We start from the raw sequence: 114554 nt of genomic DNA on the forward strand, positions 1-114554 counted from the left end.
AGCTGGCTTGTCGGGTCGCCGCATCGCTGCGAAGACGGCGGCATGGCCAACAGAGGCCTGCCACGACCGCTACTCCCACATTTTCGGCGGCGTGTCAGTTATTGGGAGATGGCACCATCCACCAACACCTGCGCCTCTTCCACCAGTTGCTTGAGGTGATCTTCGCCGATGAAGCTTTCGGCGTAGATCTTGTAGATGTCCTCGGTGCCCGATGGCCGCGCGGCGAACCAGCCGTTTTCGGTCATTACTTTCAAACCGCCGATGGCCTGATCGTTGCCAGGCGCATGGCTGAGGATCTGCTGGATGCGCTCGCCGGCCAGCTCGGTGGATGTGACCTGTTCGGGCGAAAGTTTGCCCAGCAAGGCTTTCTGCGCCGGCGTAGCCTTGGCGTCGACGCGAATCGCGAAAGGTTCGCCCAGGGTGTCGGTCAGGCCACGGTAGATCTGGCTCGGATCCTGGCCTTTGCGCGAGGTCATTTCCGCGGCCAGCAGCGCCGGGATCAGGCCGTCCTTGTCAGTGCTCCACACGGTGCCATCCTTGCGCAGGAATGACGCACCGGCGCTTTCTTCACCGCCGAAGCCCAGCGAACCTTCGAACAGGCCATCGGCAAACCATTTGAAACCCACCGGCACTTCGTACAGGCGGCGACCGATACGCGCCGCGACGCGGTCGATCAGGCCACTGCTGACCACGGTCTTGCCGACGGCGGCATCGGCGCGCCAGTCCGGGCGGTTCTGGAACAGGTAATCGATGGACACCGCCAGGTAGTTGTTCGGCGCCAGCAGGCCGCCGGACGGCGTCACGATGCCATGACGATCGTGGTCCGGATCGCAGGCGAAGGCTACATCGAAACGCTCCTTGAGGCCGATCAGACCTTGCATGGCGTAGCTGGAGGACGGGTCCATGCGGATCTGGCCATCCCAGTCGACGCTCATGAAGCGGAAGGTGGCGTCGACTTCGGTGTTCACCACGTCCAGGTTCAGGCGGTAGTGCTCGGCAATCGCCGACCAGTAGCGCACACCTGCTCCTCCCAGCGGATCCACGCCCAGGCGCAGCCCGGCGCTGCGGATGGCGTCCATATCGATCACATTGATCAGGTCGGCCACGTAGCTGTTGAGGTAGTCATGGCGATGGGTGGTAGGCGCCTGGAGGGCTTGCGCATGGGGCATGCGTTTGACCCCGGCCAGCTTGTTGGCCAGCAGTTCGTTGGCCTTGGCCTCGATCCACTTGGTGACGTGGGTATCGGCAGGACCGCCGTTGGGCGGGTTGTACTTGTAACCGCCGCTTTGTGGCGGGTTGTGGGACGGCGTGATCACGATGCCGTCGGCCAGGCCACGGGTGCGGCCACGGTTGTAGCAGATGATTGCGTGGGACACCGCCGGGGTCGGCGTGTACTCATCGCCTTCGGCGAGCATGACGTGCACGCCATTGGCCGCCAGCACTTCCAGCGCACTGGCGCCGGCGGGCGTGGACAGTGCATGGGTGTCCAGGCCGACAAACAGCGGGCCGTCGATGCCCTGGGCTTCACGGTACAGGCAGATCGCCTGACTGATGGCAAGCACATGCCATTCGTTGAAGCCCAGGTCGAACGAACTGCCACGGTGCCCCGATGTACCGAATGCCACACGCTGGGTGGAGATTGCTGCATCAGGCTGGCCTGTGTAGTAGGCCGTGACCAGTCGCGGGATATCCACCAGCAACTGGGCTGGCGCCGGCTTGCCCGCAAAAGGACTGATTGTCATGCATGAACCTCGGAAAGAAGGATTTGGAAAAATGCCAGTTTACTGAGAGTTGGACTGCTGTGCGACGGTATCGATCCTACAGATTCAACAGATATTTCATACGCCCTCTGTCAGCCTATCCCTGTCGCAACGCTTCGCTTAACGCCAGCAGGGCCACCTCCAGGTCCGGCTGCCCCTGGAACGTGTGGCTTACGCGCAGGTACTGCCGGTACAACCCCGAAACGCTGAACAGTTCGCCGGGGGCGATCACCACCTGCTGGGCCAGCAGACGCTGGAAGACCTGACGCATATCTACCGCAGGTGTTGCCTCCAGCCAGAACGTCGCGCCGGCGGTGGGCATGCAGTACTGCACTTGCCCGTCGAGGTGCCGCTCCAGGCGCAGGCTCATTTCACCGGCCTGCTCGCGCAACAGTTGGCGCAACGCGCGCAGATGCTGGTCGATACGCCCACTCTGGTACAGCCTCGCGACCGCACGCTGACGGATCGATGACAATCGGAACGAACGCAACAAGAAGCGGCGCTGCAACTCATCGCTCATGCGCCGCGACAGCAGATACCCATAGGGCACTTCCGGCCCGAGGATCTTCTCGAACGATGAGAACAGGATAAGGCGCTCCGGGCTGACCAGATCCCTGAGCGGGACCTGGGGCAGCATGAAATTCAGCTCGGCGAAGGTATCGTTTTCCAGTAGCCAGCAGCCGTAGCGGTCAAGCAACTGGGCCAGTTGCAGACGATCAGGCATGCTCATGACAACTCCCGACGGCAAGCTCACCGTTGAGGACAGCACTGCCAGGTGCACCGGCTCATCGCGCAACAGTTGCTCGAAACACGCCAGGTCCAGTTGGCCGTCGTCCAGCCAGGGCAGCTCGATGATCCGCACGCCCGCCTCCTGCAACAGGCGCAGGATCAGCCAGTCGCACGGGGACTCGACAATCACCGCCGCGCCTCGCAGGTCGAGTACGTCGACCAGGATTTCCAGCACCCCGCGCAGATCGGCGCCGATGTACACATCGTCGGCATGCCAGCAGCGTGTTGGCGATGAGGTATAGCGTGCCGCCAACGCGGCCCGCAGCTCCCACACCCCGCATGGCTGACTCCAGGGCTGCAGGTGGCGCGGGTACTGGCGCACCAGCTCCCGCTCCAATCGCAACAAAGTACCGTCCAGGGAGGCCAGCAGCGTGGATTCATCGCCGCTGAGCACCATCATCCCGGGCCTGCGGGCGGCGGCGTAGAGCCGATCAAGCAAGTCGCCACCTGCACAGGTCGCCGCACCTGCCCCTATCGGCCAGGCGTAATAGCCCGACTTGGCCACGGAATAGACCCGCCCTTCCTTCTCCAGCAGCGAGTAGGCGTATTGGATGGTCGAGATCGACACACTCAGACGCTGTGATAACTGCCGCAAGGACGGCAGTTTGGCCGGGACATCGGTGGCCACTTCATTGATCAGGCTGATCATGTAGCGATAGACCGCCTGATACGCGAAGTGTGTCTGCCGCTCGCCGCGCAGGCTCATCGTCCCGACAGTTGCAAGGCTTCATAGACCACCGGGGGAAGACAGTGAGGATTATCGCGCTCCATGCCCGCCGGACGTTTGCGATAGAGGTGTTGCAGCAAGGGCATCGGCAGGCCGCTGATGTCCGTCATCCATTGTTGCAACATGTCGGCGCAAGGTTTGCCCTGCAAGGCTTTGTGGAGCTCGGGCAGTGCAACCAGCATGCCGGGATGGCACTGACGCAAATAGCCTTCCAGACGTTCGCCGTGGTGAATGAAGGGTGAAAACAACAGGCACACCAGCTGCACTTCCTCCAACCCGAAGAACTGGTGGGCGTAGGCACTCGACAACAAGCGTCCTTCGCGCGTCCCCGCCTGAGTGATCAAGGCTTCTGGAATATGGTGGCCACGCATGAACGTCGCGGCCCGCTGGACAAATCCTTCGACGCCCTCGGCATACTCCAGCTCACGCAGGCACTGCGCCTGCAAGCCACGCAGATGCGCCATCAACAAGGGGTTGGCGCAGTCCGGATGGCTGAAATGAAAGCCGAAAGGGTCGGATGCATGGGCCATGAACTCGGTGAGCAACGGGGTCGTGCCGGGCTCGATACCCTCCAGCAAATCAGCGATGCCGATGTAGGCCAAGTGACGATGGCCGACCTTGCCCGGATGTTCCTGGAGCGCAGCATGCTCGCCGTACAAGTCGCTGTACAAGTCGCTGTAATAACCGGCGCTCCAGTCGTCCATGCGTGCAAACAGGCCGTTGAGCGACAGCGGGCGCGTGGGCGCAACCGCGACACCTGCCGCCTGTGCCGTCTTTTTCATCCAGGCCAGGAACTGGCTCTGCTTGCGTGAGGCGTCGCCACTGACCAGCGCATGTACCCCGCCGTTCCACGTGGTCACACGCTGATAGAAATCGCCCAGGGCCATGTAGGTGTCGTTACACAGCGTGGCGCGAATATCACCGGAGGTCATGTGGCCCACCATCAGCATATTGCGCTGACTGGTTTCACGCCCGGCGCTGGACGGTGGTCGCTGATGATTGAACGGCAGTACCTCGTGGTTCTCCACCATCAACAATTCGACCCGGGGGTCATCATGGAAGAACAGCCGGCTGTAGCCACGGTGCAGGGTGTCCAGCATGCCCTGGGTCACGCCGGCGTGACGCAGCGTGGCGACACGCAGTTGAAACGTGCGAGGCGCACGGGCGGCAATGGTCAATTGGGCGGCGCGCAGCAGAGCCAGGGTGTAGCTGCTGACCTCCCCGCCGCCATGCGCCACCATGACTTTGTAGTCACCCACCTGCTCCATGCCTCCGGCCGCCACGATAATGCGCTGGATCAATAATTGAAGCGCCGTACGCTCTGCGCGAGTGAAGTGCCCTGCCAGACGCTGCAGAACTTGTTGGTAAACATAGTTCATTGCCTGTTCGTGAATAGCGCTCATAGTTTTACCACCTGAGTTGAAATATCAGTACTCCACAACTGCAAACAGCAGTCGCTCGACCTGACTTCATGTATTAAGAGGCTTGTGTTTCACACAGCGCGCCAATGAACAAACACTAGCACCCCGTAATAAAACGAGATCGGCTACTCGGTGGAGGGCCTGGATTTAACAAGCGGATAAGCCGCTCTATTACAGGCATTTCCCTGCCACTGCGCCTTACCCTAGGAAGGTTCCGACGTCTTCCCGCGCGTTTTTAGCCGATACTTTAAAGATTCTTCCGACACACTCATTCCGAATAAAACTGAACTCGGCCAATAACGGAAAAATCCTTTGGTGTAAATACCCATAGTTTGATTCCTTTCAATCACGCCCCTGTTAGTTGCGAAATCTCGACGCACGAATGCCAGAAGTTCAATCATTGCTCAATCCTTGAGATGACAGTGAAGGCACAATTATCGGTGCTGGAATAATGATTAACAGATACAGAACTGAGCCAGAAACCAGTTCAGATGAACCTTCGGTGCCGGCCGAATCTCGTACACACAGAAACGCCGCGCTGGAATTCAGGGCGGCGTCAGGGAGAAAGACATCGTTTACGGTGCAGGGCTATGCAAAAGCATCCAAGTGGTCATGCAGCTTAAGCCCTGTCAAATGGCGCATTTACCCCATGCGCCTGGGGGCAGGAATACTCATTTGCGAATATTCCTACAATTCAAACAGCTTCGACCTGCAACGCAACCCGCTCACGGCATGGGCATTCGTCCATGTAGCGGTGGGCTTCAACGAATTGGTTGAAGGGAAACACGGTGGTTTTCAGTGGCACCAGTACCCGGTCTGCGGTCAGTTGGTTGATGTCACGCAGCGCCCGTTGCAGCGCCACCTGGTCCTGGATAATGCCCAGTTCCGGCTTACCGGTGAAGTTACCGATGCAGTGCACGAAAAACTGAATATTCTTCTGGAACGCCGCACAGGCCGGGAACGGTGTCTGGTTACCGCCTTGCAAGCCGTAGAGCACCAGGCTGCCACGCGGGGCCAATACATCACCCAGCAACGACATCTGCGGACCACCCAGGCCGTCGAATACCACATCGACGCCACGGTTGTCGGTGAACTTGTTGATCTGCATCAGCAAGTCCTGCTCCTCGGTGACGATGACCTTCTCTGCCCCGAGGGACAGCAAGTACTCGCGCTCGTCACTGTCTTTGGTGGCCGCGATGACGCGTACGCCCAGGGCCTTGCCCAACTGGACAAAGGACGGGCCGGCACAATGGCTGGCATCGGTCACCAAGGCAAATTGCCCGGGCTTGACCCGCGCCAGGTCCACATACGCAAAGTAGGCGATCAGCAGCGGCGTGTAGTGAACGCTGGCTTCGATCGGACTCAAGACATCCGGGTAACGGGTCAGGGCCGAACGGGGCAGGACGATCTGTTCGCCATACACCGGGTAATCATTGGGGCTCTCGGCCGGAAAACTGGCCACTTTATCGCCCACTGCCAAGTCATCCACGCCGTCGCCCAGGGCTACGACCACCCCGGCCATCTCGTGGCCAAGGCCCGATGGCAGGCGGGCATGGGAAGACGCCAGGTTCTGGCGCCACAGAATGTCGTACCAGCTGATGCCAATCGCGTCGACACGCACCTGCACTTCGCCCGGTGCGGGCTGCGCGGCTGCATGCTCTTCGCACTTGAGCACCTCGGCCGGACCAAACTTGTGAAAACGGATCGTGCGGGACATCGCAAACCTCGTCAAAGTAACCTCTAATGCCATGAACTCTATCTGGGCTTTCCAGGTAAGACCACCGGTCACCGTTAATAGTCGACATGCCTGTCATTGATTCCGCAACTGAGGAATACACCTCAAACATCGTAGGAAATCTCAATTAGCCGGTGCAGAGTACCAGCCTTTCCCCGTAAGATTCATGCTGGCCATTGTTGCTATGTGGCCGCTCTCGTCAAGTTCGCTGACTCTTCCAGGACACAAGATGAACCGTAACGACCTGCGTCGTGTCGACCTTAACCTCTTGATCGTATTCGAAACCTTGATGCATGAGCGCAGCGTGACCCGCGCTGCCGAGAAGCTGTTCCTTGGCCAGCCGGCCATCAGTGCGGCCTTGTCGCGCCTGCGCGGTCTGTTCGATGACCCCCTGTTTGTGCGCACCGGGCGCAGCATGGAGCCCTCTGCCCGGGCGGTGGAGATCTTCGCCCTGCTCTCCCCGGCGCTGGACTCGATCTCCACCGCCGTGAGCCGCGCCGCCGAATTCGACCCGGCAACCAGCACCGCGGTATTCCGCATCGGCCTGTCCGACGATGTCGAATTCGCCCTGCTGCCCCAACTGCTAAAACGCCTGCGCGCCGAAGCACCCGGCATCGTGCTGGTGGTGCGGCGGGTCAATTACATTCTGATGCCGGGCCTGCTGGCGTCCGGAGAGATTTCCATCGGCGTCAGCTACACCGCCGACCTGCCGGCCAACGCCAAGCGCAAGGTGTTGCGCCGCAGCCTGCCGAAACTGCTGCGCGCCGACAGCGTGCCAGGCTCCCTGACCCTGGACGACTTCTGCTCCCGCCCTCACGCACTGGTGTCCTTCGCCGGGGACCTCAGCGGCTTTATCGATGAAGAATTGGAAAAGCTCGACCGCAAACGCCATGTGGTCCTGGCCGTGCCACAGTTCAACGGGTTGGGCACATTGCTGGCCGGCACCGACATCCTGGCCACCGTACCCGACTATGCGGCCGAAGCCCTGACCTCAGCCGGCGGATTGCGCGCCGAAGAGCCGCCACTGCCAGTGCGCTCGTTCGAACTGCACATGGCATGGCGGGGGTCGCAGGACAATGATCCCGGGGAGCGGTGGTTGCGGTCGCGGATTCAGATGTTTTTTGGCGCCCCTGAGAGTCTTTAGGTGTCGTCGGGCAGGCTGTTCATCTGGTCATTTCTGCCTTTCAACAAACCATGGACGTCCATTCACTTCCAGTGGATCGCTTCATTGGGGGCACATCTGAGGGCATGCTTTGGATGGTTTGAAAAGGATGCCCCCAGCCTAACGCCACAACAAGACAGCTTTGGGTCGACATGAGTCAGTCGCCGTAAGCGGCAGTCTACCGATGCCGTTCAGCCATGAAAGGCACCAGCGATGAAAGCGGAAACAATCCAGAGCTAAGTTAGAGCGGTTTCGAAATCATACTCATCCACGATGCTGCCAGACTCGAAGATTCCGTGCATAATTGCATGGAGTAACTACTCATTTGCATTCGACTTGACCCGTCATTTGCAAGGGATGTGACCATCTATCTGGGCGGCAATGACCGGCAGGAATCGGCCAATAGCGGACTTTTCCGCAGAGTCTTATCATGCCTCTGTTGAGGCTTGGAAGCTTCTACGAAACTCGGGGCGATTCAAAATGAGGTTTTCAAAGTGACGGAGTTTCGTGGAGGCACTATGCTTTTTCTGTGCGATGCTTTAGATGGTGACTCATTGATTATTTGTCCGACTTCACGATGCTAATTTTATATATTATTGTTCCGCTTTTTGAGTAACAATGATTTCGCAGGGTGGTTTTTATCTGTAGTGATGGACTAGAAACAGCCAAGGGTGGTCATTCGAAGACTCTAAAAAACAGAAGCGATTCATATGGAGGTTGGCTATGCATAAATTTGACTATGGTGACATTGCTACACGCTATAGATGCATCATCGCGCTCCATTTGACGCGGATTGTGGCTTACACCAAGGTCATTTATTCGGAATAAATTACGGAAAACAGATCGAAAGCGGATTCGAGATATTCTACCAGTTTGAGCGCATCACTTTTTGTAGTCAAAGTGATATCACTTAGCGCCAGCATCAACAGTTGATCATCTCGATTAGCAGCTATGACTCGATCAATCACTTTCAAGATTCCACTGAACCCTATTGACGGATCAATGGCTTGATCACCCTGCGGAAAGAGAAATGATATGGAATCTCCTATTTGAGGCGGGGTGAGACTCTCAATTTCGCCGGACACACTTCCAAATACGCCATCTGCCTGCGTGTATATGGAAAAGTCTACAGATATCTTCATAATGGCGTGCTCGGTAAATATAGAGTGTCTGAAGCGGCTTTTTCTGTTGTCATATGACAACCTATCTTTTTCCCAAGAGATATTATTGCCGAAATTTTCGCTAATCGTCCGTTAAGGTCACTTGCATGAGCGCCCCAGCCGGGAGTACCGTACATTTTACCTAGTGAAGGTATAGTAGTTACATATCACTATTTCCTCTGTCTACGCTTAATACTATAAACCCTTGGAACCGATGGCGGTTTCTGGCCGACTTCTGCCTGTCACGAAGGGCTGAAGTCACCCCAAAGCTGCCTTTCGCGAGGTGTAGCTCACGGCCAATAGCGGAGGTCACATCAGTCTGCTTTCGACCAGAGCGCCTCTCGGGAACGGCAGCAATCTTCCTGTGGCCTTTCAAAAAATGGATCACCATTTCTAGTCGAACTATATAGCTAAAGTTATCGAAGAGATGAACCGTCGGGATTAGTCGCTTCTCGATCCCGGCGATTTGGGTAGTAAACTTTCTTTCCTTCTAGCTCGTAAAACAGAGTTCCATGAATCCCTTGTGCATCAGCTTTCATAACTGGTCTTTTCCAGATCTCAATGAGCGCAGCGTCCAGTGCATCTAAAGATCCATTAGCATAAACTTCGTCAATGAAGGCAATGTCGGTTTCATTTGAAAATATCAAATTAAACTCTTCTTCGGTTGCCCCAAAAATGTCATATACGCAGTTTTCAGCAGCATCAATAATTTGAATGTTTTTCATTTATATATGCCGCTGATTTTTTTGGCTTAACCTTTATATAACCGCCACCTGGGGTTTGGAAATCCCAGTGAGGGCCACCGTGCGAACGGCCACCTTGCCAATTAGGAACCCAGACATTCTCCTTGGCATCTTGCCAGCAATGACTGCCCCACCCTTTCCTGGGTTTGGGTTAACCCGAGCATGCGGTTTATCATAGCTGGTCAGATAAAAACCACCATTGAGCCATCGCTTTTTCCTCCAACCTTTTGCAAGAGTCGTCTGACCCTTGGCGCCGGTGGCGGTAGCGGTTTCTGGCCGTTCGCGGCCATTTAGCAGCGCTACTCCCATTCATTCAGTTGCCTGCATACTGCCAATGCTCTCCTGGCGCCAAAAGTACACCTGGCAAGCCCTGAACCAAATTTGTCCAAATTACAGGAACGCTTACGATGGAATGCCCTGCAAATATCCCGAATGCCGACAAAGTGATTGAGAAATTGGGTTACTGGCCTGGATTTTTCATGATGCTGAGGTCATATCGTTTTCGGCCTCCCGTGGCGCACCGGGTCAGGCATCCACTACATCGGCCCGTCTGTGCGTGCACGTCTGCCAATATGAAGAGGTTGGGTGCGGCACCTCAGACTATGAAGTGATCCGCTGCAAGAGCATCCTGATCGAATTCCTGTTCACCGGCCTGCACCGGCTGTCCGTAGAAGACTTCAACCACCAAAATGTCATCAATTCGATTGAGTTCAGGCAGGTGGAAGATCAGGTGGTCGAAGTCGAACTTGAGTCGATTTTCGGGATGGGGGCTCTGATCCACTGCTCGCAGGTAGAAGTCGTCGAAGTCACTAGCCTCCTCTGACAGCCCGCGATGCGTCACGAGCGTCAGCTTTCGGCCAGAAGCAGACGTTCGACTGATCAGATTCAAGTGAGTAAGCTGGCGCCTCTTCCAGCGACAGGGACGAACGCATGACAGAGATCTACAAGGGAAGCTGCCTATGCTCAGCAATCAGGTATGAGCTACTGACTACGCCAAAAGCAGTGAGTCATTGTCACTGTAGTCAATGCCGTAAAGGTCACGGTGCAGCATTCGCTTCGTATGGTAGCGTGCCCCGAAGCGCGTTACGAACACTCAACGGCGCCAGGCACATCACTAAGTATTCTTCTTCAGAATCTGTGCAACGTGAATTCTGTGCTCAGTGTGGTTCGACTTTGTTCTGGTCACGTTCTCAAAGTGAATTTTCCGATTGGGTTTCGATAGCACTGGGCACACTCGACACCACCTTCACGCCTAAGATGCAAAAACACGTTTATGTGGCCTCCAGAGTTCACTGGTATACGCCATCCAACTCGTCGTCTCAGATCGATTGACCACAATGGCTCGTTTTCTACCTATCGTCGCCGGCAGAAATCGGCCATAAGCGGATTTATTGAACTTTTCCTCGGCTTGCACCTTTTTTAGACTTTGACATATCTAGGAAAACCGGGGCGATTCAGTCACCGCTGCCGCCAAGCGCCTGGGTATGAGCCAGCCGGCCGCAAGCGCCGCGTTATCGCGCTTACGTCACTCATTGGGCGACCCGCTGTTCGTGCCCAGCGGCATCGCGGTGGAGCCCACGCCACGTGCGCGAAGTATCGTCGAACGCACGCGCGAGGTGATCGCCACCATCCACCAGAAAATCCTCCCCAGCCCCACCTTCGACCCTGCCCCAAGCCGCGAAACCTTCACCTTCTGCCTCAGCGAAATCGGCGAAGTGGTGTACCTCTCCGCCCTCTTCGACCGCCTGCGTCGCGCCCCACGCAAAAAACCGGTGCTTGAGCCTCGGCCCCAAAGACCTCCACAACGCCCTGCGCGAAGGCCGCGTGGACTCTGCCCTGGGCTACTTCCCCGACCTCGACGCACCGAACATCTACCAGCAACGCCTGTTCGATCACGACCTGGTCTGCCTCATCGGCCGCCACCACCGCATCATCGCGCCGCAACTGAGTACGGAAGAGTTCTGCACGCTGGAGCACCTGCAGGTGCGCGATGGGAGCCGCAGTCATGAAATGTACGAGAGCTTTCTGGCCGAGCACGGGATAGAAAGAAAGATCGTGGTGCAGATATCCCACTACATGGGCATGTCGGCCATCATCGAACGCCCGGACTTGATCGCGGTGATGCCAAGGTCGGTGGCACATATCGATGAAAAGCACTCGGCGGTGCGAATGATTGAACCGCCGGTGGACATACCGCCGTACAGCCTGAAGCACCAATGGCATGCGCGGAATCAGAAGGATCTGCGGCATGTGTGGTTAAGAGCACAAATTAGTGAGATATTCGGCGATTGTGCACACTCAAATCCTACATGCAAGTTCTGAATGAGCATTGCATATCGCCCATGGAGACCCCGCGACAGAATCAGGCAGTATCGCGGCCCGTCTTACCCAGACGACCCGCTAGGCACTCAAGCGTGCCGTCACTTCATTCATCTGGACCGACAAGCCTTGCAGGTTATGACTAGCCGCTTCGGTGCGCCTGACACTCTCAACGTTGGTACTGGCGATACTAGTTATTTCGGAAAGATTGCGCGAAATATCTTCGGCCACCGAAGTTTGCTCCTCGGCTGCGATCGCGATCTGGCGATTCATGTCACGGATGGCCTCCACCGCGAGAGATATCCGCTTCAACATCGCGCCAGCCTGATTCACCTTTTGAACACTTTCCTCACTGCAGGACTGACCACTCTCAATCGCTTGAGCGGCATCCACTGCACCGATTTGCACCGTCTGGATGATTTGGTTGATTTCAATGATAGACGCCGCCGTACGCTGTGCCAGGCTACGAACTTCATCCGCCACCACTGCGAAACCGCGTCCGGCCTCACCTGCGCGTGCCGCTTCGATCGCCGCGTTCAACGCCAACAAATTGGTTTGTTCGGCAATTTCTCGAATAACTTCCAACACTTTGCCTATGCGGCCACTATCAGTTTCAAGCCTCCGGATGACGATTGCGGTATTGACGATCTCTCCGCGCATTTGAGTGATGGTCTTGATCGTGCTTTGCATAATTTTTTCGCCCTGTTGCACGCACTGGTCGGCGTCATCAGCGGCGCGTGCTGCATCGGCGGAATGTCGGGCGACTTCTTGAGCAGTGGCGGACATCTCGTTCATCGCAGTGGCTACCTGATCGGTACGATCAAATTGCTCATTCGTCCCGCTGATCATGCGGCCGGCGATTGCATTCAATTCTCCACTGGCGTTGCCTAGATCAGCAGCACCGCGCTGCAGGTGCGTGAAAGTTTCCACTAGGAAGTCGCGTAAAGTATTTGCAGCCATGGCCAGGTTGCCGAGCTCATCTTCCCGATCGCTATCGACGCGCTCTGCAAACTTACCCTGACTGAGCTTTTCCACGTAGTCGATCATTCCACGGATGGGGTTTATCAAATAACGGTTGATCAGCAATAGGGTCAGCAGGCCTATTAGCAAGGCGGACGCGAGCACTACGACGACACCTAGAAACACAGTTCGGCTGGCGCTGGAGCTGATCAGCGCCGACTGCTCGGCGCTTTGTTTGCCCAATTCGTACACCAGTTGGCTTAGTTTTTCAGTGACAGCGCGGTCCACCCCAGCAACGGCCTGGTCACCAGCAGTAGGATCGCTGTTAGCCGCAATATAAACATCGCGACCATTCTGGTAAGCCGCACTTAACTGTCGGTGCTCATCACGCAACCGCTTAATGCGATTTTCGAGTTGATCATCTACTCCCTTATTTCCTACAAGCTCACTCAAAATTCTCTGAACATCATTCTGACGTGCTTGGAGAAGCCTCCAATATCTTTCCACATCGGCGGGCTGCTTGCCTCTTAGCAAAAGATTTTTCCACTCTTGAACCTGAACCTTGAATTGCAGGTTGGCCTCATTAATCAATTGCGATGTATACAGCGGACCACCTACCAAGTCATGGTAACTCCTAATACTATTAGACAGGTACTGAAAACAGGCTAGCGCTACCAGCAATATCGCCATCAGGCTGCAGATCAACAGCACGAGGATTTTCGCCCTCAGAGATTTATTCAACATTTCTTCCTCAAGCCGGAGAAAGGCGCGCGCATAGGGCCCAATGAATATTTAACCGCTCCTGCCTATATCTCCGACAGAAAACACTAAATCCCATGAACAAATTACTATCAAACGATTAATTTTCTACTAAAACGCCAGCAACATTAAAAAAAACTGGGGATAGGATCGATATGTTGCTCGCCCTTTCGACCATGATAAATTACAACTTTCCCTAAGATCCACACCGCGTATCCAACACAACCGGCGGCTTGAATATGATGCGTAAAGTCGGGAAGCATCATTTCTCCACCCTGCAATCCGTTGGCCGCGGCCTGAATGCACATACATGAAAACTCATAAGGAATACCTTTCACCGACTGGTCAATTTCGAGAATGAACACATCGCCATTGCGGATATAATAAGTGACACGACTCGCACGATAGTCTACCCAATAGGATTCAACGCCTGCTGCGGCAAGTGAGGTTGTGACTTCATTAATACTCATACTCCCTTCATTAGAACGCCTGGAGATTATTTTTATCATTGATGCGACGAATTGATTCACCGGTCGAACCTCGGCAATCATTAGTGAGTACAGACGCCACTCGGCTTAGCACGAGTTCAAAGAGCGCCGACCTTTTAATAAAAGCAATAACAGTGTTCACTTACGAAATTTTAACCCCAAATCGCTTGTCTAATGACATTAAACAGCTGATCACGTTCCAGCTTTAAGCGGAAGGACCCGTATTACTCTTCGAAAATAGCGACTGCCCGTACAAAACCTGCCGACGCGTGCTTAATTTTGTATGGAAAACAAGACACTTCGAATCCATGAGCCGGTAAGCATTCCAAGTTGGTAAGTTTTTCCATTTGACCATAACCAATGTCCCTGCCTGCTTTGTGTCCCTCCCAAATAAGAGAAGCATCATTGGTAGCAGCGAAACGAGCACGGGTATGGCTGAATGGAGCATCCCAGCTCCAGGCGTCAGTCCCCACAACGCGCACACCCTGCTGAAGCAGAAACATCGTCGCTTCGCGACCAATACCAACGCCTGCGTCTAAATAGCCCGGCTGACCAAAGATCGAACCTGCACGGGTATTGACCAAAACAATATCCAGCGGCTGCAAAACGTAATTGATCCTCGCCAACTCGGTAGCTATTTCGGCAGCACTCACTACATGCCCATCAGGTAAGTGACGGAAATCTAACTTGACCCCTGGTCGCAAGCACCACTCCAACGGAAGCTCATCAATTCCGTAGGCCGGTTTACCGCCATCGGTGGTCGAGGCATAGTGCCAAGGTGCGTCCATATGGGTGCCGCTATGAGTTGTAATTTGCAGACGTTCACCAGCCCAGCCTTCACTTCCTGGAAGATCTTCAATACGAAGTCCTGGAAACATGGCCAATAGTTCCGGCGCGCCGGTCTGGTGATCGGCGTAGTCAATTTTCGGCAGCAACGGTGGTGGATCGGTGTAGGGATTGTTATCCAGCGTGACCGAAAGATCCACGAGACGACGAGTACGAGAAGTCATAATTACCGCTCTGAGTTTAGGAATGGATGAACTGTGATGCGTTGATCGATCGCACCGAAAACACTTTCTCCGTTTGAATCAAGTGCCTCCAAACGAACGCGATCGCCGTGCCGCATGAATCGGGTACGTGGTTGACCGTTTTCTATAATTTCAATCGCACGGCGTTCGGAAATGCAGGCTGAACCGGCTTCACGGTCAACATTGGAAACGGTTCCTGAACCGATAATGGTTCCTGCACGCAAGCGTCGTGTCAGTGCGGCATGGGCAATCAACTCAGCAAAACTGAAACTCATCTCACCGCCGCTGGGTTGCCCAAACCACGCGTGGTTCCAACTCACTAATAAAGAAAGACAAACCCGCCCGTCCCGCCAGGCTGTGCCCAGCTCTCGAGGGGTGACGGCAACTGGGGAGAAACTGGACGAAGGCTTGGCTTGCAAAAATCCAAAACCTGACTTGATTTCACGTTGTATGAAGCCGCGTAAACTGACGTCATTAACCAGCATGACCAACCGTACATATTGCAAGGCCTGTGAAGCGGGACATCCCATGGGCACTTCATCTACGACGACCGCGAACTCGCCTTCGAAGTCGATTCCATGTTCTTCACTGGGTAATATCACGTCATCGCAAGGTCCGAGGAAGTCATCACTGGCTCCTTGATACATGAGCGGAACGGACTCTTCCGGCTGCGGCGGGAGATCAAAGGCTCGCTGAATCAAATGACCATGATTGAGAAAAGCAGAACCATCACACCATTGATAAGCACGAGGTAAAGGTGACTCCAGCAGCTCCGGTTCCAAATCGAAGCAATGGGATATTTCACCACGGTTTAAAGCCTCATAACACTGTTCCAATACAGGCTCAGCGACTGACCAAGCCTCTAAAGCCTGTTGCATCGTAGTGTATGACTCGGGCCAAACGGCGTAGCGCAGATTCCGGGAGACGACCACAAGCCGCCCGTCCCGGCTACCGTCTTTCAAGGTAGCAAGTTTCATTTTGGCAATCCTCGTATGCAGTTAGTACGCAGTGCTAAGTCCCTGACTGCGCAGGAGTTAATGCAATGTCATGTCGCCCTTCGCTTGAATCGGGTCAAATAACCGGAGCCCCGCCAATCTAGGTGCAATCAACGAAAATGCCGCTGCTAGCAACAAAGCCCAGCCGACCGCGCCGACCGCCTCAGAGCGCTCACCGAAGACGGAAATGAGCGCCATGATCAGCAGCGGACTGGCGAATTGCCCGCCAAAGAAGCTTGCATTAAATACACCCGTGCCTCGGCCTCGATGCTCGAAGTTCAAACTTGACAGTGCCCAATTCACTACCGTGGGCAGCATAAGCCCGCACCCGAGCCCGTTGATCAACACGGCCGTGATGACAGAGGGGTAATCGGTCGCTGTCGCCAGCAAAATCAGCCCGACGCCAGAAATTAGAAACGCCGCAGAAAGCAGTAATCCCGGACCGAAACGACTTAGCCATCGAAAGCTCAAGGCACCCGCAAACACTGCCGCGTGGCTGATACCGATTGCCATCCCAGTACTTTTTGGAGAGTCGATCCCAATGTGGCCAAGCAAGAATCCGGTTTGTACCGGAATGATGAAAAAGCCTAGAGTAGCCACGGTAGTCAGCAGACAGATGACCGAAAGGGAGCGCCAAGGAAACCTGGTATTGCTGGTCAACAGCTTTGTCGGCTCTTGCCGGAATTTGGACTGCATCGGTTCCCACAAGGTCAGGTACATCAACGGGACGAACAACAACCCAATGAAGTACACCGAGAATGGCGTTCTCCAACCGTGTTCACCCAGCATTCCGCCAACCATGAAAAATGTAGCTGCGGATAAAGACGTCGCAATGGTTTGCCATGCTAACAAGCGTGCCCTCGCCTGCCCTTCGTAATAATCACCGATCAAAGTAGTGCAGCACGTCATGATCGCGGCCTCTGCCAGCCCCAATCCGGCTCGGCTGAGCAGAATCATCGTAAGGTCGTCGAGTATCAACGGCAGAGGGCCACAAATTCCGTACACTGCCATCGCTAGAATCAGCAGACGCTTACGCCCCAACCGATCAGCGAACCAACCAGCAAAAGGTGAGAACATAGCGATCATCAACGCTGGAAGCGTCAACACAATAGGTACCAGGAACGCTGTGTTTGCGCTGCCCGCAAAATGCCCGGCGATCCGCGGCAATACGGGAGCAATCAACACACCACCAAGGATGGGGAGGCAACTTCCGAGTAGCAATAGAAGGCCTGCACCCGGTCGCCGGCGACGCTGAGTCTCCTTCTCGAGGGAGTCATTCATAGCGTTTGATCCTTTTTGTTGTGAATTATTAAGTCTGCCTAGACTGATGTTCGATAAAGCCATGGCTGCACGCTCCGGGCCGATTACATTAAACGTTCACAGTCGTGCGCCGGGGCCGTTCGACATTGCTCTTTTGAACGCTACGCCAGTCCCAGCGCCAAGTACGCGCATGGGGTAACAGGAAGTGCGCCAACGCGGGCAACAAGACCAACGCGCCGACCATGTTCAAAAGGAACATGAACGCCAGCAGGATGCCCATGTCGGCCTGGAATTTGATCGGCGAAAACACCCAGGTAGCCACGCCGATGGACAATGTGACGCCGGTTAACATCACCACCTTCCCGGTAAACAGAAGTGCGTGATAGTAAGCATCGGAAAGACTCTCTCCGGCCTTGAGACGCGCGAGCAATATGCTCATGACATACAGGGCGTAATCGACCCCGATGCCAACACCTAATGCAATGACCGGCAAGGTTGCGACCTTGACCCCGATACCGAGCCAAACCATCAACGCCTCACACAAGATGGAGGTTAATGCCAGTGGCAATATCACGCAGACGACTGCCAGCATTGAACGGAACGTGATCAGGCAAAGAACAATCACGGCTCCGTAGACCCAGAACAACATGTCGTGATTGGCTTGCTTGACCACGATATTGGTAGCGGCCTCAATCCCGGCATTACCGGCGGCCAACAAAAACTTCACATCGGGACTGTTGTTGGCTTGGGAGAAAGCCTCCACTTCGTCAACCAGTCGGGTGAGCGTGGCGGCTTTATGGTCACGCAAATACGCGTAAAGCGTGATGGTGTTACAGCTCTGATTGAACAACTCACGCGGCGCGCGACCGGTGATCGAGTTGAGCAGTGATTGGTTCTGGGTCAGGTCATACCATTTCGGATTCCCTTCACTCATACCCACCAGCAAACTGCGATTGAGACTGGCCAACGATGCGGTCGATTCCACTCCTGGTAACTGACGCAAGCGCCACTCCAGGGCATCAAGGCGCATTAAAGCAGGATAACTTGAACAGCCGCCGTCCGGCGTGCGCACAATCACCGCAAATACGTCACTGCTGGCGCCATAGTGGGAGGCTATAAAGGCATTGTCCTGGTTGTAACGCGAATCAGCCCGCAGCTCAGGTGCGCCAGGGTCCAGATCGCCGACCTGCAAGTGTAGGCTCACCCAAAAACCAAACGAACTCAGCAATAAACTGGCGACGATAGTCACTGCGGCCCAGCGCCTGCGTGTGAATAGATCCAAAAATGCCCAAAGCGGATGTTTGACGCCCTGTTCCGCCGCCTCTTCACTGCGCAGACTGCGCGCAGCGGCGTTGGCACCAACCCCGCAAAAACTAAGCAGGATTGGCAGTAGGATGAGGTTAGTGAACACCAGAACCGCCACACCGATACTAGCGATCAAGGCCAAGTCCTGGATAACCTTAATGTCGATCAGCATCAATACGCCGAACCCGACAGCGTCACACAGCAGCGCAGTGAGGCCGGCGAGGAACAGTCGGCGAAAGGTAAAACGAGCCGCCACCAGTCGGTGCATGCCGCGCCCGATGTCTTGCATGATGCCGTTCATTTTTTGCGCGCCATGGCTTATGCCAATAGCCAACACCAGAAACGGGACTAATACCGAGTACGGGTCCAGTTCAAACCCCAGCAAGGCAACAAGGCCCAACTGCCAAGCCACTGCAACAAGCGAGCAAGCCATAACCAGCAGCGTGCTGCGAACGCATCGGGTAAACCAATACAGCATAATGGTGGCAATCAGGATGGCGACCGCGAAGAACATCAGTATCTGTTTCAAGCCGTCAATGAGATCGCCGACGACTTTGGCAAAGCCTGTGATATGGATAATCAACCCCTGGGCCCGGAAATCTGCACGAAGCTGTTCTAGCTCGTTGGACAACATTGCGTAGTCCAAGGCCTTACCCGTTTGAGGATCAACTTCCAGCAGTGGCACAAATAACAGGCTTGAGCGGGCATCCAAGGCGATGGTCTGGCCGATCTCTCCTGATCGTGCTGCGTTCTGGCGAATTGTTTCCAGGCTGCCGGCTGAGCCGTCGTAATCATCTGGAATGACGCGCCCGCCTTCGACGCCCTCTTCGGTGACCGCCATCCAGCGCATGTTCGGCGTCCACAACGACTTCATGAACGGGCGGTCGACCCCAGGCAACAAGAAGACTTTGTCACTGAGTTTGGCAAGCAACTCAAGGTAATGTGCGTCGTAAATGGAATCTGCCGGCGACTCGACGGCAATGCGTACCGAGTTGCCCAACCCCGTCAGTTCGCCCTGGTTGGCGAGGTAATTTGCGATGTAAGGATGGCCGGTCGGGATCATCTTTTCGAAACTGGCGTTGAGGCCCAAACGTGTGCTCGCTGCTCCCAGCCCGAGGGTAAGCAAAAGGCATAACAGCAAGACCAGCCCACGGTGGTTGAACAGGCTTCTTTCGATGAAGGAGCCCGAATCGAGGTCAAAGTTTTTCAAGCTCTGTTCGGCTGATACGGGTCGGTCACTCGAGGTCTGAACCGCATTCATTTCGCTTCTCCTCGCACGTCCACGCGTTTCACACCACGAGCGCCTACAACAATCCATTGGCCACTGATTGTTTGAGTCAGTGCCGACACGGGCGGGCGCGTGGATGATGCCTGCACCCTTAGCTGACCGTCGCCACTCGAACTCAGGAGCAAGTGTCCACTCTGGTCAGCGAACATGACGTCCCCGTCCTCAGTAGTCCGGGCCGCCATCAAACTAGACTTCAAGGGGTTACTCAGAGATTGCCAGTGTTGACCTTTATCTCGCGTGCGCCACGCATTACCGCGCAGGCCTGCTAACAGCAAATCACCATCAGCCGCCAGGTTCATGGCAAAAAAGCTACCCTCATAGGGGGTCGGCACACGCTTGAAATGTGCGCCACTATCATCGGATGCAAACAACAAGCCTTGCTCTCCAGCGATGTAGATCTGCTCCCCATGACCGGTAACGGCATAGAAATGGTTACCGGCTGGGTTATCCAGTCGATCAACCCATGACTGCCAGGTCTGGCCGCCATCCTCGGTATGCAGCACCAGCCCGAACGCTCCGACAACAGTACCCTGGCGATCATTGCTGAAATGCACAGCGAGGAAAGGTTTGTCAGCACCGTCGGCGACAAACCGCTGAGCCACCTTCATCGCCTGGCCATTGGCGGAAGATGCGTTCAATACAGCATCCATCACTTGCTGAGCTGCCGCCTTTCCATCCAGTTGCAAGGTCCAATGCTCTCCCCCGTCGGCTGTATGAAGGACACTGCCCGCATGCCCCACAGCCCAACCGTGGTCAGGTGAAGGGAAAGTAAGCGCGGTAAGACTGACACTGATCGGCACGGACGCCTGGCGCCAGTTTTTGCCATCATCATCCGAGAGCAGGATCAGGCCCTGCTCACCTACCGCGACCACACGCCTGCCCGCTCGGGCAACATCAATGAGAACAGCCTGTGCCGGCTGGCTGACGAGCAGAGCCGGCCGCTGCAACACATCCTTCACCAGAGGATCACCTGCATGGGCTGACAGGTTCGTCAGCAGCAGCCCGACAACCGAACAAAAAGACAGCAATTTCATTACCGCACCCCGTCAGCGGCGAGACCATCGGGACTGAAGTCGCTGTCAGGAAACGGTTTGACTATTTCGTTCTGGACGCGTTTTTCAGTGACAACGTTGTTGGCCATCCAGGCGCCGGTTTGCAGGTCGTATTGGGCGAACATGCCGCGAACCAATCCTGGCAACTCAGGTGTGGCGTAGGGCAACTGCAAATAGGTCCGCCACAGTTTCTGGTTGGCATCCCAGCTGTCGCCGAGCATAGCCATCCAGGTGTCCTCGTCTACATACAGGCGCCGCTTGGGCATGCTATGACGCTTACCAGCAACCAGGTTGCCTTCCACGACCCATACACGGTGCAACTCCCAACGCATGTGATCTGGGTTAAGGAACCGACCGCTCAGGATGTCGGCGTCCTTCTCAGGCTGCAGAATCTTATTGCTGTTATAGGGAATGAGCATTTCCTGCCGACCGACAATCTTCCAGTCGTAGCGATCCAGCGGCCCGGTGAATACCGATACTTCGTCGAAATTGGCCACGCCGGAACTGGTGGGCGTCGGTGTATCGTAGGAAGAAACCGGCAGTTTTCGTACGCGTCGTTGGCCAGTCAGGTAAACCCAGGATTGCGGCCCACCATTGGCGTAATCCAGCGGCTCACGCCCTAGTAAGGCTTCCCCCGCACGCAACGGAGGGCCAAGATTGACCAATTTGGTCATCCAATAAACACCCTTGTATTCAGATTTTACGCTTTGAAAGTAATATGGCATTTCCCGCTGTGACTGGATGGTGCTGGAAAGAATTCGTTGACCATTGGCGGTAATGATGTAAACGTTGAAATCGTTCTTCCAAGCTTCTCCACGCCAACTCAGTTGGTGGTTCCAGACAACTTCGGCACCCGATTTAGGGATCGGGAATGGTATCCCTCCGCTTGCGCCTTCCAAGGTATTGTTCTGGTTGGTCAGGTGCGCGCTAGTCGCATTTTTCAGGGTGTTGTCATAAACCCATTGAGGCGCGGCTGCCGTTCGTCGAGTCGGATAAACGTCGATTCGATAATTCGGATATTTGGCAAAGAGCGCCTTCTGCCCATCACTGAGTTTGTCGGCGTATTGACTGAGATTTTGCGAAGTCACCGAATATAAAACTTTATCACTGGCAAAATAGTCCGGAATCCGCGGCCCCGGTTTGACACCAGCGGGCACTTGGGTAAAACCCTGACTCCAGGCCGGAATGCTGCCATCGGCGTTTCCGGCACGCTCACCACCCAGTGGGGTGAGGCCGGATTTGAGTTGCTGTGCTTCGCTGTCGCTGACAGCGCGTACCTGCAATGAAAAAGGAAGTAGCAAGCTGGTCAATAGAACGGCATAAATCGGGTTGAGTTTCATGAACCGCACCTCTGTTCTCTTTTTATAGATTTAATACGTCAGAACGAACGCTGCGCAGTCAACGCAACGAAATCTCGGTCCTTGAGCGGCTGGCCATAGGTATTAGCGTTACCAGCGTCCAGGAAGTTGTCGCTGCCGCCTATGTACCTGGTGTAGTTAATACCGACCTTCCAGGTTTGCAGGTAGTCGGCCTGAACACCGAAACTGATATCGCCGCCTTTGTCACCCACACCATTGTTGAATTTGGTGATCACAGAAGATAGCCCCTTCGGGTTGTATCCCAGCCCGATAGGCACGCTGAGGTCCAGGCCTGGATACACCTGAAAGAAGTTTTGAGTGAAGCTCATGCGAAAACCCCACGCATCACGTTCACTGTTGGGGTCAAGCGCAGACGCGTTTTTCGTGATGCTGGTGCGTCGGTGCCAGGCGACCTCGCCCGCCAGACTGGCGGAATCCCAGATACCGTTCCCCGCAAAAGAATAGAGCGACGACAGCTGTGCGTGAACGGAGTTACCGACCGCGTACAGCGCATGATCATCATTGTCTCCGGTACCCGTAGGGTTGGCTTGCGAAACGCTTACCAGCGGCGTATTGCGCCGAACAGAGACTTCACCGGCGACGTTCGCATCGCCTAACGAGGTACTGAAGCTTGCGCCATAGGCGCGAATTCCCTCAGCGTATACCAATTGGTATTCACCCAACTGCCCGGTCAGTATGTTCGGCCCTGTGGCATTCGCCCGGGTGTAGAGCATAGGGTCTTTAGCGTGATAACGGATCGCGTAGAGGCCAAAGTCGGTATTCCAATCCTCGGGCGAAAAACGCAGCGATAGGCCGTATTGACCCCTATCGCTTGCCTTGATGTCTTTACCGCGGAAGAACGCCAATGGCTGGCGGTTAGGCCCGATTGGACCACCGGCAATCAGTCTCTCTCCGCCGTCGCCTACAACGTCAGAGGTAGAAAAATAGCTGCCCACGGCGGGAATACGGTTCTCTTCCCATTCAAATTGGTAGTACGCGGCGACAGAGACATTGGAGCGGAGCTGGATTTGTCCAGAAAATTGGTTGACGGGGCGTATCAACTCTTTAAAAGGTGTATTGGGTACCGAAGTGGCCTTGATCACATCCACAGGCGCTTGCCCGGCGGCAATACCGTTAGCTCCAAAGAATAAGCTTTCTCCCCACAAGACCGTGTGACGGCCGAGACGAAAACTACTGGGCAACTGCCCCAGTGATCCTTTGCCAAATATGAACGCATCGAGAATCTCAGCTTTTCCGCCATGCAGCTCGCGAGTGTCGTCGGTGAACTGGTCGTAGCTTACCGAGCGCTGATTCGCCGTAGCTGGTGAGTTGTTGTCGTTGCTTCGTTGATACACGGTGTCGTACCAACCCGCCGCACTCACCCGTGCGCCAAAATCTTTATAGCGCGCATCTAACTCAGAAAGGATGTTCAACCGATTGGAAATCAGGCCTTTGTCAAAATTGCGATCCGCGTCGTCCTGGTTTACCGAACTCGTCAGCTTGTCGTCTGCCTTTTTCAAACGCCAGCCCGCGTTGTATTTAATGGTGTTGTCCCAGCGCAGCCGCAGGTCGGGGTTATCAGTTTCAATTTCAAACGCACTGACCTGAGATACGCTGGTCACCCCGACCGCCATTGCGAGGATGGCTAGACGCGGCAGGCGACCGGCAAATGCGATAAAACTATTGTTACAACGACGATTGAGCATGATTGCGACCTCTAAATTATTCTTTTTGTCGTAAAGGGGTAATCAATACACGCCCGTGACATAGGCATTGGCCGATGTTCCGGGGCAAAGATACAAAGACTCCGAGCGCAAGATTGCTGACGACTGTTGTGCGCGACCACACGCAATTAACTGTCCGTTTTTTCTCGATTGAACCTGTCGTGTGATGCAATCATAGGTACAAAAAAGGGGCCCGAGAAATCGTTTATCCGGACCCGACCTATATAAAAATTTAGATCCGAACACGCCCCTGGACTTGGGAGTCATGCATGCGTTTCCATCACCTCGACCTCAACCTGCTGGTGGCGCTCGACACCCTGTTGCGGGAACAGAGCATTACACGGGCAGCCGAACGCCTGAACATCAGCCAATCGGCGGCGAGCGGTCATCTGGCCAAGCTGCGTGAGTATTTCGACGATGAATTACTGGTGTCGGTGGGGCGCAGGATGATACCTACGGCGCTGGCCCAGGAGCTGGCTGATCCGGTGCGCCTGGTCCTCCTCGACATCCAGTCCAAGATAGTCAACCGCCCCGCATTCGACCCCGCGACCTGCAGTCGTCACTTCAAGATCATCGCCTCGGACTTCGTCACGACGGCCTTTCTGGCGCCGCTGACTCAATACCTGCAATTGCACGCACCGCGTATCTCCTTGGATATCCTGCCCACCGGCAATCACTTCAACGAGCTGCTCAGCCAGGGCGAAGTGGATTTCGTGATCATGCCGGGGCAGTACCTGTCGTCTGACCACCCCAAGGAGTTGCTGTTCGAGGATCAGTACGACTGCGTGCTATGGCGCGACAACCCCTTGGTCGGGAAGAGCCTGTCACTTGAGCAGTACCTGCAACTGGGGCATGTCGCGGTGAGTTTCGGCAATGCCCGGGCGCCCAGCTTCGAAGAAGAGTTCGCCCGTCGCTTCGGTAAGGAGCGGCGCGTGGAGGTCACTACCAGTAACTTCAACACCCTGCCTCATCTGCTGATCGGCACTCACCGGGTGGCCATCATGCAGTCTCGGTTATCGAAGCTGTACGCCCAGTTCCTGCCGCTGAAGATTCTAAAGACGCCGGTCAGCATACCGCCACTGATCGAGTACATGCAGTGGAACAGCGTCTTGGACAAAGACCCGGCGCACCGCTGGATGCGCGAAGCGTTTCGGGAAGTCGCTCAACAGCATTGAGCCCCACCCTGAGGCCCGATCTGTGCATCGGGCCCGTTTTCAATCCTGGCGATACAGCTTGTGCAGCAACGTCAGCAGTTGCTCGCGTTCCTCGGTGGAGAGTACCGCGGTGCTCTCCAGATCACTCTGCAACGCGACCTCTTTCAGTTGCCGAAGCAAATGTTCTCCGGTTTTGCTGAGAAACAAGCCATAGGAGCGCTTGTCCGAATTACTGCGGATACGCATAGCCAAGCCACGGCTTTCCAGCTTATTGATCATCAACACGGCCTGGGGTGGTTCGACCGCCAGCGCCTTCGCCAGGTCGGCCTGCATCAACCCTGGTGACTGCTCGATGATGTTCAGGGCGGTGAATTGCGCCGGGCGAATATCGTACTCCTCAAGTTGGCTGCTCAAATTCTGAGTGATCTTCATCTGCGCGCGACGCATCACGTAGCCGACAAGGTTATTGAGGGCACCGTCGAGCGACTCCAAGGGCGATGAAACGGGTGCTGAATTAAGCTTGCGTGGCATTAAAAATTCCGACATATCAATTGATTAATCATTGTAATGATTTTTTTCATGGATGCCCATCCGCCCTCATAAATACGGCGAAATAACTCAACAAAAAAAATGGAGAAACCCTGAAAAATTCGCCATGGAAAACAAAAATCTCAAAAAATAGTTAATTGACATAACTATTTTTCCCGCTTAATTTCGCACCACAACACAGACAACAACCGAGGTGCGTGACATGAGTAGCTATGAAGGCCGTTGGCAAACCGTGAAGGTCGAACTCGAATCAGGAATCGCCTGGGTGATCCTTAATCGGCCGGAAAAACGTAACGCAATGAGCCCGACGCTCAACCGCGAAATGATTGATGTATTGGAGACGCTTGAGCAGGATGCCGAAGTGCGCGTTCTGGTGCTGACCGGCGCGGGCGAGGCTTGGACCGCCGGGATGGACCTCAAGGAATACTTCCGAGAGGTCGACGCAGGTCCCGAGATTCTCCAGGAAAAGATCCGTCGCGAGGCCTGCCAGTGGCAGTGGAAACTCTTGCGCATGTACACCAAGCCGACCATTGCTATGGTCAATGGCTGGTGTTTCGGTGGCGGCTTCAGCCCGCTGGTAGCCTGCGATTTGGCGATTTGTGCGGACGAAGCGACTTTTGGCCTGTCAGAAATCAACTGGGGCATCCCCCCGGGCAATCTGGTGAGCAAGGCCATGGCTGACACGTGCGGTCACCGCGAGGCGCTCTACTACATCATGACCGGAAAGACCTTCAACGGTCAGAAGGCTGCCGCCATGGGACTGGTCAATCAGAGCGTACCGCTGGCGCAACTGCGCGAAACCACCCTTGAGCTGGCCAATAACCTGTTGGAAAAGAACCCGGTGGTGCTGCGTGCGGCCAAGATCGGCTTCAAACGCTGCCGCGAGCTGACCTGGGAACAGAACGAGGACTACTTGTACGCCAAGCTCGACCAGTCACGCCTGCTTGATCCGGAAGGCGGTCGCGAGCAAGGCATGAAGCAGTTCCTCGACGACAAAAGTATCAAGCCCGGCCTGCAGACGTACAAGCGCTGATTCGGCTCACGCGGCGGCTTCCACGCAAAGTCGCCGCGTGCGTGAAAAGAAAGTTTTCGCGCATAGCCCTTGAACTGCTTTGGAGAGGATAAACATGACCGACGTATCCCTGCTGATCGGCGGCCAAGCGCGCCCTGCCGCCGATGGTCGTACTTTCGAGCGACGCAGCCCGCTGACAGGTGAAATCCTAGTAAGGGTTGCCGCGGCCGCTTTGGAAGATGCCGACGCCGCGGTAGCTGCCGCTCAGGCCGCATTCCCCGCCTGGGCGGCCCTGGCACCAACGGAACGACGCCGAAGGCTGTTGCTGGCCGCCGATCTAATGGAAGCCCGAGCCCCCGAGTTCATGGCGGGCGCCAATGAAACTGGCGCAGCGGCCAACTGGTATGGCTTCAATGTGCAACTGGCAGCCGGCATGCTGCGAGAAGCCGCAGCGATGACCACGCAGATTCTGGGTGAGGTCATCCCGTCTAATGTGTCTGGCAGTTTTGCCATGGGCCTGCGCCAGCCATGTGGTGTGGTGCTAGGCATCGCACCGTGGAACGCCCCGGTAATCCTCGGCGTGCGCGCATTGGCCATGCCATTAGCGTGCGGAAACACAGTAGTTCTCAAGGCATCTGAACTGAGCCCGTCCACCCACCGGTTAATCGGCCAGGTTCTGCATGACGCACATCTCGGCGATGGCGTGGTCAATGTGATCAGCAATGCACCTCAAGATGCTGCGGCCATTGTCGAGCGACTGATCGCCAACCCCGCTGTGCGACGGGTCAACTTCACCGGTTCCACCCATGTCGGTCGCATTGTCGGTGAGTTGGCTGCGCGTCACCTCAAACCGGCGTTGCTGGAACTCGGCGGCAAGGCCCCGCTCCTGGTACTGGAGGACGCCGACCTAGACGCCGCGGTGGATGCCGCCGTGTTCGGTGCATACTTCAATCAGGGGCAGATCTGCATGTCCACAGAGCGCCTGATCGTCGATGCTGGAATCGCCGACATTTTCGTCGACAAGCTCACCCGGCGAGTGGCCAGCCTTCGCGCGGGCGCTCCGGGCGATGAAGGCGCTGTGCTTGGCTCACTGATCGACGCCGCAGCGGGACAGCGGGTCAAGGCGATGGTCGATGACGCCGTTGCCCATGGTGCGCGGTTGCTCGCCGGCGGCGAATTCGATGGCAGCATCGTGCAACCGATACTCCTCGACCAAGTGACCGAGCACATGCGCCTGTATCGTGAAGAATCCTTTGGCCCGGTGGCCGTCGTGCTGCGCGGGCGGAGCGATGAGGAATTGCTACGGCTGGCCAACGACTCTGAATTCGGCCTGTCGGCGTCGATATTCAGCCGCGACGTGTCACGAGCGCTGGCACTGGCGCAACGAATCGAGTCGGGCATCTGCCATATCAACGGGCCCACCGTACACGACGAAGCCCAGATGCCCTTCGGCGGCGTCAAGTCTAGTGGTTATGGCAGTTTCGGAAGCCGTGCATCGATCGAGCACTTCACCCAGCTGCGCTGGGTGACGGTGCAGAACGGACCGCGCCACTACCCGATCTGATCCACGCAACGCCATGGCGGCCAGGCAAAGGCCCTGCAGCTTGAGAAAATAACAACAATCCGTGCGCCCGGCCCGCCCTTCAGGCACCGCAGGCGCCGAAGAGAGAGGAACGCCAAGTGAGCGTTGAATCCACGGCACAACCCCCAAAGCCGGTGCGCTATCGTCACGTCGTCATCGGCAACCCGGCGATGACCGTTGCACAAGACGGCGCAGTGATCTACCTGCGCCCCGACACCACACTGCTACCTGCTCCCCGGCGCCTACTCGATCGCCTGCTTCACTGGGCCGAGCGTACGCCACAGGCAACGCTGGTCGCTGAACGCGACACCAACGGTGAGTGGCGCCGTATCAGCTACAGCCAAATGCTGAGCAACGTGCGCGCATTGGCCCAGTCGCTGATGGGCTTCAACCTGTCCGCCGATCGTCCGCTGGTGATCCTTTCGGGCAACGACCTGGAACACCTGCAACTGGCGTTCGCCGCCATGTATGCAGGTATCCCCTACTGCCCGGTCTCGCCGGCCTATGCGTTGCTGTCCCAGGACCTCGCCAAGCTACGGCACATCTTCGAGGTACTGCGCCCCGGCCTGATCTTTGCCGCCGACGCCGCGCCTTTCGAACGTGCCATCCTAGCCCTAACAGATCCGGACACCCCACTCGTCTTCACACGCGGGGCACTGGCAGAGCGCACCAGCAGCACCTTCGCCAGCTTGCTCCAACAAGAGGACATTACCCAGGCGGACCTCGCCTTCGCCGCAACCGGCCCCGACACTATCGCCAAATTCCTCTTCACCTCGGGCTCGACCAAATTGCCCAAGGCCGTACCGACTACCCAAGGCATGCTCTGCGCCAACCAACAGATGCTGCTTCAGACCTTCCCCGAGTTCGCCATCCAGCAGCCGGTACTGGTCGACTGGCTACCGTGGAACCACACATTCGGCGGCAGCCATAACGTCGGCATTGCCCTGTACAACGGCGGCAGCCTGTTTATCGATGGCGGAAAGCCGACCCCGCAGGGCATGGCCGAAACAGTGCGGAACCTTAAAGAGATCTCGCCGACGGTTTATCTCACCGTGCCCAAGGGCTGGGAGGAACTGGTCGGCGAGTTGGAGCGTAACGCCGATCTGCGCGACAACTTCTTTGCCCGCATCAAGCTGTTCTTTTTCGCAGGCGCGGGGCTGTCGCAAGCCGTCTGGGATCGCTTGGACGCGGTAGCCACTGCACACTGCGGCGAGCGCATCCGTATGATGGCTGGATTGGGCATGACCGAAGCGTCGCCATGCTGCACCTTTACCACAGGGCCACTCTCGATGGCGGGCTATGTTGGGCTACCGGCGCCGGGATGCGAGATCAAGTTGGTTCCGGCCGGGGGCAAACTCGAGGCACGCTTTCGTGGCCCGCACATCATGTCCGGCTACTGGCGTTCGGCACAGCAGACCGCCGAGGCATTCGACGAAGAAGGCTTCTATTGCTCTGGCGATGCACTCAGGTTCGCCGACCCACAACAACCCCAATTGGGCCTGATGTTCGACGGGCGCATCGCCGAAGATTTCAAGCTCTCCACCGGTGTGTTCGTCAGCGTCGGCCCGTTACGCGCCCGTGTCATCCTGCAAGGGGCCCCCTATGTCCAGGACGTGGTGGTGACAGGACCGGACCGCCCGCGTATCGGCTTGTTAATTTTCCTTCATCTACCCGCTTGCCGGGAACTGGCAGGGCTGACGGCGAATGCCAGCGTCGAGCAGGTGCTGGCGGCAGAGCCCGTGCGGAGCCGATTCGAAGATCTGTTACGCGACCTTAACCGCGAAGCCACCGGCTTGGCCTCACATATCGCCTGGGCCTTTCTGGTGAACGAGGGGCCAAGCCTGGATGCTGGTGAGATCACCGATAAAGGCTCACTCAATCAGAGTGCCGTACTGTCCCGCCGCGCCGCGCTGATTGACAGCTTGTATGCGGCTCCCGACTCGCAGTGCATCCTTGCGCAGCCTTGGCCTTAAGGCGATAGTCCGAACGTCTCTAGCAATTCAAGATGACGCGGGGAGAGGGGCTTGTGTCAATCTCGCCGCTTATAGCCAGCAAGGGCAAGGTGACAGAAAGCCACTTCAACACTTGTCTTATAACTGGTCCGTCACCTTCAGCCAGCTCATCAAGGATGTTGGAATGCAACACCGCCCACGCCTTTGTCGAGCGCATCCAGCCTCACCTCGGCGTACCCGTCATCAACATGCTGACGCAGACCGTGGAGTGGATCGTGCAAAGTCAGGTGTACCAGAACGCTGCGAAGCAGTACGGCGTGCAGCTCATCACTCCCCGATGCGATTACCAGCAGTTGGTGATGGAGGCTATCTATGGCCAACGCGGGATCAAGGCCGGCTTCACCGACGGACTCTGCAAGGATCAAGTGCTCTTGGCGGCAGAGCATCTCTATGAAATCGGCGCGCGGGACTTGATCCTGGGGTGCACGGAGTTGCCACTGGTGCTGGCGCACAGCGAATGTTTCGACCTCAATGGCCGGCACGTGGCGCTGGTGGCCCCCACCACCCTGCTCGCCCTCGCCTGCATCGCGCGGGCGCTGGGTATCCACTCGAACACACTTTTATCACGTGCCCATTCAACGTAAGACGTCCTGCACAAGACCCTCCGGCTGCCGCGACATCAGGCAACCGGGCGGTTCAAGGCAAACGTCACCACAATGCGATTTCGTAGGTCAGGTAGATTCGATAATTATCCCGGTCGTCCGAGTAGGTCGAGCGCGATATAGCGTGGCTCAGTTGAGTGCCGAACCCTTTGAACGTTCCACCTTGCATGACGTACTTGAGGCTGGTGTTGGTCTCGTGCTCCCGAGCTTCGGTGTCTTTGTATGCCCCGTGATCACCTTTGTAGTAACGCGTCATCAGGCTCAGCCCCGGGACGCCGAGGGCCGCGAAGTCATAATCGTAGCGGGCCATCCAAGTCTTTTCTCCGGCCTGGATGAACTTGCCGATGCTGGCGTTGCTGAAGGAGTAGACCGAGCCACCGTTGACGTAGGGTAACGCGGTGTCGCCAAACAGTTTCTGGTAGCCAAAGCCCAGCGCATGACCGCCCAGGCGATAAGTGAACAAACCACTGAACATGTCCGCATCGACCTTACCGTTGTACGCACGGCCAGCATCGCCGCTGTCGAAGTAGCGCAAATCACTGGTCAGGCTGCCGTTGCCCAATTGCCATTTGTGCACCACGCCGAGAAACCCTTGGCGATAGAAGTCGCGCATCTCGCCGTAGTAACCAGTGACGCTAAGGTTCGGGCTCACCTTGTAGGTGGCGCCGCTGAAGTCGAAATCGGTGCCGTCATTGCCTCGGTAGCCTGACGGCGTCATGTCGACGCTGTCGGTAGAATTGCGGGTTTTGTTCTTGTCGAGGTGGCCAGCGTGCAGATAGAGATCAGGAATCCCAGTGTATTCGATTTGAGTGCCGCGGAAGGTTTGGGGCACCAGGCGACCGTCGTTGTAGACCATCACCGGGATACGCGTGAGCAAGGTGCCGCTCTTGATCAACGCATCGCCAACTCGCACTTTGGCGGTGAGCCCCAGCGTGGAAAATTCGTCGGCTGCATGCCCATTGTCATGCACCGGCAACAGGCCGGTATCGGCATGGGTCGGGCTCGAATCGAGCCGGAGGCCGACCAGCCCCAGGGCATTCAGTCCGAAGCCGACGGCGCCGGGCGTGAAGCCCGATTGCAGGTCCAGCAGAAAACCCTGGGCCCACTCCTTGCGGTCCTCGCCGCCGTCCCGATAGCCGTCATTGAAGTAGTAATTACGCAGTTCCAGGGTGCCATGGCTGTCGGCGATAAAGCCCTCGGCGCGCACTGGCATGGCGCTGGTCGACGCCAGGCTGGCGCAGGAAACCAGGGAGGTTACAAACAGTTTTCGCATCACGCTGTCCTCATCGGAGTTGTTGGTTTTATGGCAGCGAAAAAGAAGCCCGCAGGCTCTCAAGCCCTGGTCTTGGCCCCGTCCGAAAACTGGACGCCAGGTTGCTTTGCGGCGGACACTAGCGGCAGATGAACCCCCTTACAACGTTATGCGCAGCACGCATCGGGCTATGCGTGAAAGCTGTTTCCACGGGCGCCAACATGCGTTTCAAGGCAGGAAAAATTGACGAATTTCAAACAGTTGGAAGCCTTCAAAGCGATCATGGAGACCGGCTCGACCATCGGTGCCGCTGCCCGGATGGACCTGTCCCAGTCCGCCGTCAGCCGATTGCTGGGCCAGTTGGAAGAGAGTCTCGGCGTGGCGCTGTTTCTACGTCGAAATGGCAGGCTGACGGCCACGCCCGAGGCCGATGAATTGCTCGCCGACATCAGCGGCGTGCTCGACGGCATGCAGCGCGTGCAACGCAGAGCGGACGATTTACGCCTGGGTCGATCGAGCAAGACGCTGCTCAAACTCGGGGTGCCGCCGAGCATGACCCAGCAGTTGATTCCACGGCTGGTTGCCGCTTACCTACGTGACCGCGAAGACGTGGTGGTGGAACTGCTCATCGGGTCCAATGCTTATCTCGAACGCGCCGTACTGGACCGGGCGGCTGATCTCGCGCTGGTACGGTTGCCCATTGAGAATGAGGGGCTGGACGTGACCCCGGTGCTGGAGGCCGAAGGTGTCTGCGTCATGCCGTTGGGGCATCCCCTGGCGCAGAAAGAGGTGGTCGACATCACCGATCTGCGCGGCGTGCCGATGGTCATGCTGGGACGCCAACGCGCCTTGCGTGCCGAGCTGGACTTGCTGCTGCGTGGCGCTCGGGTCGCCCCGCAGGTGAGGGTCGAAGTGCACTCGGTCAGTGCGGCCTGTGCGTTCGTCGCCGAGGGCACTGGCGTGTCCATCGTCAATGCGTTTCTGGTCAGCCATTTCAGTGATCTGCCGATCGTCACTCGCCCTTTCACGCCCGGCTTGCCCCACACTTTCGGCTTGATCTCACGCCACGGCCAGCCCCGTTCCCGCGCGCTCGAAGGCTTTGCCGAGTACCTGCGCGAACAACTTTTTCAGGCCTCCCAGACCTTTGAAAAGGCCCGTGGCACCGCGGGCCACGGACGACAAACCGAATAGCCTTACCCGCTTTACGCATAACGTTGTGCGCGCTCGGAGGTTGTCATAAGTTCAGCTTCGTCCGCCCTGAAACGGGTAGAAACAGCGGATACGAATCACCTCAAACAACAAAAACAAGAGCCTGTCATGTCGCCACTCAATCGCTTCTTTACAATGACCTCCGGTGCTCCTGAGCGGCTGTTGTCCCGCGCCCTTTTGTTTGTCTGCCTTTGAACGGCCAAGGCTGTGTTTACCGCCTTCGCTCGACCTGAATCAAACATTTGCAGAGCACTTCACATGAACGAAACACTGAAACCTTCCCTCCCCGTCGGTGCGCCGGGGGATGCCGTTAGCACGGTCTGCGTGCCACGCGAACGGCGGCAAATCAATCCAGCGGTGATCTTGCTGGTGATCGTTTTCCTGGCGATGGCGATGACCTATGTCGTGCGCTCTGGCGAGTATCAGCGCCACGGCATCATCGTGGTGCCTGGCTCCTACAAGACGCTGGAAAAAGACGCATCGCCAGCGCAATTGTTTTCCGTCCCGGTGCGCAAGGCCGACGATACCTTCGCGCAACCGGTCAGCCTGACTGAAGCGGTCATGGCCATTCCCCAGGGCATCGAGAAAAGCGTCGGACTGATTTTCATGGTGCTGTTCACCGGCGGCATGCTGGGGGTGCTGAACCGTGCCGGCGCCATCAACGCCGGGCTCGAACGCCTGCTGGGCGTGACCCGGGGCAATGTCTACGTACTAGTACCCTGCCTGATGCTGGCGTTTTCCGCGGGCAGCACGTTCATGGGCATGGCCAAGGAATACATCGTGATCGTGCCGCTGATGGTCGCACTGGCCAACCGCATGGGCTTGCCTAACATCGTGGGTCTGGCGCTGGTGGTGGTGCCGCTGAAGATCGGCTACCTGGCGTCGATTTCCAGCCCCATTGCGCTCTCTGTGGCGCAGCCGATCGTGGGGCTGCCGGTGTTCAGCGGCATGAGCATGCGCGTGGCCGCTTACCTCATCATGTTGCCGGTGGGCATTGGATTCATGTTCATGGTGCTGCGCCGCTTCGGTTTCGATCGGTCGGTGGCGCATCAGTTCGAGAGTCAGCGCCTGTCGCTTCGCCACACGCTCAACATCCTCCTACTGGCGGCCGGCATCGGCTTTCTGATCTACGCTTCGAACACCTGGCACTGGCAATACACGGCGCTGTCGGCCTATTACCTGGCCTTGAGCGTGTTGTTCGCCCTCGTGGCGGGACTTGGCGCCAGTGAAGGGTGTGCGGCGTTCATCGAGGGCATGCAAAAGGTGCTGATCGCCGGGGTGATGATCGGGCTGGCGACGGCGGTGCAGATCATCCTGTCCACCGGCGACGTGCTTGACACCATCGTCGACGGCCTGGCGCATCTGATGGGCAGCCATGGGCCGATTCTTTCGGCACTGGGCATGTTCTTCAGTCAACTGCTGCTCGAATTGCTGATTCCATCCACCTCCGGCCAGGCCGCCGTCACGATGCCGATCTTCGGCCCGCTGGCCCAGTTGTCCGGCGTCAGTCCGCAGACCAGCGTCTACGCCTTTCTGCTGGGCCATGGCCTGACCAACATGATCAGCCCGACCTCCAGCGGCCTGCTGGTTTTGCTGGCCGCCGCTCAGGTGGGCTGGGGGGCATGGGCACGGTTCATCTTTCCTTTGCTGTTGGTGTTCGCCGCGATCTCCATCGCGTTGCTGATCACGGCCGTGGTTATCGGCTACTGACGGCACCGCTGTTTCAACCCTGTCATTCATTTTTCTGGCGCGGCGGTCGTGCATCAGACGGCACACCTGCGCCCACAAGGTTCTGGCATGAATACGCTTTACGACCTGACTTCGGCTTGCATGCACATCACTCTCGACATTCCCGTGCCCATGCGTGACGGCATTCATCTGGCAACCGATGTATATCTGCCAGCAGACACCGAAGGGCCGTGGCCCGTGGTGATCGAACGCACGCCGTACGACAAAAGCGCGGCGTCGCGGTCCGAAGTCCGCCTGGACGGGCATCACCTGACCCGCGAAGAAATGGCCGCCGCCTTCACCCAGGCAGGCTTCGCCGTCGTGTTTCAGGATTGCCGCGGGCGTTACGGCTCCGAAGGCATCTTCACTAAATACATCAATGAGGGTGAGGACGGTTTCGACACCTTGGCATGGATCACCGGTCAGCAGTGGTGCAACGGACGCATCGGCAGCATGGGGCTGTCTTACGCCGCGCACACCCAGCTGGCGATGGCGTGCCTTAACCCTCCAGGCCTGACCACGATGGTCCTCGATTCCGGCGGCTTTCATAACGCGTACCACTGCGGCGTGCGGCAAGGCGGAGCGTTCGAACTCAAGCAAGCGACCTGGGCCTTTCGTCGGGCCAAGGAAAGCCCGGCAGCCAAAGCCGATCCGGCGCTGCGCCAGGCATTGGAGAACGAGGACATTCATGAATGGTTCAAGCGCATGCCGTGGCGCGTCGGCCATTCGCCCCTGAGGCATTTGCCGGAATACGAGGCATACCTGCTGGATCAGTGGTCGCGAGGCCGTTTCGATGACTACTGGCAGCAACTGGGGATTTGCGCCGAGGCTTGGTTCGATACCATCCCCGATATCCCGGTGATGTTCATGTCCAGTTGGTATGACGCTTACGTCAGCTCGACGTTGGCCAATTATCAGGCGTTTCGTCAGGGACGACAGGCGCCGCAACGCCTGATCATGGGGCCGTGGCTGCACGGCGATCGCAACGTCACCCACAGTGGTGATGCCGAATTTGGCCCACTGGCGGCGTTCGATGGTCAGCTGGCAACGGACTGGCTCTCCTGTCGGCTGGACTGGTTCAATCAGCACCTCAAGACCCACGAAGCCCTTGACCATGGAGCGCCCGACGTTCAGGTCTTCCTGATGGGCACCGGCACTGGCCAGCGCAATGACGACGGGCGCATGGAACACGGCGGCCGTTGGCTGAGTGCAGCGCAATGGCCACTGCCCGACAGCCACGAGCAGGCATTCTATCTGCACCCTGAGGGATCGTTGGGCGCCCACCCGCCCGCTGTGGCAGAAGCGTCGCTAAACTATCGCAGCGACCCTGACCATCCCGTCCCGACCCTTGGCGGCGCGCTGACGTCCGGGGCGCCAATCTTCGCGGGAGGGGCGTTCGATCAGCGGGAAACCCCTGAGTTTTTCGGTGCGCTTGGCGACGGTCGTTCGATATCCGCTCGTGACGACGTGCTCACGTTCCAGACCGAGCCGCTGGAACATGATCTGATCGTCGCCGGGCCGGTGCGCGTCGAACTCTGGGTACAGACCGATGGCCTGGACACGGACTTTACCGCCAAGCTCGTCGACGTCTATCCGGTGAGCGACGACTATCCGGAGGGGTACGCGATGAACATCACCGACGGCATTCTACGTTGCCGCTACCGAGCATCCTGGGATAACCCCACACCGGTCACTCCAGGTGAGCGCTTTGCGATCACGATTGAGCCGTTCGCGACCTGCAACCTGTTCAAGCGTGGCCATCGCCTGCGGGTGGATATTGCCAGCAGCAACTTTCCGCATTTTGACGTCAACCCGAACAGCGGAGAACCCGAGGGGCAGGCATTCAACAAGCGGGTGGCAACGAACACCTTACACATGGGGATGTGCAATCCATCACGAATCGTGCTGCGGATCCTAGACCAAAGCGTTTAACGTTCCAGCCAGTGCAATTTAAATGGCCACGTCGGGAAAGGGCGCTGCCTGAATAGCGCCCGGTCGTTTCGCTGGCGTGGTATGGACTAGTTGCGAAGGCGTTGTCGCAACCAGAGATTCCTTCGGCATATCAGAAGGAGCGCAAAGTGATTGATCGTCTGTACGGCGGGCTGATTCTTGAGTTGGGTTTATGACAGTTGGCCTGATTTTCTGGAATCGAATGCAGGGAATTCACACCGACTGCTATCGGCCAGAAGCGGCCATTCATAGATGACGCTTCCGACCCAAAGCGGGCACTTAAGACCTAGGGCGCTTAGCAATCATCGGTCATTTAGGAGTGTATATACTGGCATGAAGTAGCGCTGCGATAATGAAAGGGGACTTTTTCTCCAAATACTCAGCCATCCCACCAATATTACTCGACTCCAACTGAAGCTTCAGCGCTTCATACTGCTGGCGTATCAAAGCATCGCGCCTGAGCAAATCTCTGAACCCCAGCATCTGGATGATCGTAAGGTGGCCACGGATACAAACGTGGAGCTTGTGCGTACGAATCCCGCACACGTTACGCCGATAGAAATGATGTCCCTCCGATAGATCACTTCCTCGTACATATCCCAGATCCATCAATATCTCGTCCCGCGCCGAGGCATTGCGATGATCGTGAACCTCGATGAGTACATCAATCTCAGGTTTCGCCGCGAGGCCTGGAACAGAGGTGCTCCCAGCATGGTGTATGGCAATCAGTTCATCGCCAAAAGCCGAAGCGATGAGTGGCTTGTCTGCCAGAAATCGGGCGGGCCAAATGGGGGTGTAGGGAATGATCTTGCTGGTCAGCGCCATGGGCAATCCTTGGGCAGAATAGAAAGTTCTGATGCGCCTTCATGGCAGTCTGCTGCCAATCAAGCGCGATCGAGCACCTAATGACGTTGCACAATCTGATCAGGCTGCGTGCTCATACTCGCGAGAAAAACCTCGGTATCCCGATTGCTCCGCAGGCAGACCACGCGACAAACCGGCGGGGCTGTCGCCACGAATCGCTTCATTGCCTCCCGAGACGAGGTTTTTGTCCGCCACATGAACCTGAAAAACTCCGGCAGGTTGATCAGCAATTCCGGGCAGTTTTCCGGCAAGTCAGGCCGGGATCGGCCGCGGTTCAGCATAGTTCTGAGGAGCACGCGCCAGAATCGAAGCGGTGCCGAGCGATCAATCCATATCAACATGTCAGCGCGGGCCAGCCGGTTGCTCCATGTGGTCGAATGCCCGCCTTCGAAGATCCAGCGCTCACAGGCCTCGACCTCATAACAAAGACGCGTCTTCTCGTCCCGGCTCCGCTCGACCCATCCCGGTTGCCAGTGAATCGTGTCGATATGCATGACCGGCAAGCCTGTACGCTCGCCAAGCTTGCGCGCCAGGGTACTTTTCCCAGACCCTGGCTGACCAATGATCATTACCCGTTGCATTGAAGCTCCTTCTCGATATGCCTGCTGAACTTCGGGCGCGCGATCTTACGGCAATGGGCGAAGCCGTCAACTGTAAGCGCACTCATACTCTGGGCGCCCGCCGTAAGTCGGTAACGGCTGTTCGTTGATGACTGGCATCAGTTTGACCGCCACCCCCTCGCATACTACTGCCCAGCGGAAGGCTTATCATGGATGGCCCTTTACGCTGCAAATGGAAATTACGATGGTGCCCAACAAGGTATGTGCAGTCGTGCTCTCGTATTCAACGCCGGCCAAACTTCTGTTATTTCGGCACCCGTTAGCAGGGACGCAACTGGTGAAAGGCACTATCGAGGAGGGAGAACTCCCTGCCCAGGCTGCCTTGCGTGAGCTGGCAGAGGAGTCTGGTATCCATGACGCTATTGTTGAGACCGATCTGGGATGTTGGAGAGCTGACTATCGAAATCAGGTATGGTCTTTTCACCTTTGCAGCACAGAGCGAGCCCTGCCCGGGCAATGGAGTCATCAGACACTGGACGACCATGGCCACCTGTTTGAGTTTTTCTGGGCTTCGCTCGAAGATCTCCCCTACAACGAATGCCATCCGGTGTTCCAGCGAGCACTAGAGTTCTTGCGCAAAAAACTTAAAGAGCCTAGGCGCTGAGTTAGCGAATGACACCGAGCGGATTGATGACTGTCCGCGTCGGAGAGGAAGCGGCTGGTTACCACAGGCGGCTTTCGGCCATAAGCAGTCTGTCGCCAGCTTTAGCTGCCAATATCAGTCCGCTAAGCACAAATGCATGGCAGTGTCTATGAAATCAGGGGCGTTTCACTAAATAAGATTCAACCCACCATCGGACAGCAGGATTTCGCCGGTGAGATAGTCCGATGCAACCAACAGCGCAACGGCTTGGGCAATGTCTTCCGGGCTGGCCGCTCGGCGCATCGGCGAACGCTCTTTCCACAGTTGCTGCGCCTGAGTCCACTCTGCGGTAAGCGGTGTATCGACCAGCCCGGGGGCGACGGCATTGACTCGGATGTCGGGCGCAAGTGAAACGGCGAGTAGCCGTGTCATATGATTCAAGGCTGCCTTCGTCGCGGAATAGGGAATCGATGCTCCTTTCGGGCGAACACCCGCATGGGAGCTTATGTTGACGATGCAGCCGGGTCGGCCGGAGCGTGCCGAATCACGCAATGCTGCTTCAGCCTCGGCGATCAAACGAAACGGAGCAATGACGTTCACTTCATGGAGTTCATGCCACACATCGGGCGTCGCCGCCGGTAAGTCTTCGTGGGGAATAACACGGCTGACTCCGGCGTTATTAACCAGAACATCCAACCGCCCCCAGGCCCCTATGGCTTCGTGGATCAGGCGTACCCTGTCTTTGTCATCAGCTAAATCAGCTTGAACATAAATGGCCGGCCCGAGTTCGAGCGCCAGTCGCTGTCCGGCCTCTGCCGAACTACGCGAATGTAATACGATTGAATAGCCTTCATTTGCAAGCCGACGGGCAATGGCCACGCCGATGCCCGAAGTCGAACCGGTAATCAATGCGACGGGAGCCTGAGTCATCATCTGAGCCTTTAGGGGTTAATGTTTTTTACGGCACTGCATACTACTGATACCGGTTATGCTCACGGTTGTGAAGGCCTGTTTTTGGCCGTCTGCTGCCTGTCGCCACAGCACCTTATGGCTAATGCTGCTGCTCACTCGAACCCGTATCATGCCCTTAACTCACGGGCGGCTCAGAACGCCTACCTCCTCCACTGCTACGCTTTCGACTCCTACATTGGAGTCGAAACAATGGCCACAGAATACTCACTAGCTGATGTCCTTGAGCGCTTTTACCAAAACCAACTCGCCCTAGAGGCAGCCGTAATGGAGCTGACCTTGAGAGCTGAATGCCAGGGTGAGACAGACATCGGCGCAAATGTCCGCGGCGCGCTACAAATGATCGGGGAGAACGTCGGACACATTAAGCAAGGCCTGGCCAGACTGAAGGCCCAAGGTCCACACTAATCAAGCTGCTGACAACATGCCCAGGACTGCTTTTTTCTCTACTTTAAGTGCGTGCCATCGGATCAGCACGCGGTTCGAAGCAAAGAATGCCCCGTATGGCGCAGTCCGTCAGATTAAAATCCCAACGAATGTGCTTGCAAGCAAAATCGCATAATATGCCAACGGCTAGAATAAACTGTTTGCCGAAAGCTGGAGCTCATTATGGCAACTAGAAACGTTGTGCTCACCCCTTACCAAGAACAGGTTATTCATGACTTAGTTCAGTCTGGCCGTTATCAGAATGCCAGCGAAGTGATGCGAGAGGGTTTGCGTTTACTGGAGCAGCGCGTCGCCGAAGACACTACCAAAATTGAGGCGCTGCGCCAGGCGACCTCGATCGGCATCATGGATCTTGAACACGGGCGCTTTACTCAGTTGAACGAAGGTAATCTAGAGCAGTACCTACAGGGTTTGAGCCTGGAGGCCACCACCCTCGCGAGCGATAAACACTGAGCATGCCGCAGATCGGATTCCAACGCAGCGCGCTTCGACATAGTCGACATCCTCAGGCGCTCCCAGACGCAGTCCGGAGATCAAGCAAGGCAACGGTATCAAGCGCTGATCCTCGCGGCGCTGCAAGCGATTGCGGGCATGCCTCACCGCATTGGCAGCCACGAGCGCAATGAGCTTGCACCAGGCCTGCGCAGCTATCACCTCGTCTATTCGCGCCAGCAAGCTAAATACCCTCATGGGACGGTCAAAAGCCCACGCCACGTCGTATTTTATCGTGTAGCAAATGACGAGGTGATCGAGGTCGTCCGACTCCTTCATGACGCCATGGACGTGCAGTTGCACTTGCCTGATGACTGATCAGCGATCCAAAACACAGATATGACTGGCCAGGAACAATGAAGGTAAGACGCTCTCCCCAGATCTCAGCCTCAACCCCTACGCTGCCAGCGGACTCGACGATCAATTGAAGCACAAGATTCTAGGCCCGAGTGCACTATCGAGATCTACGACCACAAACACGATGCTCAACTTTGCCACCCACTTTTAACGCCGATTGCGTATCTAGACGCCTGGCATTAAGCCCCAACTTCCGATGGACACGCGGATCGATCGCCTCTGGCGACCAGCGCCATTGCAACATCCCGCAGAGCATGAGTATCTGGCGATGCCAATTTCAGGACAGGTGCTGAAAGACACCACGGACAACTCCGATTAAGAATATCGACTCATCGAACGACCAAGGATTTGCTCGATACGGGCTGCTCATCCAGTATACGGAGGCGCACTGAATACCAGCCACGGCCACCCAGGTCCGCGTCAGAAATCGCCATTCGCGATCGCTCGCGCACTCGGTGCGATTGGGGGCAAAACTGGGGGCATGATTTGTTTTTTTTGAACTGTAACTACTGTCCTAGAGCCAAGTCAAAATGTTTTTTGGCGACCCTGAGAGTCTTTAGGCGTTGTCTGGCAGGCTGTTCGGCTGATCTTTTTTGCGTTTCCACCAACCATGGAGCTCCATTCACTTCCAGTGGATTGCTACATTGGGGGCACATTTGAGGGCATGCATTGGATGGTTTGAAAAGGATGCCCCCAGCCTGAGGCCCAACAGTTCCATTCTCGGAAAGTCTCCCCTGCGCTTTTCCCAACCGCCGTTGAGCGCTAGTCGATGACCTCAGTTAATGGCTGAACTACTGCCTACGCCACCCCGTAGCGCCGATGCAGGGGGGATCCAGCACATTCGCTTAAGCGCTGGAAATTGTCCGCTACTGCCGGCAAACACGGATGCTCGAGCGGCGTGTCGAACCAGCGATTCACTGAAAGTCCCGCAGGAGTGTCCGCCTGGGCATGTGGTCCGTATCTATTAATGGGGGCGGAAGGCTCCGTTAGACTCAGGTCGTTGTCAGACAGGCCTCACTACTGATGCTTGAAATTACTGAGGATGGCTCACGCAAATGTCGCGACGTTCAGATGAAATACGCTTAGCATTAAATTTCGAGCTGAAATGACATTTCCATCCCAGATCGTTCAACTTTCCGATTATCTGCTCAGCCAAGTCATTGGCTCAAGCGTTAGAAATATTGGATACTGCCATTACGCCAGCACCCATCTTTCAAGGTTGAAATGACACATGGCAAGGAAGAAAGCCAAAAACTCCGGTGGCACCGGCATACTTATCATTTTTGCTCTGGCATTCAGTGCTCTCGCTGCGATCCCCAAAAACGCCTGGATAGCGATCGGTGTCATAGCGGGTATCGGCACGATTATGTGGCTGCTGGCCGAACGCGGAAAAAGCCGGCTCAATCAGCTTCAAGAATCGGCTGCAAAGAATATACGCCCGCAAAAGCCACAAGGCTTAGGCGTAACGTTTTCCATGCGTGAGGTCTCGACGAGCAATAGGGACAATGAGGAAAGCCCCGAGTTTTATACGGTGCAACTTGGCTCTCCCTCTGCCAATACCTTTAAAATTCCAAATATCAGCTCACAGAAGGCCGACGCCCGCTGGGTGCCTGCTGGCGAAATCATCGAAGTTGCCGGCTTCTCCCTGCCTGGCGGCATGCTTTATATTGGGAGCACACTCGATAGCAGGCATGATGCTCAAGAGCCTTCACTGATCGACCCAAAGCTTCGGATTGCCAAGAACCACGTCGACCTCAACGAACGACTGATGTCTTATTGGCCGAGTTTTCACTCCATTACACCGCAAGCGCGACGCGGATACCTGCAATGGCTCGCAGGTGGGCGTAGTGATCCGTTGGCGGATACCGGCTATGTATTTTTGTTTTTCTACGGTTTGGAACGTCGAGCCCTCATTGATCCTATTTACGATTCAAAGGTAAATAATGAGATCCCTCTTATAGTCGACGAGGTCCGGCGCCTACTGAGTATTTATAGAGGAAATGGGTCATTCCGAGGCTATGCAGAAAGCTTCCTTGACTACTTGGGCAACCGCGCCGTTGACGCGAATCTCTACCTTGGTCTGCCGCCCAACGTGGCCGAGCACAGCTACGAAATGCCTCTGCCGCTGCGCATTGGTTTAGGCCAGCACGCGTCCAATAAGCATCCGCTGAATGCCGATTGGGCACTGGCATGGGCGTTGGCCGACCCCAACATCAGTAAACGTACGCCAGTCATACGCTGCAAAGATGTGTTTTCACGCCTGTTCAAGCTCAAGTACGAAAACGCTTATGCTGCGGGCCTGACACTGGCGCAGAACAAAACCAAGCTCAAGGCCAGCTACCGCCCTGCCTCTGCCGTAATAAAGGCTCCCACGCTTCCCCTGGGGGATCTGCCTGACGTCATGGCAACCTCGGGCACACGTAAAATTTTGCAACTGCTGGTCGAGCAATGCACCAGCGAAGTTGAGCCCTACAGCCGTTATTTGGGAAGAAACCCTGAGAGCGCAGAGGCACTTGAGGGGCTCCTGCAACTTCCTGTCGCGCTCTGGCCGAAGGCAGCCCACGACGAATTGGATGAGTTGCAGTCCAGGATTGGTAACGACCTGGTCGTCATGAGTTTTGGAGAGCTCGCAGGGCGCTTTAAAAGCGCGGGCGCATTGTCTCGAGACAAAGTACTCGCTCTGGCCCGCGCATTGGAGTCGCTGCATATTGGAATGGAACCCGACGTACTGGGTGGTAGCAAGACGCCAAAAGCCGAGGACCGGATCGCGTTGTTTGTAACCCAGCCTGAAGATGGATCACTCCGTGCGTCTGCTGCATACAACGCTGCATCGGTAACCCTTGATTTGGCCAGTGCGGTGGCTTCGGCCGACGGTGATACCTCCAACGAAGAAATCACACTGCTTGCTCAGCATATCGATTCATGGAGTCACTTGAGCGGTGCCCATCACAAACGCCTCAAAGCACATCTGCAAATCCAACTCCAACAACCGCCCACGCTTGCCAACCTTAAGAAAAAACTCGATCCCTTGCCCATCGATGCAAAACGCACCATTGCCGGTTTCCTCGCTCATCTGGCGCAAGCCGATGGCATCGTCAGCCCTTCGGAAGTGAAGTTGCTGGAGCGTGTGTATAAGGCACTGCAATTGGATAGCCAGTTGCTTTACAGCGACCTCCATGGGGCCGCAGCCGGTGTGGGTATTGCCGTGACGCCTGCCACCACTTACCCACCCGCCGAACCCGGCACGCAGCCTGCCTCATCTTCGAAACAAGGTTTCGTCCTTGATCATGATCGGATTGCACAGCTTCAGCGGGAGACGGAGGAGGTCTCCGCCCTCCTCGCCAAGGTGTTCACTGAGGATCAGGTTCAGGAGGCGGAGCGGCCGACTGAAAGCGCTGAACCGAATTCGGAGTCGAGCGCGGACGTGCCTGGGCTTGACCTGGAACACTCGGCCTTCCTCCGCCTGTTGATCTCTCGCCCGGAATGGAGCCGCGCAGAACTGGAAGCCGCTGCCAGCGACATGGAGCTGATGCTCGATGGCGCTCTGGAACAAATCAACGACATGGCTTTTGAACGATTCGACATGCCCGTCACAGAAGGCGACGACCCGGTCGAGATAAACACAGACATCCTGGAAGAATTAGCCCTATGAGCACTATCAGAGCCAAGGATCGCGATGCGGTCATTCAATCGTTACGCGCGGGCGTAGTGCCACGTGTTGGTCAGCACCTGATTCAGGTTGGCCGTGTGGGTGAGCTTGATGCTCTGATCAAGGATGTCGAACGTCTGGTGGAGAGCGGATCAGCGTTTAGGGTGGTGATAGGCGAGTACGGCGCAGGTAAAACGTTCTTTCTGAACCTGGTTCGTGCTATCGCCATGGAACGAAAACTCGTGACCATGCATGCCGACTTGAACCCTGACCGCCGGTTGCATGCCACTGGGGGGCAAGCTCGCTCGCTTTACTCCGAACTAGCCAAGAACATGTCAACGCGCACAAAGCCTGACGGTGGTGCCATGCAAGGCATCGTGGAGAAATTCATCTCCCAGGCCAAAACAGAAGCCAAGGCAGCGGGTACCGACAGCGAGACAGTTATTCGTAAGCACTTGGCCGAGTTGACCGAGATGGTCAATGGGTACGACTTTGCCGAGGTGATCGCCGCCTATTGCCGCGGTTTTGAGGAAGGCAATGAGCAACTGAAGGCCGACGCCATTCGATGGCTGCGCGGAGAATTCACCACCAAAACCGATGCCCGCACTGCCTTGGGCGTGCGGACCATCATTGATGACGCCTCCGTCTACGACCAGCTCAAGTTGCTTTCCAGATTCGTCAGGCTCGCAGGGTTCGGTGGCCTGATGATCTGCCTCGACGAACTGGTTAACCTCTACAAACTGGCGAATACGCAGGCTCGTAATGCCAACTACGAACAGATCCTCCGCATCCTCAACGACTCATTGCAAGGGTCATCCGAAGGGTTAGGTTTCGTGCTGGGCGGCACGCCCGAGTTTTTGATGGACACTCGTCGAGGGTTATTCAGCTACCCTGCCCTGCAGTCGCGATTGGCTGGGAACTCGTTTGCCAAAACCGGACTGGTGGATCTCTCAGGGCCGGTCATTCGCCTTACCAGTCTTACCCCTGAAGACTTCTACGTACTGCTTCAAAAACTCCGCCACGTATATGCCGGCGGCGATGCTGAAAAGTATTTGCTGCCTGACGAGGCGCTTCCTCTGTTTATGGCTCACTGCAACCAACGCCTAGGGGAAGCCTACTTCCGCACACCGCGTACCACGATCACAGCGTTCATCAATCTACTCGCCATCCTGGAGCAAAACCCAGGGGCCGATTGGCGAACACTGCTAGGGGCGGTCGAGGTCGCCAAGGATTCCGGCGGTGAAGATGATATGAAGGTCGATGCGGACGATGAACTTGCCACCTTCACACTCTGATTCATCAGGCTTCGAACAGCTAGAGCCCCGAATCCAGCGCTGGATTTGGGCTGAAGGTTGGACCTCTCTTCGCGACGCCCAGGAATGGGCCGTGCCTGTTCTGGTGCACGCCGATCAGGACGTCATCATCGCCGCAGCAACAGCCGCTGGCAAAACCGAAGCCGCCTTCTTGCCCATCCTGACGAATCTGCTCAATAACGATGATCCGCCTGGTGCGGTGCTGTATATCAGTCCGCTCAAGGCCTTGATTAACGATCAATGGGACAGGTTAAGCCGACTCTGTGAGCAGCTTGAGATCCCTGTTGTCGCTTGGCACGGAGATGTATCATCCAGCAAAAAACACCGTTTTCTCAAATCATCTGAGGGCGTGCTGCTAATCACTCCCGAATCTCTTGAAGCATTGTTCGTCAACCGTGGCTCAAGTCTCGGCGGGGTATTCCAGCACCTGCGCTATATCGTCGTGGACGAACTTCACGCTTTCATCGGCAGTGAGCGAGGCAAACAACTTCAGTCATTGATGCACAGGGTTGAACTTGCTGCGGGGAGGCGCCTTCCCAGGGTTGGGCTTTCAGCCACCCTCGGCGATATGAAGATGGCGTCAGCGTTTTTGCGCCCAGCCAATGCCGATAACGTTACCGTTGTTGAATCGAAAAACGCTAACCAGACACTTCAGGTGCAAGTTCGCGGCTACATTCAGCCGCCAATGAGCGAGCTTAAAAAGAAACATGCTCAACCCAATGAGCAGGAGGGGAATGAAGACGAAACGGAAAATGAGGCAAGCCCCGACTTCGCGATTGCTGAGCATCTCTACCAGGTATTACGCGGCAGCAATAACTTGATATTCCCGAACAGTCGGTCCCAGGTTGAATGGTACGCAGACCAACTGCGCCGACGATGCGAGAAAGACGGCGTGCCCAACGAGTTCTGGCCTCATCACGGCAGTCTCTCGAAAGACCTGCGGGAGCAGGCTGAACATGCATTGAAAGCCGGCGACCGGCCAGCATCTGCGATTTGCACTACAACACTTGAACTCGGAATAGACATCGGCAGTATCAAAACGGTGGTGCAAATTGGTGCTCCACCTTCCGTGGCAAGTCTGCGTCAACGTTTAGGGCGTTCCGGCAGACGCCCAGGAGAGAAAGCAACGTTACGCGTTTACTGTAAAGAATCACCGCTCACGGATAAATCTGGCTTATCTGATCAATTACGCCAAGGGTTGGTACAAACCATTGCCATGGTTCGACTGCTGACCAGAGGTTGGTTTGAACCTCCCAGAGCGCAGGGCATTCATGCCTCTACCTTGGTGCAGCAATGCCTTTCCATCATTGCTCAATGCGGAGGCGCTTCGGCTGCTGACCTATGGAAAAACTTGATTGCTGAAGGCGCATTTCAAGGTATTGAAAAGCCAGACTTTGTGAAACTACTCAAATCTCTGGGTGAGCACGAATTGATTGTCCAGGACAGCTCAGGGTTGCTGCTACCTGGAACAGTTGGCGAGCGCCTGATCAATCACTATGAGTTCTACAGCGCATTCACCAGCGATGAAGAATTCCGTCTGGTATGCGACGGTAAAGCCTTGGGCTCGGTCCCCGTTAGCCGTCCGCTGACCAAGGACCAACGTATTATCTTCGGTGGCCGTCGATGGCAGGTACGTGATGTTGACCTGCAGGCCAAGGTCATCATCGTGTCAGCCGCACGAGGGGGGGCGCCTCCTCAGTTCGATGGCTTGGGCGCAATGGTGCATGACGCCGTACGTGAGGAGATGCGCGCAGTCTTGGCGGACTCCAGCCCCTGCCCTTTTATCGATCAAGGTGCCAAAGCTTTACTCGACGAGGCCCGAAAAACTTTTGCCTTATTGGGGCTTGGAGAGCGATACCTTATCGAGTCGGATGGGAAATGTTATTTGATCAGTTGGCTGGGGGATTACGCTAATGATGCTCTGCGTCTGCTGCTAAATCATGTGGGCCTATTCTGTGATAATTCGGGCTTGGCTATAGAGATCTATGCAAACATCGATCAGGCAAGAGAGGCACTCAAGACTGTGGGCACGTTGGACCCTAGCGATCTCAATTCGCTTTTGGAGGAGGTGCAAAATATGCTGCGCGAAAAGTGGGATTGGGCGTTGCCGGAATCGTTACTCGTGAAGTCTTTTACCTCGATATCGCTCGACATTTCCACCGCTATTTCCTTTGCCCAGATACAGTGGGCGAGCTGAATCTGAACAAGGTCAAGGTAAAAGTTATACGTGAAACGCATGCGAACATACCCAATCACAAAAGTTGTCCTTTACCGTGGAATGTAAATCAACAGACCACTCTGATCGATCTCAGTTGAAATCAACTCTTGCTGCACTTGAATATCGTTGTCGTTCATAAATGCCAGCTGCAACGCGTTACCTTTGAGGATCTGATGTGTTTGCACAGCCTGCTGGCCAAACAACGTCAACGCATCTCCGCCCTCGTAATTGCCTGGGGCAAAACGGTGCAGTGGAGCAGCTAGGAGGCTGGCGAGTTCTTTACCGAAGTCGGCGTGCTCCGACTGAAGGCGTACTGCCGCATCAACCGCCGCGACTGACTCTCCCAATTGATAGAGCGATTGCACCTTGCCTTGCGCGGCGATGATCCAGGAACGGTAATTCATCGCAAACTCGATATTCCGGGCATAGTGCTTACGCTCGCTCATTAGCTCTTGAGTGACCCGCTTGAAGTAATATTCCGCTGTGTCGAACTGGCGCTCAGCGTACATCAGTTTGTTCTGAGCAAAATCGGCAGACTTGTATGAACGCAGTGACGACAGCGCGCCTGTCGCACTCATCACAGGCGTCAGATGGCTGATAAATGCCTTCCTGTCCTGCCATTTCTGGCCGTCCTGAAGCTGCTCGACACCAGACTGAATACCCTCCAATTTACGTTCGATGCCCTGAAGCTTGCGATAAATCACCGCAAAGCCGATTGTGCTTACAGCTAGGTTGGCCATTTGCAACCCCATCAACACCTGGCCCTGCATCATCAGTTGCGAGAGCTGCCCGTTAAGCACTTCTGAGGGCGGTTCAGTGCTTATGGTGTCGCCTTCCTTCAACCAGGCAACGACCTTTTTAGTGACTTTATCCCGAATGACCCCACCCACTCGCTCAAGCTCGCCAGATTCCAAACCGGCGGCCAGCCACTCAGGCACCTTAAACACCACACTCAAATCAATCATCGAAAGCTTCCTTCATACCCGCTGTTGCGTGTGCGCAAATCACGCGTTGCCTCAGCATGGCAATGTGCAGAACACAAGGAACCGTCACGCGAAAGGCCGGGCCCGCGAGGTCAATCGCAGTCCATACGCCGGTGATGGCCCAGCCAATTGGCCCCGCCAATGCTGCTATTCCCCTGCCTAATACAGCGCTGCCTGCGACTCTGGCACCCACTCCGAGTAACTGTTTGGCCACCGCTCCGGCAATTATGCTGGACAACTCGTAGGTCAGATAACTCGCTGCCTTGGCGCCCAGTAGGGTGACCAGTGAAGATCCCGATAGCAGCGCGCTCAGGTCCGCCTGACCTAAGCCGGCCTCCTTGAGGATTGCTTCCATATCTTCACGCGCCTGGCCATCGGCTTTTTTCAAAGCATCGCGAAGTATCTTTTGAATCAGCTCTTCTTCCAGAGCCGTAACGGAAGTGAATTTGCTGGCCTTGAGTACACCGAATTTACTCGCGACATCTTGGACGACTTCAAGGTACTCAGGACCTTCCTTGCGAAACAGATTAACGAACGAATTACCCCCGAACAGGCGTATCTCCTGGAGTATCTGCGCTGCATATTGGTGATGATCCGGCGCGTGCGATTTGTACAGTTCGTGACTGGAAAGACTTTCTGTACTGGCCTCCAGGATGTACTTGACCAACGGAGCAAGATCCTCATTTGAGCATTGCGCCAATACACCTACTGTCGAAACGTCCATCAATACCTTTCTCCCTTAGCTAAACAGCTACAGATGCCGCAACCTAACCCAATCACTTTACCTAACTGCAAAATGAGCGGGATTAATTCGTGTGGAGCCAGCGCCGGTCCGACGACAGCCAAAAATATGTAATAGCCACGCAAAGGCGCTACCGCCTGACTTCTACCTTGTAGAACAAATTCTCAACCATTAGCCGCCGTCGATCAGACGTCACCGCATCCTGAATCAGGCTCGCCAAGCGCACGTAGTACTTGCACTCTTTCTGCGTACCCAAATCCGATACCGGTTTAGCCGCGTGAATAAAGCTCTCATAGGTACGAGTGGTATTAGCCATCAGCTCGCCAATACCTGGCAGCGTCATTGCATCCTCCTGGCGCGCAGGCGGCCAGGCAGGTTCGAACGTGAGATTATTCTCACTGAGTTTGACGGTGAGGAACATCTCCGGCTTGCCCGTGACCTCATTCACCCAACACGGTGGAAGGTCGCCGCCGCGCCCCTTGTTTAAGCGGTTCTGCAGGAACTGAACTTGGCCCCGTAAGTCTTTATTCGCTTTCTGCAACTCAACCGGATTTACGCCGCTTTTTTCTGCCTGAACCAAGACCACAGCATGCTTGATCGTTTGCTGGAGTTGATCATTTGTTGTCCCGAAAGCTGCCTCTAGCATGTCTTCTTGGGCCTTTAACGCCGCGACACGCTTCACCACATCGGTAGGCTGCGCGTCGCTTTCGTCATCAGGATCGACAACCAGCTTTTTCAACTGCTCAAACGACATCATGGTTTCTAGTATCAGTTGCTTGGCGTCATCGCCTTTCTTCTGGCCGGCCACTTCCATCAACGCTTTTTCGATGGCCGCAAGAGCAGTCAGCTCTTGATCTTTTTGGGTCAAGAGCACTTTCAAGCGATCCAGCTCTGCATTGGCTTTCGAGGCATCTATCAGTTTGCTGATGATCTCATCAGGCTTACGCACACCTAATGCGGTCATACGTGCCTTCAACGCCTCGGCTGCTGTACTGATCGCCTTTCCACGCATATCCAAATCCTGGAAGGCGGCCATTTTCTCATTCAGCGCCTGATTTTTATGGGTTAACTTAAAAATCTGGTACCCCATTAACAACAACAAAATAAAGCAGACGATGATAAAGATTTCGGTAAGCGAGAGCTGAAAAACCTGATCGTTCTTTCCGCTCATTAGGCGGTTCTCGCATCAGCCGGGCGGGCAGGCTCAGCATGTTGATTGGCCGCCTCCCCAATCGATACATCGCCGATCTTAGTGATCAGAGCATCCATCTGGCTGTGAGCGGTTTCGATCGCACGATTGTGCTGCTCCATGCGTGCGGCGATCCCCTGATGCTTTTCATTACTATCAACCAGTGCCTGAATCAGCGGCGCCAAGCTGAACTCAAGACGCTCAGCCAAAACGTCTCGGTTGGTCTGAGTGACCTCACGTACACCTTTCAGCGCATCGGTGACTTCAGTGCTCAGTCGCTCTACCGTATCGGCGTTTTCGATTCGAATGCTCAGGGCCTCCAGCTTGTCTGCAATGCGTTCAACCGATTGCTGGCGAGTCTTGATTTCGTTGAGGTACTCCTCTTGTTGGTCGTCCAGCGAATCCAGATACTCTTTCTGTACACGCTCAACGCTGTCCATGACTTCTTTGCTCTGCTGTTTCATCGCATCCACCAAACGCTCCTGGCTCGTCACAATGGCGCCGACCGCGACTAGGTTTTCATCCAGAGTCTGAGTTTTGGCGTTCAGGTTGCGTATGGCCGTGGTGACTTGGCGGGTGGCAGTTTTGACATCTTCGGCGAGGGATGCAACACCTTCACTGACGCTGTCTGTTGTGCCTGCCAAGGTATCGATTGAACCACCCAACTTGCGGGTGAACAGATCATCTGGAAAGATCATTTGCTCTACACGATCACGCGCCATCGTGCCGAAATCCAACGCGTTATCTTCCATCTGACGCAACGTGATGGCGCTCTTTTCGGCCAGTTCATTAATAGTGATCAATAATTGGTCACTGGCTAGCCGAGTGTTTTCCAGGATGAGCGAAAAGGCTTCATTGCTCTGCTGCGTAGCATTGGCAAAGTAAGCATCGGTGACGTTGATGTTGTGCTCATACAGCGCCTTGACCTGCTCCTTCACACTCTGCACAGCCTCTCGGGAAGCGACATCGACTTTATCCCGGAACACTTCGAGCTGCTGGAAGCTATTGTCAAAGGAGATAGCGAGGTTTTCGGCTGCGTGAATCGCCCGTTCTTCGACACTTCTGACCGCGTCGTTGGCGTCGATACGAAATCCGGTATGAATAACTCGCGCTAACATACCCAGCGCGGTACTGACCATTGCGGCGCCAAACCGAGTAGCCATTCCATTCAGGTTATCGCCAAGGCTCTCAATATCCAGCAAGCAGATGATGATGCTGGCGACAGTGAACAGAAAACCCAGGTAGTAAACTGAGTCGGCAAACTTTGCCAGGGTGAGTTGCTTATCCCATTTTTGTCGAACCGTATAGCCAATGGCCCAATAGCCCACCATCACTGAAAGAGGAAAAACAAACCCTAGCCACTTAGGGTCTTTTAGCAACAGGCTGGCAATCGACAGGCTAATTTTCAGTACTACGGCGATCGCAAAGTAGGTGCTGACGCGCCTGATCCATTTATTGACGTCCATTTACAGCCCCTCAACCCGGGAAAACCCTTCCACGGATACACCGTTATCTTGAAAATATTGCTCCCAGAACACTGCCAACTTGTTGCTCTGCAGCACTTTTTGATCAGCCGCCAACAAATTGATCGCCACACTGCTACCGTTCAGCCCCGGCGCTGCAGCATTTTGCCCATAAGCAGTTTTGCGAAACTCCGCATACTGCGGCAGGGAGGCCTTATACATGCTGAACTCCGGCATGTTTGCCAGCATGTCCGAGTAAATCACCAGCCTGCGTTCACCTGACACATGGGCTCGCTCAAATCCATTGATGCCTACCAGCTGCAGCATCTGGAAAATTGGCGAGTTTTTGCTGCGCTCTTCCAGCGAGATCTTGTGCACGATGTCATCGAACGGTTTTACGAATTTTTGGTTAAAGTCGCGATCAACAAACTTTTTGTTACTGGTCTGTTGGTTTCTATCTTTCCACTGCCCAGGATTGCAGCGCTCAAATAGCGGTTTTTCATTGTTTTTGAAGTCTTCACCGAGTAGAAACACCGAGAGCAGGTAGCCTTCCGGCAGCTCCTCAGTGACCATCGTTTTCAGCCGTTGGCCCAAGGCAACTTTCTGAGTAAACGGGAACGGCGACGTGTTGTCGATCAACACCACGTATTGCCCTTTAGGCCCCGTAGACGGGCAAAGAGTCTCCTTATCGAAGGTTTCACGGGTGAAGTTGATATAAATCATCGCGCTGGCCGCAATCAGGGCGACACCACCGAACATTACGCCGACAGCTTTACCGGAAAGCCCTTTTTTTTGGGCATAAATTGCCATCATGACCTCCTTAAAATAGCTGCTGCAGCGGCTGTACTTGATCGTATTTCTGGTTAAAGGACGATTGGATCCGCGCTCTGATCGTCTCGAGACTGGAGATCATTTCGTGCATCAAGCGTTCTTGTTCCGCCAGTTTTAGCTCGTCCTTTTCGGTGCCAAAATTGGGCATCTCGGCCTCAACAAAAGTCACCGGCTCGTCGAAATAGGCCGGCGGCGGATTATCGCGAGGTCGGGCCATTTCGTTTTCAATTCGGTATGTGCGAACCAGACTGGTCAGTGTTTCGTCGGCCAGCACCATACGCTCATCCACAACTTTCTTGATGACCGCTTTTTGGCTCATGCTTCGCTTGAAGTTTTGGATGGCAGATGAGGCACGATCAACGTTCTGGTCGATCAGCAGCAATGATTCGACCTTGCGCTGTTCAAGCACTTGTCGTAAGGCCTCAATTGCAAAAACATACCTGCGTTGCGAGTCTTCGTAAGCTAGGTAAGCCCTCGCGTACCCTGGATAACGATCTGTCCAGGTATAACCTTTATAAACAGCTATCAGTCCGAAAATAACCGTCAGGGCAAATAACGCGCAAGAGCTGATATCCTGGAATGGAAGGACCGACGTGTGGATATAGCCGAGAATCAGAGCAATCGATGATTGCGATTCATCTTCCAGTTGAGGCAGCACAAAACGGAAATACGCGGTTCCTAGACCAATAATGACCATGCTCAGCAAGGCGGCAGCGAACGCGAAATATCCTGCAAAAGCCAGAGAGGGTTTTACATGGTTTTTATAAGTACCGGCCCTGCCCAGAAAAAAGCATACAAGCACGTTGAATGCCGAAAGCATCAATGCAGTGACAAATCCGCCCACATATCCGCTGGCCATGCCCTCTGAAAACAAAAAAGCGTTTCCCGCCCCCTCAATGACAATCATCGCGATCAGCAGGCCACCATTCTTCCATTTCGCATCACCATCAGATGCCTCTGCAAGCCGACCTTGCAACTTGTGCTGCTCGCGAAACGCCTCCAGCGAACGAGCATTGTCCTCAGCTAGCTGCTGAAGCTCCGATAGCTCGCCGTCCATTTTTGAAATGTCTTGATCAGCGTTTCGCTCAAACTCATCACCTAACGCAATCGTGCGCTTGATATCCCGGGTCACGTCAATCGAGTCCAAGCGATTATCCAGAATTTTGAGCGACCGCTCGCCGTACTTGAGTATCTGCTCGCGCGTTCTGCCGAGCACCCCTCGAATACTGTGCTCAACATCTGACAACTGGGTGGCTGTACTGGACGGCACACCCGCTGCTCCACGCAGTTTTGCCAACTCAACGACCCGTAGTTCCCGTTGGATTTTCTCAGGATCAATTTTTGGCAGTACATCGCTATCCGGCTCATCCTTCCGACTGAATAGCTGGACGATGAAAGCCAGGAGCTTTCGAAAAAAACTCATTTATAGAACCACAAAAAATCAGAAATGGAGGGGATGCAGAGATAGGAGAACACTAGGCTTACGCGCATAGAAATACGCGAGTGTCGCGGCCATCCCTGCGCCAGCGTCGAGTAGTGGCCAAATAATGCCAAGCGCTACAGATAAGGGCAACAAATCAGTACAAAAATATTTGATTCTGGACAAATGGTCAGTGCTGTTCTGGGAATACCAGCCGCCCTGTTCTAGCGAGCCTCATTTAACAGGCGATCCGCTGGATATTTCCGCATTAACCCCATACTGTCCGCCGCAGAAGCCGTCAGCCAATGTCCAGACAGCCCTTTGGGCAGGACCACGACTATGCGTTTCCCATCCTCGGGCCGATGAAAACTGCGCATCAGCGCGTTTGCGTATGCCTTTCTGAAGGACGTCCTCACTCGCCTGCCGATGCGGCGGGCGAGTGCACAAGGAGTTGATTTATAAGCAAGACGGGATGCTCGTCTGCTTACAAGGCGCCTAGAGAATCCGAGGCGATTCAATCTGGTGCCCGGCACCTACTGGCTTTTAATTGGGTTTAAAGACCTCCAGAATGGCGTTTTCTGATCGGCGGGCAATGGAATGAGTGACCGGTTCTTGCTGTATATCGACATCCTCGGTTTTTCAAACATGGTGCGAGACGAGCCGAGGAAGGTGGTTCGTGTTTACGAGATTCTCGACACCTTGAATGTTCATAACCGATCCGACTTCAAGGTGATCGTTTTCTCTGACACCATCCTTATCTATAACAGTCAACCAGCATCTGCCACCACAGAAAGCAAGTTTTGCGTGCAAACACTGGTAGATTGCGCTGAAGATCTCCATCACCGCCTAGTGGGCCAGGATATTTTTTTTCGAGGAGTCATCGTTAAAGGTGACTTTGAGCATTACAAGCGTAGCCACGTCGAACGTTTTTTTGGCGGGGCACTTATAACTGCATACCATGCAGAAAAGGACATTCCCTCTTTGGGTCTGTTCATCACCGACGAATGCAAAGCGTTTGGTCTGTTGCAGCCCACAGCGGCTTTTTCCCCAAACCTGTCATTCGTGTTTTTGTGCCATGGGCTGCAGTCCTTGAGCACGCTCGCAACGAGAGCATGGCCTATCAATCTTGGAGGTAGTCCTGGAGAGGACTTTGGGTTTCACGTCCCCTGGGATGTCCGCTTTTTGAAAGACATCTACTCACAGATGCGGGCGCATTCATCACCTGCGGTCCGAACAAAGTTTCTAACTGCGTGGGACCTCTATTTGCAACGGTACCCAAGGGCACTAGCGGCCTTGGTGCAACACGACTTCAGTGTCAGAGCACTTGCGACCAGCGACTGGGACCAAGCGACCAAGGCGCTGGAGGACAAAATTAAGTACTTCAAACGCATAGGAAGCGGAACAGATCTATCGAAATCAATTCAGGAAACCTCCAAGAGTCTTCAAGGAAAACGAATCTGGAGATCAAAACGTCCCGCTCCGAAGGGGCCATCAATGTGAGTGGTTGCTAGTGTTCCAACGACAACCGGGCAGTATGTCAGCGGAGACGATGAATGAAGTACCCAGGCCACCCCACTGATGAGACTCCGCCTTCGTGGTACCACGACCGGGTGCAGTCCTACATCGAGCAGGAGTTCCAGAACGCGACTGAGGATCTCGCGAGTGCCATCGACAGCGAACCCTACTCGACGATGGTTCGCGAGTGTTTACAGGGCTTTGAGGCGCGCCTGGTTACCGCTCCATAGGCTGGATCAACGCATTTTCAACACCTGAGCAATCTCGATTGCCAGTGCATCACATGCGAATGGGGGCAAAAATGGGGGCAAACCAAAACTTTCCTGGCCTGAAAATACCGTCCTAGAGCCAAGTCAAAATGTTCTTTGGCGATCCGGACAGCCTGTAGATTTCGCGAGGTTTGCCGAAACGGCGCAACGCCCTTTCAGCCGCTCCGTCAGCTCAGGCACGTGTCCGGCACTTCGATACGACGCAAAACATCGTCATATTGCGAGAGGTCCAGATAGGCACTTACCTGCACCGCGCGCCCGTCGTGCATCCGGAATATCCACACGTAGCTGTTGCGATAGACCGCTCCGTCGCGGGCACGTCCTTCGCCGTCCCAGTTGATGATGACGTGGTCACCTTCGGCCCAGATGCGTTGGTTCACAGGGCGCACCGGGGCCGACAGTCGAGAAGCGAAAGGACACACGGCTTCAGCCAGGAAAGCCTTGCGGCCTTTAAACACGCCTGCCGAAGGCCCCGAGCCCTTTATCGTCCAGACGACATCTGTCGCCAGCATTTCGTTGAAAAAGCCTTTGCCACCGCTCGCCCAGCGATCGAACGCTTGCGTGACGGTTTGCTTGTTGCGGGATTCAACGCTGTCAGGCTCAACCGCCTTTGTCGGTTGCGACAGCAGCGCCATGCACGCCAAGAGCGCGGTGCTGATCAAATCGCGAGAATGACGCAAATGGTTCGAAGTCTGCATGTTTCGGTGCCCCTGATAATGAGTCCTGAGGTACCGGAGTGTCGGCAAGAAAACCACGCGGCAGATAGCCGGTTTATCCCGACTTCTTGCACTATCGTCCAGCCGACACTACGCGCGACTTGACGGATCAGACCGATGCAGTGCCTTGCTCGCGGGTAAAGATGCTCACGGCCTGCACCGCATCGTTCGCCCCCTCACGAATCTGCAGGATCACCGTACCCGCTTGATTGGCCAGCCCCACGCCGTGCGCCGCACGGTTGCGAGTGCCTTCCATGCTGTCGATGGCCTGGCGGGTTTCACTCTGGATCATCTCGATCATCGAGGAAATCTCCCGGGTTGAGCCGCTGGTCCGCGCCGCCAGTTGCCGGACTTCATCGGCCACCACCGCGAACCCGCGCCCTTGATCACCCGCACGAGCGGCTTCAATCGCGGCGTTCAGCGCTAAAAGATTGGTCTGGTCGGCGATCCCCCGAATCGTGTTGACGATGGTCGTGATCTGCTCCGAGCGCTCGCCGAGCCGCGTGATCAACGCTGAAGACTGATCGATATCGGCAGCGATTTCACGCATGCCGCTGGCCGTTTCTTGAATCACCTGCGAGCCTTTTTCGGCGGCATCCCGGGTTTGCAAGGAAATGTGGTAGGCCTGACTGGCACTCTGGGCATCGGCGGCATGTTTTTCCACCATGGCCGTGATATCCGAGGCAAACTTGATGACTTTGCACAGCTTGCCCTTGGCGTCGTACACAGGGTTGTAATTGGCTTCCAGCCATAGGGTCCGGCCCTGACTATCGACGCGCTCGAACTGGCCGCTGAAACATTCCCCCTTGTTCAACCGAAGCCAGAAGTCGCTGTAAGCGCTGCTATTGACCAACTCGGGTTTGCAGAACACACGATGGTGTTTGCCCTGAATGCTCGCCAGGCTGTAACCCACTCGCTGCAAGAAGTTGGGGTTCGCCGTCAGAATCGTCCCGTCGGGATCAAATTCGATAATCGCCATGGCCCGATCAATGGCCTGCCATTTTGCACGGGCCTCGCTTTCGGCTTGCACTTTAACGGTGACGTCCAGCGCGTACATGGCCACTTTGATCAACTTTCCGGACTGATCACAAACAGGTTGATAACTGGCTTCCAACCATATTGACGTACCGTCCGCACAGACTTGCTCGAACGTACCCGACCCAAACTGTCCGCTGCGCAGTCGCTGCCATAGCTCGTTGTAGTCAGCAGCGCGAGCAGGGTCTGGAGGGCACAACAGGCGATGAGGCTGGCCGACCACTTGGTCCAGCCTGTAGCCCAAGGCTTTGAGAAAGTTGCTGTTTGCATGCAAAACAACGCCTTGCCAATCGAAGGTCATGGTCAACATGGCGCTATCGATGGCCGTTAACAGCGCGGTGTTCTGGTAGTTGGTTGCTTGCAACGCGGCAATGGTTTTTTTGCGGGCATTGAAAAACATGTCGTTGTGCTCGTGGACGCAAGTAGATAGGTCTTCCGTGTCGAGACGCAGGCTACCGCAAGTCTCTTGTCTTGCGGCCAGCGCGCTCATTGCCAGCGTCCTTGGGCTGACAGAGAGGTTTTTGGGCAGATATATAAGTCTGTCAACTACAGCCCAAAAAGGCTACTTGCTAGCCGACCAATGGCAACCTTCTTTTATTTTTTACCCCATCCAACTTCAATATCGCGATCGTTTAAAAGCCGACGACAATAACGTGCAAACTAAAAACCCATAACTGTTTATTTTTGTAAATTTTTATAGCCGCAACTTTACAGACTTACAGTGAACCTGAAGTGATAGCCGCTTTTTGTGATGAGCAGGCTTGTCGAATCGTCGCACCGCCTCCGCTGGAGCGCGAAGTGGTCGCAAAACCGGACTGCGCGGTGCTTCCGTTGGGGCTGCTGCGCAGCCCGGCGCGGGACAAGCCCGCTCACTACAAGGGCTGTGGCCTGGATATCAGGAGGTCCACTGCTCACCACCCGGCCAGTCCTTGGTCGGAATGTCGTCAATGGTCCCGTCCGGCACGCCATCGATCTTGTAGCGCTCGAGCGCATCGCCGAGCAGGTCGCCAAACTTGTCGGACTTGACCTGCTCCTGCCCTTCCTTGACCAGCCCCGGAATAAGCGTGGCCAGTACCGCCACGCCGGCACCCAGGAAGCCCAACACGCCAGCCGTGGCCGCCAGGCCCGGGAGGAAACGTGGCAGGTTGGCGCCGAGCAGGCCGAGGCCGCCCTCCACCGCCGAGGCGCTGCCGGCCAGGACGCCAAGGGAGCCTGCGGTGATGCCGAACCCGCCAGCCAGCTTGTCACCCCGGCGCAGGGCGTTGACGCCGTCAAAGATGCCGTAGGCTCCCGCGACAATGTTGGCCAGGCCGCCGAAGCCCTTGGCGGCTTCCTCGAAGTTCTTCGCCACCTTCACGCCGTTTTCGCCCTTGAGGTTGTCCTTGATCTTGTCGAGCAGTTTGGTGGACGTGCCGCTGCCCGACGTCTCGCCTTTCTTGATCGCTTCACCGAGGTGTTGCTGATAGGCCTTGGAGCCGCCTTCGATCAGCACGGTGGTGGTCTGCACGGAGCCGGTGGTGATGTCGACGATGTTGCGGTCGGTCAGTTTGCCGCCGCTCTGCGCACCACGGGCGATGGTGACACCGGCCAGGAACAGCCCGCTCACACCATGCAGAACGCCGCTTTTATAGGATTGCTTGGGGCTGCCATCCGGGTTGAGTATCGGCTTGAAGTCGGGGTCGCCAGCGGCGCCCAGCTTCGACAACTCATCGATTTTGTCCAAGGCCTTGGTGCCCTGGCGGAACATATCCCAGTCCCCTCGGAAACCCGCCAGCACCTGGTCGGTGGTGGCCACTGTGCCGTCGGCGTTCAACAGCAGCTCGGGGCTCTCGTTGCGTACCTGGTCGATCAGCTTGCGCACCTTGTCTTCGTCCAGATCCGCACCGCCGTCCTTGCCGAAGGCGGTCTTGAGGTCATCGAACGTGGCGCCCTTGAACAGATTTTCCTGGGTGATGGTGGAGAAGTTGTCGTTGAGCTGCTTGTCATATTTAGCGGTGAACTCCGGATCCAGCGCGGAGTTATACAGCGCCACTTCCAGGCTGAACTCCGAGGCTGCCTGCTCCGGTGTATTGTCCTTGAGCAATTCGCGCATGCGCTCGCCACTGGCCAACTGGTCTTTGTAGAAGGTCTTGAAGTCTTCATTGTGCGAGGACTTGGCAACCGCGCCCTGGATTGCCTTGGCATCGTCGACGCCCAGGATCGATTGCAGACTGGTGGCGGTGGCGTAGAAGCTGGCCAACGCGGTGGGCTGGTCAGTCTTGCCGTCCTTGGTGTTCGCGTCCCATGCGGCGTCCAGCGCCTTGCCGGACTTGACCTGTTCTTCGTAGGTCTTGGTGGTCGCTTCTTTCAGGCCGGGGTTTTCTTCGAACAGGGTTTTCACGGCCTCATCGCCGGATTTTTTCAGGTAGTCAGCCGTGGCCTTGTCGTTTTGCAGGATGCTCATGTGATCGTTGATGTCCTGCAAGACTTTCTCCGGCTCCCACACCGCCCCCGAGCGGTTGGCGATGGAAACCTTGCCGTAGTCGCTGTTCCACACCCCGGCGTTGGCACCATCGACCACCAGCTTCTGCGCATCCTGCAAGTCGAGCAGCACGGCGGCCTTTTGTTCGGCGCTGTAGTTTTCCGGGTGTTCGAAGATGTCCTTGTCCAGCTTGCTGGTGTCCACATTGCGCGTGACGTTGCCGGCGGACACATCGGTGATCAGGCTGGCCAGCCCTTGGGCATCCTTGGGCGCGGCGTTTTTCAGCCAGGTCTGGGCGTCGTCGCGGCTGACCTTGCCGTCAGGCTTGTCGCCGATGTTGTTGCTGGCCGTATCGAGTTTGCGGAACGCGCCCGGTTGGGAGAAGAAGTTCAGCGCCTCTTTTTCTTCCTTGCTCAATTGCGGGTTCTGGGCGAGATAGTCCTTGATATTCTGCTGGGTCACCGCGCCATCGGCGCCGGTCTTGCCCCGGATCGAATCGTACTTGGCGTCGAAGATCCCGGCATAACGGGCGACCTGTTTGGAACCGGCATCGGCGTCCGGGTTGGCCTTGAGGAAGTCCTTGTAGCTGCCGACCTCGTCAACGCCCTGGGGCTTGGCCAGTGATTCGAAACCGTATTTGCCGAAGTCCTGCAGGCGTCCGGCTTCAGTACCGTGGCGTGCCTCGTCGCTGCGGGTGAAACCGTCGACGCTGGTGTTGGCCACGTCTTTGCCGGTCAGCGCTTTGCCGCTCTCGTCATAGCCCACTACCCGGTCGAGTACTTGAATGGCGCGAAAGGCCGCGTTGGGGTCCTTGTCGAAATCGCCGACCTGCTCCTTCAGCGCATCTTTCACGCCACTCTGGTTGCCGAGGTTCTTGAGCAACGGGTTGTCGTCGATGATCTCCTGGGCCGAGCGCTTGTCGTCCTTTGGCAGTTCCCAGACGATACCGGCCTTTTCGGCGGCCTCGCGGCGCTTGTCGTCCTTGCCCACGTCATCGGCGTGCTGCAGTTTGCCCTTGAGGCTGTCGAAGCCGAACTTGCCGAAATCCTGCAGGCGCCCCGCTTCGGTGTCATGCCGCGCTTCGCCATCGCGGGTGAAGCCGTCGATGCTGCTGTTGTCCACGTCGTTGCCGGCCAGGCGCTCGCCATTGCCGTCGAAACGCACCACATGATCGAGCACCTGGGTGGCACGGTACGCCGCGTTGGCGTCGTGTTCGAAGTCGCCGACCTGCTCCTTGAGCATGTCTTTCACGCCGCTCTGGTTGCCGAGGTTCTTGAGCAACGGACTGCCATCGATGATGTCCTGGGCCGAGCGCTCGTCGCCCTCCGGGCGTTCCCAGCGAATGCCTGCGGCCTCGGCCTTGGAGCGCGCCTCGGGATCGTCGTTGGCCGTCTCGATGTGCTTGAGCTCACCTTTGAGATTGTCCCAGCCGTATTTGCCGAAGTCCTGCAGGCGCCCGGCCTCGGTTCCATGCTTGGCATCGCCGCCCTTGGTGAAGCCGTCGACCTTGCCGTTGTCGATGTCGCCGCCCACCAGGCGCGAGCCGTTCTCGTCGAAACGCTCGACATGCTCCAACACCTGCTTGGCACGGTAGGCCGCATCCGCGTCATGCTCGAAATCACCGGTGCGCTCGCGCAGCTTGTCCTTCACCCCGCTCTGGTTGCCGAGGTTCTTGAGCAACGGGGTGTCGTCGATGATTTCCTGGGCAGTACGGTGATCATCCTTCGGGCGATTCCACTCGATGCCGGCGTCCTTGGCCTTGGCCCGGTCGACCGCGTCGCCCCATTCGGCGCTGGAATCGTGTTTGGTGAGCGTCTTGATCTCGGGGGCGTTGCTGACCGGTGCTGACATGGGCGTTCTCCTTGATGCGTAACCGTCTGGAGCGACAAAGTTGGGATCCAAAGAGAGCAAAGGCCAAAAGGGTTACCAAACGATGACCGTCGCCACAGGCGCTTGGCCGTGGCGTGGTCTCGAAACAGAGGATGGCTAGGAACCGCAGGGGTAGATCGGCGTTGTGAATAATTGTGAAACCGGATCAGTCCCGCTCAAGAATCCGCCTGGCCACCAGGAATTCGCGCACTCGGTTCAGCAGCGGTCACGGCACGGCACTTCCCTCTGTCGACGCATTCAACGCATCCAGTTCGGCCTGCTTCTTGTGCAGTTGAATCTGCGCATCGATCAACGCACCCTGTGCCTTGAGCAGGCTGGCCTGGTTCTCCAGCGTGGTGATTTCCCGTGGCTGAACCAGCGCTTTGCGCGCGTTGAGCAACGCAACCTGCGCGTCGGCAACAGCCTTGTCGTCCGCCAGTTCGCGCAGTTCTCTGCCGTTCGAATAGAGCTTGATGGCGGTCACGGCGTCGAGGCCCGAATTGACCGTTTCACCGATGGCGACGGCTTCAGCACGAGGTTTCTTGTAGCTCATCGTGATCAGGCTGCCGTCCTCGTTGAACGAGGCCGACAGTTCATTGTTGGTGAACGGGCCGTTGCGCAAGCCCAGCGAGGCCAGGTGCCCCAATTGTGGGATGGGACGTTCGTCCGTGACCAGCACGGCCGGGTCAGTGCTGCTCAAGGCGTGGCATTGCTCGGGGTTCGGGATGCCTTGGGTGTCTGACAGGTAGCGACAGATACGCAAACGTGCCGGCAGCGGGGTTCGGTAGAGGATGCCGCAGCGCTGGTTGCCGTCGGCGGTGCAGGTGGGCGTGGCGCCCAGCGCCAGGGGTGCACGTGCCGATGAAAGCGTGTGGGCGGTGATCAGTACATCGGTGGCTTGCAGACGTTTGATGGTCGAGCTGATTTCATCCAGCGCTATGGGATTTTCCCAGACTGCCTGCACGGCTGCGGCAATTTCGGCGCGCTCGGCCGCACCAGGCTGGCCGGTGCCATCGCTCCAGCGAGCTTGCGCCTTGACGGCCTGATTGCAGTCGAATGTGAGATCAGGCCCGAGGGTATGCACGAGCCAACGCGACTTTCCGGTACGGTCACTGGACAACGAGCGCAGTTGCACAATGGATTGAGGTGATGTGGTACCACTCACCGCATCTACCAGACTGTTATAGACACCGTTGATTTCCGAGGCGGCTGGCGTAGCAGGTTTCTCCCCTCTGCATACTTTGAACCCCTGGGCGTGCCGGGCAGCCAGGACGGGTCGGTCCGTGGAGGTTTGTCCTGGCACGTAAGTAAACCGGGAGACCACTGTGATGTCATCCAGCGCCTTGGTCAGTGCCTCGCCTGCCGCCGCCTGCGATTCCTTCGCCAGCATCTGTGCACGCTCCAACTGGGCAGCCTGGTTCACCAGCGGGCCTTTGCGGGTTGCCACCGGGTGCTTTTGATTGAACGCCTTCAGCGCTTCATCGGCCTGTGTAAACGCCGCATCGCGGTCCTTGACGGCTTGGCGCAACGCCGGCATGGCCGCTACCTGCGCGCTGGCGCCGACACTGCAAGCCAGGAAATAACTGCGTCTGGTCAGGCCCGCCGAAGTCGCGGAAGGTGTCGGCAAGCCGATGGCTATCTTGCCAATGCTCACCACCGCCTTGAACGCCTCTTTGGCCACATCGGCCGTGCGGTCATCCACTTTGGCGTTGACCGACTTGATGATCCCGTTGGGGTAACGTTCCAGCTCAAAACTGGTGATTTTGGTAAACGCCGACAATGCCTCGACATCAATCACCACCTCCTGCCCGGCAACAGTACGTGGCGTGATGGTGGCACGGGTCTGGAACTCGATCTGTCCGACCGCATCAGGGTGATGCTGATCCGCAAGGATGGGGCACTGGGTCAAGGTTCGCTTCACCTCGACGTCGTAGTGAAGCTCCGGCAGATGATAAGTCACACCCTGTGTGATACCCGTGTCGGAGGGCGTGTGTGATTGCAGGTTAGTCGTGCAACTCGCCGTGGTGACGCATGCTGCAACCGCAAAAGCCGTTCCGAAATGGCGCATGTCACTGTTCCTCCTGGGTGGCTCGCAAGTAATTTTCCGAACGAATGAATTCCTGGAGATCGCCCAGCGCCACCTCAACGGTTTGCCCCGGGGTATAACGCGAAAAGCCGCCAGCGGGGACATTCAACTCGTCGCGGACCTCGACAAACACTTGAAAGTCATCCCCTGGCGACGCCATTGAAGGCGCGAGCTGGTCATGGCGGAAGCACCACAAACCGCCGGAAGCACTGCGTTTGAGTGCAAAGATGTGCTGTCCGTCAGTGGCCACGCCGCAGTCGATTGCGCCCTGCACATGCAGATCGCCTGTGAGCTCGACGTCTCTGGGTGGGGCGTCACTGTTCGCGGCGTCCTTGACCCGCAGGCGCAGATAGTCCCGGTTGAACAGCAGCGCCTTTTCGATATTGACCCGCGAACGTGAATAGACCTGCGCGGGCGACTGATCATTCGCCGCCACTGCGCGCGGCTTACCGTTATCCAGTCGAAGCACGCCTTCCAGGAGATCACCGCTGATCAACAGGCGGCGCTTGATGCCCTTGGCGTCCAACCCGTGACGCGCCAGCAGCGTCGCGGCAAAACTCACCAGTGCGGCGGCCTGGGAGGTACCACTGAGCAAGTCGACTTGCTCGCCATCCAGCGTAGAAGCAACGTTGCAACCCAATGCCGCTATATCCACGCGCGAGGCGCTGTAGTTGCTGAAGGGGGTCAGGTAGCCGTAGCCATTTTCTGCGCCGACAGAGATCACATTGTCGTTTCTGTCCCCGCCCAGGCTGGCCGGAATGAGTGAAGGGTCATTGCCGTATCGGCTACTGACATCCCTTGAGTCGTTTCCGGCAGCCACCACAAACAGGGTCTTGCGGTTGTCGACGATGACCTTTCTCAGCTTCTCGTCCTGCCCAGAGCCGTAACGGACACTCATGTTGACGATTTTCGGCTGGCTCAGGTCGACCCGGAACATGGCCTCGTCAAGTGCGATTCGAGAGACCCGCTGGGTACCGGCTGACAGCGGAATTACCCGCAAGCGCAGCCAACTCTCCTGGTCACCGGAGACAAACAGCGTAGACACGGGGTCCATCCATTGCCCGCCGATGACCGTGCCGGTCACGTGCGTACCATGCCCGGCAATCGCGCGCGGCGCATTCACCTCAGCCAGGCGGATCAGCGGTTGCAGGCGGACCTCATCAGAGATCGCGACCGGGGTTTCCAGCTCCTCCTCGCCGTTATTATCGCTCAGCTGAAACAACGGTTTGGGGAATTTACTGGCAAAGGTCAACTCGGCACCCGTCAGGTGAGCCGCGCTGAAGCCATTGTCCAGCACCATGACCGTCACGTTGTTCAGCGACTTTTTATAAGCGTGGTGCAGCACCGACAACCGTTGCCTGATCCTGGCCGCATCGAAGGGTGTGGCCTGGCTGCCAACGCAGTCAGGCAATGCCACACCGGCATCGCTGACGGCGGTCACGATCTCATCGGCCAGCTTGGGCTTGACGGTCACCTTCTGTGCAGCGGTGCGCGAATCCCCTTCGAGCTTGACCGACAGTGCGGTGAGGTTACGTTCGAAATCGGCCCGGTCAACGCTGGGCGTGAAGGTGACAGACTCGGTGGCGAAAGGAAGAGGTACCGTCTCTCCGGGCTGCACATCGTCAATGTTGGCACGCTGGAAATACGCCTGCATTTCACGGGCCGACCCTGCCCGGCCAATACGCTCGACGAATTTGCCACTGAGCGTTCGATTGGGCTGCACCACAAATTCGCTGTTCGTGTCTCTGATGTAAAAACACGCGGGCCAGTTAAGTGTGTATGCCTTGTCGCCCATGGGTTTGCGCATGTCGAATGTATCGGGCAGGCCATTGCGCTGGCGCCATACCGCTTCATATTCAGGCAGGTTTTTCCCGCAGAGCAGTTCGATGACGCCTTGTGCACTCACTTGATGGGCTGCGGGATAAGTCGCGCGATCCAGCAGCCGGGGCTCGGCATGGGTCGCGACGTAGTTCACCAGCGCATCGGGCAGTTGGGCGCGGGTTGCACGAAACGTCGAGGCGTTATCCGGTTCAATGGCCGATGCGTGGAACGCAGGGCTGGCCAGGAGGCCTAATAGCGTGACGATATGGCGCTGGCGCATGCCGACTCTCCCTGTGTGGCTGCGGCGGGCGGTTTAACCATCACATGGGCGCCGGGATTGGCCTTTCTCCAACAGCCCAGGAACGTGGCAAACCGCGCGGTGGACAACGCCGCGAAGTACGACACCACGGTGTTTTCGTCTACATAGGTTCTGGAGGCGACGCCCCGAATGGTACGGGCACCGCCAGGCTTCATCGCGTTGACGCCACTGAACGCAGGCCCTCCGGAGTCACCCGCACACAATGCGCTGCGGGTCTTGCCGTCCGACTCACTGGAGAAGGTGTCTGCCTGCAAGCCTTTGACCTTGAAATCACCCACGGCCAGGGTTTTATCCGGTTCTGTTTCGCTGATAGTGCCGGTAGACGGATTGAACACCCATGAGACACAACCGTAGCCCGCCACCAGCAACACATCGTTTTCAGCCACTGCCCGCAGATCCAGCGTGTCCCAGACCACGTGCAGGAACGTGTCGGGAACCTTCCCGGCGTAGGGCTCGGCAAGGCATAGCGCATAATCTGCGGGGTGGCGAACGCTGGGCATCTGCTTCGTATCCAGATAGGCCGGATCCACCGAGCATCGATACGTGAACGGGCCAATGCGGATGGGTGAGGCAAACCGGTTATTGTCCAGCACCACACAGTGAGCGGCGGTCAACAGTACTCCCTTTCCAACGAAGGTCGCCGTACAGGTCCCCCCCTCACTGATTGCAATGGACCGCCAGTCACCACTCTTTGCAGGGCTACCGTTAAATACTTGAATGTCATTGTCGCTCAGCGCTCGGGGTGCCAGCCTGAAGCTGATCGGGGTGTCTTCCTCGCCGGCGTCGGTGGCGAACGCCAACAGTGACGCGCAAGCACCCGAGAGGACCAGACAGGCGAACCGCCCCCATCGCCTGGGCCAACGCAATCTGCGTCGAAGTGAACCATACCCATCCATGCGAGCGGCCTGTGATTGCGTCTTGACATCACCAATATAGTTGCACCCGTTGCCCTGTCAAACCGCCCCGAAATCCCTGGTTTTCGATGCGGCGATTGCCTTTATTGCAAAACGGTCTAGCCGTCCATTCACCCGCCCATACCACGTTATCTACGCTCACCAACGTGCCAGGAGGCGCGGTGAAGAGTCCACGACGGACCGGCAATCTCCTGGCGCCTGATGCCAAGGAGATAACGATGAGAATGGAACCCCATCGGCCCCGGCCATGGTTCGGCTGCGCGCTGTTCGGCGCCTTGTTGAGCCCGGTGGTTGTCGCGGCCCCCACGCTGTCCACGCAGATACCCTTCGATGTCACGGCGACTCCGCCGTTTTCCCTCACCAGCCTGCAGGAAAACTTCGATGAAATGTCCTGGCAGACGTTCATCGCGCTGAGCTGGCCTGCCTTGCCCGATGGCAACCCCAATACCAAAGTACAGATCGGCCAGCAGGATGCGGCCACGGTGTGGGAAAGCTACCGGGAGAGTTACCAGATATTCCTGCCACAAGGGCAGAAACCGCAGCCTTACCACGCCCCCGCCGCCGTGCCGAAAGCCTGTGAAGGCAAGGGCTCAGGGCGGTTGCTGCAACAGATGGGCAAGGTGCCGGATGTGCTCGATGAGTTTATCCAGCCCTTCGAAAGCGGCCCGCTGGTGGACCAGAGCGGCGTGTACACACGCAATGAAATCGTGGTGAACCAGTCGATGTTCGACGGCATCGTCAACAACGGGCTGTATAGCATCCAGGGCCAGCAGGCGTTTTTTGCCGCCAGCCCGACCAACGCCGTGGCGTTCAGTTGCGGCAACCCGAGCACCAGCGAGGTCGGCTCGCTGATGGTCAAGGCGTCGTGGAAAGTGCTGGACGGCAACGACAAGCCTGAAAATTTCCACACCGTCGATGCGCTGGTGTACACCCCCGGCAACAGCGACCCGAGCAAGGGGCCGGTGGTGGCCGAGTCCTGTACCGCCGAACCCGTGGGGCTGGTGGGCTTGCACATCGTGCACAAGACCACCAGCGCGCCACAGTGGGTGTGGTCCACCTTCGAGCATGTCGACAACGTGCCGGAAAAAACCACGCCGCCCGCCGAGCGCACCGGGCCGTACCTGTTCTATAACGCCAGCAGCCAGGCCGAAGTCAACCAGCCGCCGCCCCGGCCGTGGAACCCGGCAGTGAAGGCCACGCCGTCGCAGATCGTGCGAGAAATACCGCTGACTGACGCCACCAAAACCCTCAACACCACCTACCAGAACCTGTTGCGTACGGTGAACCCCAACAGCGTGTGGGCCAATTACCAGTTGATCAGCACCCAGTGGCCGACTCTCACCGGCCAGCCACCTTGCCAGATCTCGGCCACCGCACCGCTGGGCAAGCCGGCGCCGTCGTTCCTCGCCAATGCCACGCTGGAAACCTACATCCAGGGCACCGTGCCCCAGGCGTCGTCCAGTTGCATCGCCTGCCACGGCAACGCCGCCACCCACGTGACCCAATCGCCGCGCACCAGCTTCGCGGACTTCACCTACTTGTTGGAGCGCGCCCAATCCATCGGCGCGACAGGGAGTCAGCCATGAGTACCGACCTGGACAACTTCACCGGCCTGAGTGTGGTGCTCACCGGCATCGATCAAGAGTTGTTGGCGCCATCCGTTGACCCCATCGGCCTGCCCACCACCTTCCTTGCATTCATCGGCCCAAGGCTGGGGCAAAACGTGCTGAGTGCCCTGCTCGCCCAATACGCCACGCTCGTGGCGGACAAGGCGACCCCGCAACAGATCGGCACCGCGATCCTGATGCAGAACGGCCAGCCGGCCACCACGCAAACGGCCCTGGCGGCACGCGCGATCATGAAGCTGTGGCTGCTTGGCGTGTGGTACCAGCCGTATACCCAGGATGGGTTTGCCGTGAACCAGCAGACGGTGGTCAGCAGTGAGGCCTACACCGAGAGCTGGGCCTGGAAAATCGCCCAGGCCCACCCGATGGGCTACAGCGAGTTCTTCTTCGGCTACTGGAACGAAGTGCCACCGAGTCTTCAAGACTTCACCGGCGTGCCGGCCAGCCCCCAGACAGGAGCATCGTCATGAGTACCGAACAAGCAGACGTAGTGATCGTCGGCGCCGGCCTGGCGGGCAGCCTGATTGCCTATCAACTGGGCCTTGCGGGGGTCAAGGTGCTGGTGCTGGAGTCCGGCCCGGAAATCCCGCCCAACCGTAACCAGTACCTGGAGCGTTTCTACACCGCCACGCTGAAATCACCCGAATCGCCCTACCCGCCGGTGAGTACCCTGAGCCCGGCGCGCAACCCCGCCGAACAGAACGCGCCCCGTCCGACCATCGCCGACCTGATCAATGGCTGGAACGACCCGGACGTCAGCTACCTGGTGCAGAAAGGCCCAATGGCGTTCACCAGCACCTATGAGCGAGTGGGCGGCGGCACCACCTGGCACTGGGTGGCCACCTGCCTGCGCATGCTGCCCCACGACTTCAAGATGAAGTCGCTGTATGGCGTGGGCGTGGACTGGCCGATCAGCTACAACGACCTGCAAAGTGCCTACTGCCGGGCGGAGGCGGAAATCGGCGTGGCCGCCAATGTCGCCGATCAGGGGTACCTGGGCATCACCTTCCCGACCAACTACCAATTCCCGATGACCAGCATCCCGCTGTCGCTGGTGGACGGCAGCTTCGTCAACGCGGTGCAGGGCCAGTCGTTCGAGGGGCTGCCGCTGGTGGTCAGCCCGACACCCGCCGGCCGCAACTCCCAGCCTTACGCCGGTCGACGCGTGTGCGCGGGCAATACCAACTGCACGCCGATCTGCCCGATCCAGGCCAAGTACGACGCGACGATAACGATGAACAACGCGTTGAACACCGGCAATGTGCGGGTGCTCTACAAAACCGTGGCAAGCAAGGTGACGGTGGCGGCGGACAACACCGTCAGCGGCATCGAGTTCATCCAGTACCAGTTGGGCGACGGGCCCGCCACCGCCACAGGCGTGGCCACGGGCCAACGGTATGTGATCGCCGCCCATGCCATCGAAACCCCCAAGTTGTTGCTCAACTCCGTCAGCAGCGCCTGGCCCAACGGTGTGGCCAACAGCAGCGGCCAGGTCGGTCGCAGCCTGGCCGACCACCCGATCTACCTGGCCTGGGGCCTGATGCCCGAAGGCAAGACGGTGTTCCCGTACCGTGGGCCGGTGTCCACCTCGGGTATCGAAAGCCTGCGCGATGGCGCCTTTCGCAGCCAGCGCGCGGCGTGGCGCATCGAGATCGGCAATGAAGGCTGGAACTGGCCGATCGGCGACCCCTACACCACCGTCGCCGACCTGATCGATGGCACCAACGTCAGCCGCACCAACCCGCTGTCGCCCGGCAAAGAGCCGCCCAAGGAGCCGTCCCAGGCGCTGTTCGGCACCGCGCTGGTGCAGCAGCTCAACAACCTGCTGACGCGCCAGTTCCGCATCGGGTTTCTGGTGGAACAGGTGGAAGAGGACCCCGACAACGCCAACTGCTACATCGTGCCGTCCAGCCAATACAAAGACCGCCTGGGCATCCCGCGCCCGGAAATCCACTATGAATTGTCGGACTACACCAAGGAGGGCTTCAAGCAAGCGCGTCTGCTCGCCACCCATATCATTACCGAACTGCTCGGCGCCACCGAACTGACCCAGAACATCCCGCCCGGCGTGTTCGACTATCAGGGCGAGTCCTACTCGTTCCAGGGCGCCGGGCATCTGATGGGCACCTACCGCATGGGCGACGATCCCAAGACCGCGGTGGTGGACAAAGACCAGCGCAGCTGGGACCACAAGAACCTGTTCCTGGTAGGCGACGGCGTGTTCCCCAGCACCGGCACGTCCAACCCGAGCCTGACCATCGCTGCGCTGTCGATCCAGGCTGGCGATACGCTGTGCAACGAGCTCAAAGCCACCACCGTGCAGGTCCAGGCCAACCAGCCATGGCAAGGCACCGGCGTGCAGATCAGCGGGCCGAGCCCACGCCTGGTGCGGTATGTCAGCGGCAAATGGCTGGCCAGCCCGGTGGGTGGGATGGTCGATGGCAATGGCAGCCCGGGGTTGATCGCCAAGGCGGGCTACACCTTGCCGGGGGCCAATGAGGGCGCGCTGATCGGCCGCGTGGGCAGTACCGGCACGCCGTTTCTGGTGGGCGACCTGGGCGAGGTCCCGCCCGGCCAGACCGGTGAGCTGCAACTGTGCATCAACGATGACCTGGAGGGACGCTACGGCATCGGCCTGGGAGACAACCAGGGCGCGCTGAGCGTGTTGGTGGCGTTCGGTACGCGGTAGCCATCGGGGTTGCGGGCACTCCCAAAACCCGACACTGCGCTCTCCCTGGAAAAACGCGGCGGCCCTGTTGGGGCCGCTGCGCATCCCAGCGCGGGACAAGCCCGCTCACCACAAAAAAAGCCCGCTAAGCACAGGAATGGTGCCGCCTTTTCCTGACTGAACGCCATTCCTCCGCAGCCTTTCTTTCTATATGGGCAAGGAGCGAGCACCACACGGCCCGAACGTTCCTTGCAGTATTCACAACACTCTTTTTCATCACAGCCATTGATAGGTACCTAAGGAAGCGCCCATGCTAGAGGGCTTGCCTCTGGCTTATATCATTCCGAATGATAGTTACCTTCGCTTCATTCGATTCGTGACATAGCACATCGCCGCGCATGATCCGCCCATCTCAAATACATTGGCGGATGCACCTCATGGAACAGTCACTCAAACATTTGCGCTTCCCCTTGGCGATTCTGGCCGTGGTGGTGATGAGCGCATGCGGCAAGACCCCGAACCAAGCGGCCGCCATGCCCCCGGCGAAAGTCAGTGTGGCCAAGGTGCTGGAGCAACCCGTCAACGAGTGGGACGAGTTCACCGGGCGCCTCGAAGCGCCGGAAACCGTGCAGATTCGTCCGCGCGTGTCCGGGCAGATCGACCAGGTCGCCTTCACCGAAGGTGCGCTGGTGAAGAAAGGCGACCTGCTGTTCCAGATCGACCCGCGTCCGTTCCAGGCCGAAGTACGCCGCCTTGAAGCCCAGCTTGCACAAACGAAAGCCGCCGCGACCCGCAGCGAAAACGAAGCCCAGCGTGGCGAACGCCTGCGTCAGAGCAACGCAATTTCCGCCGAGCTGGCCGACTCGCGTACCACTGCCGCCCAGGAAGCCCGTGCCACCGTCGCCGGGATCCAGGCGCAACTGGACCTGGCCAAGCTGAACCTGAGCTTCACCCGCGTAACCTCGCCGATCAGCGGTCGTGTCAGCCGTGCCGACATCACCGCCGGCAACCTGGTGACCGCCGACGTCACCGAGCTGACCAGCGTGGTTTCCACTGACAAGGTCTATGCCTATTTCGATGCCGACGAACGCGTGTACCTCAAGTACACCGAGCTGGCACGCCAGGGCCGTCGCGGTGCCACCACCCCGGTGTACCTGGGCCTGTCCAACGAAGACGGCAACCCGCACCTGGGCCAGATGAACTTCGTCGACAACCAGGTCAACCCCGCCACCGGCACCATCCGCGGCCGCGCCGTGTTCGACAACAGCAAGGGTGAATACACCCCTGGCCTGTACGCGCGTCTCAAGCTGGTGGGCAGCGGCACCTACTCGGCGGTGTTGATCACCGACGAAGCCGTGGGCACCGACCTGGGCAAGAAATTCGTGCTGGTGATGGACGCCGACAACAAGCCGGCCTATCGCTCGGTTGAACTGGGGCCAAAACTGGAAGGCCTGCGCATCGTGCGCAACGGCCTGAACAAGGACGACACCATTGTCGTCAAGGGCCTGCAGCGCGTTCGCCCGGGTTCGCCGGTCACACCGGAAACCATCCCGATGGCCAGCAAGGAAACCCTCGCGGCCCTGGCACAACAACGACAAGCGCTTGAAGCCAGCAACCTGGAGCAAGTGGCCCCGGAGAAATCCGCGCCCAAGCTGGCCAGCGTCGCGACTCCACGCGGTTAAGGGATACGACTAGAAATGAATTTTTCCCAGTTCTTCATTAAACGGCCGATCTTCGCAGCGGTGCTCTCGCTGTTGATCCTGATCGCCGGTGCTATTTCGCTGTTCCAGCTACCGATCAGCGAATACCCGGAAGTCGTGCCGCCCACCGTAGTGGTGCGTGCCAACTTCCCGGGCGCCAACCCCAAGGTCATCGGCGAAACCGTGGCCGCCCCTCTGGAACAAGCCATCACCGGCGTCGAGAACGTGCTGTACATGTCCTCGCAATCGACCGCTGACGGCAAGCTGACCCTGACCATCACCTTCGCCCTGGGCACCGACCTGGACAACGCGCAGGTACAGGTGCAGAACCGTGTGACCCGGACCCAGCCGAAGCTGCCCGAAGAAGTGACGCGCATCGGTATTACCGTCGACAAGGCCTCTCCGGACCTGACGATGGTGGTGCACTTGACCTCGCCGGACAAACGCTACGACATGCTCTACCTGTCCAACTACGCCTTGCTCAACATCAAGGACGAGCTGGCTCGCCTGGGCGGCGTGGGTGACGTGCAACTGTTCGGTATGGGCGACTATTCCCTGCGCGTCTGGCTGGATCCGAACAAGACCGCTTCGCGCAACCTGACCGCCAGTGACGTGGTCGCGGCGATCCGTGAGCAGAACCGTCAGGTGGCGGCCGGTGCCCTGGGCGCCCCGCCTGCACCCAATGCCACCAGCTTCCAATTGTCGGTCAACACCCAGGGCCGCCTGGTGACCGAGGAGGAGTTCGAAAACATCATCATCCGCTCCGGTGCCAACGGCGAAATCACTCGCCTGCGCGATATCGCCCGGGTGGAGTTGGGTTCCAACCAGTACGCCTTGCGTTCCCAGTTGAACAACCAGCCGGCGGTGGCCCTGCCGATCTTCCAGCGTCCGGGTTCGAACGCCATCGAGATCTCCAATGAAGTGCGCGCCAAGATGGCCGAACTCAAGCAGAGCTTCCCCGAGGGCATGGACTACAGCATCGTCTACGACCCGACCATCTTCGTGCGCGGTTCGATCGAGGCGGTGGTGCATACCCTGTTCGAAGCGCTGATCCTGGTAGTGCTGGTGGTGATCCTGTTCCTGCAGACCTGGCGCGCCTCGATCATTCCGCTGGTGGCCGTGCCGGTCTCGCTGATCGGTACCTTTGCGGTCATGCACCTGTTCGGCTTCTCGCTTAACGCACTGTCGCTGTTCGGCCTGGTACTGGCCATCGGTATCGTGGTGGACGACGCCATCGTGGTGGTAGAGAACGTCGAACGGAACATCGAGCTGGGACTGGACCCCTTCCCGGCCACCGAAAAAGCCATGAGCGAAGTGACCGGCCCGATCATCGCCACCGCGTTGGTGCTGTGTGCGGTGTTCGTACCGGCGGCGTTCATCAGTGGCTTGACCGGCCAGTTCTACAAACAGTTCGCCCTGACCATTGCGATTTCCACGGTGATCTCGGCCTTCAACTCCCTGACCCTGTCGCCGGCACTGGCTGCCGTGCTGCTTAAAGGTCACCATGCGCCGAAGGACGGGTTCTCGAAGTTCCTCGACAAACTGCTGGGCGGCTGGCTGTTCAAACCGTTCAACCGTTTCTTCGACAAAGCCAGCCATGGCTACGTGGGCACCGTGCGCCGCGTGATTCGTGGCAGCGGTATCGCGCTGTTCCTGTACGCCGGCCTGATGGTCCTGACCTGGCTGGGCTTTGCCCACACGCCAACCGGTTTCGTACCCGCCCAGGACAAGCAATACCTGGTGGCCTTTGCCCAACTGCCGGACGCTGCGAGCCTGGACCGTACCGACGAGGTGATCCAGCGCATGTCGGAAATCGCCCTCAAGCAACCGGGCGTGGCCAACTCCGTGGCGTTCCCGGGCCTGTCGATCAACGGTTTCACCAACAGCCCGAACAGCGGCATCGTGTTCACCCCGCTCAAGCCGTTTGACGAGCGTACGGACCCAAGCGAATCGGCCGGCGCCATTGCGGCCGCGCTGAACGCCAAGTTCGCCGATATCCAGGACGCGTACATCGCCATCTTCCCACCGCCGCCGGTACAGGGCCTGGGCACCATCGGCGGGTTCCGCCTGCAAGTCGAAGACCGTGGCAACCTGGGCTATGACGAGCTGTACAAAGAAGTGCAGAACATCATCACCAAGAGCCGTGGCGTGCCGGAACTGTTCGGTCTGTTCACCAGCTATACGGTCAACGTGCCCCAGGTCGATGCCGCCATCGACCGTGAAAAGGCCAAGACCCATGGCGTGGCGATCAGCGACATCTTCGACACCCTGCAGATCTACCTGGGTTCGCTGTACGCCAACGACTTCAACCGCTTTGGCCGCACTTACCAGGTCAACGTGCAGGCTGAGCAACAGTTCCGCCTGGATGAAGACCAGATCGGCCAGCTGAAAGTACGCAACAACAAAGGCGAGATGATCCCGCTGGCGACCTTCATCAAGGTCAGCGACACCTCCGGGCCGGACCGCGTGATGCACTACAACGGCTTCATCACCGCAGAGATCAACGGCAACGCCGCACCGGGCTACAGCTCCGGCCAGGCTCAGGCGGCGATCGAGAAACTGCTGAAAGACGAGCTGCCCAACGGCATGACCTACGAGTGGACTGACCTGACCTATCAGCAAATCCTCTCGGGCAACACCGCGCTGTTCGTGTTCCCGCTCTGCGTACTGCTGGCGTTCCTGGTACTGGCCGCCCAATACGAAAGCTGGAGCCTGCCACTGGCGGTGATCCTGATCGTACCGATGACCCTGCTGTCGGCCATCACCGGCGTGATCATCTCCGGCGGCGACAACAACATCTTCACCCAGATCGGCTTGATCGTACTGGTGGGCCTGGCGTGCAAGAACGCGATTCTGATCGTCGAGTTCGCCAAGGACAAACAGGCCGAAGGCCTCGACCCGCTGGCTGCGGTTCTGGAAGCCTGCCGCTTGCGTCTGCGGCCGATCCTGATGACCTCGTTCGCGTTCATCATGGGTGTGGTGCCCCTGGTGTTCTCCAGCGGTGCCGGTGCCGAGATGCGTCATGCCATGGGTGTGGCGGTGTTCTCCGGGATGATCGGCGTGACCTTCTTCGGTCTGCTGCTGACGCCAGTGTTCTATGTATTTATCCGCCGCCGTGTGGAGCGCAGCGAAGCGCGCAAAGCGGCCAAGGCCTTGAAGCTGGAGCCACAGCAATGAGCGTGAAATTATTCGTCCCAAGCCTGCTGGTACTGGCGCTCGCCGCCTGTGCCGTAGGCCCGGACTACAAAGCCCAGACTCCGGAGGCGGCCAACATCACGGCTGCCGCCGATGCCAAACAGTACGACCATGCCAAGTTCGAAGGCATCTGGTGGCAGCAGTTCGACGACCCGACCCTCAACCAGTTGGTGACTCAATCGCTCCAGGGTAACCGTGACCTGCGGGTAGCGTTTGCCCGCCTGCGGGCCGCCCGGGCGATTCGCGATGACGCCAGCAATGACGCCATGCCGACCATCACCAGCCGCGCCAGCAGTGACCTGGCCAAGGGGCAGATTCCTGGCCAGACCACCCGACGCGTCAACAGCGAGCGTTACGACCTGGGCCTCGACATGGCCTGGGAAGTGGACCTGTTCGGTCGCATCCAGCGCAACCTGGAGGCCACCGACGCCGACCAGCAAGCCGCCGAGGCCGACCTGTACCAACTGCAAGTCACCATGATTGCGGAACTGGTGGACGCCTACGGCCAATTGCGCGGTGCGCAACTGCGGGAAAAAATCGCCCTGGACAACCTGAAGAATCAGCAGGAATCCCAGGCCATTACCGTCAGCCTGCGCGACGCCGGTGTAGGTGACCAACTGGACGTGGAACGCGCCGACGCACGCCTGGCGGCAGTCGAGGCCAGCGTGCCGCAACTGCAGGCCGAACAAGTGCGCGAGCGTAACCGCATCGCCACCCTCCTCGGCCAGCGCCCCGACAAACTCAGCGTGGACCTGAGCCCGAAAGACCTGCCGGCGATTGCCAAGGCATTGCCGATCGGTGACCCGGGGCAACTGCTGCAACGTCGCCCGGACATCCTCAGCGCCGAACGCAAACTGGCGGCCGCCACCGCGCGCATCGGCGTGGCCAAGGCCGACCTGTTCCCACGCGTCAGCCTCAGCGGCTTCCTCGGCTTCACCGCCGGCCGCGGCTCGCAGATCGGTTCGTCCGCCGCGAACGCCTGGGCCCTGGGCCCGAACATCACCTGGGCCGCATTCGACCTGGGCAGCGTCCGCGCCCGTTTGCGCGGTGCGAACGCCGAAGCCGACGGCGCCCTGGCGACTTATGAGCAGCAAGTACTGCTGGCCCTGGAAGAGTCCGAGAACGCCTTCAGCGACTACGGCAAGCGCCAGCAACGCCTGGTTTCGCTGATCCGCCAAAGCGAATCCAGCCGCGCCGCCGCCGACCTGGCCGCCATCCGCTACCGCGAAGGCACCGTGGACTTCCTCGTGCTGCTCGACGCTCAACGTGAACGCCTGGCCGCCGAAGACTCCCAGGCCCAGGCCGAAGTCGACCTGTATCGCGGCATCGTCGCGATCTACAAAGCGTTGGGTGGTGGCTGGCAGCCAGACACCGTGGTAGCCAGCGCCAAGTAATGTAAAGAGCTCCTTTGGTTGGTCGCATCCAGCCAATTTTTAGCCCCATGGTCCATTTGGTCATGGGGCTTTTTTTTGGTTTGACTTTATTACTGAATATTACCAATACGAGTTATGCATACACATCCAGAACCCAGACCCAAAGCATTAAATAGGAAATCTCTACAGGAACTCACCTACAAAAAAACAACAACCTTAACGCTTAAAGGCAACTACGAATAAAACATATGATCTTTTTTCAATTGACGTCGAAATCAGTCAGATTTACGGTTCCTTACGCCTAGCATTTTTGCGAAGGCGACAAACTCGAGGACTAAATCATGAAAAAAGTAATGATGGAACCCACCTTGAAAAACCAGTCTAACGACGCCTACACCAACCCTCACTTTACAATAAAAATGGTCACCACCCCGCTCTACTCATTCAAACCTACCCCGTCCACAATCAAGGCTTCTGAGTGTCGGCAAAACGCGCTTAATCATTGATTTCACCGCCTGGGGGTAACACCCAGGCATCCCTCAAGTCGATATTAAGATAACAAGTAGCCTGACATGAGCACACCTATAAAAAATGGCTTTCAAACGAAGTATTCTTGATATTCAAAGACGGCACTATGTATTTGTGGGATTACAAAAACCATACTCAACATGAGATAAGTATTCAAGAAGTAGAGAGGCTAACTACGTTTTCAATGGGCAGTTGCGTACAGAATACACAACTCGATAAATCCATTTGTGAATCTGGTGTGCTACTGGACGCTAAACCTGTTGACGATTGGGGTTGGGATGTACTATCCAACATTTTTCATGTCGGGACGTCTCATCCAAATCCTCCTACCCCAGACGATCCAAAAATGTATATCGAGTACGCAAAAAGCTACTTAGCATTTTGCGAGTCCATTCATAAAGACGAACCTAATATGTCGTCAATTAGAGGGGGTCGAAAAACATTACTCCCAAAACCCATCATCAGCGAAATGGAAAAACCAAGCCTTTGGAAAACGCTTTTCGCCCGTCACACCTGCAGAGAGTTTCATGACACTTCTGTACCCTTACTCATATTCTCAACCATATTATTTGGAACTCTATCTTATAAAAAAGAGCCCGATTATGACGCGCCAACTGGCGCGCAAGCTTTCGGTTTTAAAAGAACCTCCCCTTCTGCTGGAGGGCTTCAAGCTACGGAAGGTTATATTTGGGTTAGCAATGTTGAAGGACTTGCCTCTGGGCTATATCACTATATAAGTGAGGAGCATACGCTGGAGCGAATTGAGGACCTCCCAGAAGAACCTATATCCTATTATTTATGCGGGCAGCACTGGGCTAATAATTTAGGATTTGCAATATTTTTTACTTCCAGACTGGAAAAACTCTGGTGGAAATACCCACACTCCCGAGCATACCGCCCTATGCTTATGGACGTTGGACATCTTTCACAAACCGCAAATTTACTTATAACTGCCCTAGGCTTACAACCTTGGTTGACTGGGTACTTTCACGACAAAGAAATCAACGAGCTTTTAAAGCTCAACACCCCCTCGGAACAAACCATTTTTTGGTCGGTGCCGGCTATGGAAGTGGCAGCTCCTACACTAAAGAGGTGCGAGAACTTATCGACTCTCCTCGTTAAAACAGGATAAACCCTCATGAGCTATAAGGCGAACTCTACAAATATTCTCGGCATTAAAGATGGACACGACGGTGCAATAGCCTTAATTACTGGCAACCACTTAACGTTTTGCATGGAAGCTGAAAAGGATAACGAAGCTCGATTTTCCAGCCTAACACCAAATATAGTTCTTAAAGCTCTTGAACTTATCAAAGAACCTATAAATGTCACAGCGCAAAGCGGATGGAGTCGAGGAACCAGCAACGCACAGGATAATATCGGAGCAGGTTATTTTGGTCTAACAAATAACATTTGTAAAAAAATCACTCTACTGGGTCAAAACATTAAATATTTCACCTCCTCGCATGAGCGTTCTCACCTCCTATGCGCTTATGGGCTTTCACCATTCCCTCAAGGCCAGCCTTGCTATGCGCTGCTGTGGGAGGGGCAGTTGGGGGCATTCTATCGAATTGACGAAAATGTAAACATTAAAAGACTGGGTACCGTTATCGATAATCCCGGAGATAGGTTTGCTTTTTTGTACGGCATTGCAGACCCTACATTTAACTTCGGCCCCGGGCAAATACGCCTAAGCGATGCGGGGAAGCTAATGGCACTTGCCGCTTACGGAAAACAAAGTGAAATTGATGATGAGGATCAGCAGATCATAAGCTTTTTGCTCGATAAAAATTTAAACTTTAGAAAAATCAGGAAAGATCAATTTAAAGACAGTCCATATTACAACATGGGAGTTGACAACCCACGCTTCGCTTCTCTTGCACATCATTTTTCAAATGCAATTTTTGAAATGTTTTGTGAATTCTCAAAAAAAATAATTTTTGACAGCGCACCTTTATTGATTACCGGAGGGTGCGGCCTAAATTGTGACTGGAACTCTAAGTGGATTGAAACCCAGCTATTTTCAGATGTATTCATTCCTCCTTGCTCGAATGATAGTGGGTCTGCAATAGGTACAGCCATTGATGCTCTATTGCATACTAGAGGGATTGCCAAAGTCATCTGGTCCCCTTACTCAGGGGCGCCGCCTTGCGATAACATGTTAAACACAAACCATTTTATCCAAGTGTCGTACGAGCCTGAACATGTAGCAACCCTACTAAATCAAGGCCATATATTTGGCTGGGTGCAAGGCAAATATGAAATTGGCCCAAGAGCATTGGGAAATCGCTCAATATTGGCGGCACCTTTCCCTAAAGAGAATCTTGCAAAATTAAACAAAATCAAAAACCGCGAAGGATTTCGACCTATCGCCCCCCTCTGCCTTGAAGAATACATGTGTGATTATTTCCATCCATCCCATCCCTCTCCCTATATGCTGGAATTCCGTACGGTAGTGTCAGCTCTCATACCAGCGGTGACACATGTTGACAATTCCGCGCGTCCTCAATCGATTAATCAATTTCAAAACCCGAAGTTATACACATTACTTGTGGAATTCAAAAAGCTATCAGGAGTGGCCGTACTCTGCAACACTTCTCTGAACTTTAACGGTCGCGGATTCATCAATAGCTCAAGCGATCTTTGTAAATTCTCCATTGAACATGAGCTTGACGGTTTCATTTTCAATGACAAACTATTTCTCAAGAAAAAAATCAATGAAAATATCGAATAAGCTTATCTGCGCGCAAGCCTTGTCCAGCCTATCATTATGGCTGGATATTTTTTTAATTTTTACCGTCCCCGTATATCTATGGAAAATCTCTCCTTCATCAGTTGCCACAATGGCATTTTGCTTTGGCGCCCCAATGTTAATACTAGGCCCTGTTATCGGAACCTTTATTGATCGGCAAGATATTAGAAAAACATTACTCTTCGGAGCATTACTTAGAGCAACCCTTACCTTTGCACTTGCCTATACTCCAAATTTCAATGTATTTTTGTGCCTAATCATCTTAAAGGGCCTGGCAAATTTAATTTATTTCCCCTCTGTAACCATCGCTGTACGAACCGTGATCACTGCAGAAGAGCGTACAGATTTTTTCAGTCACACGAGCTTGCTAGATCAAACATCAAAAATCACTTCACCTTTATTAGCAGGATTGCTGACACTTATACTTGCACCTAAACAGGGTTTTATTTTTTCCGCTGCTGCCGTTTTTTTTAGCCTTCCCATCCTACTATCCATTTGCAAAAACCTTCCTGCAAAACCGAATTACTCATCTACAAAAATACTTTCTCTATACCGAGATCTGCTCAGGGGATTTTCAATATACAAATCGCTTCCTTTTCAGCTGCGAATTGGTTTCTTATACTCCCTACTAATGTCGTTAGCCTTAGGTATTTACGACCCACACATCTCATCCTTTTTAGCGCATGAGGGTTTTCCTCCAATTGTATTTTCACAAATTATTTCAGCAACTGCCGGGGGAGCTGTGTGTGGAGCGCTACTGGTTAAATTTAAATTAAAAAATATTGAAGAAACGTTGTTACGATCCTTCGCGCTATTTATTTTTTTCGTTGCACTACTTTTGACCTCAGCATTAGCACTTCTTGAGTTACCCCACAAACAATCACTCTACCTCATCGCATGGTTTGTAAATGGACTCGGGTATGAAGTATTCATTATTTCATCCAGCATAATACTTCAACATCTTTGCCCCTCTGAAAATATTGGCAGAGTATCAACGTCCTTCAGGAGCGTTCAAATGCTATGCGTTATCACTGGACCGGCCCTTGGCACCTCACTTATAGCTGTATTGGGTCGGCCAGCCCCTTTTGTGACAACTGCATTCGCTTCATTTTTAACAGTCTCAATATCCGTGGCGCTTTATTATCTCCACCATAAACAAACGGCTAGCCATACTCGTTGAAACTTTTACCTTCACACCAACAATCCTATACATCTAAAGGACTAATCAGCCTCATTAAGAATCAAACTCCGATAATGCCCCGGATTCGACCCGCTCCACTTACGAAACGCCTTATAAAACGAACTGGTGTCGGCAAACCCCAGCCGCGTGGCGATGTCGGCGAAGCTGATCTGCGGTTCGGCCAGCCAGACGATGGCCAGTTCTTTGCGCACGCCGTCCTTGAGGCCTTGGTAGGTCTGCCCTTCTTCCGCCAGGCGCCGGCGCAGGGTTGAGGCGGAGATGCACAGGCTGGCCGCCAGGCCTTCGGTTTCTGGCCAGGTGTCCGGGGGCATCTGGCGCAGGTCGTGTTTGATACGTGCGGCGAAGCTGTCGGGGTCGCGGTATTTGACCAGGATGTTGGCGGGCGCATGGGCGAGGAAACGCTTGAGTTCTTCGGCACTGCGCTTGATCGGCAGGTCGAGGCAGTCGGCGGAGAAGATCATGCGGGTACGGGGTCGGTCGAACCGCAGGTTGTCGGAAAACATCACCTGGTAATCATCACAGAAGTCCGGCTGCGGGCCGCGCAACTCGATGGCCAGGATTGGGATGCGGCGCCCCGCCAACCAACACGCCACGCCGTGCACGATCATCCAGTAGGCGAAATAGGTGAAGGCGCGCTTCGGCTCGGGCTCGGGCTCCAGCAGCACGATTTCCGCCAGGCTTTGTTGGCGTACCAGTTGTGCCGGCATGCGTTCGAGCATGAGCGATAGAAACCCCAGTCCGGTTTCCAGGCTGGCGGCCAGGGTCGGTTGCGCCATGGATGCATGGCATAGAAACGCCAGGCTGCCGGATTTGAGCTTGCGCGGGTCCATGCCAAAGAACTCGTCGTCGAGCCGCCGCGCCAACAGGCGCCACAAGCGCGCGTAAGCCGTGGCGGGGACGCGTGCATCAGGCTGGTCGAGCAGCGCCGGGTCGATACCGACTTTATTCAAGGCTTCGGCGGTGGCCGCGCCGGGTTCGCAACTCTGCAACAAGGCTTCGCGCACGAGGTGGATGGAGATGGTGTCTTTTTCCGACATGGGTGCGGTCCGTGCCCTGTGTGGCGTGAAAATGCGCTCATCTTAGGCAGTCACGGCATAAAAGAGTAGGCGCCCCCGTACGCAGGCCTCGAGAACACCGTTCAGCCTGGGTTCAGCAAAGGTCAAGATTGCTTGTTTAGTAATGAGTATCATTATGTTACAAATTAGCACCCTATCTAGTTATGCTGCGGTGCCGAATGCTTGTTCCTTTTCTCATCATGCTGCGCGAAGGCATTGAAGCCGCGTTGATCGTCGGCATCATTGCCAGTTACTTGCAGCAAACCGGACGCGGCCAGTGGATGCCCGCCGTGTGGATCGGTGTGTTTCTCGCCGCTGCCCTGGCCCTGCTGGTGGGCGGCGGCCTGGAACTGGTCAGCGCCGAATTCCCGCAAAAACAGCAAGAGCTGTTCGAAGGCGTGGTCGGCCTGGTCGCCGTGGGCATCCTCAGTTCCATGGTGTTCTGGATGCGCAAAGTGGCGCGTTCCATCAAGCATGCCCTGCATGAATCCCTCGACCATGCGCTGGCCGGTTCCAAACACCAGGTCACCGCGCTGATTCTCATGGTGTTTTTCGCGGTGGCCCGAGAAGGCCTGGAAACTGTGTTTTTCCTACTGGCGGTGTTCCAGCAGAGCGAAGGCCCGGGCGCACCGATTGGCGCCCTGCTCGGCCTGATCCTGGCGATTATCGTGGGCTTTCTGATCTACACCGGCAGCATGCGTCTGAACCTTGGCGCGTTTTTCCGCTGGACTGGTTTGTTCATTCTGGTGGTGGCCGCCGGCATTCTCGCCAACTCGGTGCAGGCGTTGCACGAGGCCGGTCTCTGGAACCACTGGCAGACCGTGCTGTTCGACTTCAGCGCCGTGCTGCCCATGGACAGCCCGCTGGGCTCGGTACTGGCCGGCATGTTCGGTTACAAGGAAGCGCCCACCGTAAGCACCTTGGGTGCCTACCTGATTTACCTGGTGGTGGCTCTGGTGATGTTCTTCCTGCCGGCAGCCCCGGCCAAGCCCGTCGCCAAACCTTCTTCCGTTTCCAGCCAGTAAGGACCGTCTCTTGTCCAATCCAACCCCTCAACCGGCCTCCCCGCCCCGCGCACTGCGCTGGGCACTGGCCGGCTCGGTGGTCGTGATGATCGCCGCCGGTGGCTTGTTCTACTACGCCTCGCAACTGGCCGCCGCCAAGCGCCAGACCAACCACAATGAAATCACCGTGACCATCCACGGCCATGCGTGCGAGCCCAACGCACTGACGGTGCCTGCCGGTCGCGCCAGCTTTCGCATCATCAACCGTTCGGACCGCGCCGTGGAGTGGGAAATCCTCGACGGGGTGCTGGTGATCGAGGAGCGCGAAAACATCGCCCCCGGCCTGAGTCAGGTGATCAACGCCAACCTGTTGCCCGGCGACTACGCCATCACCTGCGGCTTGTTGAGCAACCCGCGCGGCACCCTGCATGTCACCCCCACCGCCGAGTCTGACGCCCAGGCCAAGGCCAAGCCGTCGATGGTGGCGTTTATCGGGCCGCTGTCGGAGTTTCGTGTGTACCTGAGCAGCCAGGGCAGCGCGTTGATCAAAGCCGTGACCGCCCTGCAGCAGGCCATCGATGCCGGCGACCTCACCCAGGCCCAGGCGCTTTACGTGCCGGCGCGCGAAGCCTATGGGCGACTGGCCCCGGCATCCCAGCGCCTGGCGGAGCTGGACAACGCTATCAACGCCCGTGCCGACTATTTCGAAAAACGCGAGCAGGACCCCGCTTTCAGCGGCTTCCATCGCCTGGAGTTCGGACTGTTCCAACAACGCAGCCTCGATGGCCTGGCGCCCGTGGCTCAACGTCTGCTGACCGATGTCACTACCCTCAAGCAACAGCTGCTGGCGCAGTCCCTGCCGCCCGAGCAATTGGTGAGCATCGTGGTGCGCAACCTCAATAGCCTGGCGGATGTACGCGCGGTCAGTGGCGAAGAAGAGCGCTACAGCCACATTGACCTCGATGGTTTTGCCGCCAACCTGGAGGCCGCGCACAAGGTCGTCGACCTGATGCGTCCGCTGTTGACCAAGTCTGCCGCCGACCTGTTGCCGAAGATCGACAACGCCCTCGCCGCCTTCGATGCCGAGTTGCACGGCCACAAGGTGAACGGGCAATACCCAGGCTACGACAGTATCAACGCCGATCAGCGCAAGCCGATCGCCGACAAGGCCAAGGCTCTGGCCGCTGCACTCGATGGAATCGACCCCGCCCTTGGCCTTTCCGGCCTGCAGTGAAGACGACCGCACACATGAGTGATTCAGAACCAAACGATTTCAATGCCCAACGTCGTCGCGTACTCCTGGGCATGGCCGCTACCGGTGCAGCTATCGCCGGCAGCGGCCTGACCTGCCCGGCAATGGCCGCCGCGGCCGAGCAAGTGACCACCGCACCGCGCAGCGACAAGACCCAGGACCATCATGAATTCTTCGGCAAGCACCAGACCGGGATCGTCACACCGCGCCCGGCCTGCGGCATGATCGTCGCCTTCGACGTGCTGGCCAGCGACCGCGAGGACCTGGAGCGCCTGTTCCGTACGTTGAACGAGCGCATCCGCTTCCTGATGACCGGCGGCACCGTGCCCCAGGTCGACCCGAAATTGCCGCCGACCGACTCCGGGATCCTCGGTCCGGTGGTCGCGCCGGACAACCTGACCATCACCGTGTCCGTGGGCGAATCGCTGTTCGACGAACGCTTCGGCCTGTCCAACGCCAAACCCAAGCGCCTGAGCCGCATGGTGGGCTTCCCCAACGATGCATTGGAAGCGGCGCAGTGCCATGGCGACCTGAGCCTGCAATTCAGTTCCAACACCCCGGACACCAACATTCACGCCCTGCGCGACATCGTGAAGAACCTGCCCGACCTGCTGCTGGTGCGCTGGAAGCAGGAAGGCAGCGTGCCGCCCCAGGCGCCCGCAAAACCTGGCGAACCGGCGCAGAGCGCGCGCAATTTTCTGGGTTTCCGTGATGGTTCGGCCAACCCGAATTCAAACGACGACAAGGCCATGGACCAGATCGTCTGGGTGCAGCCCGACAGCGACGAGCCGGCCTGGGCGGCCCATGGCAGCTATCAGGCGGTGCGCATCATCCGCAACTTCGTCGAGCGCTGGGACCGCACCCCTCTGCAAGAGCAGGAAAGCATCATTGGCCGCGTGAAACCCTCGGGCGCGCCGATGGATGGCGACAAGGAAACCCAGGTCCCCGACTACAGCAAGGATCCGGAAGGCAAGTTGACCAAGCTCGATGCCCATATCCGCCTGGCCAACCCGCGTACCCCGCAGACCCAGGCCAACCTGATTCTGCGCCGGCCGTTCAATTACTCCAACGGCGTCAACAAAAACGGTCAGCTGGACATGGGGCTGTTGTTCATCTGCTACCAGGCTGACCTGGAGAAAGGTTTTATCAGCGTGCAAACGCGGCTCAACGGCGAGCCCCTGGAGGAGTACCTCAAGCCGGTCGGCGGCGGGTATTTCTTCACCTTGCCGGGGGTCACAGGCGCCGGGGATTTCCTCGGGCGCACGCTGCTCACTGCAACTGCCCACACCTAAAACACACCCAGAGCGGATACCGTCCCATGAAGAAGTCGACTCTCGCGTTGTCGTTGTTAATGACCCTCTCGCCACTGGCAGCCTTCGCCGCCACGGCGCCGTTGGACCTGGTAGGCCCGGTGTCGGACTACAAGATCTACGTCACCGAAGAGATCGGTGAGCTGGTCACCCAGACCCAGGCATTCACCGACGCCATCAACAAGGGCGATCTGGCCACCGCCAAAAAACTCTATGCGCCGACCCGCGTGCATTACGAGTCCATCGAGCCGATCGCCGAGCTGTTCAGCGACCTCGATGCGTCCATCGACTCGCGCGTTGACGACCACGAAAAAGGCGTGACCGCCGAAGACTTCACTGGTTTCCACCGCATTGAATACGCGCTGTTCTCGCAGAACTCGACCAAGGGCCTGGAAACACTGACGGCCAAGCTCAACACCGACGTCAACGACCTCAAGACCCGTGTCGACGGCCTGACCTTCCCGCCCGAGAAAGTCGTGGGCGGCGCCGCTGCCCTGCTGGAAGAAGTCGCTGCCACCAAGATCTCCGGTGAAGAAGACCGCTACAGCCACACCGACCTGTATGACTTCCAGGGCAACATCGACGGCGCGAAGAAAATCGTCGACCTGTTCCGTGGCCAGATCGAGAAGCAGGACAAGGCGTTCCTGACCAAGGTCGACAAGAACTTCGCCACCGTTGACAAGATCCTGGCCAAGTACAAGACCAAGGACGGTGGTTTCGAAACCTACGACAAGGTCAAGGAAAACGACCGCAAGGCCCTGGTGGGTCCGGTGAACACCCTGGCCGAAGACCTGTCCACCCTGCGTGGCAAGCTGGGCTTGAACTAAGCCCTTTTTGATCGTACCCACTGCGCGGGTACGATCAAAAACCCACCTTACAAAATCCGATACAGCAGCCGCTCGATCCGCACACGGCTGACCCGCCGCAAAAACTTGCCCACGGCCGCCGGGTAATCCGCCAGGGTCTGCAACTGCTGAAAGCCCTGGATACGGGTGGTGTGCTGGAAAATCTGCGCCAGCTCGGTCCGCCTCGGCTCCAGCCATTCACCTTGCGGATCGTCCACCAGCAGCGCATTTTCCAGGTCGAGGCGAAATGCACGAGGGTTGAGATTGTTGCCGGTGAGCAAGGTGTAGCGCTGGTCGATCCACATGCCCTTGAGGTGGTACGTGTTGTCGCCGTCGCGCCACAGGTGCAGGTTCAGTTGGCCACTGTCGATGACCGGCTGGTGGCGCTTGGCAAACCGCCGCAGGCTGATTTCATAGAGGTACGGCAACGCCGCAATCACCTTGAACGGTTCACTGGGCGGAATGTAGAAGTCGTTGGCAGTCTTGTCGCCGACGATAATGTCGATCTTCACCCCGCGGGCCAAGGCACGGTTGATTTCACGGGTCACCGGCAGCGGCAGGTTGAAGTACGGCGTACAGATCGTCAGTTGGTGCTGGGCACTGGCGATCAGTTCGAGGACCACCCGGTTCAAGGGGTTGTTCTTGCCGACTCCAAGCAATGGGCTGACCGACAGGTTGCCGTTTGGCAGGTGACCCGCCGTGGTGTCGTAGGCCGCGTGTTTCAGACGGCTGCGCAAGTCACCGATGTCGTTGCGCAAGCTGCGGGTGGTGGGCGGGTTGGGCAGGTCCAGGCGATTGACCGCCTTCGACGCCACAAGTCCGTGCTCAACCAGATGCTGCATCGAGTCCGCCAGCGCCTTGTTGTGGATCAGGTGGTAACGGTCGAAGCGGTATTTGTCGAATTTGTGCAAGTACACATTGTTCAGGCTGGCACCGCTGTAGAGCACGCTGTCATCGATTACGAAACCCTTGAGATGCAGCACGCCGAACAGTTCCCGGGTTTGCACCGGCACGCCATACACAGGCACTTCGCTGGCGTGGCTCCGGGTCATCGACTGATACCAGGCGCTGTTTCCCGGCTGCTTGCCGGCACCGATCAGACCGCGCTGGGCACGCAACCAGTCGACCACCACCACGATATCCAGCTCCGGGCGTGCGGCTTTGGCGGCGTGCAGGGCGTCGTAGATCTCCTGCCCCGCTTCGTCCTGCTGCAAATACAGCGCGACGATATAGATGCGCCGTGTGGCCTGAGGGATTTTTTCCAGCAGGCAACGACGAAAGGCATCAGCACCGGACAGTACGTCGATGGCATCGGAGGACAGCGGGAAACCACGCAGTTTGGGCAACAGAGAACGTTTGAAGAACGACGGCATAGGGCTCGCAATGGGTCGAATCCGAAGAGGCTCCGAGCTTACACCATAGGGTGGCGCAGGTCTCGCCGCCGGGCATGGAAAAAATTCATTGACCAAGAAGAACGATCATTCTACTTTAATGGCCATGAACGACATTATCAGCAATGAAACCCGCGACATCATTCTCGACGTCACTGAAAAGTTGATCTACCGCCATGGCATTGCCGCCACCGGCATGGACTTCCTGGTGAAAACCGCCGGTGTCTCGAGAAAAAGTATTTACCGCTACTTCGCCAACAAGGACGAGTTGGTCATCGCCGCGTTGCAGCGCCGTGATGAACGCTGGATGCAGTGGTTACGCACGGAAGTGGAGCGTAGCGAAGGCACGGGCGAACGCCTGCTGGCGCTGTTTACCGCGCTCAAGGCCTGGTTTGGTTCAACTGACTTTCGCGGCTGCGCCTTCATCAACACCAGCGGCGAAACCGGCGACCCGCAGGACCCGGTGCGCGTACTGGCCAAGGCCCATAAACAGAAACTGTTCGAGTACGCACTCGAACTGTGTCAAGCACATGGCACCCCCGATCCCGAACGGCAGGCCGCGCAACTGCTGATCCTGATCGATGGCGCCATTACCGTTGCCCTGGTCATGGGTGATTCAACAGCAGCTGATAACGCGCAATGTATGGCGAGAACTTTATTGGGGCTGTGAACGCGCACGCCTCGCAACTTTCGATCACACCTTAGTTGTTTTCAGGAGCCACAAACATGTCCACCAATACCGAAGTACGCCCACCGCTCCCCCCCTTCACCCGCGAGTCGGCCATCGAAAAGATTCGCCTGGCCGAAGACGGTTGGAACTCCCGTGACCCGCAACGTGTTTCCCTGGCCTACACCCTGGACACAAAGTGGCGTAACCGCGCCGAGTTCGCGCACAACCGTGAAGAAGCCAAGGGTTTTCTGACCCGTAAATGGGCCAAGGAGCTGGACTATCGGTTGATCAAGGAACTGTGGGCGTTTACCGACAACCGTATCGCCGTGCGTTACGCCTATGAATGGCACGACGACTCCGGCAACTGGTTCCGCTCCTACGGCAATGAGAACTGGGAGTTCGACGAAAACGGCCTGATGGCCAACCGTTTTGCCTGCATCAACGATATGCCGATCAAGGAAAGCGAGCGCAAGTTCCACTGGCCCCTGGGCCGGCGTCCGGATGATCATCCGGGGTTATCCGACTTGGGCTTGTAAGCCGTCTGCGGGCGCCTGCGCCGGGGCGCGAAGCGGCCCCCAAGACCCGATCACTGCGTTCTCTCTGGAAAAACGCAGCGGCCCTGTTGGGGCTGCTGCGCAGCCCAGCGCGGGCGGTGCGACCATTCGACAAGCCCGCTCACCACCAAAAAGCCTGCTCACCACAACAGCCCGATCAGCACACCAAACTCCTCACCACAAATGCGCCCAATGACAGCCTGACACACGCCAGCCGGGCGGCGACGATTCAGTCCTGATTCAAACCGACGCGATACAGCACCCCGTCATCCTCGTCCGTCAGCACATACAGATACCCATCCGGCCCCGGCCTCACATCACGGATCCGTGCTTTCAAGTCGCCCAGCAAGCGCTCCTCATGAATCACCTTGTCGCCGTCGAACTGCAAGCGAATCAGCTCCTGGCTGGCCAACGCGCCAATGAACAGGTTGTGTTGCCAGGCCTTGAAGCGGTCGGCGTCATAGAACGCCATGCCACTGATGGCCGGTGATTTCTCCCAGACATGATGGGGAGGCACCGTGCCTTCGACCGTCTTGCCCTTGGCTTCGGGAATCGGCAGCAGGGAGTAGTTGATGCCGTGGGTCGCCAATGGCCAGCCATAGTTCTTGCCAGGCTCGATGATGTTGATTTCATCGCCACCACGAGGCCCGTGCTCGTTTTCCCAGATCGTGCCGCTCCAGGGGTTCAGCGCCAGCCCTTGAGGGTTGCGCTGCCCGTAGGACCAGATCTCCGGCCGTACGCCCGGCTGGCCCACGAACGGGTTGTCATCGGGCACGCGACCGTCCGGGAAGATCCGCACCACTTTGCCCTGCAGCTTATCCAGGTCCTGGGCGGTGGGCCGGTCGTTGTTCTCGCCCAGCGTCACAAACAGGTAGCCGTCACGGTCGAAGGCCAGGCGCGAGCCGAAGTGGTTGCCAGTCGACAATTTGGGCTCCTGACGCAGGATCACCTTGAAATCGGTCAGGCCGCTGAGGTCCGGTGCCAGCCGACCGCGCCCCACTGCGGTGCCTGCGGTACCGCCCTTGCCCCCGCCTTCGGCATAAGACAAGTACACCCATCGGTCCTGTTTGAAATCCGGCGACAGCACCACATCCAGCAAACCGCCCTGCCCCTTGGCCCAGACTTCAGGCACGCCGCTCAACGGCGCGGACAGCTTGCCATCCGCGCTGACGTAGCGCAGGTGGCCCGGGCGTTCCGTCACCAGAAAGCCCTGTTTATCCGGCAGAAACGCGACAGCCCAGGGATGGTCCAGGCCTTTGGCGACAGGTGTGGCGGTGATGCTGCCCTGCTCGCTCGGAAATTGTTGGGTATCAGCGGCGTTAACCGCACCGAGCGGCAACCAGGCACTGGCAAACAAGGCAGCAAGAAGGGTTTTGCGTAGCAACATAAGACGAAATCCTTAACGGCGCTCAGGGCCGACGATTGCCGTTGGCGTCATAAGTCGGGGCTTTGGTTTCAGTGGCGGGACGGCTGGGTGCGGTGCCGCGCTGCGGGTAACGGTTGCCGATACCGCCGTTTTCCAGGGTCGGGGCACGTGGCGTGGGCCCGATCTGGATGCCACGGTTGGTCGGGTTATTGGGCTGGGTGCCCTGCATGCTGTTGGGGTTGGCGCGGTGAATGGCGCCGTCGTTCGACGTGCGGCCCGGCAACGTTTGCGCCTGGACGGTGGATGCCAGCGCCAGGCCCAGGGCCAGTAACGCAAAATGACGCACACAGCTGTTCATGACAAAGCCTCTCTCATCGGGCGAGTGGTACGTGCTTTCGATGACACGCTACGCCTTGGGTTCGGCTTTCGTAACTAAATAGTTTCTCATCAGGTGTAACACGATCTGTCCGCACATCCATCGACCGAAACTTTTCGCGGATGCGGCCAGTCACCAGAAGACCTTCTCTGCTTCGGGAGCTACCGCCATGCCACGCGCAATCTGGAAAGGCGCCATCAGTTTCGGTCTGGTTCATATCCCCGTCTCACTGGTGTCGGCCACGTCCAGCCAGGGTGTGGATTTCGACTGGCTGGACAAGCGCAGCATGGACCCGGTCGGCTACAAGCGTGTCAACAAGACCACCGGCAAGGAAGTCACCAAGGACAATATCGTCAAGGGCGTTGCGTTCGAGAAAGGTCGTTATGTGGTGCTCAGCGAGGATGAAATCCGCTCGGCTCACCCCAAGTCGACCCAGACCATCGAAATCATTGCGTTTGTCGCCAGTGACCAAATCCCTTTGCAAAACATCGATACACCCTACTTTCTCGCCCCGGACAAACGCGGTGGCAAGGTCTATGCGCTGCTGCGCGAAACCCTGAAGAAATCACGCAAGGTCGCCCTGACCAACGTGGTGCTGCACACCAAGCAACATCTGGCAGCGTTGATGCCCCTGGAATCTGCCCTGGTGCTGGTGATGCTTCGCTGGCCCGCTGAAGTACGCAGCCTGGATGAACTGGAACTGGGCAGCGATGTGACCAAACCCCAACTCGCCAAGGGCGAACTGGACATGGCCAAGCGCCTGGTGGACGACATGAGCGCGGACTGGCAACCCGACGATTACCGTGACAGTTTCCAGGACAAGATCATGGCGCTGGTGGCGAAGAAAGCCAAGGCGGGCAAGATCGAAAACGTGGAAAGCAGTGAGGACAGCGAAGAACGCAAATCCGCGGATGTGATCGACCTGACCGAACTGCTCAAACGCAGCCTCGCCGGCAAGCCCGCCAAGAAGCCCGCGGCCAAGAAAGCCAAGAAGGCCTCATAAACCATGTCCAAGCCCTTGAGCGAATACCAGCGCAAACGTGACTTCAACGCCACCACCGAACCTGCCGGCAGCCCACCCAAAGGTGGGCGCAAAACCTCGGCATTGAGTTTTGTGATCCAGAAGCACGACGCGCGCAACCTGCACTACGATTTCCGCCTGGAACTGGACGGCGTGCTTAAAAGCTGGGCGGTGCCCAAGGGCCCCAGCCTGGACCCGCAGCACAAGCGCCTGGCCGTGCAGGTGGAAGATCATCCGCTGGACTATGGCGGTTTCGAAGGCAGCATCCCCGCCGGGCACTATGGGGCGGGCGATGTGATTGTGTGGGATCGGGGCGTCTGGCAACCCCACGACGACCCTCACAAGGCTTACGCTGCCGGCAAACTCAAGTTCAGCCTGATCGGCGAAAAGCTGTCCGGCGACTGGGCGTTGGTGCGTACGCGCCTCAAAGGCAGCGGCGACAAGGAACAATGGCTGCTGATCAAAGAGCACGACCAGCAGGCACGCCCGGCGACGGAATACGACATCGTCCAGGCCCAGCCACACAGCGTGCTCAGCGGCGCAAGCGTCGGCAAACCCAAGGCCCCGAGGCGGGCCAAAACCGTACGCGCCCTGCCCGAACAATTCAGTCCGCAACTGGCCACCCTGGTGGACCGCGCGTCCGAAGGCGCATGGCAGTACGAAGTCAAGTTCGATGGCTACCGCATGCTGGCGCGCATCCATGGGGGCGAAGTGCGCCTGTTTACCCGCAACGGCCATGACTGGACCGAACGCCTGCCGCGTCAGGTCAAGGCCCTGCAGGCGCTCAAACTCAAGGACAGCTGGCTCGACGGCGAAGTGGTCAGCCTGGACGCCGACGGCATGCCGGATTTCCAGGCACTGCAGAATGCCTTTGATATCGGGCGCAGCCTGGACATTGTGTTTTACCTGTTTGACGCCCCCTACCTCAATGGCTGTGACCAACGCGAGACACCCGTGGAGACCCGGCGTGCGGCGCTCAAGAGCGCGCTTTCCAAGAGCCGCAGCAAGCTGTTGCGGTTTTCCGAAGCCTTCACCGCCGCGCCCCGGGACATTCTGGAAAGCGCCTGCGGCATGGCCCTGGAGGGAGTGATCGGCAAACGGCTGGGCAGTCCCTATGTGTCCGGGCGCAGTGCGGACTGGATCAAGCTCAAATGTCGGCTGCGCCAGGAGTTCGTCATCGTCGGCTACACCTTGCCCCACGGCTCGCGCAGTGGTTTTGGCGCGCTGCTGTTGGCGGTGCACGACTCAGACGGCTTGGTCTATGCCGGCCGTGTGGGCACGGGGTTCGATCGGGCCTCACTCAAGCGCATCCATGGGCAGCTCACACCCCTTGAACGCAAGACCTCGCCGCTGGAACAACCGCTGACCGGCACCCAGAGCCGTGGCGTGCATTGGCTGACGCCCAGCCTGGTTGCGGAAGTGCAGTTTGCCGAATGGACTCGGGAGGGTGTGGTGCGCCAGGCAGCGTTCATCGGAATGCGCACCGACAAACCGGCTGCGCAGGTCGTTCGCGAGCAAGCTGCCCGGACCGGCACGGCCAAGGCTTCAAAGAACGCAGGCGGCGTGAATATCACCCACGCCGAGCGTGTGATCGATCAGCAAAGCGGCACGCAAAAACAGCAACTGGCGCAGTTCTACAACAGCATAAGTCCGTGGATCCTGCCCTTCCTGCATCGCCGTCCGGTGTCGTTGCTTCGGGCCCCGGAAGGCATCGAGGGCGAACAGTTCTTTCAGAAACACGCTGACCGCCTGGAGATTCCCCATATCAAGCAGTTGGACTCGGCCCTGGATCCTGGCCACGCGCGACTGCTGGAAATCGACAGTGCCGGTGCGCTGATCGGCGCCGTGCAGATGGGCACCGTCGAGCTGCATACCTGGGGCGCCACCTACGACAAGATCGAGACTCCCGATCTGTTTGTGCTCGACCTCGACCCGGACCCGGCGCTGCCCTGGAAAACCATGCTGGAGGCTGCACAACTCACGCTATCGGTACTCGATGAGCTGGGGTTGGCGGCGTTTATCAAGACCAGCGGCGGCAAGGGTCTGCACCTGATCATTCCCTTGGCGCGACGCGACGACTGGGACACGGTCAAGGCCTTCGCCAAGGCCATCGCCCAGTTCATGACCCGGCAACTGCCCGAGCGCTTCACGGCGACTTCAGGGCCTGGAAACCGCGTGGGCAAGATATTCATCGACTACCTGCGCAATGCCCGGGGCGCGAGTACGGTGGTTGCGCACTCCGTGCGGGCCCGCCCGGGCCTGCCGGTGTCGGTACCGATCAGCCGAGAGGAGTTGAAGTCGTTGCGCAGCGCCCAACAATGGAACATCGCCAACGTGCAGGAGCGCTTGCAGGGTTTGAAGCAGGACCCATGGGCGGGATACGCCCATCGGCAGAAGATCAGCCGGAAGATGTGGGACAAACTGGGCGCCCAACCTCCGGAATGAAGGGCGCCGGAATGAGCATCAGATCAGCACGAAAATCAGCGCCAAAGCAGCAAAGATCGCCCATTTTTCCAGGTAGTAGCGTGCACGGTTGCGCTTTTTCAGTTCCTTGCCCCGCAACCGGATCTTGTACAGACGGTTGAAGGCACGGTTCAACCCGCCGGTCTTGTCGCCAGCATGGTTGGGCGAACCGGCAGCAGCCATGACAGTGCGGCTGAACCAACGGTTGAACGCCGTGGCCCAGCGGTACTTCATCGGCCGCTCGATATCGCAGAACAGGATGATACGGTTCTGCTGCGTGGTGTTTTCGGCATAGTGGATGAAGGTTTCATCGAACATCACCGGCTCACCGTCACGCCAGTAGTAGCTCTCACCATCCACGTTGATGTAGCAACCCGGATCGTTGGGCGTATCCAACCCCAAATGGTAGCGGTAGGAGCCGGCGTACGGGTCACGATGACGCACCAGCTTGGACCCCGGCGGCAGCTCGGCGAACATCGCCGCCTTGATCGAACCGATGCTCTGCACCAGTTCAGTGGTGCGTGGGCACAGCTTCATGGCCGAAGGGTGACTGTCGCCGTACCACTTCAGGTAGAAACGCTTCCAGCCCGACTTGAAGAACGAGTTGAAACCCACGTCGTTGTACTGGTCCGAACGCTTGATCTCACCGGCACGCAGCAGGTTCTGGCCTTCCAGGCGAATTTCTTCCCAGTGTTCCTGCAACGGGCTCAGGTCCGGAAAGTCGCTGGGCGACAGATACGGGCGGCTGGGCAATTTGGAGAACAGATAGAGGAAGCAGTTGACCGGTGCCAGGAACGTCGAGTGATCGCTGAGCTGACGGCCCAGCTTATGTCGCACACGGCCACGCAAGTGCACATACGCGATGGAAGCAACGTAGAGAACAACAATGATCAGTTTCAAAGGATTTCGTCACACGTCAGGAGAAAACAGACTGCACCTGCGTGCCCACAACGGCCGAGGTTCTAGCAGCACCTGAAATCACAATTCATATACGGGCGGCACGACCGCTGGATGACCCTGCGGTTCATGACCATTACCGGATATTTAGCCACAGTTTGTAACCAAAGGTTAACTAAGAATTGTGAAAAGCTGTCCGCTGAGTGTGCTGGAGGGGTGAACGGGCCGTCTGCTCGACCGGCCCGCAGAAGTAGCAACGTCGCTCAGCGCGCCGAGACGAGGTAATTGCCCTGCAAGGAAAGCGGTCGGCGCTCACGACGGGCCTGGACCCAGTGCGCGATCAGGGCAACCAACAGCCCCAGCATCAGGCCTGCCACCAGGCTCAGCGCAATGATCAGGGCTTTCTGGGGTTTGATCGAACTCAGCGGCTCCTGTGCCTGACGGTCGACCGTTACCAATTTCAATGCGCTCATATCGATATTGAGCCCATTGAGACGCGCCTCCTCCGCCCGCAGTGACTCGATACCCCGCAGGAAGATATCTTCGTCGGCGCGGTTTTTCAGTACCTCGACCTCACGGTTGGCATCGAGCAAGCGCAACTCCTTGCCGATCTCGGCAACGCGGCCATTGGTGAAGTCATCGTTGGTGCGATGCAACAACGCCTCACGCTCAGCCTCCAGGACCTCGGTGCCCATGAAATATAGCGGGATCTCCTGGTTATTCACCTCAGTACGCATCACCTGCCCCGGGCCACGCACGGCGTTCGCCGCCATGGCCGAAGGGGTCGTGGGCGTCTTGATGCCGATGGAGCGCGCGATCGAAATCGCCTCGGCCAGTTCTGCCAGGCGGTTGGCGCGCTCCACCTTCATCTGGGCGCGCAGGGCCGTGAGTTCATCGGCCAATTGCGCACGTTTGAGTTTGTCAGCTTCCAGCAATCTTGCGATCTTCGAGCTTTTATCCGACTCGTAATTGGCACGCACGGCGCTGATCTTGCCCCTGAGTTCGCCGAGCCGGTTGTTGACGATGACCCTGAGATCCGCTTCTACCTGTGCTCGCTCGAGCTCGATCGCGTACTCGATAAAACCGTTGAGAATGGTTACCCCGTCGATATCCTTGGGGTACTGCAATTGCAGGCGGATATAGTCGCTGAGCGAGTCAGCTCTTTTCGGGTCCAGGCGTGTCAGGGTGAATGCCGTGCGATTGAATGCTTCGAAACTCTGCTCCAGGCTTCGCCCGGGCTGCTGGACCGCTTCGAACAACGCAGGATTGGCCCTGAAGAAGCCGAGGCGCGCTTCGTAGGAGTCCAGGCGCATGCCGACCTTGGCCAGGGCGTCTTCCGGTGGCAACTTGTAGACTTCGGAGCGATTGAGCGCATCCAACTCGTTGATTGCCGCAGGCCGCAATACACTGCTGACCTGGTAGACACTCGGTGCAAGAAACGCATAGCCCACTCCCAGAAGGCCACTCAGAATCATGCAGCCGATGATCCATTTCCGATGCTGCCAGATAGCGCTGAATAGTTCGAAGAGGTCGACTTCGTCCGAAGCCGCAGGTTGATGTAACGGGGGAGTGTTATTCAAAATTCATACACCCTGATGGGTTGAAATCCCGCGCTCGAAACACAAGCACGCATTGCAACCGGATAAACAAAGAGCAACGTCCGAGCCCAGGAATGATGAGTTTTCTTCCCGAGAAGTCGTTACGCGACGTTGCCAAGCGCGCAGGCAACATAACGCTAATTACCTGTCTGCAAAGGAAAAATTACAAAAATTAAAAAATCAGGACTGTTCCTACTTCAAACTTCACCTCCATTAACATTTGGTCTTTCAACAAAAAGGAATTTGTATGTCATCCATTTCCGATCCGGATGTTCAGGCCCTCCAGGGCGTCTGGGAACAGACCGCACTCGAGGACAGTGGCGTGCTGAACCCGGTCGATGCCCACAGCGCTCCCGGCGCGCTGACGACCATTACAGATGATCGCTTCGAAGTGAAAACCCGCGACGGCGTGGTGTTATTGGCTGGCCGGTTTTTCCTGGACAGCCAGACCACGCCCAAGAGCATCACCTGGGTCGACGCCATGGGCGAGGATGCCGGCAAACGCCTGCCCGCCAGCTATAGCCTGGAAGGCGATGAATTCGTGTTCATCGCTGCGGATGAAAACCAGCCAAGGCCCACTGAGTTCAGCACCCGCCCAGGTCAGACCATGCGCACTTTCGTGCGACGCACCTGAACAGTGCATGCCGCAAACTTGCGACACGATTTTCACAAAGTCTTCACGTCTCGATCTATAGGGTAAAGCCTACCTACTCCAGTGAATCCCTTGCCCGCCTCTCCTCGCGGGCTTTTTTTGCCTGCTGGAAATGCCCTTCGGAGGTGGGCGTGAAACTTATCCGCAAGCCCGCCGGTCACTAGCCCAGTGAGCGTTCAGCCCCTGGATGCCTTTGTTCGAAGAACCGCCGTGGCCCATCCTCATAACCTGCGCAGCACCCTGTCCCTGGACAGCTTGAATTTCTTCCTGGCGGATGTACGCGACGGCCTCGGCCCGTACCTGGCGATTTATCTACTGGCGGTACACCAGTGGGACCCTGCCAATATCGGCGTGGTCATGACCTTGGCCGGCGTCGCGGCCCTGATCGCCCAAGGCCCGGCGGGTGCGCTGATTGACCGAACCCGCAGCAAGCGCGCGGTGGTTGCGCTGGCCGCTGTTCTGGTGACTGTTAGTTGCGTGCTGCTGCCGTTCGTCAGCACGTTCAGCCTGGTGGCGCTGACCCAGGCCGCCAGTGCCATCGCGGCGTCGGTGTTCGCGCCGGCGATTTCGGCGATTTCCCTGGGGATCACCGGCCCCCGCGCATTCACCCGCCGCACAGGTCGCAATGAAACCTTCAACCACGCCGGCAATGCCGTGGCCGCATTGCTGGCGGGCGGGCTGGCCTATCTGTTCGGACCGGTGGTGGTGTTTTACCTGATGGCTTTCATGGCAGTGGCCAGCATCGTCGCGATCAGTTGCGTGCCGGGCGCGGCCATCGACCACGAGGTGGCCCGTGGCTTCGACCCGGCCCATGCCAGCGCTCACGAACAGCCTTCGGGCCTGCGGGTACTACTCGCCAATCGCCCGCTCCTGCTGTTCGCGATTTGCTGCGCACTGTTCCACCTGGCCAACGCGGCGATGCTGCCGCTGGTCAGCCAGAAGCTGGCGCAGATCGATTTGCAGATGGCCACGCCACTGACATCGGCGTGCATCGTAGCCGCGCAACTGGTGATGGTGCCGATGGCGTGGCTGGTGGGCGTCAAGGCCGACGTATGGGGGCGCAAGCCGTTACTGTTGGCCGGATTCCTGATCCTGCCCCTACGGGGTGTGCTGTATACCCTGTCCAGCGACCCTTACTGGCTGGTGGCCGTGCAAATGCTCGACGGCGTTGGCGCCGGTATTTTCGGTGCGTTGTTCCCCGTGGTCGTCAAGGACCTGACCCAGGGCACCGGGCGTTTCAACGTCAGCCTGGGCGCCCTGTCGACCGTGTTCGGCCTGGGCGCGGCGCTAAGCAGCAGCCTGGCAGGATTCGCGGTGCAACAGGCCGGTTATGACACGGCCTTTTTGACCCTGGCCGGCGTGGCGGCCGTGGCGCTGGCGCTGCTGTGGCTGGCCATGCCGGAGACTCGGGCCAACGCAACGTTCGCGTGCCATACAACTGTCGCCTGACATATGCGACAATGCGCGCCAAATTCCAACACACACCCCCAATCTTCTGTTCAGCGACCGGGTTTCGCGCCTTGATGTCGCTGTTGATGCATGCCTGAAGGCTCCTGCCGCCATGCTCGCAACCCATTGATAGGTAAAGTAATTGATCTCCACAGCTAACATCACCATGCAGTTCGGCGCCAAGCCGCTCTTCGAGAACGTCTCGGTCAAGTTCGGCGCCGGTAACCGGTATGGTTTGATCGGTGCCAACGGTTGCGGCAAGTCGACCTTCATGAAAATTCTCGGTGGCGACCTCGAGCCGTCCGGCGGCCAGGTCATGCTCGAGCCGAATGTCCGCCTGGGTAAACTGCGCCAGGACCAGTTCGCCTACGAAGAATTCACCGTGATCGACACCGTGATCATGGGTCACGAGGAGCTGTGGAAGGTCAAGGCCGAGCGCGACCGCATCTACTCGCTGCCGGAAATGAGCGAAGCCGACGGCATGGCCGTGGCGGAGCTGGAAACCGAATTCGCCGAAATGGACGGCTACACTGCCGAATCCCGTGCCGGTGAGCTGCTGCTGGGTCTGGGTATTCCGCTGGAACAGCATTTCGGCCCGATGTCCGAAGTCGCGCCAGGCTGGAAACTGCGTGTGTTGCTGGCCCAGGCACTGTTCTCCGATCCTGAAGTGCTGTTGCTCGACGAACCGACCAACCACCTGGACATCAACACTATCCGCTGGCTGGAGACCATTCTCACCCAGCGCAACAGCCTGATGATCATCATCTCCCACGACCGTCACTTCCTGAACAGCGTGTGCACCCACATGGCGGACCTGGACTACGGCGAGCTGCGCCTGTTCCCGGGCAACTACGACGAGTACATGACCGCAGCCACCCAGTCCCGCGAGCAACTGCTGTCGGACAACGCCAAGAAGAAAGCCCAGATCGCCGAACTGCAGACCTTCGTCAGCCGCTTCTCGGCCAACGCCTCCAAGGCCAAGCAGGCCACCTCCCGCGCCAAGCAGATCGACAAGATCCAGCTGGCCGAGGTCAAGCCATCGAGCCGTGTCAGCCCGTTCATCCGCTTCGAGCAGACCAAAAAGCTGCACCGCCAGGCAGTGACCATCGAGCGCATGTCCAAAGGCTTCGAAGGCAAGACCCTGTTCCAGAACTTCAGCTTCACCGTCGAAGCCGGCGAGCGCGTGGCGATCATCGGCCCGAACGGCATCGGCAAGACCACCCTGCTGCGCACCCTGGTGGGTGAACTGACCCCGGACGCCGGCAGCGTGAAGTGGACCGAAAGCGCAGAGCTTGGCTACTACGCCCAGGACCACGCCCACGACTTCGAAGACGACGTGAGCCTGTTCGACTGGATGGGCCAGTGGACCCAGGGCGAACAAGTCATCCGGGGCACCCTGGGCCGCATGCTGTTCTCCAACGACGAGATCCTCAAATCGGTCAAGGTCATCTCCGGGGGTGAGCAAGGCCGCATGCTGTTCGGCAAGCTGATCCTGCAAAAGCCGAACGTGCTGGTGATGGACGAACCGACCAACCACCTGGACATGGAATCCATCGAGGCGCTGAACCTGGCGCTGGAAAACTATCCGGGCACGCTGATCTTCGTCAGCCACGACCGTGAGTTCGTATCGTCCCTGGCCACTCGCATCATCGAGCTGAGCCCAAGCGGCGTGACCGATTTCAGCGGCACCTATGACGACTACCTGCGCAGCCAGGGCGTGGTGTTCTAAACACAACTGTAGTGAGCAGGCGGTGCGACGATTCGACAAGCCTGCTCACCACAACAACCAGGTTGTCCAAGACAGACCTGCTCATCAGATAAAGTAGTTAGCCTGCTTTCTTTTCCCTCGAGCCCTTGCCATGATGCCCTCACCGCCCGCCCGCGAACGAGTGCCCATGCCTGCCGCCACCCCCAGCTCCCTGTCGATCACCCTGCAGATCGTCTCCATCGTCTTCTACACCTTCATCGCCTTTATCTGCATCGGCCTGCCGATCGCGGTGATCCCTGGCTATGTGCATGAGCAACTGGGCTTCAGCGCGGTAGTGGCCGGCGTGACCATCGGTTCGCAATACCTCGCTACCCTGCTCAGCCGCCCCATGGCCGGGCGCATGTCGGACAACGTGGGCACCAAGCGCGCCATCGTGTTGGGCCTGGCCGGCATCCTGATCAGCGGCGTACTGACGTTTTTCGCCACGCTGGTGCAAAGCCTGCCGACACTGAGCCTGGGCATTCTGATCGTCGGGCGCTTGCTGCTGGGCGTGGCCCAGGGGCTGATCGGCGTCGGCACCATCAGTTGGTGCATGGGCCAGGTCGGCGCCGAACACACCGCGCGCTCGATTTCGTGGAACGGCATTGCATCCTATGGTGCCATCGCCATTGGCGCACCACTCGGCGTGGTGATGGTCGCCGAGTACGGCTACACCAGCCTTGGCATTGCGCTGTCAGTGCTGGCCGCTTTGGGGCTGGTGCTGATCCGCAACAAACCGTCGGTGCCGGTGGTGCGTGGCGAACGCTTGCCGTTCTGGGCGGTGTTCGGTCGCATCGCACCGTTCGGCACCAGCCTGTGCCTGGCCTCCATCGGCTACGGCACCCTCACCACTTTCATTACCCTCTACTACCTCAATCGGGGCTGGGCCGGCGCGGCCTACTGCCTCACGGTATTCGGCGTGTGTTTTATCCTGTCGCGGCTGGTATTCATCTCGGCCATCAGCCGCTTTGGCGGTTTCCGCGCGGCGATTGCCTGCATGAGCATCGAAACCCTCGGCCTGACCCTGCTGTGGCTGGCACCCTCCACCGGCGTCGCGTTGATCGGTGCCGGGCTGACCGGTTTTGGTTTGTCGCTGGTCTATCCGGCACTGGGTGTGGAAGCGATCAAGCAGGTGCCCAACAGCAGCCGGGGTGCAGGATTGAGTGCGTATGCGGTGTTTTTTGACCTGGCCCTGGCGATTGCCGGACCGTTGATGGGCGCCGTAGCGCTGAACCTCGGCTATGGCTGGATCTTTTTCTGTGCTGCGCTGTTATCCGTCGCGGCACTGAGCCTGACGATGCTGCTCAAACGCCGCGCCTACTGATCGGCGGTCTGCAACCCGGCACGGGTGGATTGACCCAGACTGTGGCTGAAGAAACGCCCGGCTTCAGACACGAGATCACGGTGGATGCCCTCGCGATCAACACCATCGGCATCGGTGCAGATCGCCGGCATCGCTATCAACTGATCACTGTCGCACGGCGCCATGAACACGAAGTGCCCGGCCCCCGCCAGCAATTTGAAATCCGGCGGTTCCGGCAGCTTGCGCGCCAGCGCCGCAGCGTTCTTGTCTACCGCCACCAGTTTGTCGCCGTCACCACTGTAGAGCAGCACCGGCACATGCACGTCGGCCAGGGTGTGACGTCCGAACATCAGGCTCAACGGCGCCATCAGCATCAGCGCGTGGATGCGCGGGTCGGATTGTGGCTGCAGGTCATCACGGTCCACCACCAGCTCGCCCTTGGTGGTGCAGGCATCGCGGTCCTCCGGACGCTCCTGGCAATAGCGGCGCAACCGGTCGAAGTCAGGCTTGGCGCCGGCCAGGATCAACGCGGTTTCGCCTCCGGCCGAATAGCCAATGACACCGACCTGATCGACGTTGACGAACGGCGACAGCATCGGGTCGCCCAGCGTGGCGGTGATGGCTTCGGAAATCTGGATAGGACGCCCATACAGGTTGCTCACCGTGCCCAGGCGGCTGTGATCCTTGTAGTTGTCACCGGGGTGCAGCACCGCCACCACCACAAACCCCTTGCGCGCCAGGGATGTGGCCAGATCATGCAGGGCCAGTGGCGTACCGGTGTTGCCGTGGGACAGCATCAGCATGGGGAAGCGGCCAATGGCGACCTTGGCATCTTCGGTGGCGGCGACGTGGTAGGCGCCCAGTTGGGTGGTGTGACCGACATCGGTGGACGGGTAGAACGCGATGGCTTTCATCGGCTGCAGGTCGAGCGGGTCGAGGAACATCATGCGATGAAAACCCACGCTCCAGTGCGGGTGCGGCGCGGGTGCGGCCTGCACTGAAATCAGGCCACCGAGCAGGAAAAGAACCACAACTGCACAAAGACGCATCATGAGGATGTCCACCTTTGCTGCGTAAAAGCCGGCATGTCTATGGGAAAAGTCCATGGTCTGGGCGCTCGCACCGGGTGATAAACCCATGCGTGCATAACCTGGGCCAAGGTAAAGACAGCGGGTAAACGAAAAAACTCCGCACTCCGATCACTTTCAGGTGATCAGACTGCAGAGTTTAGGCGCCCGGCTTCAGATTGAAACCGGGCAGCGGCGAAATTTACACAAGCCTTACGCGGCGTTGAACAATTGTTCGTTGATGACTACGTTGGCGTCGTTCAGGGACTTGTTGCGCACTTCTTCACCGTAGGCCAGGCCCTGGGCGCGAACGAACTCAATGTCGGTGATGCCCAGGAAGCCAAACATCAGCTTCAGGTAATCTTCGTGACCCACATTGCTCGGTTGACCGGCATGCAGGCCGCCGGCGGTGGAGACGATGATCAGCTTCTTGCCACCGCACAGGCCTTCCGGGCCGGCTTCGCTGTAGCGGAAGGTCTGACCGGCAACGGCGATGCGGTCAATCCACGCCTTGAGCTGGGACGGCACCGAAAAGTTGTACATCGGCGCACCGATCACCACGGCGTCAGCGGCGATGAACTCGGCCAACGATTTTGCGCTCAGTTCGGCTTCGTGCTTCTGCACCGCATCACGCAGCTCGGCGGCAGTGCCCAGGGCACCCAGGGTCAGGCCGGAAAAGTGGCTGATGTCTTCAGCCGCCAGGTCGCGGTAGGTCACTTCCACACTCGGTTGCGCCGCTTGCCAGGCCTTGACCACGCCAGCGCTGAGCTGACGGGAAGCCGAGTTGTCGCCGAGGATGCTGGAATCGATATGCAACAGTTTCATGCGGTTCTCCAAGTGAGGATCGCGGCAAGGCGATCAAGTGAGGCTAATGCTACAGGCAGCATCAATCGTCGATTAGAGGGCTCAAATGCGATTATTTGTCCCGCTGGTGGGACAATGTTAGCTCAGCCTGTACGGATCGTGCCGGGTTATTGCCCAATCCTATGAGACGCTGGATTTCACCTGCGGTTCGCTTCATCCTCGCCGCAGAACCGACAGCCTTCGAGCGCACCATGCCCCCACACTCCCCCGCCCTGACCAAGGGCCTGACGCTGATCCTCGCCATCTGCTGCGGATTTTCCGTGGCAACGATCTACTACAACCAGGCGATGTTGCCGCTGATCGCCAATACGTTCGATGTCTCCACCGCCCATGTCGGGCAGATCGCGATGTTGACCCAACTCGGCTACGCCTGCGGACTGTTGCTGTTCGTGCCATTGGGCGACCGCATCAGTCGGCGCACGCTGATCCTCGCCGTGCTGTGCCTCAACTTCATCAGTTTGCTGGCGTCGGCCACGGCGCCCTCCTATTCCCTGCTGCTGGTGGCCAGCGTGCTGCTGGGCCTGTCCGGCATCAGTGCCCAGGTGATCATTCCAGCGGCGTCCGACCTCAGTGATCCCCTGCAAAAAGGCGCGGTGCTTGGCCTGATGGTCAGCGGCCTGTCTGCCGGCGGCCTGCTCGCCCGTACGGTCAGCGGCGTGGTCAGTGGCTGGCTCGGCTGGCGCGGCATGTTCGCCGTGGCGGCGGCACTGGATGTGCTGCTGTTCCTGGCGATTCTGACGCGCATGCCGGTTTCGGTGTCGACCAGCAAGCTGGCCTACGGCGCCTTGCTCAAGTCACTGTGGGGCCTGGCGACGCAGTACCCGACCCTGCGTCAGTCAGCGCTCAAGGCCGGCCTGGTGTTTGGCGCACTCAACGTGTTCTGGGGTTCGATGGCGGCGCTGCTGGCCGCACCGCCCTACGGATTCTCCAGCGCCCAGGCAGGGTTGCTGGGGCTCTCGGCCATCGTCGGTATTCTCTGCGCCTCCACCATCGGCGACCAGACCCGACGCCACCGCCAACTGTTGGAATGGGTGGGTATCGGCACCGTGCTGCTGGCGTTCGTGCTGATCTTTGCCTTCGGCCCGCGAGGCTGGTGGCTGCCGCTCCTGGTGGCTGCAACCTTCCTGGACCTGGGCAACCGTATCAACCAACTGGCCAACCAGACCCGCGTGCTGGCCCTGGAACCTTCGGCCACCAGCCGCCTGAACACGGTGTTCATGGTGGTCTACTTCATCGGCGGCGCCTTGGGTTCGGCGTCGGGCGCCTTTGCCTCCGAGCATTTCGGCTAGCAGGGCCAGGCACTGACCGGCGTCGCCTTTGCCGGTACCGCGTTGCTGATCACCCTGCTCAGTGGGATGACACGTAAATCGACGACGTCGTAGGAGCGGGCAACGCATAGGTACGCTTCATCCACTGGATCTCTTCCTGAGGCGTACGCCCGAAGAAGCGCTTGAACTCGCGACTGAACTGCGAGGCGCTTTCATAGCCCACTTTCATGCAGGCCGTGGCGGCGGTGATGTCGCTGCGCAGCATCAGCAGGCGCGCCTGGTGCAGGCGTGTGGATTTGAGGTACTGCATCGGCGAAGTGTCGGTGACCGTGCGAAAGTGCGCATGGAAACTCGGCACACTCATCATCGCCTCCCGCGCCAGTTCTTCCACGTCGAGGTGCTGGTGATAGCAGCCGTGAATCTTGCGAATCGCCCGCGCCACCTTGCCGAACTGCCCCTGACGATTGAGCGCGGCACGCATCGAACCGCCCTGTTCGCCGGTGATGATCCGGTAATAGATCTCGCGCATCAGCGTCGGCCCGAGGATCTGCGCGTCCATCGGCACGCTCATGGCTTCCAGGAAGCGCAACAGTGACTCACTGAGCTTGTCATCCATCGGCGAGGAATACATGCCCCGAGGCCGTGCCTCGGCCAATTCGGGGAAGTCATCCAGCGCCACCATCAGTTCCGCCGCCAGGGTGAAATCCAGCCGCAGGTACACCGCCAGCATCGGCTCGGCTTCGCTGGCCTCGGTCTCCATGGTGAACGGCACCGGCACCGACACCACCAGGTAATGCTGGGCGTCGTACAAGTAAGTCTCGTCACCCAGGTAGCCGCGCTTGCTCCCCTGGCAGACGATCACGATGCCCGGGTCGTACAGCACCGGTACCCGGTGCAATGGGCGGTTGGAGCGCAGGAAGCGCACATCGTCCAATGCCGTGAGGTTATAGCCTTCGACAGGCGCCAGGCGGCCCATCAATTCGATGATTCGTTCGGTACGGCCCATGGTTCGTGGCTCCTGCGAAAACGGCACGGTACCGCGCAAAAGTACCTGCTGCTACGTGCTCATAGGAATAGGCAATCAGCACATTGGAATGGATATTCGCCGAAACGCCCGTCTTCCGTAGCCTGAAACAGCACTTTCAGCCCACGGAGACTTTCTCATGCTTATCGTCTACAACCCCGCCACCGGCGAAGAAATCGACCGCGTTGCCTTCAATACCGCCAGCGACGTCAAGGCTGCCGTCGACCGCACCTGCGCCGCCTTCCCCGAATGGTCCGGCAAACTCGCCAAGGAGCGCAGCGATATCCTGCGACGCTGGCACGACAGCGTCAAAGCCGACAAGGAAGCCTTCGCCGAACTGCTCTGCCGCGAAAACGGCAAATGCCTCAGTGAAGCCCGTGGCGAAATCGATTACGGCCTGGGCTTCATCGAGTGGTACGCCGAAGAAGCCAAGCGCGTGTACGGCGACACCATCCCCACCCACGACCGCAACGCCAACGTGGTGGTGACCAAGGAAGCCATCGGCCCGGTCGCGGCCATCACGCCCTGGAACTTCCCGTTCATGATGATCACCCGCAAAGTGGCCACGGCCCTGGCCGCCGGCTGCACCATGGTGATCAAACCCGCCGAAGACACGCCACTCACCGCCTTCAAACTGCTGGAATACGCACGCAAGGCCGGCATCGGGCCCGGCGTTCTGGAAGTGGTGGTGGGTGATCCGAAGGAAATCGGCCAGATCCTCACCAGCGACCCACGCATCCGCAAGATCTCGTTCACCGGCTCCACCGGTGTTGGCAAGTTGCTGGCGGCGCAATGCGCGGCGACCATCAAGAAAATGACCCTGGAATTGGGGGGCAACGCGCCCTTTATCGTGTTCCAGGACGCCAACATCGAGGAAGCGGTCAAAGGCCTGGTCAGCGCCAAGCTGCGCAATTCCGGCCAGGTATGCATTTCGCCGAACCGGATCTTTGTGCAGCACAGCATCCTTGAAGACTTCATCAAGCGCGTGAAACACGCCGTGACCAATATCGAGGTGGATCAGGGCCTGCGTGAAGACTTTGTGGTGGGGCCCCTGGTCAATCAAATGGGCTTCGACAAGGTTGCAAGCCTGGTGGAACAGGCCCGGGCCGCCGGCGCCACGGTGTTGATGGGCGGCAAACCCCACGCCAGGGGTGGTCTGTTCTATGAGCCCACCGTGCTGACAGACCTGACCGATGATTCACCGTTGGCCACCCAGGAGATCTTCGGCCCGGTGTTCGCCATCTATTCGTTCAAGGACGAAGCGGAAGTGATCGCCCGCGCCAATCAGACCGAAGTCGGCCTGGTGGCGTACGCCTACACCAGCGCCCTGGGCCGCTCGCTGCGCCTGTCGCGCCAGTTGGAAGCCGGCATGGTGATCCTCAACTCGGGCTCGGTGGGCACCGCATCGGTCCCGTTTGGCGGCATCAAGCAGTCCGGTTATGGCCGTGAAGGCAGTTACTACGGCATCGAAGAGTACGTGCATGTGAAATATGTGCTGATGGCCGGCGCGCAGTTCTAAGCACCTCACTGATCGGCAGGCGCGAACGGGCGCGTGAAAAACCCGATAACGCTGCGATAAACCCCGCGCGCTGCGTTATCGTTAGGGTCTTTCGCGCGCCCGTTCGCGCCTACGCTTTTTGAGATGCAACCATGCAAGACCTCAACGACCTCTACTATTTCGCCAAGGTGGTCGAAGCCGGCGGTTTCGCCGCGGCCGGCCGCCTGCTGGGCATTCCCAAGTCGCGATTGTCGCGCCGCATCGCCGAGCTGGAAGAGCGCCTGGGCGCACGCCTGCTGCAACGCACCACGCGACAGTTGACCCTCACCGCCGTCGGCGAGCGTTACCTGCGCCACTGCCAGGCCATGCTGCTGGAAGCGGAAATGGCCGATGAGGCCGTCGCCAGCATGTCCAGCGAACCACGCGGACGGCTGCGGGTCAGCTGTCCGGTGGGCATGGCCCAGCACATGCTGCCGAACATGGTCGCCGACTTCCTTGCCGCCCACCCTCACGTGCAATTGGAGATGACCCTGGTCAACCGGCGCGTCGATCTGGTGGCCGAGGGCATCGACGTGGCCTTGCGGGTACGCGAGTCCGGTGACGAAGACCCGTTGCTGGTGACCAAACGCCTGCGGCCGGCGCAGACCATCCTGGTGGCCAGCCCGGAATTCCTCAAGGGGCGCCCCGTGCAGACCCTCGACGACCTCAAGCAACTGCCGATGCTTGGCGCCCTGGAGGCCGATCGCCTGGTGCACCTGCGTCTGCTGGACACCCAAGGCAACGCCGTGGACCTGTCGATGGAGGCACGCCTGGGGATCGACGATTTCATCGTGCGTAAAACCTGCGCCCTCAGGGGCCTGGGTTTTACCGTACTGCCGATGCTGTACTGCGAAGACGAATTGGCCAGTGGCGAGCTGGTGCAACTGTTGCCCGAATGGTCCTTGCCGGGTGGTTGGCTGCAAGCGGTCTACCCGCATCGCCGTGGTGTGCTGCCGGCCATTCGCGCGTGGATCGACTACCTGGAAGAAGCCTTCAAAGGCTGTGGAGATCGCCTGTTATGAGCCTGACCGAAGCCCAGGTCGCCGCCTTCTGCCTGAGCCTGCCCGGTGCCCGGGAAGACTACAAATGGGGCGGCGTGCGCGTGTTCTCGATTGCCGGCAACAAGATGTTCGCCTTGCAGGGCCTGCGCGGCGACTCGCTGGCGTTCAAGGTCGACAAGGAGCTGTTCCTCGGCCACGTGGACCGCCCTGGCATCCACCCGGCGCCTTATCTGGCACGGGCGCAGTGGGTGATCATGAACACGCCCTACCCGCTGGGCGCCGAGGAACTGCGTGGCCTGTTGCAGCGCTCCCACCAATTGGTGGTGAGCAAGCTGCCCAAGCGCACGCAAATCGGGTTGCTGTTAGAGGACTGACAGCAGCGTACCGCCGAGGAACAGCTGGTCGAGCCAGAACACTTGGTGCAACAGCACGATCACCCAGAACAGCACTTGATACGACACCTTGCGTGTCTTGTGCCGGAACACTTGCTGAGCGATCAATGCGCCCGGCCAGCCGCCTGCCAGCTCGACGGCGTGCAGGATGTTTTCCGGGGTGCGGCGGCCTTCGGTCTGGGCCTTGCGCTTGTCGTTCCAGTACATCAGAAACGCCACGACGCTGACCACCCCGTAGGCCGCCAGCGGGATCGGCGTTTCGCCGCGATGCCAGAGCAACGCCGAGCCCAACAGCGGCGCCGCGCACAGCAGCACAAACAGCGCGAGCTTCAGGCGCGGGTGCTGAACACTCATGCCTTGGCCGCCGCCCAGTCGATCCAGCCGAACTGCCAGGTGGCCAGGATCAGCAGGCCGAACGCAATCCGGTACCAGGCGAACGCCGCATAGCTGTGGCTGGCGATGAACTTGAGCAAGCCCTTGACCGCGATCATGGCGAAGATAAACGAGGTGACGAAGCCGATCACGAATACCGGCAGGTCGGATGGCTGGAACAGGTCACGGTACTTGTAGCCCGAGTACACCGCCGCACCCACCATGGTCGGCATCGCCAGGAAGAACGAAAACTCGGTGGCGGTCTTGCGCGACAGGCCGAACAGCAGGCCGCCGATAATGGTCGAGCCTGAACGCGAGGTGCCCGGGATCATCGCCAGGCACTGGGCCAGGCCGACCTTGAGCGCATCTTTCCAGGTGATGTCATCGACGGTTTCGGCATGCACCGTATGCTCGCGACGCTCGGCCCACAGCATGATGATGCCGCCCACCACCAGCGCAGTGGCCACGGTGATCGGGTTGAACAGGTAATGGTGGATCACGTCGGCGAAGATCACCCCCAGCACCACCGCCGGCAGGAACGCGATCAGCAGATTGACGGTAAACCGCTGAGCCTTGCGCTGGGTCGGCAAACCGATGACCACGTCGATGATCTTGCGCCGAAATTCCCAGACCACCGCCAGGATCGCGCCCAGCTGAATGATGATATTGAAAGCGTTGAAGCGATCGCCGGTGAAATCAAGCAAATCGGCGACGATGATCTGGTGGCCGGTACTGGAGATCGGCAGAAACTCGGTCAGCCCTTCCACAACGCCCAGAATCAATGCCTGAATGGCGGTCCAAATATCCATGTTTCTCCCAAGGGTCATGCGTGTTTCGAACGATTCATTGATGGCGAGCGCACTGAGGCCCGGTGTTGATGATCAACGCCGCACTGCAAAAATCATGTGAAAAATCAGGCAGTACTCAGGTTTTGCGATTTCAGGCCGAAAGCCTATCAGACAAGCCGGAAATGTCGATGCAGCACCCACAATTATAAAAAACACGGAGTGACAGGACGATGAACAGTTTGCGCAGTATGTCGATCAGCCGCCGCCTCTGGCTGATCCTGATAGTCGCCGTGTTGATGCTGCTGACCCTGGGCCTGTTGATGCTCCAGCAGATCCACGGCGATCTCTACCAGGCCAAACGCCAGCAGACCCAGCATGTGGTGCAGACCGCCAGCGGCGTGCTGGCCTACTACCAGAACCTGGAGAAGACCGGCGTACTCACCCGCGAAGCCGCGCAAAAGCAGGCCCTGAGCGTGGTGCGCGGCTTGCGCTACGACCATGACGACTATTTCTGGATCAACGACCTGACGCCCGTGATGATCATGCACGCGGCCAACCCCAAACTCGACGGCCAGAACCTCTCGGCGATCCGCGACCCGGACGGTTTTGCGGTGTTCAACGAGTTCGTGATCCTGGCCAAGGCCAAGGGCGCGGGCATCGTCAACTATCGTTGGCCGAAGCCGGGCGCCGAAGCGCCGGTAGAAAAAACCTCGTATATCCAACTGTTCGAACCCTGGGGCTGGATCATCGGCTCTGGCGTGTATGTCGACGATGTGCAGGCCGAGTTCAACGGCCAGGTGTGGAAAGCGTCATTCATCGGCCTGGGCATCGCGGTGGTAATGGCGCTGCTGGTGACGCTGATCGCCCGCAGCATCGTGCGCCCGTTGCAGGCGGCGGTGAATGCCATGGGCAATATCGCCAGCGGCGAAAGCGACCTGACCCGCAGCCTCGACACCCACGGCCAGGACGAAGTCACCCAGCTGTCCCGGCATTTCAACAGTTTCACCGCCAAGCTGCGCCAGGTGGTCAGTCAATTGCAGGTCTGCGCCACGGCATTGGGCCAGTCGTCCCTGGAACTGGGCAACAACGCCACCCAGGCCCATGACCGCAGTCAGCAGCAGTCTCAGCAAATGGAACTGGTAGCCACGGCGATCAACGAAGTGACCTACGGCGTGCAGGACGTGGCGAAAAACGCCGAACAGGCTGCCAGCGAAATGCGTGATGCCCAGGCCCAGGCGCAACAGGGCCAGGTGAACATCGACGGCAGCCTGCAACAGATCGACCAACTGTCCGGCACCATCAGCCAGGCCGTGGAAGTGATCCGCACCCTCTCCAGCGAAAGCACGCAGATCGGCGGAGTGCTGGAAGTGATCCGCTCCATTGCCGACCAGACCAACCTGCTGGCCCTCAACGCCGCCATCGAAGCCGCACGCGCCGGTGAACAGGGCCGCGGCTTTGCCGTGGTGGCCGATGAAGTGCGCCTGCTGGCCCAGCGCACACAGAAGTCCACCGCCGAGATCCAGGTGATGATCGAACGGCTGCAAGGTCACTCGGAAGCGGCGGTAAAGGTGATCAGCGACAGCCACAGCGCCTCGCAACTGACCATCGAACAAGCCGGCCAGGCAGGCGCCAGCCTCAACGCCATCGGCCAGGCCCTGCGCAACCTCAACGGCCTGAACGCCTCCATCGCCAGCGCCACCCTGCAACAGGCCCACGTGGTGGAGGACATCAACCAGAACGTCACCCAGGCGGCAGGGTTGTCCCACAGCACCGCGCTGGCGGCGGAACAGTCGAGCGCGGCGAGCAGCCAGTTACGCGGTTTGAGCGAACAGCTTGATGGGTTGCTGCGCCAGTTCAAGGTCTGACGCTGCGGTGGGCCGATTTCCTTGTTGCAAACCGTTTTTTTGTGGAGGTAAGCCAATACCTTTGTGGTGTTGAGCAAATACCACTGTGGTGAGCAGGCTTGTCGAATCGTCGCACCGCCCGCGCTGGGGCGCAAAGCGGCCCTGAAACCAGGC

The 114554-nt window shown here is 57.8% G+C and carries 89 protein-coding genes and 5 pseudogenes; 48 read left to right on the top strand and 46 right to left on the bottom strand.

Annotated features, from left to right (window positions below):
• Positions 1 to 98: 98 nt before the first annotated feature.
• The 4 genes from pgm to ACW9IN_RS12840 form a co-directional block, all read right to left on the bottom strand.
• Positions 99 to 1742, bottom strand: a complete 1644-nt coding sequence (gene pgm, locus ACW9IN_RS12825; protein ID WP_457366220.1) for a phosphoglucomutase (alpha-D-glucose-1,6-bisphosphate-dependent) — start codon at positions 1740 to 1742, stop codon at positions 99 to 101.
• Between the two features lie 115 nt (positions 1743 to 1857).
• Positions 1858 to 3255 (bottom strand): aminotransferase-like domain-containing protein, encoded by a 1398-nt coding sequence (locus ACW9IN_RS12830; RefSeq protein ID WP_457366221.1) that lies wholly within the window; start codon positions 3253 to 3255, stop codon positions 1858 to 1860.
• Positions 3252 to 4679: a hypothetical protein gene (locus ACW9IN_RS12835; RefSeq protein ID WP_457366222.1), complete on the bottom strand. Its 1428-nt coding sequence runs from the start codon at positions 4677 to 4679 to the stop codon at positions 3252 to 3254. The genes ACW9IN_RS12830 and ACW9IN_RS12835 overlap by 4 nt, the downstream gene beginning before the upstream one ends.
• 712 nt (positions 4680 to 5391) lie before the next feature.
• The gene (locus tag ACW9IN_RS12840; RefSeq protein ID WP_457366223.1) at positions 5392 to 6414 is read right to left on the bottom strand and encodes a zinc-dependent alcohol dehydrogenase family protein; all 1023 of its coding nucleotides are present in this window, start codon (positions 6412 to 6414) and stop codon (positions 5392 to 5394) included.
• Positions 6415 to 6661: 247 nt separating this feature from the next.
• On the opposite strand from ACW9IN_RS12840, the gene ACW9IN_RS12845 reads away from it, so the two are divergent.
• Positions 6662 to 7576 carry a LysR substrate-binding domain-containing protein gene (locus ACW9IN_RS12845; RefSeq protein ID WP_457366224.1) on the top strand — a complete coding sequence of 305 codons (915 nt, stop codon included), beginning with the start codon at positions 6662 to 6664 and terminating at the stop codon, positions 7574 to 7576.
• A gap of 833 nt (positions 7577 to 8409) precedes the next feature.
• Here the strand turns inward: ACW9IN_RS12845 and ACW9IN_RS12850 are convergent.
• The 3 genes and pseudogenes from ACW9IN_RS12850 to ACW9IN_RS12860 form a co-directional block, all read right to left on the bottom strand.
• A complete protein-coding gene (locus tag ACW9IN_RS12850; protein ID WP_457366225.1) occupies positions 8410 to 8736 on the bottom strand; it encodes a hypothetical protein in 327 nt (108 codons plus the stop codon).
• Positions 8737 to 9170: 434 nt separating this feature from the next.
• Positions 9171 to 9479 (bottom strand): hypothetical protein, encoded by a 309-nt coding sequence (locus ACW9IN_RS12855; RefSeq protein WP_457366226.1) that lies wholly within the window; start codon positions 9477 to 9479, stop codon positions 9171 to 9173.
• Positions 9457 to 9621, bottom strand: a pseudogene (locus ACW9IN_RS12860) (polymorphic toxin type 37 domain-containing protein); the annotation flags it as partial. The gene ACW9IN_RS12855 and the pseudogene ACW9IN_RS12860, both read right to left, overlap by 23 nt.
• A gap of 369 nt (positions 9622 to 9990) precedes the next feature.
• On the opposite strand from ACW9IN_RS12860, the gene ACW9IN_RS12865 reads away from it, so the two are divergent.
• The 4 genes and pseudogenes from ACW9IN_RS12865 to ACW9IN_RS12880 all read left to right on the top strand — a co-directional run bounded on the left by ACW9IN_RS12865 (position 9991) and on the right by ACW9IN_RS12880 (position 11819).
• Positions 9991 to 10320, top strand: a complete 330-nt coding sequence (locus ACW9IN_RS12865; RefSeq protein ID WP_457366298.1) for an Imm50 family immunity protein — start codon at positions 9991 to 9993, stop codon at positions 10318 to 10320.
• 107 nt (positions 10321 to 10427) lie between these two features.
• Positions 10428 to 10829: a GFA family protein gene (locus tag ACW9IN_RS12870; RefSeq protein ID WP_457366227.1), complete on the top strand. Its 402-nt coding sequence runs from the start codon at positions 10428 to 10430 to the stop codon at positions 10827 to 10829.
• A gap of 152 nt (positions 10830 to 10981) precedes the next feature.
• A pseudogene (locus ACW9IN_RS12875) lies at positions 10982 to 11029 on the top strand (hypothetical protein); the annotation flags it as partial.
• Between the two features lie 244 nt (positions 11030 to 11273).
• Entirely contained in the window at positions 11274 to 11819 is a 546-nt protein-coding gene (locus ACW9IN_RS12880; protein ID WP_457366228.1) for a LysR substrate-binding domain-containing protein, read from the top strand.
• Positions 11820 to 11897: 78 nt separating this feature from the next.
• On the opposite strand, the gene ACW9IN_RS12885 is transcribed toward ACW9IN_RS12880, so the two are convergent.
• The 10 genes and pseudogenes from ACW9IN_RS12885 to ACW9IN_RS12930 form a co-directional block, all read right to left on the bottom strand.
• Positions 11898 to 12776: a methyl-accepting chemotaxis protein gene (locus tag ACW9IN_RS12885; RefSeq protein ID WP_457366299.1), complete on the bottom strand. Its 879-nt coding sequence runs from the start codon at positions 12774 to 12776 to the stop codon at positions 11898 to 11900.
• Between the two features lie 6 nt (positions 12777 to 12782).
• Positions 12783 to 13520 (bottom strand): annotated as a pseudogene (locus ACW9IN_RS12890) (methyl-accepting chemotaxis protein); the annotation flags it as partial.
• Between the two features lie 143 nt (positions 13521 to 13663).
• Positions 13664 to 14005 (bottom strand): hypothetical protein, encoded by a 342-nt coding sequence (locus ACW9IN_RS12895; RefSeq protein WP_457366229.1) that lies wholly within the window; start codon positions 14003 to 14005, stop codon positions 13664 to 13666.
• Between the two features lie 242 nt (positions 14006 to 14247).
• A complete protein-coding gene (locus tag ACW9IN_RS12900; protein WP_457366230.1) occupies positions 14248 to 15033 on the bottom strand; it encodes a cyclase family protein in 786 nt (261 codons plus the stop codon).
• Positions 15034 to 15035: 2 nt separating this feature from the next.
• Positions 15036 to 16028: a fumarylacetoacetate hydrolase family protein gene (locus ACW9IN_RS12905; RefSeq protein ID WP_457366231.1), complete on the bottom strand. Its 993-nt coding sequence runs from the start codon at positions 16026 to 16028 to the stop codon at positions 15036 to 15038.
• 57 nt (positions 16029 to 16085) lie between these two features.
• Positions 16086 to 17390: an MFS transporter gene (locus ACW9IN_RS12910; RefSeq protein WP_457366232.1), complete on the bottom strand. Its 1305-nt coding sequence runs from the start codon at positions 17388 to 17390 to the stop codon at positions 16086 to 16088.
• A gap of 25 nt (positions 17391 to 17415) precedes the next feature.
• Positions 17416 to 19872, bottom strand: coding sequence for an efflux RND transporter permease subunit (locus tag ACW9IN_RS12915; RefSeq protein WP_457366233.1), 2457 nt, complete (start codon positions 19870 to 19872; stop codon positions 17416 to 17418).
• Positions 19869 to 20933, bottom strand: a complete 1065-nt coding sequence (locus ACW9IN_RS12920; RefSeq protein WP_457366234.1) for a WD40/YVTN/BNR-like repeat-containing protein — start codon at positions 20931 to 20933, stop codon at positions 19869 to 19871. Before ACW9IN_RS12920 ends, ACW9IN_RS12915 begins: the two co-directional genes overlap by 4 nt.
• On the bottom strand, positions 20933 to 22291 hold the full coding sequence (locus tag ACW9IN_RS12925; protein WP_457366235.1) for a DUF1329 domain-containing protein: 1359 nt from the start codon (positions 22289 to 22291) through the stop codon (positions 20933 to 20935). The genes ACW9IN_RS12920 and ACW9IN_RS12925 overlap by 1 nt, the downstream gene beginning before the upstream one ends.
• A gap of 38 nt (positions 22292 to 22329) precedes the next feature.
• Positions 22330 to 24015: a DUF1302 domain-containing protein gene (locus ACW9IN_RS12930; RefSeq protein WP_457366236.1), complete on the bottom strand. Its 1686-nt coding sequence runs from the start codon at positions 24013 to 24015 to the stop codon at positions 22330 to 22332.
• Between the two features lie 287 nt (positions 24016 to 24302).
• Here ACW9IN_RS12930 and ACW9IN_RS12935 point away from each other — a divergent pair, with 287 nt between their 5' ends.
• On the top strand, positions 24303 to 25208 hold the full coding sequence (locus ACW9IN_RS12935) for a LysR family transcriptional regulator (protein ID WP_457366237.1): 906 nt from the start codon (positions 24303 to 24305) through the stop codon (positions 25206 to 25208).
• Between the two features lie 39 nt (positions 25209 to 25247).
• Here ACW9IN_RS12935 and ACW9IN_RS12940 read toward each other — a convergent pair whose 3' ends face one another.
• Positions 25248 to 25718: a MarR family winged helix-turn-helix transcriptional regulator gene (locus ACW9IN_RS12940; RefSeq protein WP_457366238.1), complete on the bottom strand. Its 471-nt coding sequence runs from the start codon at positions 25716 to 25718 to the stop codon at positions 25248 to 25250.
• Positions 25719 to 25938: 220 nt separating this feature from the next.
• On the opposite strand from ACW9IN_RS12940, the gene ACW9IN_RS12945 reads away from it, so the two are divergent.
• From ACW9IN_RS12945 to ACW9IN_RS12960, 4 genes and pseudogenes are all read left to right on the top strand, one after another.
• Complete coding sequence (locus ACW9IN_RS12945) at positions 25939 to 26769, top strand: p-hydroxycinnamoyl CoA hydratase/lyase (RefSeq protein WP_457366239.1); 831 nt, start codon at positions 25939 to 25941, stop codon at positions 26767 to 26769.
• A 94-nt stretch (positions 26770 to 26863) separates the two neighbouring features.
• Complete coding sequence (locus tag ACW9IN_RS12950; protein ID WP_457366240.1) at positions 26864 to 28312, top strand: aldehyde dehydrogenase; 1449 nt, start codon at positions 26864 to 26866, stop codon at positions 28310 to 28312.
• A gap of 116 nt (positions 28313 to 28428) precedes the next feature.
• Positions 28429 to 30303, top strand: a complete 1875-nt coding sequence (locus ACW9IN_RS12955) for a feruloyl-CoA synthase (RefSeq protein ID WP_457366241.1) — start codon at positions 28429 to 28431, stop codon at positions 30301 to 30303.
• A gap of 158 nt (positions 30304 to 30461) precedes the next feature.
• Positions 30462 to 30926: pseudogene (locus tag ACW9IN_RS12960) on the top strand (aspartate/glutamate racemase family protein); the annotation flags it as partial.
• A gap of 64 nt (positions 30927 to 30990) precedes the next feature.
• Here the strand turns inward: ACW9IN_RS12960 and ACW9IN_RS12965 are convergent.
• Positions 30991 to 32217, bottom strand: coding sequence for an OprD family porin (locus tag ACW9IN_RS12965; RefSeq protein ID WP_457366242.1), 1227 nt, complete (start codon positions 32215 to 32217; stop codon positions 30991 to 30993).
• A 222-nt stretch (positions 32218 to 32439) separates the two neighbouring features.
• On the opposite strand from ACW9IN_RS12965, the gene ACW9IN_RS12970 reads away from it, so the two are divergent.
• The 3 genes from ACW9IN_RS12970 (at position 32440) to ACW9IN_RS12980 (ending at position 37065) form a co-directional block, all read left to right on the top strand.
• Positions 32440 to 33387 (top strand): LysR family transcriptional regulator, encoded by a 948-nt coding sequence (locus tag ACW9IN_RS12970; protein ID WP_457366243.1) that lies wholly within the window; start codon positions 32440 to 32442, stop codon positions 33385 to 33387.
• A 276-nt stretch (positions 33388 to 33663) separates the two neighbouring features.
• Positions 33664 to 35115 carry a YfcC family protein gene (locus ACW9IN_RS12975; protein WP_457366244.1) on the top strand — a complete coding sequence of 484 codons (1452 nt, stop codon included), beginning with the start codon at positions 33664 to 33666 and terminating at the stop codon, positions 35113 to 35115.
• Positions 35116 to 35202: 87 nt separating this feature from the next.
• A complete protein-coding gene (locus ACW9IN_RS12980; RefSeq protein ID WP_457366245.1) occupies positions 35203 to 37065 on the top strand; it encodes a CocE/NonD family hydrolase in 1863 nt (620 codons plus the stop codon).
• Between the two features lie 327 nt (positions 37066 to 37392).
• Here the strand turns inward: ACW9IN_RS12980 and ACW9IN_RS12985 are convergent, their stop codons facing one another.
• Positions 37393 to 37908 carry a GrpB family protein gene (locus ACW9IN_RS12985; RefSeq protein WP_457366246.1) on the bottom strand — a complete coding sequence of 172 codons (516 nt, stop codon included), beginning with the start codon at positions 37906 to 37908 and terminating at the stop codon, positions 37393 to 37395.
• A 77-nt stretch (positions 37909 to 37985) separates the two neighbouring features.
• Positions 37986 to 38528, bottom strand: coding sequence for an AAA family ATPase (locus tag ACW9IN_RS12990; protein WP_457366247.1), 543 nt, complete (start codon positions 38526 to 38528; stop codon positions 37986 to 37988).
• Between the two features lie 223 nt (positions 38529 to 38751).
• Here ACW9IN_RS12990 and ACW9IN_RS12995 point away from each other — a divergent pair, with 223 nt between their 5' ends.
• Positions 38752 to 39171: an NUDIX hydrolase gene (locus ACW9IN_RS12995; RefSeq protein ID WP_457366300.1), complete on the top strand. Its 420-nt coding sequence runs from the start codon at positions 38752 to 38754 to the stop codon at positions 39169 to 39171.
• 168 nt (positions 39172 to 39339) lie between these two features.
• Here ACW9IN_RS12995 and ACW9IN_RS13000 read toward each other — a convergent pair whose 3' ends face one another.
• Positions 39340 to 40080, bottom strand: a complete 741-nt coding sequence (locus tag ACW9IN_RS13000) for an SDR family NAD(P)-dependent oxidoreductase (protein ID WP_457366248.1) — start codon at positions 40078 to 40080, stop codon at positions 39340 to 39342.
• Between the two features lie 231 nt (positions 40081 to 40311).
• On the opposite strand from ACW9IN_RS13000, the gene ACW9IN_RS13005 reads away from it, so the two are divergent.
• From ACW9IN_RS13005 to ACW9IN_RS13030, 6 genes and pseudogenes are all read left to right on the top strand, one after another.
• Positions 40312 to 40527, top strand: a complete 216-nt coding sequence (locus ACW9IN_RS13005; protein ID WP_457366249.1) for a hypothetical protein — start codon at positions 40312 to 40314, stop codon at positions 40525 to 40527.
• A 201-nt stretch (positions 40528 to 40728) separates the two neighbouring features.
• A complete protein-coding gene (locus tag ACW9IN_RS13010) occupies positions 40729 to 41019 on the top strand; it encodes a type II toxin-antitoxin system ParD family antitoxin (RefSeq protein WP_457366250.1) in 291 nt (96 codons plus the stop codon).
• 18 nt (positions 41020 to 41037) lie between these two features.
• Positions 41038 to 41376 (top strand): annotated as a pseudogene (locus ACW9IN_RS13015) (type II toxin-antitoxin system RelE/ParE family toxin); the annotation flags it as partial.
• Positions 41377 to 42646: 1270 nt separating this feature from the next.
• Positions 42647 to 45067 carry a tellurite resistance TerB family protein gene (locus ACW9IN_RS13020; protein WP_457366251.1) on the top strand — a complete coding sequence of 807 codons (2421 nt, stop codon included), beginning with the start codon at positions 42647 to 42649 and terminating at the stop codon, positions 45065 to 45067.
• On the top strand, positions 45064 to 46359 hold the full coding sequence (locus ACW9IN_RS13025) for an ATP-binding protein (RefSeq protein ID WP_457366252.1): 1296 nt from the start codon (positions 45064 to 45066) through the stop codon (positions 46357 to 46359). The genes ACW9IN_RS13020 and ACW9IN_RS13025 overlap by 4 nt, the downstream gene beginning before the upstream one ends.
• 43 nt (positions 46360 to 46402) lie before the next feature.
• On the top strand, positions 46403 to 48574 hold the full coding sequence (locus ACW9IN_RS13030) for a DEAD/DEAH box helicase (protein ID WP_457366301.1): 2172 nt from the start codon (positions 46403 to 46405) through the stop codon (positions 48572 to 48574).
• A gap of 71 nt (positions 48575 to 48645) precedes the next feature.
• Here ACW9IN_RS13030 and ACW9IN_RS13035 read toward each other — a convergent pair whose 3' ends face one another.
• The 6 genes from ACW9IN_RS13035 to ACW9IN_RS13060 form a co-directional block, all read right to left on the bottom strand.
• Complete coding sequence (locus ACW9IN_RS13035; RefSeq protein WP_191948580.1) at positions 48646 to 49560, bottom strand: hypothetical protein; 915 nt, start codon at positions 49558 to 49560, stop codon at positions 48646 to 48648.
• Positions 49553 to 50302, bottom strand: a complete 750-nt coding sequence (locus ACW9IN_RS13040) for a ubiquinol-cytochrome C chaperone family protein (RefSeq protein ID WP_191948579.1) — start codon at positions 50300 to 50302, stop codon at positions 49553 to 49555. The genes ACW9IN_RS13035 and ACW9IN_RS13040 overlap by 8 nt, the downstream gene beginning before the upstream one ends.
• Before the next feature lie 148 nt (positions 50303 to 50450).
• Positions 50451 to 51491, bottom strand: coding sequence for a hypothetical protein (locus tag ACW9IN_RS13045; RefSeq protein ID WP_457366253.1), 1041 nt, complete (start codon positions 51489 to 51491; stop codon positions 50451 to 50453).
• Complete coding sequence (locus ACW9IN_RS13050; RefSeq protein ID WP_191948577.1) at positions 51491 to 52975, bottom strand: methyl-accepting chemotaxis domain-containing protein; 1485 nt, start codon at positions 52973 to 52975, stop codon at positions 51491 to 51493. Before ACW9IN_RS13050 ends, ACW9IN_RS13045 begins: the two co-directional genes overlap by 1 nt.
• Positions 52976 to 53782 (bottom strand): hypothetical protein, encoded by an 807-nt coding sequence (locus ACW9IN_RS13055; RefSeq protein ID WP_191948576.1) that lies wholly within the window; start codon positions 53780 to 53782, stop codon positions 52976 to 52978.
• 10 nt (positions 53783 to 53792) lie between these two features.
• The gene (locus ACW9IN_RS13060) at positions 53793 to 55226 is read right to left on the bottom strand and encodes a hypothetical protein (protein WP_457366254.1); all 1434 of its coding nucleotides are present in this window, start codon (positions 55224 to 55226) and stop codon (positions 53793 to 53795) included.
• 594 nt (positions 55227 to 55820) lie between these two features.
• On the opposite strand from ACW9IN_RS13060, the gene ACW9IN_RS13065 reads away from it, so the two are divergent.
• Positions 55821 to 56723 (top strand): hypothetical protein, encoded by a 903-nt coding sequence (locus tag ACW9IN_RS13065; protein ID WP_206757203.1) that lies wholly within the window; start codon positions 55821 to 55823, stop codon positions 56721 to 56723.
• Positions 56724 to 57174: 451 nt separating this feature from the next.
• Here ACW9IN_RS13065 and ACW9IN_RS13070 read toward each other — a convergent pair whose 3' ends face one another.
• The 6 genes from ACW9IN_RS13070 to ACW9IN_RS13095 all read right to left on the bottom strand — a co-directional run bounded on the left by ACW9IN_RS13070 (position 57175) and on the right by ACW9IN_RS13095 (position 68114).
• Positions 57175 to 57705 (bottom strand): nuclear transport factor 2 family protein, encoded by a 531-nt coding sequence (locus ACW9IN_RS13070; protein ID WP_457366255.1) that lies wholly within the window; start codon positions 57703 to 57705, stop codon positions 57175 to 57177.
• A 127-nt stretch (positions 57706 to 57832) separates the two neighbouring features.
• The gene (locus ACW9IN_RS13075) at positions 57833 to 59158 is read right to left on the bottom strand and encodes a methyl-accepting chemotaxis protein (protein WP_457366302.1); all 1326 of its coding nucleotides are present in this window, start codon (positions 59156 to 59158) and stop codon (positions 57833 to 57835) included.
• Positions 59159 to 59653: 495 nt separating this feature from the next.
• Entirely contained in the window at positions 59654 to 63070 is a 3417-nt protein-coding gene (locus ACW9IN_RS13080) for a type III effector HrpK domain-containing protein (protein WP_457366256.1), read from the bottom strand.
• Positions 63071 to 63314: 244 nt separating this feature from the next.
• The gene (locus ACW9IN_RS13085) at positions 63315 to 64997 is read right to left on the bottom strand and encodes a hypothetical protein (RefSeq protein ID WP_457366257.1); all 1683 of its coding nucleotides are present in this window, start codon (positions 64995 to 64997) and stop codon (positions 63315 to 63317) included.
• Positions 64998 to 65157: 160 nt separating this feature from the next.
• On the bottom strand, positions 65158 to 67275 hold the full coding sequence (locus ACW9IN_RS13090; protein WP_457366258.1) for a S8 family serine peptidase: 2118 nt from the start codon (positions 67273 to 67275) through the stop codon (positions 65158 to 65160).
• Positions 67245 to 68114, bottom strand: coding sequence for a trypsin-like serine protease (locus ACW9IN_RS13095; protein WP_457366259.1), 870 nt, complete (start codon positions 68112 to 68114; stop codon positions 67245 to 67247). The genes ACW9IN_RS13090 and ACW9IN_RS13095 overlap by 31 nt, the downstream gene beginning before the upstream one ends.
• 332 nt (positions 68115 to 68446) lie before the next feature.
• Between ACW9IN_RS13095 and ACW9IN_RS13100 the strand changes: the two genes are divergently transcribed.
• The 10 genes from ACW9IN_RS13100 to ACW9IN_RS13145 all read left to right on the top strand — a co-directional run bounded on the left by ACW9IN_RS13100 (position 68447) and on the right by ACW9IN_RS13145 (position 83249).
• Positions 68447 to 69814, top strand: a complete 1368-nt coding sequence (locus ACW9IN_RS13100; RefSeq protein ID WP_457366260.1) for a cytochrome C — start codon at positions 68447 to 68449, stop codon at positions 69812 to 69814.
• The gene (locus ACW9IN_RS13105) at positions 69811 to 70323 is read left to right on the top strand and encodes a sorbitol dehydrogenase (RefSeq protein ID WP_457366261.1); all 513 of its coding nucleotides are present in this window, start codon (positions 69811 to 69813) and stop codon (positions 70321 to 70323) included. The genes ACW9IN_RS13100 and ACW9IN_RS13105 overlap by 4 nt, the downstream gene beginning before the upstream one ends.
• Positions 70320 to 72542 (top strand): GMC family oxidoreductase, encoded by a 2223-nt coding sequence (locus ACW9IN_RS13110; RefSeq protein WP_457366262.1) that lies wholly within the window; start codon positions 70320 to 70322, stop codon positions 72540 to 72542. The genes ACW9IN_RS13105 and ACW9IN_RS13110 overlap by 4 nt, the downstream gene beginning before the upstream one ends.
• A gap of 416 nt (positions 72543 to 72958) precedes the next feature.
• Entirely contained in the window at positions 72959 to 74203 is a 1245-nt protein-coding gene (gene mexE / locus ACW9IN_RS13115; RefSeq protein WP_457366263.1) for a multidrug efflux RND transporter periplasmic adaptor subunit MexE, read from the top strand.
• A 15-nt stretch (positions 74204 to 74218) separates the two neighbouring features.
• Positions 74219 to 77398, top strand: coding sequence for an efflux RND transporter permease subunit (locus tag ACW9IN_RS13120; protein ID WP_457366264.1), 3180 nt, complete (start codon positions 74219 to 74221; stop codon positions 77396 to 77398).
• The gene (locus tag ACW9IN_RS13125; protein WP_457366265.1) at positions 77395 to 78810 is read left to right on the top strand and encodes an efflux transporter outer membrane subunit; all 1416 of its coding nucleotides are present in this window, start codon (positions 77395 to 77397) and stop codon (positions 78808 to 78810) included. The genes ACW9IN_RS13120 and ACW9IN_RS13125 overlap by 4 nt, the downstream gene beginning before the upstream one ends.
• A gap of 320 nt (positions 78811 to 79130) precedes the next feature.
• The gene (locus tag ACW9IN_RS13130; RefSeq protein WP_457366266.1) at positions 79131 to 79295 is read left to right on the top strand and encodes a hypothetical protein; all 165 of its coding nucleotides are present in this window, start codon (positions 79131 to 79133) and stop codon (positions 79293 to 79295) included.
• Between the two features lie 107 nt (positions 79296 to 79402).
• Entirely contained in the window at positions 79403 to 80449 is a 1047-nt protein-coding gene (locus ACW9IN_RS13135; RefSeq protein ID WP_457366267.1) for a SagB family peptide dehydrogenase, read from the top strand.
• Positions 80450 to 80455: 6 nt separating this feature from the next.
• A complete protein-coding gene (locus tag ACW9IN_RS13140) occupies positions 80456 to 82051 on the top strand; it encodes a carbamoyltransferase C-terminal domain-containing protein (RefSeq protein WP_457366268.1) in 1596 nt (531 codons plus the stop codon).
• Positions 82035 to 83249 carry an MFS transporter gene (locus tag ACW9IN_RS13145; protein ID WP_457366269.1) on the top strand — a complete coding sequence of 405 codons (1215 nt, stop codon included), beginning with the start codon at positions 82035 to 82037 and terminating at the stop codon, positions 83247 to 83249. The genes ACW9IN_RS13140 and ACW9IN_RS13145 overlap by 17 nt, the downstream gene beginning before the upstream one ends.
• A 41-nt stretch (positions 83250 to 83290) precedes the next feature.
• On the opposite strand, the gene ACW9IN_RS13150 is transcribed toward ACW9IN_RS13145, so the two are convergent.
• The gene (locus ACW9IN_RS13150; RefSeq protein ID WP_457366270.1) at positions 83291 to 84307 is read right to left on the bottom strand and encodes an AraC family transcriptional regulator; all 1017 of its coding nucleotides are present in this window, start codon (positions 84305 to 84307) and stop codon (positions 83291 to 83293) included.
• A 197-nt stretch (positions 84308 to 84504) separates the two neighbouring features.
• On the opposite strand from ACW9IN_RS13150, the gene efeU reads away from it, so the two are divergent.
• Genes efeU through efeO (ACW9IN_RS13170) form a run of 4 tightly spaced genes read left to right on the top strand, consistent with a single transcriptional unit; the run spans position 84505 to position 88718 of the window.
• Positions 84505 to 85350, top strand: a complete 846-nt coding sequence (gene efeU / locus ACW9IN_RS13155) for an iron uptake transporter permease EfeU (protein ID WP_457366271.1) — start codon at positions 84505 to 84507, stop codon at positions 85348 to 85350.
• 10 nt (positions 85351 to 85360) lie between these two features.
• A complete protein-coding gene (gene efeO, locus ACW9IN_RS13160) occupies positions 85361 to 86563 on the top strand; it encodes an iron uptake system protein EfeO (RefSeq protein ID WP_457366272.1) in 1203 nt (400 codons plus the stop codon).
• A gap of 14 nt (positions 86564 to 86577) precedes the next feature.
• Positions 86578 to 87873 carry an iron uptake transporter deferrochelatase/peroxidase subunit gene (efeB, locus tag ACW9IN_RS13165; protein WP_457366273.1) on the top strand — a complete coding sequence of 432 codons (1296 nt, stop codon included), beginning with the start codon at positions 86578 to 86580 and terminating at the stop codon, positions 87871 to 87873.
• A 26-nt stretch (positions 87874 to 87899) separates the two neighbouring features.
• Positions 87900 to 88718 (top strand): iron uptake system protein EfeO, encoded by an 819-nt coding sequence (gene efeO, locus ACW9IN_RS13170; protein ID WP_457366274.1) that lies wholly within the window; start codon positions 87900 to 87902, stop codon positions 88716 to 88718.
• 47 nt (positions 88719 to 88765) lie between these two features.
• Here efeO (ACW9IN_RS13170) and pssA read toward each other — a convergent pair whose 3' ends face one another.
• A complete protein-coding gene (pssA, locus tag ACW9IN_RS13175; RefSeq protein WP_457366275.1) occupies positions 88766 to 90109 on the bottom strand; it encodes a CDP-diacylglycerol--serine O-phosphatidyltransferase in 1344 nt (447 codons plus the stop codon).
• Positions 90110 to 90233: 124 nt separating this feature from the next.
• On the opposite strand from pssA, the gene ACW9IN_RS13180 reads away from it, so the two are divergent.
• Both ACW9IN_RS13180 and ACW9IN_RS13185 read left to right on the top strand, forming a co-directional pair.
• Positions 90234 to 90797 (top strand): TetR/AcrR family transcriptional regulator, encoded by a 564-nt coding sequence (locus ACW9IN_RS13180; protein ID WP_457366303.1) that lies wholly within the window; start codon positions 90234 to 90236, stop codon positions 90795 to 90797.
• Between the two features lie 56 nt (positions 90798 to 90853).
• Complete coding sequence (locus ACW9IN_RS13185; protein ID WP_457366276.1) at positions 90854 to 91333, top strand: nuclear transport factor 2 family protein; 480 nt, start codon at positions 90854 to 90856, stop codon at positions 91331 to 91333.
• Positions 91334 to 91580: 247 nt separating this feature from the next.
• Here the strand turns inward: ACW9IN_RS13185 and ACW9IN_RS13190 are convergent, their stop codons facing one another.
• Both ACW9IN_RS13190 and ACW9IN_RS13195 read right to left on the bottom strand, forming a co-directional pair.
• Positions 91581 to 92738, bottom strand: coding sequence for a PQQ-dependent sugar dehydrogenase (locus ACW9IN_RS13190; RefSeq protein ID WP_457366277.1), 1158 nt, complete (start codon positions 92736 to 92738; stop codon positions 91581 to 91583).
• Between the two features lie 22 nt (positions 92739 to 92760).
• Positions 92761 to 93075: a hypothetical protein gene (locus tag ACW9IN_RS13195; protein WP_457366278.1), complete on the bottom strand. Its 315-nt coding sequence runs from the start codon at positions 93073 to 93075 to the stop codon at positions 92761 to 92763.
• 187 nt (positions 93076 to 93262) lie between these two features.
• Between ACW9IN_RS13195 and ku the strand changes: the two genes are divergently transcribed.
• Together ku and ligD are read left to right on the top strand one after the other, a co-directional pair.
• A complete protein-coding gene (gene ku / locus ACW9IN_RS13200) occupies positions 93263 to 94096 on the top strand; it encodes a non-homologous end joining protein Ku (RefSeq protein ID WP_457366279.1) in 834 nt (277 codons plus the stop codon).
• 3 nt (positions 94097 to 94099) lie between these two features.
• On the top strand, positions 94100 to 96559 hold the full coding sequence (gene ligD / locus ACW9IN_RS13205) for a DNA ligase D (RefSeq protein ID WP_457366280.1): 2460 nt from the start codon (positions 94100 to 94102) through the stop codon (positions 96557 to 96559).
• An 18-nt stretch (positions 96560 to 96577) separates the two neighbouring features.
• Here ligD and lpxO read toward each other — a convergent pair whose 3' ends face one another.
• Positions 96578 to 97477, bottom strand: a complete 900-nt coding sequence (gene lpxO, locus ACW9IN_RS13210) for a lipid A hydroxylase LpxO (protein ID WP_457366281.1) — start codon at positions 97475 to 97477, stop codon at positions 96578 to 96580.
• A 260-nt stretch (positions 97478 to 97737) separates the two neighbouring features.
• A complete protein-coding gene (locus tag ACW9IN_RS13215) occupies positions 97738 to 99054 on the bottom strand; it encodes a Wzz/FepE/Etk N-terminal domain-containing protein (RefSeq protein ID WP_457366282.1) in 1317 nt (438 codons plus the stop codon).
• A 265-nt stretch (positions 99055 to 99319) separates the two neighbouring features.
• Between ACW9IN_RS13215 and ACW9IN_RS13220 the strand changes: the two genes are divergently transcribed.
• The 4 genes from ACW9IN_RS13220 to ACW9IN_RS13235 all read left to right on the top strand — a co-directional run bounded on the left by ACW9IN_RS13220 (position 99320) and on the right by ACW9IN_RS13235 (position 104244).
• The gene (locus ACW9IN_RS13220; protein ID WP_457366283.1) at positions 99320 to 99706 is read left to right on the top strand and encodes a TIGR03067 domain-containing protein; all 387 of its coding nucleotides are present in this window, start codon (positions 99320 to 99322) and stop codon (positions 99704 to 99706) included.
• 228 nt (positions 99707 to 99934) lie between these two features.
• Positions 99935 to 101173 carry an MFS transporter gene (locus ACW9IN_RS13225; RefSeq protein ID WP_457366284.1) on the top strand — a complete coding sequence of 413 codons (1239 nt, stop codon included), beginning with the start codon at positions 99935 to 99937 and terminating at the stop codon, positions 101171 to 101173.
• Between the two features lie 142 nt (positions 101174 to 101315).
• Positions 101316 to 102902 (top strand): ABC-F family ATPase, encoded by a 1587-nt coding sequence (locus ACW9IN_RS13230; RefSeq protein WP_457366285.1) that lies wholly within the window; start codon positions 101316 to 101318, stop codon positions 102900 to 102902.
• A 166-nt stretch (positions 102903 to 103068) separates the two neighbouring features.
• The gene (locus ACW9IN_RS13235; RefSeq protein WP_457366286.1) at positions 103069 to 104244 is read left to right on the top strand and encodes an MFS transporter; all 1176 of its coding nucleotides are present in this window, start codon (positions 103069 to 103071) and stop codon (positions 104242 to 104244) included.
• On the opposite strand, the gene ACW9IN_RS13240 is transcribed toward ACW9IN_RS13235, so the two are convergent.
• Positions 104238 to 105275, bottom strand: a complete 1038-nt coding sequence (locus tag ACW9IN_RS13240; protein WP_457366287.1) for an alpha/beta hydrolase family protein — start codon at positions 105273 to 105275, stop codon at positions 104238 to 104240. The genes ACW9IN_RS13235 and ACW9IN_RS13240 overlap by 7 nt on opposite strands.
• A 228-nt stretch (positions 105276 to 105503) precedes the next feature.
• On the bottom strand, positions 105504 to 106115 hold the full coding sequence (locus tag ACW9IN_RS13245) for an FMN-dependent NADH-azoreductase (RefSeq protein WP_457366288.1): 612 nt from the start codon (positions 106113 to 106115) through the stop codon (positions 105504 to 105506).
• Positions 106116 to 106345: 230 nt separating this feature from the next.
• Between ACW9IN_RS13245 and ACW9IN_RS13250 the strand changes: the two genes are divergently transcribed.
• Positions 106346 to 107443: an MFS transporter gene (locus tag ACW9IN_RS13250; protein WP_457366289.1), complete on the top strand. Its 1098-nt coding sequence runs from the start codon at positions 106346 to 106348 to the stop codon at positions 107441 to 107443.
• A gap of 58 nt (positions 107444 to 107501) precedes the next feature.
• Here ACW9IN_RS13250 and ACW9IN_RS13255 read toward each other — a convergent pair whose 3' ends face one another.
• The gene (locus ACW9IN_RS13255; protein WP_457366290.1) at positions 107502 to 108428 is read right to left on the bottom strand and encodes an AraC family transcriptional regulator N-terminal domain-containing protein; all 927 of its coding nucleotides are present in this window, start codon (positions 108426 to 108428) and stop codon (positions 107502 to 107504) included.
• A gap of 157 nt (positions 108429 to 108585) precedes the next feature.
• On the opposite strand from ACW9IN_RS13255, the gene ACW9IN_RS13260 reads away from it, so the two are divergent.
• The 3 genes from ACW9IN_RS13260 to ACW9IN_RS13270 all read left to right on the top strand — a co-directional run bounded on the left by ACW9IN_RS13260 (position 108586) and on the right by ACW9IN_RS13270 (position 111358).
• The gene (locus tag ACW9IN_RS13260) at positions 108586 to 109965 is read left to right on the top strand and encodes an NAD-dependent succinate-semialdehyde dehydrogenase (RefSeq protein WP_457366291.1); all 1380 of its coding nucleotides are present in this window, start codon (positions 108586 to 108588) and stop codon (positions 109963 to 109965) included.
• A 131-nt stretch (positions 109966 to 110096) separates the two neighbouring features.
• A complete protein-coding gene (locus tag ACW9IN_RS13265) occupies positions 110097 to 111005 on the top strand; it encodes a LysR substrate-binding domain-containing protein (protein WP_457366292.1) in 909 nt (302 codons plus the stop codon).
• Positions 111002 to 111358 carry an MmcQ/YjbR family DNA-binding protein gene (locus ACW9IN_RS13270; protein ID WP_457366293.1) on the top strand — a complete coding sequence of 119 codons (357 nt, stop codon included), beginning with the start codon at positions 111002 to 111004 and terminating at the stop codon, positions 111356 to 111358. The genes ACW9IN_RS13265 and ACW9IN_RS13270 overlap by 4 nt, the downstream gene beginning before the upstream one ends.
• Here the strand turns inward: ACW9IN_RS13270 and ACW9IN_RS13275 are convergent.
• Together ACW9IN_RS13275 and ACW9IN_RS13280 are read right to left on the bottom strand one after the other, a co-directional pair.
• Positions 111347 to 111730, bottom strand: a complete 384-nt coding sequence (locus tag ACW9IN_RS13275) for a DUF1294 domain-containing protein (RefSeq protein WP_457366294.1) — start codon at positions 111728 to 111730, stop codon at positions 111347 to 111349. The genes ACW9IN_RS13270 and ACW9IN_RS13275 overlap by 12 nt on opposite strands.
• Positions 111727 to 112557, bottom strand: a complete 831-nt coding sequence (locus ACW9IN_RS13280; RefSeq protein WP_457366295.1) for an undecaprenyl-diphosphate phosphatase — start codon at positions 112555 to 112557, stop codon at positions 111727 to 111729. Before ACW9IN_RS13280 ends, ACW9IN_RS13275 begins: the two co-directional genes overlap by 4 nt.
• A 209-nt stretch (positions 112558 to 112766) precedes the next feature.
• On the opposite strand from ACW9IN_RS13280, the gene ACW9IN_RS13285 reads away from it, so the two are divergent.
• Positions 112767 to 114401, top strand: coding sequence for a methyl-accepting chemotaxis protein (locus ACW9IN_RS13285; RefSeq protein ID WP_457366296.1), 1635 nt, complete (start codon positions 112767 to 112769; stop codon positions 114399 to 114401).
• Here the strand turns inward: ACW9IN_RS13285 and ACW9IN_RS13290 are convergent.
• Positions 114348 to 114554 (bottom strand): hypothetical protein (locus tag ACW9IN_RS13290; RefSeq protein WP_457366297.1); only part of this gene is annotated, 207 nt, incomplete at its 5' end. The two genes, ACW9IN_RS13285 and ACW9IN_RS13290, sit on opposite strands and share 54 nt — an antisense overlap.

Source organism: Pseudomonas sp. SDO5271_S396, from assembly GCF_054071795.1.

Bases quoted from the DNA above. Each gene is read 5' to 3' on its own strand.
- pgm (WP_457366220.1), bottom strand. From the start codon at position 1,742: ATGACAATCAGTCCTTTTGCGGGCAAGCCGGCGCCAGCCCAGTTGCTG.
- ACW9IN_RS12830 (WP_457366221.1), bottom strand. From the start codon at position 3,255: ATGAGCCTGCGCGGCGAGCGGCAGACACACTTCGCGTATCAGGCGGTC.
- ACW9IN_RS12835 (WP_457366222.1), bottom strand. From the start codon at position 4,679: ATGAGCGCTATTCACGAACAGGCAATGAACTATGTTTACCAACAAGTT.
- ACW9IN_RS12840 (WP_457366223.1), bottom strand. From the start codon at position 6,414: ATGTCCCGCACGATCCGTTTTCACAAGTTTGGTCCGGCCGAGGTGCTC.
- ACW9IN_RS12845 (WP_457366224.1), top strand. From the start codon at position 6,662: ATGAACCGTAACGACCTGCGTCGTGTCGACCTTAACCTCTTGATCGTA.
- ACW9IN_RS12850 (WP_457366225.1), bottom strand. From the start codon at position 8,736: ATGAAGATATCTGTAGACTTTTCCATATACACGCAGGCAGATGGCGTA.
- ACW9IN_RS12855 (WP_457366226.1), bottom strand. From the start codon at position 9,479: ATGAAAAACATTCAAATTATTGATGCTGCTGAAAACTGCGTATATGAC.
- ACW9IN_RS12870 (WP_457366227.1), top strand. From the start codon at position 10,428: ATGACAGAGATCTACAAGGGAAGCTGCCTATGCTCAGCAATCAGGTAT.
- ACW9IN_RS12885 (WP_457366299.1), bottom strand. From the start codon at position 12,776: ATGGCTGCAAATACTTTACGCGACTTCCTAGTGGAAACTTTCACGCAC.
- ACW9IN_RS12895 (WP_457366229.1), bottom strand. From the start codon at position 14,005: ATGAGTATTAATGAAGTCACAACCTCACTTGCCGCAGCAGGCGTTGAA.
- ACW9IN_RS12900 (WP_457366230.1), bottom strand. From the start codon at position 15,033: ATGACTTCTCGTACTCGTCGTCTCGTGGATCTTTCGGTCACGCTGGAT.
- ACW9IN_RS12905 (WP_457366231.1), bottom strand. From the start codon at position 16,028: ATGAAACTTGCTACCTTGAAAGACGGTAGCCGGGACGGGCGGCTTGTG.
- ACW9IN_RS12910 (WP_457366232.1), bottom strand. From the start codon at position 17,390: ATGGCTTTATCGAACATCAGTCTAGGCAGACTTAATAATTCACAACAA.
- ACW9IN_RS12915 (WP_457366233.1), bottom strand. From the start codon at position 19,872: ATGAATGCGGTTCAGACCTCGAGTGACCGACCCGTATCAGCCGAACAG.
- ACW9IN_RS12920 (WP_457366234.1), bottom strand. From the start codon at position 20,933: ATGAAATTGCTGTCTTTTTGTTCGGTTGTCGGGCTGCTGCTGACGAAC.
- ACW9IN_RS12925 (WP_457366235.1), bottom strand. From the start codon at position 22,291: ATGAAACTCAACCCGATTTATGCCGTTCTATTGACCAGCTTGCTACTT.
- ACW9IN_RS12930 (WP_457366236.1), bottom strand. From the start codon at position 24,015: ATGCTCAATCGTCGTTGTAACAATAGTTTTATCGCATTTGCCGGTCGC.
- ACW9IN_RS12935 (WP_457366237.1), top strand. From the start codon at position 24,303: ATGCGTTTCCATCACCTCGACCTCAACCTGCTGGTGGCGCTCGACACC.
- ACW9IN_RS12940 (WP_457366238.1), bottom strand. From the start codon at position 25,718: ATGCCACGCAAGCTTAATTCAGCACCCGTTTCATCGCCCTTGGAGTCG.
- ACW9IN_RS12945 (WP_457366239.1), top strand. From the start codon at position 25,939: ATGAGTAGCTATGAAGGCCGTTGGCAAACCGTGAAGGTCGAACTCGAA.
- ACW9IN_RS12950 (WP_457366240.1), top strand. From the start codon at position 26,864: ATGACCGACGTATCCCTGCTGATCGGCGGCCAAGCGCGCCCTGCCGCC.
- ACW9IN_RS12965 (WP_457366242.1), bottom strand. From the start codon at position 32,217: ATGCGAAAACTGTTTGTAACCTCCCTGGTTTCCTGCGCCAGCCTGGCG.
- ACW9IN_RS12975 (WP_457366244.1), top strand. From the start codon at position 33,664: ATGAACGAAACACTGAAACCTTCCCTCCCCGTCGGTGCGCCGGGGGAT.
- ACW9IN_RS12980 (WP_457366245.1), top strand. From the start codon at position 35,203: ATGAATACGCTTTACGACCTGACTTCGGCTTGCATGCACATCACTCTC.
- ACW9IN_RS12985 (WP_457366246.1), bottom strand. From the start codon at position 37,908: ATGGCGCTGACCAGCAAGATCATTCCCTACACCCCCATTTGGCCCGCC.
- ACW9IN_RS12990 (WP_457366247.1), bottom strand. From the start codon at position 38,528: ATGCAACGGGTAATGATCATTGGTCAGCCAGGGTCTGGGAAAAGTACC.
- ACW9IN_RS12995 (WP_457366300.1), top strand. From the start codon at position 38,752: ATGGTGCCCAACAAGGTATGTGCAGTCGTGCTCTCGTATTCAACGCCG.
- ACW9IN_RS13000 (WP_457366248.1), bottom strand. From the start codon at position 40,080: ATGACTCAGGCTCCCGTCGCATTGATTACCGGTTCGACTTCGGGCATC.
- ACW9IN_RS13005 (WP_457366249.1), top strand. From the start codon at position 40,312: ATGGCCACAGAATACTCACTAGCTGATGTCCTTGAGCGCTTTTACCAA.
- ACW9IN_RS13010 (WP_457366250.1), top strand. From the start codon at position 40,729: ATGGCAACTAGAAACGTTGTGCTCACCCCTTACCAAGAACAGGTTATT.
- ACW9IN_RS13020 (WP_457366251.1), top strand. From the start codon at position 42,647: ATGGCAAGGAAGAAAGCCAAAAACTCCGGTGGCACCGGCATACTTATC.
- ACW9IN_RS13025 (WP_457366252.1), top strand. From the start codon at position 45,064: ATGAGCACTATCAGAGCCAAGGATCGCGATGCGGTCATTCAATCGTTA.
- ACW9IN_RS13035 (WP_191948580.1), bottom strand. From the start codon at position 49,560: ATGATTGATTTGAGTGTGGTGTTTAAGGTGCCTGAGTGGCTGGCCGCC.
- ACW9IN_RS13040 (WP_191948579.1), bottom strand. From the start codon at position 50,302: ATGGACGTTTCGACAGTAGGTGTATTGGCGCAATGCTCAAATGAGGAT.
- ACW9IN_RS13045 (WP_457366253.1), bottom strand. From the start codon at position 51,491: ATGAGCGGAAAGAACGATCAGGTTTTTCAGCTCTCGCTTACCGAAATC.
- ACW9IN_RS13050 (WP_191948577.1), bottom strand. From the start codon at position 52,975: ATGGACGTCAATAAATGGATCAGGCGCGTCAGCACCTACTTTGCGATC.
- ACW9IN_RS13055 (WP_191948576.1), bottom strand. From the start codon at position 53,782: ATGGCAATTTATGCCCAAAAAAAAGGGCTTTCCGGTAAAGCTGTCGGC.
- ACW9IN_RS13060 (WP_457366254.1), bottom strand. From the start codon at position 55,226: ATGAGTTTTTTTCGAAAGCTCCTGGCTTTCATCGTCCAGCTATTCAGT.
- ACW9IN_RS13065 (WP_206757203.1), top strand. From the start codon at position 55,821: ATGAGTGACCGGTTCTTGCTGTATATCGACATCCTCGGTTTTTCAAAC.
- ACW9IN_RS13070 (WP_457366255.1), bottom strand. From the start codon at position 57,705: ATGCAGACTTCGAACCATTTGCGTCATTCTCGCGATTTGATCAGCACC.
- ACW9IN_RS13075 (WP_457366302.1), bottom strand. From the start codon at position 59,158: ATGTTTTTCAATGCCCGCAAAAAAACCATTGCCGCGTTGCAAGCAACC.
- ACW9IN_RS13080 (WP_457366256.1), bottom strand. From the start codon at position 63,070: ATGTCAGCACCGGTCAGCAACGCCCCCGAGATCAAGACGCTCACCAAA.
- ACW9IN_RS13090 (WP_457366258.1), bottom strand. From the start codon at position 67,275: ATGCGCCAGCGCCATATCGTCACGCTATTAGGCCTCCTGGCCAGCCCT.
- ACW9IN_RS13100 (WP_457366260.1), top strand. From the start codon at position 68,447: ATGAGAATGGAACCCCATCGGCCCCGGCCATGGTTCGGCTGCGCGCTG.
- ACW9IN_RS13105 (WP_457366261.1), top strand. From the start codon at position 69,811: ATGAGTACCGACCTGGACAACTTCACCGGCCTGAGTGTGGTGCTCACC.
- ACW9IN_RS13110 (WP_457366262.1), top strand. From the start codon at position 70,320: ATGAGTACCGAACAAGCAGACGTAGTGATCGTCGGCGCCGGCCTGGCG.
- mexE (WP_457366263.1), top strand. From the start codon at position 72,959: ATGGAACAGTCACTCAAACATTTGCGCTTCCCCTTGGCGATTCTGGCC.
- ACW9IN_RS13120 (WP_457366264.1), top strand. From the start codon at position 74,219: ATGAATTTTTCCCAGTTCTTCATTAAACGGCCGATCTTCGCAGCGGTG.
- ACW9IN_RS13125 (WP_457366265.1), top strand. From the start codon at position 77,395: ATGAGCGTGAAATTATTCGTCCCAAGCCTGCTGGTACTGGCGCTCGCC.
- ACW9IN_RS13130 (WP_457366266.1), top strand. From the start codon at position 79,131: ATGAAAAAAGTAATGATGGAACCCACCTTGAAAAACCAGTCTAACGAC.
- ACW9IN_RS13140 (WP_457366268.1), top strand. From the start codon at position 80,456: ATGAGCTATAAGGCGAACTCTACAAATATTCTCGGCATTAAAGATGGA.
- ACW9IN_RS13145 (WP_457366269.1), top strand. From the start codon at position 82,035: ATGAAAATATCGAATAAGCTTATCTGCGCGCAAGCCTTGTCCAGCCTA.
- ACW9IN_RS13150 (WP_457366270.1), bottom strand. From the start codon at position 84,307: ATGTCGGAAAAAGACACCATCTCCATCCACCTCGTGCGCGAAGCCTTG.
- efeU (WP_457366271.1), top strand. From the start codon at position 84,505: ATGCTTGTTCCTTTTCTCATCATGCTGCGCGAAGGCATTGAAGCCGCG.
- efeB (WP_457366273.1), top strand. From the start codon at position 86,578: ATGAGTGATTCAGAACCAAACGATTTCAATGCCCAACGTCGTCGCGTA.
- efeO (WP_457366274.1), top strand. From the start codon at position 87,900: ATGAAGAAGTCGACTCTCGCGTTGTCGTTGTTAATGACCCTCTCGCCA.
- pssA (WP_457366275.1), bottom strand. From the start codon at position 90,109: ATGCCGTCGTTCTTCAAACGTTCTCTGTTGCCCAAACTGCGTGGTTTC.
- ACW9IN_RS13180 (WP_457366303.1), top strand. From the start codon at position 90,234: ATGAACGACATTATCAGCAATGAAACCCGCGACATCATTCTCGACGTC.
- ACW9IN_RS13185 (WP_457366276.1), top strand. From the start codon at position 90,854: ATGTCCACCAATACCGAAGTACGCCCACCGCTCCCCCCCTTCACCCGC.
- ACW9IN_RS13190 (WP_457366277.1), bottom strand. From the start codon at position 92,738: ATGTTGCTACGCAAAACCCTTCTTGCTGCCTTGTTTGCCAGTGCCTGG.
- ACW9IN_RS13195 (WP_457366278.1), bottom strand. From the start codon at position 93,075: ATGAACAGCTGTGTGCGTCATTTTGCGTTACTGGCCCTGGGCCTGGCG.
- ku (WP_457366279.1), top strand. From the start codon at position 93,263: ATGCCACGCGCAATCTGGAAAGGCGCCATCAGTTTCGGTCTGGTTCAT.
- ligD (WP_457366280.1), top strand. From the start codon at position 94,100: ATGTCCAAGCCCTTGAGCGAATACCAGCGCAAACGTGACTTCAACGCC.
- ACW9IN_RS13220 (WP_457366283.1), top strand. From the start codon at position 99,320: ATGTCATCCATTTCCGATCCGGATGTTCAGGCCCTCCAGGGCGTCTGG.
- ACW9IN_RS13235 (WP_457366286.1), top strand. From the start codon at position 103,069: ATGCCTGCCGCCACCCCCAGCTCCCTGTCGATCACCCTGCAGATCGTC.
- ACW9IN_RS13240 (WP_457366287.1), bottom strand. From the start codon at position 105,275: ATGATGCGTCTTTGTGCAGTTGTGGTTCTTTTCCTGCTCGGTGGCCTG.
- ACW9IN_RS13245 (WP_457366288.1), bottom strand. From the start codon at position 106,115: ATGAAACTGTTGCATATCGATTCCAGCATCCTCGGCGACAACTCGGCT.
- ACW9IN_RS13250 (WP_457366289.1), top strand. From the start codon at position 106,346: ATGCCCCCACACTCCCCCGCCCTGACCAAGGGCCTGACGCTGATCCTC.
- ACW9IN_RS13255 (WP_457366290.1), bottom strand. From the start codon at position 108,428: ATGGGCCGTACCGAACGAATCATCGAATTGATGGGCCGCCTGGCGCCT.
- ACW9IN_RS13260 (WP_457366291.1), top strand. From the start codon at position 108,586: ATGCTTATCGTCTACAACCCCGCCACCGGCGAAGAAATCGACCGCGTT.
- ACW9IN_RS13265 (WP_457366292.1), top strand. From the start codon at position 110,097: ATGCAAGACCTCAACGACCTCTACTATTTCGCCAAGGTGGTCGAAGCC.
- ACW9IN_RS13270 (WP_457366293.1), top strand. From the start codon at position 111,002: ATGAGCCTGACCGAAGCCCAGGTCGCCGCCTTCTGCCTGAGCCTGCCC.
- ACW9IN_RS13275 (WP_457366294.1), bottom strand. From the start codon at position 111,730: ATGAGTGTTCAGCACCCGCGCCTGAAGCTCGCGCTGTTTGTGCTGCTG.
- ACW9IN_RS13280 (WP_457366295.1), bottom strand. From the start codon at position 112,557: ATGGATATTTGGACCGCCATTCAGGCATTGATTCTGGGCGTTGTGGAA.
- ACW9IN_RS13285 (WP_457366296.1), top strand. From the start codon at position 112,767: ATGAACAGTTTGCGCAGTATGTCGATCAGCCGCCGCCTCTGGCTGATC.